We start from the raw sequence: 115,343 nt of genomic DNA, 5'->3' as shown, positions 1-115,343 counted from the left end.
GACTTTGCGGGAATAGGGAATGTTCATCAAGCACGTCGGTGATGCTTTTGAGTTTATCCAGCGGCAGTTCGCTTTCTTCGCTGATGCCGGTGACGATGCCGATGGCGTGGCGTTGTCCAAAGGGAACGCGGACGCGCCCACCCACCGCGGGGCGCAGATGGCCGGGCAAAAGATAATCGAACGTGCGTGCCAATGGCACCGGTAGCGCAACGTGAACAACAGGCATCGACTCATCCAGGGTGGAAAAATTGCGCTGATAGTGTACACTGTGTCGCCTTCAATGCACGGATGTGTTTGCAAAGCCCGGCGGCATTCTGTATGATTCGCCGCCTTTGGTGCCATCCGGCATTAGAGAAACTCAACTCCCTTCGCGTGGTGTCCGGCGGAAGAAGACTGGATAGCGACGCGGCCTTACGACGAGGTTTTCCATGAAAAAAGATATCCATCCGAAATACGTAGAAATTACTGCAACCTGTTCTTGCGGTAACGTTATCAAGACCCACTCCACCCTGGGCCACGATTTGACCCTGGACGTTTGCGGCGCCTGCCATCCGTTCTACACCGGTAAACAACGTGTTGTTGATACCGGCGGACGTGTTGATCGCTTTAACAAACGTTTCAGCGTTCCGGTCAGTAAAAAATAATTGCCTGACCGACAGCACAAAAATCACCCAGTGTGACTTTTGCTGTTTAACGAAGCCCCGGCCGCAAGGCTGGGGCTTCGTTTTTTAACGGCAGGAAAAGAACGCGCCCGCCCCGCTGTGTTGATCGCCCTTGATGTTCAAGCCCCCCGCAGAAAAGTGCCGCGCTGGTCGTTACCTTTCTTTCAGCAGCCTGGTAATGCCGCCTTCGCGCCGGATTAACGCATAGAATAATGCGTTGCAGCCATAATTATCCGTGGCTTTAATATCGATATCCGGCTCGTCAAGCAAACGTCTTATCGCCTGGGTATGACCATTGAGGACGGCGCAATGCAACGGGGTCCATCCGTCATTCTGGCGCCTGTTGATCTGGATATTGGGTTTGCGCAACAGAAGGTCCACCAAAACGGTATTGCCTTGGGTCGCGGCATAATGCAGCGCTGTCCAGCCTTCAGCCTGGGCGGAATTGATATCGATGTCCGGCAATGCAATCAAGCGGATAGCGATATCGGTGCGCAACAGGGCCAGCGCGCTTAGCAACGCCGTGTAGCCGAGGCTGTCGGCGCAATCAGCATTAATCCCGGGCGCGGACAGCAGCCGGTGAACGATGGGATCAAGACCGTCCTTGGCCGCGAGTTGCAAGGGGGTACAGCCGTCGTTATCACAACGGTTCACATCAATGCCAGGGGTGGCCAGCAATTGTTGTATCGCCGTTATTTTCCCGGCAAGCATGTCCTTTGCAACATCCGCCGGACCGAGAGTCATGGCGGCATAGTGCAGAGGGGTGGCACCGATATGATCGCCGGCGTTAACGTTAATCTCCCGCCTTGCCAGCAGTAACTCCAGCACGGCGACATGACCGAACGCGGCGGCGCAATGCAGCGCCGTTGAACCGAGATGGTTAACGGCGTGGATATTAACGCCGGGCTGGGCCAGCAGTTGCGCGCTGATAGCGTCATCATTGTTCAGGGCGACAAAATGCAGGGCGCTGAGTCTATTCCGATCGGCGGCATTGACGTCTATTTTCGGCAGCGCAAGCAGTTGTCTGACGATAACGGGATGATGATGCCGGATCGCCTCCATTAACAGCGTCCTGTCATTTTCTGCTTTAGTGAGCGTGGCGATATCCAAGGCCATGGCTTGGCAAAACGGCACTATTCGCGTATTTCCCTGGCAAACTTGGGCAAATATTTGCTGCGCCAGCGCAGTTTTTTCAATGCGCCGAAACGCAAAAAGCGCCTCGTCCCGGTCGATACCGCCCAATCTCATCACATTAAGCAAATCACCCAAGTCCAGGTTGCGGAAAATAGCGGCCTTTATTTCGGATGGCATGGCGGCGAAATCCGGCCCGGAAGGCGGAACGACATTTTTTATCTGGAGGATAGGGCGCGCAGCAAATGCCCGGGCCATGTCCACGCCTTGGCTATGCACGATCGCGCGCCCGGCGAGGGCTTGCGCCTTTTTCTTCACCCGGCCGCCGGGGCGAGACAGTGTTTCCGGCCATGACGTTACCGATTGTATTTTTTTGAGGAAGCGTTGAGGCAACGATATCTCCTGAGAATATGGCAAACGGCGTTGCGTCGAAAATAAGCAGATTGGCGCAGGGGCCCCGGAAATAGGTAAACAAAAAGGATGCATAATGTTAAGCCTATAGGATACAAGGATTTTTATGATAATGGTTACAACAGGGAAATCAGCTTATTTTATCGCGGCTATGCGACGATGGCGGCGTCCCCCGACAGGCACGCAGGGATGGGGTGAATTTATTTTTCTGATTTTGAAGGGCTTTTTTTCATTATTGCGGCCGGCTAGAGTTGGGCGGAGGGTAAAGGGAGCCGCTTATAATGTTAATGCCCGTCAGTTAACGACCAGCAGCGTGCAACGGCACAGGCATTTATGCCAGGCAACGGGGGACGCAGGCAACGATTGCCCGCGCGCGGATGGCGCTAGCGCGAAGCCTTCGCCACGCGCTGTCTTTACCTGGCCGGGGTTAGTATTCCCACGTGTCGGGATTGATGCCCATTTCGCGCATCAGCTCCTTGGCGGCTTCGGGAATTTCGTCGCTACGTTCTTTACGCAGGTCGTTATCGTCTGGCAGCGGCTGGCCGGTAAACGCATGCAGGAACGCCTCGCAAAGCAGTTCGCTATTGGTGGCATGCCGCAGGTTGTTGACCTGGCGCCGGGTTCTTTCGTCGGTCAGGATTTTGAGAACCTTCAGCGGAATGGATACCGTAATTTTTTTTACCTGCTCGCTTTTTTTACCATGTTCAGCATAAGGGCTGACATACTCACCTTTCCATTCCGCCATGGGATACCTTAACTCTCATCAAATGAATATAATATGCTAAAAACGGGCAGATTATGCCGTAACTGTCTGTCTCTCACTACCGTATGCCCGCTTATTTTGCGATTTATCAACTTTTCCTATCACCCCGCCCTCGACCTGGCCTGGCGGCTGCGGTAAAAAGTCAGTTAGATTTTAACACTTAAAACCCGCATAATTTTAGCTGTTATTAATGCATTGCTCAATCTATACGCAAAGAAGTTTAGATGTCCAGATGTATTGACGTCTATCGCCGGGCGGTTTACTCTTTGACCTTCACTCTCACGCACACAGTCAGGATGCGAGTACATGACGCGTAAGCAGGCCACCATCGCAGTTCGCAGCGGGTTAAATAATGATGAACAGTTCGGCTGCGTCGTTCCCCCCATCACCCTTTCCAGCACCTATAACTTTACCGACTTCAATCAACCGCGCGTGCATGATTACTCGAGGCGCGGTAACCCGACCCGGGATGTGGTGCAGCGCGCGTTGGCGGAACTGGAGGGCGGCGCGGGCGCGGTGATGACCAGCAGCGGCATGTCGGCGATACATCTTGTCTGTACCGTATTCCTGCAACCCGGCGATCTGCTGGTGGCGCCGCATGATTGCTACGGCGGCAGCTATCGCCTGTTCGACAGTCTGAGCAAACGCGGCGCGTACCGGGTCAAATTTGTCGATCAGGGGGATGCGGGGGCGTTGCAGGCGGCACTTGACGAAAAACCCAAGCTGGTACTGATCGAAACGCCCAGCAACCCGCTGCTGCGGGTGGTGGACATCACCGCTATATGCCAGGCCGCCCATCGGGCGGGCGCCCTGTGCGTGGTGGATAATACCTTTATGAGCCCGGCCCTGCAGCAGCCGCTGGCCCTGGGGGCCGATCTGGTGGTGCACTCCTGTACCAAATACCTTAACGGGCACTCCGACGTGGTGGCCGGCACGGTGATAGCCAAGGACGACGCGCTCGCCACCGAGCTTGCCTGGTGGGCCAATAACATCGGCGTGACCGGCGCCGCCTTCGATAGCTATCTTTTGTTGCGCGGCATCCGCACCCTGGCGCCGCGCATACGCCAGCAGCAAAGCAATGCCCTGGATATCGTGGCCTATTTGCAACAGCAGCCGCTGGTGAAAAAATTATATTACCCCGGCCTGCCGGACAATGCCGGTCATGAAATCGCCTGTCGCCAGCAAAAAGGGTTCGGCGCCATGCTCAGCTTTGAAGTGAACGGCGATGAATCCGTGCTGCGCCGCTTTTTAGCCAGCCTGGAATTATTTACCCTGGCGGAATCCCTTGGCGGCGTAGAGAGCCTGATTTCCCATGCCGCCACCATGACCCACGCGGGTATGGCGCCTGCGGCACGCGCTGCGGCCGGTATATCGGAAACATTATTGCGGGTGTCCGTCGGCATTGAAGACAGCGAAGATTTAATTGCCGATCTGGAACAGGCTTTCCAGGCGGCGGCGAAGAGGTAGTTATGAGTGCTCTGGGAACGACGGTACGCTTGGCCGGCAGGCAACTGCACAAGTTTGGCGGCAGTAGTCTGGCCGATGTGAAGTGTTACCAACGGGTCGCGGGCATTATGGCCGATTACAGCCAACCCGGTGATTTAATGGTGGTCTCCGCGGCGGGCTCCACCACCAACCAGCTGATCAGCTGGCTTAAGCTGAGCCAAACCGATCGCCTTTCCGCGCATCAGGTCCAGCAGACCCTGCGCCGCTACCAGCAGCAACTGTTCGCCGGCCTGCTGCCGCCCGACCTGGCGGATGCGATGATGACGGAATTTATCCGCGATCTGGAGCGTTTGGCGGTATTGCTGGACGGCGCGGTGACCGATAGCGTGTATGCGGAAGTGGTCGGCCACGGTGAAATCTGGTCGGCGCGTCTTATGGCGGCGGTACTCAACTGCCAGGATATCGAGGCGGTCTGGCTGGACGCGCGGGATTTCCTGCGCGCTGAATATGCCGCCCAGCCGCAGGTAGACGAAGGGCGTTCATGGCCCTTATTACAGCAGCTATTGACCCAATACCCCAGCCAACGTCTGGTGGTCACCGGCTTTATCTGCCGCAATCAGGCCGGGGAAACAGTATTGCTTGGGCGTAACGGCAGCGACTATTCCGCCACCCAAATCGGCGCGCTGGCCGGTGTGGCCAGGGTGACCATCTGGAGCGACGTGGCCGGGGTCTATAGCGCCGATCCGCGCAAGGTGAAAGACGCCTGCCTGCTGCCCCTGCTGCGATTGGACGAAGCCAGCGAGCTGGCGCGCCTGGCGGCGCCGGTATTGCATACCCGCACCCTGCAGCCGGTATCCGGCAGCGATATCGATCTGTTATTGCGCTGCAGCTATCAGCCGGAACAGGGGTCTACACGTATCGAGCGGGTACTGGCTTCCGGCACCGGGGCGAAAATCGTCACCAGCCACGACGATGTCTGCCTGATCGAGCTGACCATTGCGCCGCAGCACGACTTTTCCCTGGCGCAGAAAGAACTCGACCAGGCGTTAAAGCGCGCGCAAATCAAGCCGCTGGCGGTAGGCGTTCATCGCGATCGGCGGCTGTTGCAGCTGTGCTATACCTCCGAACTGGTCCATAGCGTGTTCCAGACCCTGCAGCAGGCGGAGCTGCCGGGAGAGCTTAAGCTGCGCGCAGGACTGGCGCTGGTGGCGATGGTCGGCGCGGGGGTTACTAAAAACCCGCTGCACTGCCATCGTTTTTACCAACAGTTAAAATATCAGCCGGTGGAATTTTTCTGGCAGGCGGAGGACGGCATCAGCCTGGTGGCGGTATTGCGCGTCGGTCCCACCGAACATGTGGTGCAGGGATTGCACACCTCGTTGTTCCGCGCCGAAAAGCGCATCGGCCTGATCCTGTTCGGCAAAGGCAATATCGGCTCGCGCTGGCTGGAGTTGTTCGCCCGCGAGCAGGAAAGCCTGTCGGCGCGCACTGGTTTTGAGTTTATCCTCAGCGGCGTGGTGGACAGCCGGCGCAGCCTGCTCAGCTATGACGGGCTGAACGCCAGTCGGGCGCTGGCTTTCTTTCATGATGAGGCCGTCGAGCAGGAGCCGGAAGACCTGTTTTTATGGATGCGCGCCCATCCCTATGATGATTTGGTGGTGCTCGATGTCACCGCCAGCGAAGCGCTGGCCGGACAATATCTGGATTTCGCCAGCTATGGTTTTCACGTTATCAGCGCCAATAAGCTGGCGGGCGCCTCCAGCGGTGACAACTACCGCCAGATCCGCGACGCCTTTGCCAAAACCGGTCGTCATTGGTTATACAACGCCACCGTGGGCGCCGGCCTGCCGGTTAACCATACGGTGCGCGATCTGCGCGACAGCGGCGACAGCATCTTGTCCATAAGCGGCATTTTTTCCGGTACCCTTTCCTGGCTTTTTCTGCAATTCGACGGCACGGTGCCTTTTACCGATTTGGTGGAACAGGCCTGGCAGCAGGGGCTGACCGAACCCGATCCGCGGGTGGATTTATCCGGCCAGGACGTGATGCGCAAGCTGGTGATCCTGGCGCGCGAAGCGGGTTATGAAATCGAGCCGAACCACGTGCGGGTGGAATCGCTAGTATCGCCCGACAGCGTGCTCGGGTCGGTGGATCAGTTTTTTGAGGACGGCCATGCCCTTAATGAACAAATGGTCCAACGTCTGGAGGCGGCGAATGAGATGGGCCTGGTGCTGCGCTATGTGGCGCGTTTTGACGCCAACGGCAAGGCGCGGGTCGGGGTGGAGGCGGTACGTCCCGAGCACCCGCTGGCGTCGTTGCTGCCTTGCGATAACGTGTTCGCCATCGAAAGCCGCTGGTACCGCGATAACCCGTTGGTCATCCGTGGGCCGGGCGCGGGCCGGGATGTTACCGCCGGCGCCATCCAGTCGGATTTGAACCGGCTGGCGCAATTATTATAATGCCATTCACGGGCGGAGAAATCCGCCCGCTGCTACCTGTGTTTATCTCCCCCTCTATTGAGCAGAATTCGGTATCTGCTTAATTAAACGAAGTATAACCTTAGCTTTGAAAATTCATTAATTTTTTGTCTGCTTCTGAAATTTATCATATTGTGTATTTTACTTATTGCCGTAAATATAGCGGGTAATACCCATCGTCAGTAGATAATAAAAGGAGTTGTCAAAGGATGAATGGATGCCATCAATTGCAGGCCGAATCCCTTAGTATCATCAAGACTAATCTCAAACCTCTACAGCAACAGAACGACTGTATCCCGGGGCTGAAATCATGTGTTAGCATAAAAAATAACTGCATCGCGCTCTATTTTGATAGATTGCCCAAGGAGATTATCGGCGATATTTTGGGTAGGCTGCCGGTGCCGGACTTGATCCGATTGTCACAGACGACGCCAGATTTCGAGGCGGAATCTCAACGTATTCTGAATTTATTACAGGAAAAGTCTAAAGCGGAAATTTATTTTCAACTGGTCGCCAGTGGCGATGATAGTGCCTTGCGTACTCTTATCAAGTTGGGCCAGAACCTCGGCCATAGCATTGATCATGAAACGGGTAATACGCTATTGCATGAAGCGGTGAATGCTAATCAACCTACAGTAATGGAAGCCCTTTTAGAGTCAGGAACGATAGATGTTAATACCAAAAATCTTACAGGATTCACGCCATTGCTGATGGCGGTAAAAAAGGAAGATATTGTTGCGGTTAATAAGCTGATCAATGCGCCTGGCATTAACATGAATATTAGTTATGATATCAGTGATAGAGGTATTTATGGTTTTGGAGAATATGATTTTGTATTCGCCCTCTCGCATAAATATAATTCAGGCGCCACCGCTCTCCATTTTGCCGTCGATGCCGGTAATGTTGAGGTGTTCGACGCTATATGTAAAAATGAAAACACGGATGTCAATATTGTTGACCAGGACGGTAACACTGCTTTAATGAAAGCAATTTTCAAGAAACAAAATGAAATGGTTCGCCGGTTGTTAAAAAGAAATGATATTATTCTGTGCCAGCAAGACCAACGGTGCCGCGAATTGCTGCATACCGCCGTGCTGGGCGGCAATGATGATATCTTGCCGGATCTGCTGGAAACCCTGGCCGATGTAAATATTGAGGACCGTCGGGGCGACACCGCTTTGCATATTGCGGTGATAAAAGGCGCCAAAGAAACAGTCGACAGATTACTTACTGCGTCAAAGATAAATATTGATGCCCGCAACCGCGGACTGTGGACACCGCAACAAATAGCGCATTCCGGGGGGCTTGCCGATATTGTACGTTTATTAGAACAAAGACGACTGCGCGACCGGCGGCCTCGGACATCAGAATCGGTTGAACATCACAGCGGCGGATAAAGTGAATTTTTTTCATAATGCGTGAAGATTACTCCCCATCCTGCCAAATGATTTTGTTGACTCCACTAACGATTTCAGTCAAATTCTATTTAGCCGTCTAAACGTATAGACGCATAAAACAACCGATCGCAACGGACCACCACCGGCGTAGAGTGTTAGTGAACCATCACACGCGTTAAGAGGAAAAGGTATGAGTTTTTTTCACGCCAATCAGCGGGAAGCCCTGAACCAAAACCTGGCTGAATTACAGGGCAGCATTAATGTCTCGTTTGAGTTTTTCCCTCCGCGCACCAGTGATATGGAGCAAACCCTGTGGCATTCCATCGACCGGCTAAGCGCCCTCAAGCCCACCTTTGTCTCGGTGACCTACGGCGCCAATTCCGGCGAGCGCGACCGCACCCATAGCATTATCAAGGATATCAAGGAGCGCACCGGCCTGGAGGCCGCGCCCCACCTGACCTGTATCGACGCCACCGCGGACGAGCTGAAAAAAATCGCCGAGGATTACTGGCATAGCGGTATCCGTCATATCGTGGCGCTGCGCGGGGATTTACCCCCCGGCAGCGGGGCGCCGGCCATGTATGCCGCCGATCTGGTGACATTGCTGAAAAAAGTCGGCGATTTTGATATCTCCGTGGCCGCGTATCCAGAAGTACACCCGGAAGCGAAAAGCGCGCAATCGGATTTGATTAACCTGAAAAAGAAAGTGGACGCGGGCGCCAACCGGGCGATTACCCAATTCTTTTTTGATGTGGAAAGTTACCTGCGCTTTCGCGATCGCTGCGTGGCGACCGGGATTGATACCGAAATTGTGCCCGGTATCCTGCCGGTCTCCAATTTTAAACAGTTGCAGCGTTTTGCCGCCATGACCAATGTCAAGGTCCCTAACTGGATGACCAGTATGTTCGAAGGACTGGACGACGATGCCGAGACGCGCAAAATGGTCGGCGCGTCCATTGCCATGGACATGGTGAAAATCCTCAGCCGGGAAGGGGTGAAGGATTTTCATTTTTATACCCTCAATCGCGCCGATTTAACCTATGCCATCTGCCATACCCTGGGTGTGCGGCCGCAGGTAGCCACCGCCCCGTCCGCGCGTTAAAAAGCATCTTCACCCGGCAATCATAAAAAAACCGGACCACAACAGGTCCGGCTTCAGGGTATTGAGATCAGGGTTTCACATTAACCGGTATTACGCATTCCCGCCGCCACGCCGGCAATGGTCACCATCAGCGCCTGCTCGACCCGTGGGTCGGGGTGTTCCTGCTGGCGCGAGCGATGCAACAATTCAGCCTGCAGTACATTCAGCGGGTCGGTATAAACATTGCGCAGCGCGATGGACTCCGCAATCCACGGCAGATCGGCCATTAAATGATCGTCGTTGGCAATGGTCAGCACCACGTTAATGTCGTCCGCCAATTGCTTGCGCAGCTGTTTACCCAGCGGCCAGAGCTTTTCTTCCACCAGGCGCTGATCGTAATATTCCGCCAGCCACAGGTCGGCCTTGGCGAACACCATTTCCAGCATGCCGATGCGGGTGGAGAAAAACGGCCAATCGCTGCACATGGCTTCCAGCTGATCTTGTTTGCCTTCTTCCACCGCTTTTTGCAGCGCCGCGCCGGCGCCCAGCCACGCGGGCAGCATCAGGCGATTTTGCGTCCAGGCAAAAATCCACGGAATGGCGCGCAGGCTCTCAACGCCGCCGGAGGGACGCCGTTTGGCAGGACGCGAGCCCAGGGGCAGTTTACCCAGTTCCTGCTCCGGCGTAGCCGAACGGAAGTAAGGTACAAAATCGGGGTTTTCACGCACGTAGCCGCGATACATATTGCATGAGGTGGTTGAAAGGTCGTCCATCAGGGCGCGCCATTCCTGCTTCGGTTCCGGCGGCGGCAGCAGGTTGGCTTCGAGGATCGCACCGGTGTACAGCGCCAGGCTGCTGATGGCCACTTCCGGCAGGCCGAATTTAAAGCGGATCATTTCGCCTTGTTCGGTCACCCGCAGGCCGCCCTTCAGGCTGCCCGGGGGTTGCGACAGCAGGGCCGCGTGGGCCGGCGCGCCGCCACGGCCGATAGAGCCGCCGCGGCCGTGGAACAGCGTCAGGGCGATGCCCACTTTTTCGCAGGTTTTGATTAACGCGTCCTGCGCGCGGTATTGCGCCCATGAGGCCGCCATGACCCCCGCATCCTTGGCCGAATCCGAATAGCCAATCATGACCATCTGTTTGCCCTGGATAATGCCGCGGTACCAGTCAATGCTGAGCAGCTGGCTCATCACCTCATCGGCATTATTCAAATCGTCCAGGGTTTCAAACAGCGGCGCCACCGGCAGGATAAACTGGCAGCCGGCTTCCTTTAGCAGCAAATGTACCGCCAGCACATCGGAGGGCGTCTTGGCCATGGAGATGACATAGGCGGCAATGGAGCCTTCCGGCGCGTCGGCGATCACCCGGCAGGTATCGAGCACCTCGCGGGTTTCGTCGCTGAGCTGGTAATGACGGGGCAACAGCGGGCGTTTGGAGTTCAATTCGCGGATCAGAAACGCCTGTTTATCGCTTTCAGACCAGCTTTCGTAATCCCCCAGCCCCAGGTAGCGGGTGACTTCGCTTAACGCTTCCGTGTGACGCGTGCTTTCCTGGCGCACGTCGATACGCACCAGCTGGATGCCGAAGCACTTGATACGCCGTAGGGTATCCAGCAACTGGCCGCTGGCAATAATGCCCATGCCGCAGGCTTTCAGCGATTCGTAACAGGCAAACAAGGGCGCCCAAAGCTGATCGTTGTGCTCCAGCAGATCTTCCGGCGGCAGCACCAGCTCGCCCCTGAGTTTCGCCGACAGCCAGTTCTGGGTGCCGATCAATTGGGCGCGCAACCGCTTCATGATGACCCGATAAGGTTCCTGGATTTCGTCGCCGCCGGCCAATGCCCGTAGCTCCGGCGTGCATTCCGTCATCGACAGCTCGGATACCAGTACCTGAATGTCGCGGATAAACAGATCGGCGGCTTTCCAGCGGCTTAACAACAACACGCGCCGGGTGATATCGGCGGTGACGTTGGGGTTGCCGTCCCGATCGCCGCCCATCCAGGAGGTAAATCGCACCGGCACGTTCTCCACCGGCAGTTTATAACCGAACACCGTTTCCAGCTGTTCGTTCAGTTCGCGCAAATACTGCGGCACGCCTTCCCACAGGCTGTTTTCCACATTGGCGAAACCCCATTTTGCCTCGTCCACCGGCGATGGACGGTTTTTGCGTATCTCGTCCGTATGCCAGTATTGCGACACCAGCTGGCGCAGACGCCGCATAATCTGTTTACGCTCATAATCCGCCAGATCGCTGTGATCCAGCTGTTTCAGGCAGCTGTTGACTTCAACCATCATATGGATCAGGGTGCGGCGGGCAATTTCGGTGGGGTGGGCGGTTAATACCAGTTCGATTGACAGTGACTCCACCGCGGCGCGAATATCTTTATCATCCAGCGCGTTATTCTCTTTCAGACGGGCAAAGACCTTACCCAGGCCTTCCGGGTTATTCGCCGCCTCGCCGTGGGGGGAAATGACGTGGAACTGTTCCGCGGTATTGGTCAGGTTCAAAAACTGACTGAAGGCGCGTGCCACGGGCAGCAACTCGTCATTGGATAAGTTCTGTAAAGTGGAAAGCAGTTCCTGGCGATGGGTTTCGCTACCCGCACGGGAGGACTTTGACAGCTTGCGGATGGTCTCTACCTTATCCAGGATATTCTCGCCCATCGCATCTTTTATGGTGTCGCCCAGAAGTTTCCCGAGCATACTAACGTTGCTTCGCATTGCCGAATATTGTTCGTTCATAAGGACCCTGATCCAACTCACCTGAAAATTTATTTCACCCGAATGACGTAAATCACCCACCGTTATCTAGCCATGTATCTATTCATTCGTCAAATGACATCAATTCACGCCATATAACATTAAAATCGCGTCAATTCTTGAAAGTTAACAACATGTAATGATTATAAGAAATACTTATCGCCATAAACCTGGCCGCGCCTTTCATACGGGGCCAGGCGCGCGAAGTCTGGGGCAAAGGACAAAAAGTCAGCGATGATCATTGCAGGCAGAAATGTCGTATCACTTGGGAAATTAATTCCCGCGTCGGTTTAATAAAGGCGGTATCAATATATTCGTCGGGCTGATGCGCCTGTTTTATCGATCCCGGGCCCAAGACGAGAGTGGGGCACAGCTGCTGGATAAACGGCGCTTCGGTACAGTAATTGACCACGTCGGTTTTGACGCCCAGCAACGTCTCCACCACTGCCACCAGGCGATGGTCCGCCGGGCATTCATAACCGGGAATGGGCGGATGCAGGGCGGTAATGGTTAACCGTCCCGGCCAGCGCGCGCTTACCGGCGCCAGGGCCTCGGTCAATAACCCGTCCAGGTCGCCGAGCGTCAGGCCGGGCAACGGGCGGATATCCATATGCAGCTCGCAGCAGCCGCAAATGCGATTGGCGGAATCACCGCCGTGGATGTGGCCGAAATTCATGGTGGGGTAGGGGATGTCGAAGGCCGGGTGATGGTAACGTTCCTGCAACGTATTGCGTAGTATCATCAGGTGGGAAATGGCCTCGTGCATCAGTTCGATAGCGTTAACGCCCAGGCTCGGGTCGCTGGAGTGGCCTGATTGGCCCTGGATACGCACCGCATTGGAAATATGGCCTTTATGGGCGCGCACCGGCTGCAGCGAGGTCGGTTCGCCGATAATGGCGCAATCCGGGCGCAGCTCGCTGGACTGGGCGAAATAGCTGGCTCCCGCCATACTGGTTTCCTCATCGGCGGTGGCGAGGATATATAATGGCTTTTGCAGCTTGCTGGTATCGATATCGCGCAGCGTGTCGAGGATAAAGGCAAAAAAGCCTTTCATATCGGCGGTGCCCAGGCCATACAGCTTATTATTGTCTTCGGTCAGGGTAAAGGGATCGCGTGTCCAGCGTCCGTCGTCAAACGGGACGGTATCGGTGTGCCCCGTCAGCAGCAGGCCGCCGGCGCCGCTGCCGATACGGGCCAGCATATTATATTTGTTGCGCGTGCCCGGCACCGGCTGGATTTCGACCTGGAAACCCAGCGTCGTGAACCACCCCGCCAGCAAATTGATTAAGGTCTGATTACTTTGATCCAGGGCGCTGTCGGTGGCACTGATGGACGGCGTGGCGATCAGGGCGCGGTACAACTCCATAAACGGGGGTAATTTTGTCTTCACTGTTGACAGCCTTTAGTTTGGATAGTATCAATATTCATGCAATAATAGTGAATAAAAATACACTAACGTTGAGCGTAAAGTAAACGGATACTTACCAGACTACTACGCTTGACCTCCCGGGTGAACAGCGAATAGTTGCTTAAGCGACGACTTAGGCGACAAAGAGTTGCTGGAGATCCCTTCTCGTCGTGATAGCAAATCAAGAAGGTGAACAAAAGTCATGCTGAATACGCTGATTGTTGGTGCCAGCGGATACGCCGGAGCTGAGCTTGCGGCCTATCTCAACCGTCACCCGCATATGAACATAACCGCTTTGGCGGTTTCAGCGCAAAGTGCGGATGCCGGGAAATTACTGTCCGAACTGCATCCCCAGCTTAAGGGCGTGGTCGATTTACCGCTGCTGCCCCTGATCGACGCCGCTGAACTGGCGAAAACGGTGGATGTGGTGTTTCTCGCCACCGCCCATGAGGTCAGCCACGATCTGGCGCCGGTATTCCTGGCCGCCGGCTGCGTGGTGTTCGACCTCTCCGGCGCGTTCCGCGTCAATCAGGCATCGTTCTACAGCCAGTATTATGGTTTTGAACACCAGCATGCCGACTGGCTGGCGAAGGCGGTCTACGGCCTGGCGGAATGGCAGGGCGAGGCGTTGCAGCAGGCGCAACTGATTGCCGTGCCGGGCTGCTATCCCACCGCGTCCCAGCTGGCGCTCAAGCCGCTGGTCGACGGCGGTCTGCTTAACGACGCCCAGTGGCCGGTGATCAACGCCGTCAGCGGCGTCAGCGGCGCTGGCCGGAAAGCGTCGCTTGCCACCAGCGTCTGCGAGGTCAGTCTGCAACCCTACGGCATATTTACCCATCGCCACCAGCCGGAAATCGCCGCCCATCTTGGCATCCCGGTGATATTTACCCCCCATTTAGGCAATTTTGCCCGCGGTATCCTGGCCACCATCACCTGCCGCTTAAACGCGGGCGTGACGGCGGGCGATGTGGCCGAATCCTATCATAACGCCTATCACGATAAACCCCTGGTACGGTTGTATGAGAAAGGCGTGCCGGCGCTGAAGGCGGTAGTGGGACTGCCGTTTTGCGATATTGGCTTCGCGGTGCAGGGCGAGCATTTAATCGTGGTGGCCACCGAAGATAATTTATTAAAAGGAGCGGCCGCGCAGGCAGTACAATGCGCTAATATCCGCTTTGGTTTTGCACAAACGCAGGCGCTGCTGTAACGGCTGGCGACGAGGTAATAAAAATAATGAATCCGTTAATTATAAAACTGGGTGGCGTGTTACTCGATAGCGAAGAGGCGCTGGAGCGTTTATTTTCGGCGCTGGACAGCTATCGCGCGCAGCATCAACGCCCGTTGCTGATTGTCCATGGCGGCGGTTGCCTGGTGGACGAGCTGATGAAAAAACTGGCGCTGCCGGTGACCAAGGTCAACGGCCTGCGGGTTACGCCGGCGGATCAGATTGATATCATCACCGGCGCGCTGGCCGGCACGGCCAATAAGACCCTGCTGGCCTGGTCAAAAAAACATGCCATCCCGGCGGTCGGGTTATGCCTGGGCGACGGCAATAGCGTCGATGTTACAACGCTTGATGAGAAACTCGGCCATGTCGGCAAGGCGCAGCCGGGTTCGCCGGCGTTGTTAAATACCTTGCTTGGCGCCGGTTACCTGCCGGTTATCAGCTCTATCGGCATTACCGCCGACGGCCGGCTGATGAACGTCAATGCGGACCAGGCCGCCACCGCGCTGGCCGCCACCCTGGGGGCCGATCTGATCTTATTGTCCGATGTCAGCGGCATTCTCGACGGCAAAGGCCAGCGCATTGCCGAAATGACCGCCCATAAAGCGGAGCAGCTGATAGCGCAGGGGATCATTACCGACGGCATGATTGTAAAAGTCAACGCGGCGCTGGATGCGGCCCGCACGCTGGGCCGTCCGGTGGACATCGCCGGCTGGCGGCATGCGGAGCAACTGCCGGCGTTGTTTAACGGCGAGTCCATCGGCACGCGCATCCTGGCCTGACGTTGCCGGCGGGATACCGGCTGGGTAAGATAACGTGCGCGGCCGCATGGCTATCCGGGGGGCCTGGCGCAGGTTCAGCAGCATTTCCATGGGAGCGCCGTTTCCGGCGTCCCCTCATCATTCGGCATGGGCGCGCGGCGGCGAGCGCGCCGGCAAAAAAAATAATGGAGCACGGTTATGGCACTTTGGGGCGGACGGTTCAGCCAGGCGGCGGATCAGCGGTTTAAATCATTTAACGACTCGCTGCGCTTTGATTACCGGCTGGCGGAGCAGGATATTATCGGCTCGGTGGCCTGGTCGAAAGCGCTAGTTACCGTCGGTGTGCTGACGGCGGAGGAACAGCTGCGCCTGGAGGAAGCCCTGTCTTTTCTTCTGGAGGAAGTGAGTGCCGCGCCCGAGTCCATCCTTGCCAGCGACGCCGAGGATATTCATAGCTGGGTGGAGCAGCGCCTGATTGAAAAAGTCGGCGACCTGGGCAAAAAACTGCATACCGGCCGCAGCCGCAACGATCAGGTGGCCACCGATCTGAAGCTGTGGTGCAAGATGCAACTGTCCGAGCTGCTGGCCGCCGTGCGCCAGTTGCAAACCGCGCTGGTCGCCACCGCCGAGGTCAACCAGGACGCGGTGATGCCTGGTTATACGCATTTGCAGCGCGCCCAGCCGGTCACCTTTGCCCATTGGTGCCTGGCCTATGGCGAAATGCTGGCGCGCGATGAAAGCCGCCTGCGGGACACCCTAAAACGTCTTGACGTCAGCCCGCTGGGTTCCGGGGCGCTGGCCGGCACCGCTTACGCCATCGATCGCGACCAGTTGGCCGGCTGGCTGGGTTTTGCCACGGCAACGCGCAATAGCCTCGATAGCGTGTCCGATCGTGACCATGTGCTGGAGTTGCTGTCCAATGCCGCCATCAGCATGGTCCATCTCTCGCGTTTTGCCGAAGACCTGATTCTGTTCAACAGCGGCGAGGCGGCGTTTATCGAATTGTCCGATCGGGTCACTTCCGGCTCGTCCCTGATGCCGCAAAAGAAAAATCCCGATGCGCTGGAGCTTATCCGCGGCAAGTGCGGCCGGGTCCAGGGGGCGCTTACCGGCATGATGGTGACCCTGAAAGGGCTGCCGCTGGCGTATAACAAGGATATGCAGGAAGACAAGGAGGGCCTGTTCGATGCGCTGGATACCTGGCTGGATTGCCTGCATATGGCCGCGCTGGTGCTGGAAGGGCTACAGGTGAAGCGTGCGCGTTGCCGCGAGGCGGCGCAGCAGGGCTATGCCAATGCCACCGAACTGGCCGATTACCTGGTCGCCAAGGGCATCCCGTTTCGCGAGGCGCATCATATCGTCGGCGAGGCGGTAGTCGAGGCCATCGGCCAGGGCAAAGCCCTGGAAGCGCTGGAGCTGGCTGAATTGCAGGCGTTCAGCCCGGTTATTGGCGAGGATGTTTATCCGGCCCTGTCGCTGCAATCGTGCCTGGACAAACGCTCGGCAAAAGGCGGCGTGTCGCCGCAGCAGGTGGCGGCCGCCATTGCCGAGGCGAAAAAACGTTTGGCGTAGCTGTCAGGCCGGTTGCAGTAAAAACGCTTCCAGCTCTTCGCTGCCGCCGATATGGCGCCCGCCGATAAACACCTGCGGCACGGTGGAACGGCCGGTTACCGCGCGCAGACTGACGGTGGTGGCGTCTTTACCCAATGAGATTTCTTCATACTGGATTCCGTTGTCGCGCAGCATCTGCTTGGCTTTGGCGCAGAACGGACAGCCTGGTTTGGTAAACAGCGAAACGGATTCCTGGACTTTGCATTCCGGCGCCAGGTAACACAGCATGGTATCGGCGTCGGAAACTTCGAACGGGTCGCCCGGTTTGTTCGGTTCAACAAACATTTTTTCCACCACGCCGTCGCGTACCAGCATCGAATAACGCCATGAGCGCGGGCCGAATCCCAGCTCGGCTTTTTCCACCAGCATGCCCATGCCCTGGGTAAATTCACCGTTGCCGTCGGGGATAAAGGTAATATGTTCGGCGTTTTGGTCGGCTTGCCAGGCGTTCATGACAAACGTATCGTTAACCGAAATACAGACGATGCTGTCCACGCCGTGCTTGTGGAATAACCCGGCCAGCTCATTGTAGCGCGGTAAATGGCTGGAGGAGCAGGTAGGCGTAAAGGCGCCCGGCAGTGAAAATACGATAACCGTTTTATGCTTGAACAGTTCGTCGGAAGAGATATCGACCCAGTTGTCATCCTTACGGGTGTGGAAAGTAACCGATGGGACTTTCTTGCCTTCATGACTACTAAACATTGAAGAACCTCTTAACAGAAAAGAAAAAAGTGACTTTAACAGCTTGTCATACTGCGCGGGAATTATTATTAAGATTAACTATTGATAGGGATAATCGTTGATTGCTATCCTATCTATCGACGCGAACTATCGCGGCACGGAGGATGTTAATGAATATTCGCGATCTTGAGTATTTGGTGGCCCTGGCCGAGCACCGTCATTTCCGACGGGCGGCCGATGCCAGTCATGTCAGCCAGCCCACCCTGAGCGGCCAGATTCGTAAGCTGGAAGACGAACTGGGCGTGATGCTGCTGGAGCGCACCAGCCGTAAGGTCCTGTTCACCCAGGCCGGGCTGCTGCTGGTGGATCAGGCCCGCACGGTCCTGCGCGAAGTGAAAATACTGCGCGAGATGGCCAGCCAGCAGGGGGAGTCCATGTCCGGCCCATTGCATATCGGCCTGATCCCTACCGTCGGCCCCTATTTACTGCCGCATATTATCCCCACCCTGCATGAGACCTACCCAAAGCTGGAAATGTACCTGCACGAGGCCCAGACCAGTCAACTGCTGCTGCAACTGGACAGCGGCAAACTCGATTGCGCCATCTTGGCCTTGGTAAAAGAGAGCGAAGCTTTTATCGAAATCCCGTTATTCGATGAACCGATGCAACTGGCTGTTTATGCCGATCATCCCTGGGCGGACCGTGAACGTGTGCCGATGTCGGATTTATCGGGGGAGAAGCTGTTGATGCTGGAAGACGGCCATTGCCTGCGCGATCAGGCGCTGGGCTTCTGCTTCCAGGCCGGCGCCGACGAGGATACGCATTTTCGCGCCACCAGCCTGGAAACCCTGCGCAACATGGTGGCGGCCGGCAGCGGCATTACCTTGCTGCCCGCATTGGCGGTGCCTAATGAGCGTAAGCGTGACGGCGTCTGTTATATGAAATGCTATAAACCCGAGCCGAAACGCACCGTGGCGTTGGTCTACCGGCCCGGCTCACCGCTGCGCGCCCGCTATGAGCAGTTGGCCGAGTCGATACGCACCCATATGCAGGCCTATATGGGTACCGACTTAAAAGAGGCGGTTTAAGCCGTTCAGCGCCGCCACACGGAAGGCTTCCGCCATGGTGGGATAGTTGAAGGTGGTATTAACGAAATAATCGATAGTATTGCCTTCGCCTTTTTGCTCCATGATGGCCTGGCCGATATGGATGATCTCCGCGGCGCGCTCGCCAAAGCAGTGGATGCCGAGTATCTGCCGGGTATCACGGTGAAAAAGGATTTTCAGGCTGCCGACATTCATGCCGACAATCTGCGCGCGCGCCAGATGCTTGAACTGCGCCCGTCCCACTTCGTACGGCACCTTCAGCAGCGTTAATTCCTGTTCGGTTTTACCCACCGAGCTGATTTCGGGAATGGTATAGATACCGGTGGGTATATTTTCAATCAGCTGCACATTGGCCTGGCCCTTGATGATCACCTGTGCGGCGATTCGCCCCTGGTCATAAGCGGCCGAGGCAAGGCTTGGGTAGCCGATAACATCGCCGACGGCGTAAATATGCGTCAGGGCGGTCTGGTACATGCTGTTGACTTTAATCAGCCCCCGGCTGTCCGCCTCCAGTCCCACGTTGCCAAGGGACAGCGAATCGGTATTGCCGGTGCGCCCATTGGCATACAGCAGGCAGTCCGCGCGCATCCTTTTGCCGGAACGGAAGTGGACTTCCACGCCATTCTCGGTGCCTTCGATTTTTTCATATTCTTCGTTATGGCGGATAACCACGCCGTTTTCCCAAAAATGGTATGACAGCGCGTCCGACATTTCCTGGTCGAGAAAGGCCAACAGCCTGTCGCGCGTATTGATCAGATCCACCTTGACGTTCATGCCGCGAAAGATTGATGCATATTCACAGCCGATCACGCCGGCGCCATAAATAATCACATGCTGCGGATCGTGCTTTAAATCCAGGATGGAATCGCTGTCATAAATGCGCGGATGGGTGAAATCGACATCGTTGGGGTGATACGGACGGGAACCACAGGCGATAACGATATGCGCCGCGCTGAAATGCTCGGCGGTATTATCCGGATACTGGACCTTGACGGTATGGGCATCGACAAAAGTCGCGTCGCCGGTAATAATCCGGCACTGATTACGTTCATAAAATCCCTGGCGCATCCGGATCTGCTGTTTTATCACGCTATCGGCGTGATGCAGGATATCGGCGAAGCTGGCGCGCGGCAGATGTTGACTACCGTTATACAGCGGATTCTGGTTAAATTCGATAATCCGGCTAACCGCCTGGCGCAGCGCCTTGGAGGGAATGGTCCCCCAATGGGTACAGCCGCCGCCGACGCTGTTATAGCGTTCGATAACCGCGACGCGGGCGCCCTGTTTCGTCAGGCCCATGGCGGCGCCTTCCCCACCCGGGCCTGAACCAATGATAATGGCATCGTAATCGTACTGTGGTTGCATACCGGCTTAGCCTATATTTATACAAAATCACAACGTCAATGTAACATTGTAGACGGGAGATCCCAATCTTCACGGCCTTTTTTCTTGGTCTATGGCACCGGCGCCTACGGCGAACAACATTACGTCAAAATTCGCAGTTTGTATCAACGCTGTTGCAACAAATTTTGATATAGTGGCATTTTTACCGGTAATGTGGGGCAGGTCAGGACTATGGGCGTCAGAGCGCAACAAAAAGAGCGGACCCGTCGTTCCCTTGTCGAAGCGGCCTTTAGCCAGTTAAGCGCCGAGCGTAGTTTTGCCAGCCTGAGCCTGCGCGAAGTAGCCCGTGAAGCCGGCATTGCGCCCACCTCGTTCTATCGCCACTTTCGCGATGTCGATGAACTGGGCCTGACCATGGTGGACGAAAGCGGCCTGATGCTGCGCCAACTGATGCGCCAGGCGCGCCAGCGTATCGCTAAAGGCGGCAGCGTTATCCGTACGTCGGTGGCCACGTTTATGGAGTTTATCGGCAATAACCCTAACGCCTTTCGCCTGTTGCTACGCGAGCGATCCGGCACTTCGGCGGCGTTTCGCGCCGCCGTCGCCCGGGAAATACAGCATTTTATCGCGGAGTTGGCCGATTACCTCGAGCTGGAAAACCATATGCCGCGCAGCTTCACCGAAGCCCAGGCCGAGGCCATGGTTATCATTGTCTTTAACGCCGGCGCGGAAGCGCTGGACGTGGACGTCAATCAGCGCAGGCTGCTGGAAGAGAGGCTGGTCCTTCAGTTGCGCATGATTTCGAAGGGCGCGTTTTACTGGTATCGCCGGGAACAGGAAAAGTCGACCGCCCTCTCTTTTGACGCAAGCAGGTAGATAATATGACGACACGACCCCTGGGTGAAAAAGGCACGCTCCTATTGGCGCTGATTGCCGGTTTATCCATTAACGGCTCCTTCGCGGCCCTGTTCAGCACTATTGTGCCTTTTTCCATCTTCCCGCTGATTTCGCTGGTGCTGTCGGTATACTGCCTGCACCATCATTATCGCGACTGCGCCATGCCGGAGGGTTATCCTTCCCTGGCGGCGGTAAGCTTCCTGCTGGGCCTGTTGATGTACAGTGCTATTATCCGGGTGGAATACCCGGTTATCGGCTCAAATTTTATTCCAGCCATCCTGATGGTGGTCCTGGTATTCTGGATTGGGCGCAAATTGAAACGGCTAGACAAAATCCAACGGGATTCATAAATTTCTTGAGCCTGGATTATTAAACAATAGCCAATACTGAACGCGAAGACCGCATCTGCTATTTTTAAATGACGTATAATCCGTCGTTTTACAAAATGAACTCCGCTATGCTCAAAGGTTGCTAATTTATCAAAGAGAAAAGTATAATTATTAATTTTTTTGAATGCTATACAAAAATTTTCATTAAGATATTCTCTCCTGTTGTTTTTTATGTATTTATAGTAAAGTTTTTTTCCTGCGGTTAGCCTTGTAAAATATAAGCAAATGAAGTTTTACTTCAAGTAAAATAGGGTGTTAATTATGTGTAATTCTAATTTCTCCAACATAAATATTAGTAATAAAATAATACATGACAATTTTTTTTATATTTCATCGGATGATGAGACTGACGATGAGTTTTCTGCGCGCCCCCTGTTTTCCCAGCCATTAGTCCAGGTCAACAATGCTGTAATGACGCTACCTAAAATTTGCTATAAAGCAGGGGTTGCCCTGTCCACGGCGCTGTCGGCAAATAGCTATTTCCGAGGAATTTCTATTGTGACCAACCGAAATGAAGCACCCCCTATGGGTTCTACCAGCTTGCAGATATATGATCCGCAGTATAATATTTTCAACTATAAGCTATGTATGGGTATCATGGCGGCTTGTTTTGTCGCTGGGTTTACGCTCGGTAATATAAACTCGTTAATTAATAAGTTATTTAATTTTAATCGTATTGCTAGAGTTCCATTAGCTATGTACTGTATAGTCGCCTTATTCTATTTCTCTCTAGGCTTGTTATGGTACCCTCACTTTTCAAGTGCGCTTAATTATCTGTGATTCTTAAAAAGGCCTATGGCGGGGGGTATTCTTATGATGATAGGTAGAAATATCAGCCTTCAGTTTATCTTCGGATCGATTTTATGTAATAGAAAATTAGTTAGTATTGATAGGAGTTAATGATGCCTGTCTCAGACCCAACAATGCCGACCACAACAACCCATTGCCCTTTAGAGGAGATTAGCCAGGGGGATAATGGTTTCGGTCAGGGCGTTACGCGTTTTGCCAGATCATTTAGCGGCGCGGCCAACAGCGCCTTACCCTTTATCAAGACCCTGTCTGTAGTCACTTTGTCTGCCGCGTCGGCAATAGGTATCGTCTTTGGCGCCCAACGGCTTATCGCTGTTTCAATCCAAAATATCAGCAAGCCGCCCCCCGTTACCCATCTGGACGTCAGGGAATGGAAAGGCAAAATCATGGGCCTGGGTTTGAGCATCGGCATGTTGGGCGGCGGCGCTGCGGGATTCGCCGCAGGCTGTGCGCTAGAATCATGCAAATCATTTTGTGGTGCGGATCCGCTGCGTCATCGTGATAGTGTTTTTTATACCGTAGGAATTGGTTTTATCGTAGGCGCTTTAGCCGGTGTGGCTTATACAAACTTTATCGACATTGAACTGGACAATATTACCCAATAGGATAGTTAATCTGGTCAGGCGGCTACTGTAAGCGAACCGGCTAACTTCGGGATCAATTTTGCCGCTTGCAGGCACCGACCCGGGCGGTTGTTAGGGATATTACCGGCTTCGGGGAGTTTAACCTTTATTTGTGAAAATAGTCTATCAGCGCTTTCGTCTTTTTACATCGTTATGCCATTTAATCCCTTGCCGAGGAATCATTATATGAACCCTGAAATTAATAATCGAGAAAAGAATAATGCCGGGATGGTCAGCCAAGTGTCTCATGCCGATAAATATCACAATAATACGACAAGCAAATTTTTTAAGTTGATGACGAAATTGGCACGTGCCTGCAATTCCGCCACGGCGTTTTGTTGCTCTAATCCTTTATCGGTGATTTCCATCCCGCTTACCGTATCATTAACAAATAAGTTAATTTATGATTTGTTAGGTAGCCTGAAAGCCGCAAGGGCCGACCGATGCTACTTCCAGCTTGAGTTGGAAGGATGCTGGAAACCGCTGCAAGATTGCAGGATTAACATTGATAAAACGTTAGCGATGGAAAAGTCTTGCGCAGAGTTGAAGGAGATATGCAGTGAAATCCGCACGAGATGCGATACAGAACAGTGGCGCCACGAGCTATTTGAAAATACGCTGGTAAATTGTTTCATGACCGGACTTATGGCCGGCGCTGCAGCCTTTGTAATAGATTATGTTTATCAAGCCGCCCATAACCAGTTTAATCATAAGCCTGGCATGTTAAAGATGTCCATGGTCAGTTTTTTTATGGGTGCGTTATTTTATCTCGGTCTCATGAAGATAAACGATACCGCTTTAGGCTTCGATTGCTAGTTCAGCGCCTTTGCTGTCCGCACCCCGGGGGCGGTCGGTCAAGCTGAAATGTCACCAGCATTGACTATGAGAGCGACAAATAAACATCCTTTAAGGGGAATCAGCGGCTCTAGGCGGGCACGAAGCATGCGTAAGAGCCTCATTTTAGGTGCCATTGATCTATGGCTGCGTTTTGGCGGTTAACAGCACTCCGCATTCCATATGGCGGGTATAAGGAAATTGATCAAACAGCGCCAATCGTTCGATACGGTGGGTTTCCGCCAACGTTGTCAAATTACCGCACAACGATTCCGGGTTACATGAGATATACAGGATGCGCGGATACCCCTGCACCAGCCTGACGGTGGCATCATCCAACCCGCTGCGCGGCGGGTCGACAAATATGGTTTCGCAGCGGTAGCTTGCCAGGTCGATGTCCTTCAGGCGGGTAAACTCCCGCACCCCTTGCATGGCTTGGGTAAACTCCTCAGCCGACATGCGGATAATCTGCACGTTGGTCATTCGATTGGCGGCGATATTAAACTGTGCCGCTTCCACCGAAGGCTTGGCTATTTCCGTGGCCAGCACCCGGTTAAAATTGCCCGCCAGCGCCAGGGAAAAATTGCCGTTGCCGCAATACAGCTCCAGCAGATCCCCTTGTGCCGGTTCAGTGGCCGAGAGCGCCCACTCAAGCATCTGGATATTCACGGCGGCGTTGGGTTGGGTAAAGCTATTTTCGATTTGACGGTAAATGATTTCCCGTCCCGCCACCGGCAAGCGCTCATCGACATAATCACGGTCCAGGCAAATTTTGGTTTTGGTGGCGCGGCCAATCAGGTTGACCGCAAAACCCTGCGTCCTCAGATGATCGCGCAGCGCGCCCGCATGCTCGCGCCATTCGTCGTCTAACGGACGATGATAGATAAGGGTAATCACCGCTTCACCGCTCAGGGTCGTCAGGTAATCAAGCTGGAACAGCTTGCGCCGCAGGATCGGCGATGGCCGCAATGCGTCCATCATGGCGACCATCAATCGGTTCATCAGTTCGCCGCCGGCGGCGAAGTGATCGATGCGGATCCGGTCCTTGGTCTGCTGATCAAACATTATATGATACAAATCCTGCTCATCATGCCAGACCCGGAATTCAGCACGCATCCGGTAATGTTCGGGCTGCGAGCGGAATATTTCCGCCTCGGGCGCCTGAAACGCCGCCATCATCGCGTTCAGTCGAGCGGCTTTTTCCGCCAGTTGGGTTTCATACGCGCTAATGGGTAACGTCTCGTCGGTCATGATGATCTCTCGCTAATATCCGTTATTTGTACCACTTTATGGGGGATTGTAGGGGATAAACCGGTGATGTCCAGTGTTGTTGCGCTTATAAATAGTTTGATTATTAGTGCTATAGACATGCTTATCTCTTTGATTGTAGGATTATTGTCCGGTCTTTCGTAAGTTAAAAGGGAATCCAGTGGAAAGCTGGAGCTGACGCGCAGCGGTAAGGGGACTTCAGGGCGATCGCGCAAGCAGACACTGTCTTTATGATGGGAAGTCGTCGCCTGGCGTATTATACGCATCCCAAGCCCGAAAACCTGCCGGTATTCTGTCGCAATATCCCTGTTTATCGCGAGCCATCAAACATGGAACCTGCGGCATCCTATTTTATCATTTGGATGCTATGGCAATGCCTAAGATTAACAATACCGTGCTGCTGGCGCTCTGCGTCACGGCATTCTCCGGGTGGGCGCAAGACGGCGCCCAGGATCAGGCCGCGCAAATGATGGTCGTATCCGCCAACCGTTTTCCCCAGCCAATATCCACCGTACTGGCACCGACCAGCGTGGTTACCCGCAGCGATATCGACCGCGGCCAGATCAAATCGGTGGCCGAAGCGCTAAGCCGTCTGCCGGGCGTGGATATCGCCCAATCCGGCGGATTGGGGCAGCAAAGCTCACTGTTTATCCGCGGCACCGATTCAAGCCATGCCCTGGTGCTGATAGACGGCGTGAGGCTGAACCAGGCCGGCATCTCAGGTTCTTCCGACCTTAGCCAGATTCCGCTGTCCCTGGTGCAGCGCATCGAATATATCCGTGGCCCGCGTTCCGCGGTCTATGGGTCGGACGCCATCGGCGGCGTGGTGAATATCATTACCACACGCGAGCAGCCGGGCACCACCCTCAGCACCGGCATAGGGTCCCATGGCTATCAAACCTATGATGGCTCCACTCAGCAACAGCTTGGAGAGGACACCACCGCCACCGTTGCGGGCAACTATACCTATACCCATGGTTTTGATGTGCGCGCCAACCTGCCGGATACCTATGGCGATCCCGCGCAGCCCGACCGCGATGGTTTTATGAGCAAAACGCTGTTTGCCTCGCTTGATCATATCTTTAACCAGCAGTTCAGCGGTTTTGCCCGCGCCTATGGCTACGACAACCGCAGCGGCTATGACGGCAGCTACGCCTATACCGACCCTGATCATTTTGACGCGCTGCCCGATACCCGTAAACTCTACAGCCGTACTTACGATACCGGCATGCGTTACCAGGACGGGATCTACGCGTCGCAGCTGTCCTTTAGCTATAACCATACTCAGGATTATAACTACGATCCTCAATATGGACCCTATTCCGCCTCCGCCACCCTTGACGATTCCAAACAGTATAATGCGCAGTGGAGCAATACCCTGCAGACAGGCCATGGCACGGCAGGCGCTGGGGTGGACTGGCAAAAGCAGACCACCGAACCAGGCACCGGTTACCTTACCGACGGCTATGAGCAACGCAATACCGGTATCTACGCCACCGCTTCGCAGCTTGTCGGGCCGGTTACCCTCGAGGGCGCGGTGCGCGGTGATGATAATTCGCAGTTCGGCTGGCACGGCACGTGGCAAACCAGCGCCGCCTGGGAGTTCATTGAGGGCTACCGGCTTATCGGGTCTTACGGCACCGCCTACAAGGCACCCAACCTGAGTCAGCTTTACAGTGGTTTTGGCGGCAACGAAGATTTAAAACCCGAGGAGAGCAAGCAGTGGGAGGGCGGGATGGAAGGGCTGACCGGCCCGCTGACCTGGCGCGTCTCGGCATACCGCAACGATATCGACAACCTGATTGATTATGACACCAACGACGACACTTATAAGAATATCGGCAAGGCGCGGATCAAAGGTGTGGAATGGACCGGCTCGGTCTATACCGGCCCGCTGCAGCATCAACTGACGCTGGAGTACCTCGATCCCCGCGACGCCACCACCAATCAGGTGCTGGCGCGACGCGCCAAGCAGCAGGTGAAATATCAGCTGGATTGGCAGGTGGCCGATATCGACTGGTCGCTTAACTACCGTTATCTCGGCGAGCGTTACGATACCAACTACAACACGAATGACCGGGTGCGAATGGGCGGCGTCAGTTTGTGGGACATCGCCGCCTCTTATCCGCTAACCCCCCATCTGACGGTTCGTGGTAGAATAGCCAATCTGTTCGACAAAGACTATGAGACGGCTTATGGCTACCAGACCGCAGAGCGAGAATTTTATCTCACCGGAACTTATTCCTTCTGACGGTAGCAACATCAAACGGCCCACGATCCTGATTTTCGACTCTGGCGTGGGCGGTTTATCTATCTATGATGAAGTGCGGCAACTGTTGCCGGACCCGCATTATATCTACGTATTCGACAATGAGGCTTTTCCGTATGGCGAAAAGCCGGAAGACTTTATTGTCCAGCGGGTCGTGAATATCGTTGCGGCGGTGCAGCGCCTGCACGTGCTTGATATGGTGATTGTCGCCTGCAATACCGCCAGCACCATTTCCCTGCCGGCCCTGCGCGAGCGGTTTGAGTGCCCTATTGTCGGCGTAGTGCCGGCGATAAAACCCGCCGCCAAGCTAACCCGTAATGGTATCGTCGGGCTGTTGGCTACCCGCGCCACCGTGCACCGTAGCTATACCCATGAGCTGATCGCTAAATTCGCCGCGGATTGCCATATCATTACGCTTGGATCCGCCGAGCTGGTGGAGCTTGCTGAAGCCAAGCTTCATGGCGAAACCATCGCCCTGCCGGTGCTGCAGAAAATCCTGCGCCCCTGGTTGCGGCTTCCCGAGCCGCCCGACACTGTGGTCCTTGGTTGTACCCATTTTCCATTATTAGGCGACGAGCTTAAAGCGGTGTTGCCGGACGGTACCCGGCTGGTGGATTCCGGTTCAGCGATCGCCAAACGCGCGGCCTGGCTTATCGCCCATGAAATAGACGGTGCTTATTCGACGGAAGCGAACCAGGCCTATTGCCTGGTGGCTTCACCGCAGGCCATGGAGCTGGTACCGGTATTACAGCGCTATGGCTTCGTTTCGCTGGAAAAATTGCCGATGCAGCCTGCGGTTGTGTGATAATTCAGCGGTCGGCGCAATATGTGAAATAAGTACTTGTCAGGCTGGGGAAAGTCCCTATAATGCGCCTCCACTGACCGGGAACAAACGCTAACGCGATGCCGGGTCGGGAAGGGAAAAGCGCCCGGTTCGGGCAAATAAAAGCTTGACTCTTCAGCGGGAAAACGTAATATACGCAACCCGCGCCAGGTGAGATTGATGCACGCTGGCCATGCTCTTTAACAATTTATCAGACAATCTGTGTGGGCACTCACAAGACCGTATCGAAACACAAAATACCAAGTCTTGAAGAGTGAACAAACAGTTAATTCATAAGATTAACAGTATGACAATCTTTGAGCATCAAGCTTTTAATTGAAGAGTTTGATCATGGCTCAGATTGAACGCTGGCGGCAGGCCTAACACATGCAAGTCGAGCGGCAGCGGGAAGTAGCTTGCTACTTTGCCGGCGAGCGGCGGACGGGTGAGTAATGTCTGGGGATCTGCCTGATGGTGGGGGATAACTACTGGAAACGGTAGCTAATACCGCATAACGTCGCAAGACCAAAGTGGGGGACCTTCGGGCCTCACGCCATCGGATGAACCCAGATGGGATTAGCTAGTAGGTGAGGTAATGGCTCACCTAGGCGACGATCCCTAGCTGGTCTGAGAGGATGACCAGCCACACTGGAACTGAGACACGGTCCAGACTCCTACGGGAGGCAGCAGTGGGGAATATTGCACAATGGGCGCAAGCCTGATGCAGCCATGCCGCGTGTGTGAAGAAGGCCTTCGGGTTGTAAAGCACTTTCAGCGGGGAGGAAGGCGATAAGGTTAATAACCTTGTTGATTGACGTTACCCGCAGAAGAAGCACCGGCTAACTCCGTGCCAGCAGCCGCGGTAATACGGAGGGTGCGAGCGTTAATCGGAATTACTGGGCGTAAAGCGTACGCAGGCGGTCTGTTAAGTCAGATGTGAAATCCCCGGGCTTAACCCGGGAACTGCATTTGAAACTGGCAGGCTAGAGTCTCGTAGAGGGGGGTAGAATTCCAGGTGTAGCGGTGAAATGCGTAGAGATCTGGAGGAATACCGGTGGCGAAGGCGGCCCCCTGGACGAAGACTGACGCTCAGGTACGAAAGCGTGGGGAGCAAACAGGATTAGATACCCTGGTAGTCCACGCTGTAAACGATGTCGATTTGAAGGTTGTGGCCTTGAGCCGTGGCTTTCGGAGCTAACGCGTTAAATCGACCGCCTGGGGAGTACGGCCGCAAGGTTAAAACTCAAATGAATTGACGGGGGCCCGCACAAGCGGTGGAGCATGTGGTTTAATTCGATGCAACGCGAAGAACCTTACCTACTCTTGACATCCAGAGAAGTTTGCAGAGATGCGAACGTGCCTTCGGGAGCTCTGAGACAGGTGCTGCATGGCTGTCGTCAGCTCGTGTTGTGAAATGTTGGGTTAAGTCCCGCAACGAGCGCAACCCTTATCCTTTGTTGCCAGCACGTAATGGTGGGAACTCAAAGGAGACTGCCGGTGACAAACCGGAGGAAGGTGGGGATGACGTCAAGTCATCATGGCCCTTACGAGTAGGGCTACACACGTGCTACAATGGCGCATACAAAGAGAAGCGAACTCGCGAGAGTAAGCGGACCTCACAAAGTGCGTCGTAGTCCGGATTGGAGTCTGCAACTCGACTCCATGAAGTCGGAATCGCTAGTAATCGTGGATCAGAATGCCACGGTGAATACGTTCCCGGGCCTTGTACACACCGCCCGTCACACCATGGGAGTGGGTTGCAAAAGAAGTAGGTAGCTTAACCTTCGGGAGGGCGCTTACCACTTTGTGATTCATGACTGGGGTGAAGTCGTAACAAGGTAACCGTAGGGGAACCTGCGGTTGGATCACCTCCTTACCGAAATAGATACTAGATTGTGTAGTGTCCACACAGATTGTCTGATAACTGTAACGAGCAAGAAAAACCTTCTATAGGCTTGTAGCTCAGGTGGTTAGAGCGCACCCCTGATAAGGGTGAGGTCGGTGGTTCGAGTCCACTCAGGCCTACCATTCCTTCCCATGCTGCGTTGCGGCGCCACTCGTTTATTTCAATAAACTTCGTGACCCCACGCCTTGCCTGGAAACGAATGGGCTATCAAGTTGTTCTCCTTTCTAAATGCCATTGCTTTGTAGCTTAATTGATGCACAGCAATTTCAGTGCGGGAAAGAGTCTGGTTGATGTTAAAAGGTTAAACGACTTGGGGCTATAGCTCAGCTGGGAGAGCACCTGCTTTGCACGCAGGGGGTCAGCGGTTCGATCCCGCTTAGCTCCACCATTTCCTGATGGGATGGGTGGTAAGATTGTCTGGTTTTTCTTATTTATTTCAGAGCACACTCTTATGAGTATGCTGCGAAATACATGCTCTTTAACAATCCGGAACAAGCTGAAAATTTGAAAAAAACATGCTGAGCAAAATCAGTATGCGATTCTCTCAAAGCAAGCAAACCTAATGATTGCCGTGTCGATGGCAATCTCTGTAGCCCAGGCGAGGGTTTACTCTCACCAGGGTGAGACTGTGCGAACAGTGTCAGGGCAAGGCGCACGGCGCGCAGCCAGCGGAGTGGACTCAATGTCCATGAGCATGGCGAGCACCGCGCAACGATGCCATGGCAGTGTGCAGCCAGTCGCAACACAGACACTTTAGGGTTGTGAGGTTAAGTGAATAAGCGTACACGGTGGATGCCTAGGCAGTCAGAGGCGATGAAGGACGTGCTAATCCGCGAAATGCGCCGGTGAGCTGATATGAAGCGCTATCAGCCGGCGATGTCCGAATGGGGAAACCCAGTGCAATTCGTTGCACTATCATTACGTGAATCCATAGCGTATTGAGGCGAACCGGGGGAACTGAAACATCTCAGTACCCCGAGGAAAAGAAATCAACCGAGATTCCCCTAGTAGCGGCGAGCGAACGGGGAACAGCCCAGAGTCACCATCAGCATTTGTATCAGGAGAACGGTCTGGAAAGTCCGGCAACACAGGGTGATAGCCCCGTATCCGAAGGTACAAGTGCTGTGAGCTCGATGAGTAGGGCGGGACACGTGATATCCTGTCTGAAGATGGGGGGACCATCCTCCAAGGCTAAATACTCCTGACTGACCGATAGTGAACCAGTACCGTGAGGGAAAGGCGAAAAGAACCCCGGCGAGGGGAGTGAAATAGAACCTGAAACCGTGTACGTACAAGCAGTGGGAGCCTTGATTTATCAGGGTGACTGCGTACCTTTTGTATAATGGGTCAGCGACTTATATTCTGTAGCAAGGTTAACCGTTTAGGGGAGCCGTAGGGAAACCGAGTCTTAACTGGGCGTTAAGTTGCAGGGTATAGACCCGAAACCCGGTGATCTAGCCATGGGCAGGTTGAAGGTTGGGTAACACTAACTGGAGGACCGAACCGACTAATGTTGAAAAATTAGCGGATGACTTGTGGCTGGGGGTGAAAGGCCAATCAAACCGGGAGATAGCTGGTTCTCCCCGAAAGCTATTTAGGTAGCGCCTCGTGAATTCATCTTCGGGGGTAGAGCACTGTTTCGGCTAGGGGTCCACCCCGGATTACCAACCCGATGCAAACTGCGAATACCGAAGAATGTTACCACGGGAGACACACGGCGGGTGCTAACGTCCGTCGTGAAGAGGGAAACAACCCAGACCGCCAGCTAAGGTCCCAAAGTCATGGTTAAGTGGGAAACGATGTGGGAAGGCACAGACAGCCAGGATGTTGGCTTAGAAGCAGCCATCATTTAAAGAAAGCGTAATAGCTCACTGGTCGAGTCGGCCTGCGCGGAAGATGTAACGGGGCTAAACCATGCACCGAAGCTGCGGCAGCGATACCTTCGGGTATTGTTGGGTAGGGGAGCGTTCTGTAAGCCTGCGAAGGTGGCCTGTGAGGGCTGCTGGAGGTATCAGAAGTGCGAATGCTGACATAAGTAACGATAAAGCGGGTGAAAAGCCCGCTCGCCGGAAGACCAAGGGTTCCTGTCCAACGTTAATCGGGGCAGGGTGAGTCGACCCCTAAGGCGAGGCCGAAAGGCGTAGTCGATGGGAAACAGGTTAATATTCCTGTACTGGGTGTGACTGCGAAGGGGGGACGGAGAAAGCTAGGTTCGCCGGGCGACGGTTGTCCCGGTTTAAGCGTGAAGGTGGAAAGAGCAGGTAAATCCGCTTTTTCATTCAACACTGAGGCGTGATAACGAGCCACTACGGTGGTGAAGGAATTGATGCTACGCTTCCAGGAAAAGCCTCTAAGCTCCAGGTCACATCGAATCGTACCCCAAACCGACACAGGTGGTCAGGTAGAGAATACCAAGGCGCTTGAGAGAACTCGGGTGAAGGAACTAGGCAAAATGGTGCCGTAACTTCGGGAGAAGGCACGCTGGCATTAGGTGGAGGGACTTGCTCCCCGAGCTGAAGCCAGTCGCAGATACCAGCTGGCTGCAACTGTTTATTAAAAACACAGCACTGTGCAAACACGAAAGTGGACGTATACGGTGTGACGCCTGCCCGGTGCCGGAAGGTTAATTGATGGGGTTATCCGTAAGGAGAAGCTCTTGATCGAAGCCCCGGTAAACGGCGGCCGTAACTATAACGGTCCTAAGGTAGCGAAATTCCTTGTCGGGTAAGTTCCGACCTGCACGAATGGCGTAATGATGGCCAGGCTGTCTCCACCCGAGACTCAGTGAAATTGAACTCGCTGTGAAGATGCAGTGTACCCGCGGCAAGACGGAAAGACCCCGTGAACCTTTACTATAGCTTGACACTGAACATTGAGCCTTGATGTGTAGGATAGGTGGGAGGCTTTGAAGTGTGGACGCCAGTCTGCATGGAGCCAACCTTGAAATACCACCCTTTAATGTTTGATGTTCTAACTCCGGCCCATAATCTGGGTCGAGGACAGTGTCTGGTGGGTAGTTTGACTGGGGCGGTCTCCTCCTAAAGAGTAACGGAGGAGCACGAAGGTTAGCTAATCACGGTCGGACATCGTGAGGTTAGTGCAAAGGCATAAGCTAGCTTGACTGCGAGAGTGACGGCTCGAGCAGGTGCGAAAGCAGGTCTTAGTGATCCGGTGGTTCTGAATGGAAGGGCCATCGCTCAACGGATAAAAGGTACTCCGGGGATAACAGGCTGATACCGCCCAAGAGTTCATATCGACGGCGGTGTTTGGCACCTCGATGTCGGCTCATCACATCCTGGGGCTGAAGTAGGTCCCAAGGGTATGGCTGTTCGCCATTTAAAGTGGTACGCGAGCTGGGTTTAGAACGTCGTGAGACAGTTCGGTCCCTATCTGCCGTGGGCGTTGGAAGATTGAGAGGGGCTGCTCCTAGTACGAGAGGACCGGAGTGGACGCACCACTGGTGTTCGGGTTGTCATGCCAATGGCATTGCCCGGTAGCTACGTGCGGAAGAGATAACCGCTGAAAGCATCTAAGCGGGAAACTTGCCTCGAGATGAGTCTTCCCTGTGGCTTTAAGCCACCTGAAGGGACGTTAAAGACGATGACGTTGATAGGTCGGGTGTGTAAGCGCAGCGATGCGTTGAGCTAACCGATACTAATGACCCGTGAGGCTTAACCTTACAACACCTAAAGTGTTTGACGCGAAGAGAGCGTTGCCCCGAGGGGTGGCGAGAGAATTTTCAGCGAAGTTCCGGATAAAGGCCGATGGTCATCAGTAACAGGATGACGGTTGGTAAACGAATTTGCCTGGCGGCACTAGCGCGGTGGTCCCACCTGACCCCATGCCGAACTCAGCAGTGAAACGCCGTAGCGCCGATGGTAGTGTGGGGTCTCCCCATGCGAGAGTAGGGAACTGCCAGGCATCCAATTGACGAAGCCCTCTGTGCAAACAGAGGGCTTTTTCATGTGCGTAACCCTGGCGGTTCGCTACTCGAGTAAGAGAGTAGGACCACCGGCAACGTCGGTGGAACGGAGCCGCAGGCGACGGCCCTAAGGCGGCTGTCGCAGCCAGGCATATAATAAAATAGGCCATAGTGTGATAATAGTAAATGGCCGCTTTATATAATATATTTATCCCAATATCATCTTTTAATAGTTTATGTAATAAAATTGCTGATATTTTACTAAATACTCAAGATTAATATTATCATCAAAGCGAGTATTTATAATAGACCGGATGGTTGTTTGATTACTGTTTATGGGCTGATCTATATTATGAGACACAATTAAATCAGTCAGGATTTTTATGAAATGATCAATAACCATAGAGAGATTAACAACCCATATGTATTGGGGATGAATAATCAGCCACTTTGTTCTCTAAAGGAACTTCCGAATGGTCGGATATTGTCAGAAGTAAGTAATGTAAGCTTACCACTGATTATAGGTGCTAGCGCAAGCACCGATGATGACCCCGATTTGTCAGCGGTATTGTTACGGAGTATGGCGAGTTTAAATGAAGACGTTGTATTAAGGCAAACCATTGACGCCAGTTTGTCCTCCGCTAACCTGCCCTCCGGTGAAAAGGATGATGATTTCCTAAGGGCACTGGCTGCCAGCCAGCAAAGCGCCCTTGAAGATGAGGAGATCAGGCGAGCAATGGAAGCAAGTTTGGCCAGCACCACTTCCGTAGGAAATGGCCGTGTGGGCATGGCAGGGCCTGCAGCCGAGGCAAATAAGAATACGGTACAGCTCGAAACGCAGGCAATGGCCCATCTCAGCGCGATGCCGGCGTTAGAAAAGTATCTCTTTGAAACGGGATATGTTATACGGGATAGTAGTGGTGAGAATAACAATTGCTTATTTCATTCCATTGTCCAGTGTATTTACCACGATAAAGGAATTACCGGCTCTATCGGGCATAAAGCATTTGAGCTGCGTATGTTTTATGATGCAGTAAAACCAGGAAGTGAAAACCAAGGCCTCTTTTTTGATAACAATAATTCCACGGGTAGTAATAGCGGCGACGCCACTTTTATTGTTAATTTAGTCAATCAGGCTCTTGGTGAAAACATCAAGGTTAAATTGATTTCTCCTAATATTGTAGATGACGGTAATCACTACATTACTGAAGGAGAGTACTCTGGCGATGAGGCGGATAATAATAGCCCTGTACGCGAGATTATAATCTTAAATACTCCTGGTCATTATCAATCGGTGGTTAAAATAGCGTAGCACGGCAAATCCAATGTTTCGTAACGGTGATAAAAGGAAATGTTGGGGAAAATGCAGATAGTCTGGTCATGTTTACACTTTTCTTATCATAACGGCCTCATACCCTAAGGGGTAACGGAATCCTGCCCGCCAGATCGGGAAGGCGCTAAAGTTAGTCGCTGAAATCCGTCCCGATCGGGTAAACTAGGCTCAAGAGTGATTAAGAAAGGTTTTTACCATGACAATGCATGGTGTGGCGTTAAAACACCTGAATACCTTTGCCATCGACGCGGTAGCCGCCCATATCGCCACTGCCCATACCGAAACTGAATTGTTGACGCTTTGGCGCGACGCCCAACGGCGGCCTGGAGCGGTACTGCTGCTGGGCGGCGGCAGTAATGTCCTTTTTTTGGAAAATTTTGCCGGCACCGTATTGCTAAATCGCATTAAAGGAATACAGGTCAGCGAAGACAACCATGCCTGGCATCTGCATGTCGGCGCCGGCGAGGACTGGCATGGACTGGTGTCCTTCGCGTTGGCGCAGGACATGGCGGGGCTGGAAAACCTGGCGTTAATCCCCGGCCGTGTCGGGTCTGCGCCCATCCAGAATATCGGCGCCTACGGCGTGGAGCTGGAATCGGTATGCGAATACGTCGATCTGCTTGATCTGAATAACGGCGAGAAGATACGCCTTAGCGCCGCGGAGTGCCGGTTCGGTTATCGCGACAGTGTGTTTAAACACCGTTATCGGGCCAGCTACGCTATCGTGGCGGTGGGGTTTACCCTGGACAAAACCTGGCGCCCGGTGCTTACCTACGGCGATCTTGTCCGCCTGGATAGCCGGACCGTCACCCCGCGCCAGGTTTTTGATACCGTTTGCGCCATGCGCCGCAGCAAATTACCCGACCCCGCCATTACCGGTAATGCCGGCAGCTTTTTTAAAAATCCACTGGTCGGCGCTGAGGACGCACGGCGCCTGTTGCAACGGTATCCCGATGCGCCGCACTATCCGCAGCCGGACGGTAGCGTAAAACTGGCGGCGGGATGGCTGATAGATCGGTGCGACCTGAAAGGCTATGTGCTGGGCGCCGCCGCGGTGCATGCCAAACAGGCGCTGGTATTGATCAATAACGGCCAGGCTGATGGGCGGGCTATCGTCGCGCTGGCGAAACTGGTGCGCAATAGCGTAGCGGAACGGTTTAACGTCTGGCTGGAGCCAGAAGTGCGGTTTATCGCCGCCGGCGGTGAAGTAGACGCGGTGGATACTCTGTCATGAAAGATATCACTGTTCCGCTAAAATTAATCGGGCTGCTGGCCGACGGGGAATTCCACTCCGGCGAGCAGTTCGGCGATTCGCTGGGCATGAGCCGCGCGGCCATCAATAAACATATCCAGACCCTGCGGGAGTGGGGTATTGATGTTTTCACCGTTCCCGGTAAAGGGTATCGCCTCTATGCCCCGCTGCAACTTTTGGATGAGGGGAAAATCCTGTCGCTGCTGCCGCGGGGCGGGGTCACGGTGCTGCCGGTGATTGATTCCACCAATCAGTACCTGATGGAGCGCACCGCCGTCCTGCGCTCCGGCGACGCCTGTGTCGCAGAGTACCAGATGGCGGGACGGGGGAGGCGCGGCCGGCAATGGGTCTCGCCGTTTGGCGCCAATCTCTATCTGTCCCTGTATTGGCGGCTGGAGCAAGGCCCGGCGGCGGCGATCGGCCTTAGCCTGGTGATCGGCATCATCATGGCGGAAGTGCTGCATGAACTGGGCGCGCGCGAGGTGCGGGTGAAATGGCCTAACGATCTCTATCTGCACGATCGCAAGCTGGCCGGCATCCTGGTGGAGATCAGCGGCAAGGCCGGCGATGCCGCGCATCTGGTGATAGGCGCCGGAATTAACCTGGCGATGAGGGAAACGGCCGAGCCGGTCATCAATCAGGGCTGGATTAATTTACAGGAAGCGGGTATCCAGATCGATCGTAACGCTCTGGCCGCGAAGCTCATCAACGGGCTCAGGCTGGCATTGCCGATTTTTGAACGGGACGGCTTCGCCGCGTTCGTAACGCGTTGGCAGGCACTGGATAACTTTTATCATCGCCCGGTTAAGCTGCTGATTGGCGAGCGTGAAATCAAAGGTATTTCACGCGGCATCGATGCGCAGGGGGCCTTGTTGCTGGAACAAGACGGTAAGGTAAAAGCCTACCTCGGTGGTGAAATCTCGCTGCGGGGACTTTGACATGTTCATCCCGCGCGGGGTCATATGGCTACGGCCAATAATGCCGTAACAGACAATCACTGACGATTTATAGGGCGCCGTTTCCTGTTATTTATGGATTACAGCGCGCCCGGACGTTATGGACTATTTCCGCAGCCTGATATTCCCCACTGCGTGATTGGCGCTTTTGGATAAAATCAGACTCGCGCGCTCACGCGTGGGCAGGATATTTTCTTTCAGGTTTAATCCGTTAATTTCTTCCCAAAGCTGGCTGGCAATTTGTACGGCTTCTTCTTCCGTCAGCTTGGCATAATTATGAAAGTAAGAATGCGGATTGGAAAATGCACCCTGCCGAAAACGCAGGAAACGGTTGATATACCAGCTTTTTAGTAAATCTTCCGGTGCATCCACATAAATGGAAAAATCGACGAAATCGGAAACAAAAACATGATGGGAGGCATGCTGATAATCCATGCCACTCTGCAACACGTTTAATCCTTCAAGAATTAATATATCGGGTTGCGAGATGACTTTATTATCTTCCGGCACGATATCGTAGATCAGATGGGAATATACCGGAGCAGTAACTTCACTGGCGCCTGATTTTACTTCGGAAACAAAATTAACCAGGCTGCGCATATCGTAGGATTGCGGGAATCCCTTTTTCTTCATTAATTCCCGTTCTTTCAGTACGCGGTTGGGATATAAAAAACCATCGGTGGTGACCAGCTCGACCGAGCGGTGTTCAGGCCAACGGCTCAGCAACGCCTGTAATACGCGCGCGGTGGTGCTTTTACCCACCGCCACGCTGCCGGCAATGCCGATAACATATGGGATGTGCTGGCCGTTGGTGCCAAGGAACTGTTCCAATACCGCCTGGCGGCGCAGATTGGAGCTGATGTAGAAATTGATTAAACGCGAGAGCGGCAGGTAAATTTCCGCCACTTCATCAAGGGAAAGATCTTCGTTAATCCCTTTCAGTTTTATTATTTCTTCCTGGGTTAACGTCAGGGGAACCGTATCACGCAAAGCGGCCCATTGCTGCCGGTTGAACTGAAGATAGGGTGTGGTAAGTGATTGATCACGATTTATCATAAGCTTAGCCAGCCTGTTGCGCAGGTCCAATCGGGGCAGCCGAGCCCACCCGGAACGAAAACAAGCTGCATAGTATAGACAGCTTCGTTAACATCGTAGAGTGTTTTTTCTGCTTAAACCATGGAATCTTGACAATGGGCGGAAGGGTACGGCTCGGGGACACTTGGGTCACAGGTCAAAGATCCGTACCCGCCGCTTATGAGCTTAGCTGGCGATGGCGTTTAGCTGCTGGTTGACGGCGAATAAGCGTTTGTAATAGATAACCGTGGGATGGTAATAACCGTCCGGCGTGCAGGCGTAATCGGGAATTTCACCCAGGCAGCGGTAGCCGAGCGCGCGGTAAAAGGCTTCCGCGGGGGAACCGGATTGGGTATCCAGGTAGAGCAGGCCGCGCTGCAGATCGCGGGCGGTGCGCTCAAGGGCGCCTATCAGCGATTTCCCAATCCCTTCGCGCCTGGCGCGGCTGTGCACCAGGAGTTTTTGTATTTCCGCCCGGTTTTGCCCGTTTGGCTTACGGCATAACTCCAGCTGGATACTGCCGACAATGCCCCGCTCGTCACGCGCAATCCATAACAATAAGTCATTCTTAGCCATGGCGGAGCGCAGGCCGTGGATATAGCCCTCCGCCTCATCCTGGGTCAGGGGATTGGTGTAGCCTACCGAGGCGCCGTACGCAACGGCGTCCATCAGCAGGCCTGCGAGCTCGCTGCGGTAAACGGGAAGCGTGGCGGCATTCAGCTGTACTATTTTCATGATGTCATCCTCCGGCCGGTGATATCACAGAAACTACAGTATAAATAAAGCAAGACGCGTGCCAGCCGGCGATCATGGCCAGCAGAGGCACCGCGCGGGAAGCGGCGATGTTCCGGGCGCCACGGCGGTGCAATAGGCCCATCGTGGTGCAGACTCGCCCTGGCCGGCCGGGGCGCTTCTCTCGGTGCATGAATAACAAACAAATTTGTGAGACATTTTCTAATTTTGGGTATTTTATGAGCGAAAGTGCGATTTACGCGATTTTTTTGTTGCATAGGTCGCCGGCTCTACCTAGAATGCGCTGCACTTGATGCCGGCATAGCTCAGTTGGTAGAGCAACTGACTTGTAATCAGTAGGTCGAGGGTTCGACTCCTTCTGCCGGCACCAACAAAAATCTGGTGGGGTTCCCGAGCGGCCAAAGGGAGCAGACTGTAAATCTGCCGTCACTGACTTCGAAGGTTCGAATCCTTCCCCCACCACCAAATTCGCCGCGGGCAACCAAGGCAATCCCTGATGCAAAGCAACATCATGCGCCAGGGGGAAGGTTGAGAACCTTCGATTAAGGTTCGAGTCGAGCAAAGCGAGACAACGTCGCTTGCGACGGCCCGAAGGGTGAGGAACGAAGTGACGAATAATCCTTCCCCCACCACCAAATTCGCCGCGGGCAACCAAGGCAATCCCTGATGCAAAGCAACATCATGCGCCAGGGGAAGGTTGAAAACCTTCGATTAAGGTTCGAGTCGAGCAAAGCGAGACAACGTCGCTTGCGACGGCCCGAAGGGTGAGGAACGAAGTGACGAATAATCCTTCCCCCACCACCAAATTCGCCGCGGGCAACCAAGGCAATCCCTGATGCAAAGCAACATCATGCGCCAGGGGAAGGTTGAAAACCTTCGACTAAGGTTTGTATGATATGAACCTTTCAACAATCTACAGAAATATCAGGTAGCCGAGTTCCAAGATGCGGGCATCGTATAATGGCTATTACCTCAGCCTTCCAAGCTGATGACGTGGGTTCGATTCCCACTGCCCGCTCCAAATGTGCTGATATAGCTCAGTTGGTAGAGCGCACCCTTGGTAAGGGTGAGGTCGGCAGTTCGAATCTGCCTATCAGCACCACTTCTAGTCTCCCTCCTGATTCACTTTCTGTTAGAAAATAAATTTATCAGGCCTATGTCTGGTTAATGTGGTGATACCACCGATTTATTCGTGTCTTAGAGGGACAATCGATGTCTAAAGAAAAGTTTCAACGTACAAAACCACACGTTAACGTCGGTACTATCGGCCACGTTGACCATGGTAAAACGACCCTGACCGCCGCCATCACAACCGTGCTGGCCAAAGCTTACGGCGGCAGCGCCCGTGCTTTCGATCAGATCGACAACGCGCCGGAAGAAAAAGCCCGCGGTATCACCATCAACACGTCCCACGTTGAATACGACACCCCGGCCCGCCACTACGCGCACGTAGACTGCCCGGGACACGCCGACTATGTGAAAAACATGATCACCGGCGCCGCCCAGATGGATGGCGCCATCCTGGTGGTTGCCGCAACCGACGGCCCGATGCCGCAGACCCGCGAACACATCCTGCTGGGCCGCCAGGTAGGCGTTCCTTACATCATCGTCTTCATGAACAAATGCGACATGGTCGATGACGAAGAACTGCTGGAACTGGTTGAAATGGAAGTGCGCGAACTGCTGTCCCAGTACGATTTCCCGGGCGACGACACCCCGGTAATCCGTGGTTCCGCGCTCAAAGCGCTGGAAGGCGACGAAGCCTGGACCTCTAAAATCCTGGAACTGGCCGAAGCCCTGGATTCCTACATCCCGGAACCGGAACGCGCAATCGACAAACCGTTCCTGCTGCCCATCGAAGACGTATTCTCCATTTCCGGCCGCGGCACCGTGGTAACCGGTCGTGTGGAACGCGGCATCGTTAAAGTGGGCGAAGAAGTTGAAATCGTCGGCATCAAGGATACCGTCAAGACCACCTGTACCGGCGTTGAAATGTTCCGCAAACTGCTGGACGAAGGCCGTGCCGGTGAAAACGTCGGCGTTCTGCTGCGCGGCACCAAGCGTGACGACGTGGAACGCGGCCAGGTACTGGCTAAACCGGGCTCCATTAAACCGCATACCCAGTTCGAATCCGAAGTCTACATCCTATCCAAGGATGAAGGCGGCCGTCATACGCCGTTCTTCAAAGGCTACCGTCCTCAGTTCTACTTCCGTACCACTGACGTGACCGGTACCATCGAACTGCCGGAAGGCGTGGAAATGGTTATGCCTGGCGACAACATCAAGATGATTGTTAACCTGATTGCCCCGATCGCCATGGACGACGGTCTGCGTTTCGCTATCCGCGAAGGCGGCCGTACCGTTGGCGCCGGCGTGGTTGCCAAGGTTATCGCGTAAGACTGGCGTATAAGTCTTCGAAAGATGTTGAATAACATTTGACGTAGCGCGCAGTAAAAGGGCATCATTTGATGCCTTTTTTCTACGCTGTGACAGAGAACCTATCTCATCAGCGATTTTACGTCATAATCATTGGTGAGATGGGCTCTTCATCAGCGGCGTGAAGCTTTGAAGTTTTGTTGCTTTTAAAGAGCACTCTTCGCTTGGTAGCCTCGCCCTCTGCGGGGCTAAGTTGTTTGTGTGAATCCTACGTGACAGGTTTTTTTTATGAGTGCGAATACCGAAGCTCAAGGAAGCGGGCGTAGCCTGGAAGTGGTAAAGTGGGCAGCGGTCGCTGTACTGCTGGTGGTTGCGATCGTCGGTAATTATTATTATCGTGATTTTAGCTTACCCCTGCGAGCGCTGGCTGTCGTACTGATTATCGCCATTGCAGGCGGTATTGCCCTGATGACAGTGAAAGGCAAATCGACCGTCGCGTTTGCCCGTGAAGCGCGTACCGAAGTACGCAAAGTGATATGGCCGACCCGCCAGGAAACGTTGCACACCACGTTAATCGTCGCCGCGGTGACCGCCGTGATGTCACTGATCCTGTGGGGACTGGATGGTATTCTGGTCCGTCTGGTATCGTTTATTACTGGCCTGAGGTTCTAAGATGTCCGAAGCTCCGAAGAAACGTTGGTACGTCGTCCAGGCGTTTTCCGGTTTTGAAGGTCGCGTATCGCAGTCTCTACGCGAACATATTAAATTGCACAATATGGAAGAGCTGTTTGGCGAAGTCATGGTGCCAACGGAAGAAGTCGTCGAAATCCGCGGCGGTCAGCGCCGCAAGAGCGAACGCAAATTCTTCCCGGGCTATGTGCTGGTACAAATGGTGATGAATGACGCCAGCTGGCATTTAGTGCGCAGCGTGCCCCGCGTGATGGGGTTTATCGGCGGCACATCCGATCGCCCGGCGCCTATCAGCGATAAAGAAGTGGATGCGATCATGAATCGCCTCCAGCAAGTGGGTGACAAGCCGCGGCCGAAGACGCTGTTCGAACCCGGCGAACTGGTGCGCGTCAACGACGGGCCGTTTGCCGATTTCAACGGCGTGGTGGAAGAAGTCGACTACGAAAAAAGCCGCCTGAAAGTGTCGGTGTCGATTTTCGGTCGCGCCACTCCGGTCGAGCTGGACTTCGGCCAGGTTGAGAAGGGCTGATAGCCGACCCCCTATCGATAATGATTAATGCTTGCTCAAGGCGCGAAATTGAACTAGAATTTCGCGCCTTTCGTTTTTATGTGCCCACGGGCATGTAATAGCTTATACACTGGGGAGCCTTAACCGGCGCTATCACCCGCTAGAGGAAATTCAAATGGCCAAGAAAGTACAAGCCTATGTAAAACTGCAGGTTGCAGCAGGCATGGCGAATCCAAGTCCGCCGGTCGGCCCAGCGCTGGGTCAGCAGGGCGTTAACATCATGGAATTCTGTAAAGCCTTCAATGCCAAGACTGAAAGCATTGAAAAAGGTCTGCCAATCCCGGTTGTTATCACCGTTTACTCCGACCGCTCTTTCACCTTCGTTACCAAAACCCCGCCGGCTGCCGTGCTGCTCAAGAAAGCCGCAGGCGTGAAGTCTGGTTCTGGTAAGCCGAACAAAGAAAAAGTCGGTAAAGTAACGCACGCCCAGGTTCGCGAAATCGCGGAAACCAAAGCGGCGGATATGACGGGTGCCGATGTGGAAGCGATGTCCCGCTCCATTGAAGGTACTGCTCGTTCCATGGGCCTGGTAGTGGAGGATTAAGAAATGGCTAAACTGACCAAGCGCATGCGTGTAATCCGCGACAAAGTTGATTCCACTAAGCAATATGACATCAACGAAGCCGTTGCGCTGCTCAAGGAACTGGCTACCGCCAAGTTCGTTGAAAGCATCGACGTTGCCGTAAACCTCGGGATTGATGCCCGTAAGTCCGATCAAAACGTTCGTGGCGCCACCGTCCTGCCTAACGGCACCGGCCGTACCGTGCGTGTAGCCGTATTCACCCAGGGCGCCAACGTCGAAGCTGCCAAGGCAGCCGGCGCGGACCTGGTCGGTATGGATGACCTGGCCGATCAGATCAAAAAAGGCGAATTCAACTTTGACGTTGTTATCGCTTCCCCGGATGCCATGCGCGTCGTGGGCCAGCTGGGCCAGATCCTCGGGCCGCGCGGCCTGATGCCTAACCCGAAAGTGGGTACCGTTACCCCGAACGTCGCCGAAGCGGTTAAAAACGCCAAAGCCGGTCAGGTTCGTTATCGCAACGACAAAAACGGTATTATCCACACCACCATCGGTAAAGTGGACTTCGATACTGACAAATTGAGAGAAAACCTGGAATCCCTGCTGGTTGCGCTGAAAAAAGCCAAACCGACACAGGCCAAAGGCGTGTACATCAAGAAAATCAGCCTCTCCACCACCATGGGCGCAGGTCTGGCTATCGATCAAAGCGGTCTGGCAACGGTTGTTGCATAATTACCCCTTTGACTTGGGCGAAAGATTTGTCTAGAATCTAACGCCCATTGTTTCGTCATTGGCCGTTGTTTAGCCTGGACGAAAAAAAACAAGATTTTCGGTTGGAGCTTGGCCTTATCCAAGCCTCCGTCCAAGACCGCAGGTGCATATTACCTAAACTATTTCGAGGTGCAGGAAGGCGGCAACCAAGCGATCGCCAGTGGCTTACTTACGTAAGGGGCTGGAGTGAATGCGGGCAGCCAAGGCATTCGCAGTATGAAATAGAGCGGGTAAAATGCTTAATCGTCCTGCGTAGACGGTGACAGAAGCTGAATAACATATTCGTTTGCTGGATTCTGCTCACCGTGTTTAGCCGCTTATCGCCATTGTGGCGTTAAGCTAGTGAGTGTCGGGTGCTTTTCCCCGGCTAAATCCAGGAGCACAAGCTAATGGCATTAAACCTTCAAGACAAACAAGCGATTGTTGCTGAAGTCAGCGAAGTAGCCAAAGGCGCGCTGTCTGCTGTCGTTGCGGATTCTCGCGGCGTTACAGTAGGTAAAATGACTGAACTGCGTAAAGCAGGTCGTGAAGCCGGCGTATACATGCGTGTTGTTCGCAACACCTTGCTGCGTCGCGTCGTAGAAGGCACTCCTTTCGAATGCCTGAAAGACACGTTTGTCGGTCCGACCCTGATTGCATTTTCTCACGAACATCCGGGCGCTGCCGCTCGCCTGTTCAAGGCTTTTGCCAAGGAAAATGCCAAATTTGAGGTTAAAGCAGCAGCCTTTGAAGGCGAAGTTATCACGGCGGCCAATATCGATCGCCTGGCAACTCTGCCGACTTACGATGAAGCAATCTCACGCCTGATGTCGGCCATGAAAGAAGCCTCTGCAGGCAAATTGGTCCGTACACTGGCTGCACTGCGCGATCAGAAAGAAGCGGCTTAATTGGCCAACCCTTTCGGTTGTTATTGCGAACGTATAAACACTTTCTGAATTTTAGGAACTATTGTTATGTCTATCACTAAAGAACAAATTCTGGACGCAGTTGCAGAAATGTCCGTCATGGACGTCGTTGAACTGATCTCCATGATGGAAACCAAATTCGGCGTTTCCGCTGCTACCGCTGTTGCAGCTGCTGCCGGCCCGGCTGAAGTCGTTGAAGAAAAAACCGAGTTCGACGTTGTCCTGACCGCTATCGGCGGCAACAAGGTATCGGTTATCAAAGCCGTCCGTGCTGCTACCGGCCTGGGCCTGAAAGAAGCCAAGGATCTGGTTGAATCTGCTCCGGCAACCATGAAAGAAGGCGTGAACAAAGACGACGCCGAAGCACTGAAGAAAGCCCTGGAAGAAGCTGGTGCTTCTGTTGAGGTTAAGTAAGACCTCCCAGGTTGCAGCCTGAACCTAGGCTGATGGCTGGTGACTTTTTGGTCACCAGCCTTTTTGCGCTGTAGGGCGTCAGTGGGGTTTGACACGATTTAACCACTGGCCAACCCCAATATCTTTCTCTATCGACGACTTAATATATTGCACCTCCTGTCGAGCCTCCCTGGTTTAGCAAAGTGCGACGAAATGGTTTAAGAGTGATAGAAACAGGTATTGCGGAAGGGGAATTTTCTTTCCGAACGAGAGAAATTGTGTTGCATGACCTGTCCTTCTTGGGCGGACAGAGTGGGTCACTGATCAGCGAGCTGAGGAACCCTATGGTTTACTCCTATACCGAAAAAAAACGCATTCGTAAGGATTTTGGGAAACGTCCCCAAGTGTTGGACATCCCATATCTCCTTTCCATACAGCTTGACTCGTTCCAGAAGTTTATCGAGCAAGATCCGGAAGGGCAGTACGGACTAGAAGCAGCATTCCGTTCTGTGTTCCCCATCCAAAGCTACAGCGGCAATTCGGAACTGCAATACGTCAGTTACCGTCTGGGCGAGCCTGTATTTGATGTCAAAGAGTGCCAGATTCGTGGAGTCACCTTCTCCGCACCGCTGCGTGTAAAACTGCGCCTCGTGATTTACGAGCGTGAAGCACCGGAAGGCACGGTTAAAGATATCAAGGAACAAGAAGTCTACATGGGCGAAATTCCGCTCATGACCGATAACGGGACGTTTGTTATCAACGGGACCGAGCGTGTTATCGTCTCCCAGTTGCATCGTAGCCCCGGCGTATTCTTTGACAGCGATAAGGGCAAGACGCATTCGTCCGGTAAAGTGCTGTATAACGCACGTATCATCCCTTACCGCGGTTCCTGGCTGGATTTTGAATTCGATCCCAAAGACAACCTGTTCGTACGTATCGACCGTCGGCGCAAGCTGCCCGCGACTATCGTACTGCGCGCGCTTAACTTCACCACCGCGCAGATTCTCGATACGTTCTTTGACAAAGTCATTTATGAAATTCACGACAATAAACTGCAGATGGAACTGGTTCCTGAGCGTTTACGTGGTGAAACCGCTTCGTTTGATATCGAAGCCAACGGTACCGTCTATGTCGAAAAAGGCCGCCGTATTACCGCGCGTCATATTCGCCTGCTGGAAAAAGACGGCATCGATAAAATCCAGGTACCGGTTGAGTACATTATCGGTAAAGTGGTGGTCAAGGATTACATCGACGAAAATACCGGTGAAATCATTTGTCCGGCCAATATGGAACTGACGCTGGACCTGCTGGCGAAACTGAGCCAGGCGGGACATAAGCGTATCGAAACGCTGTTTACCAACGATCTGGACCATGGCTCGTATATCTCCGAGACCCTGCGCGTCGACCCGACCAGCGATCGCCTGAGTGCGCTGGTTGAAATCTACCGCATGATGCGTCCCGGCGAGCCGCCGACCCGCGAAGCGGCTGAAAACCTGTTCGAAAACCTGTTCTTCTCGGAAGATCGTTACGATCTGTCCGCGGTTGGCCGCATGAAGTTCAACCGGTCGCTGCTGCGTGAGGAAATCGAAGGCTCGGGCATCCTGAGCAAGCTCGACATCATTGAAGTGATGAAGAAGCTTATCGACATCCGTAACGGTAAAGGCGAAGTCGATGATATCGACCACCTGGGCAACCGTCGTATCCGTTCCGTGGGCGAAATGGCGGAAAACCAATTCCGCGTCGGCCTGGTGCGTGTCGAGCGTGCGGTGAAAGAACGTCTGTCTCTGGGCGATCTGGATACGCTGATGCCGCAGGATATGATCAACGCCAAGCCGATTTCGGCCGCGGTGAAGGAGTTCTTTGGTTCCAGCCAACTGTCGCAATTTATGGACCAGAACAACCCGCTGTCGGAAATTACCCATAAACGCCGTATTTCCGCGTTGGGCCCAGGCGGCTTGACCCGTGAACGCGCCGGTTTCGAAGTACGTGACGTGCATCCGACCCATTACGGCCGGGTATGTCCCATCGAAACGCCGGAAGGCCCGAACATCGGTCTGATCAACTCCCTGTCCGTCTATGCGCAGACCAATGAATATGGCTTCCTTGAGACGCCGTACCGCCGGGTGCGTGAAGATGTGGTCACCGATGAGATCCACTACCTGTCCGCGATTGAAGAAGGCAACTTCGTTATTGCCCAGGCCAATACCAATCTCGACGAAGAAGGCCATTTCGTCGATGATTTGATCACGTGCCGCAGCAAAGGCGAATCGAGCCTGTTCACCCGCGACCAGGTCGACTATATGGACGTCTCGACCCAGCAGATCGTCTCGGTGGGCGCGTCGTTGATTCCCTTCCTGGAACACGATGACGCCAACCGCGCCCTGATGGGTGCGAACATGCAACGCCAGGCCGTGCCGACCCTGCGCGCCGACAAGCCACTAGTAGGCACCGGCATGGAACGCGCCGTGGCCGTTGACTCCGGCGTAACCGCCGTGGCCAAGCGTGGCGGGACCATCCAGTATGTTGATGCGTCGCGTATCGTGATTAACGTTAACCCGGACGAAATGGTGGCCGGCGAAGCGGGTATCGATATCTACAACCTGACTAAATATACCCGTTCCAACCAGAACACCTGCATCAGCCAGATGCCGTGCGTGTCCTTGGGCGAACCGGTAGAACGCGGCGATGTGCTGGCCGATGGCCCGTCCACCGATTTGGGTGAACTGGCATTGGGCCAGAATATGCGCGTGGCGTTCATGCCGTGGAACGGCTACAACTTCGAAGACTCCATTTTGGTCTCCGAACGCGTGGTGCAGGAAGATCGCTTTACCACCATCCATATTCAGGAATTGGCCTGCGTGTCGCGCGACACCAAGCTGGGGCCTGAGGAAATCACCGCCGACATCCCGAACGTGGGTGAAGCTGCGCTTTCCAAGCTGGATGAGTCCGGTATCGTGTATATCGGTGCCGAAGTGACCGGCGGCGATATCCTGGTGGGTAAGGTTACGCCGAAGGGCGAGACCCAGCTGACCCCGGAAGAAAAACTGCTGCGCGCCATCTTCGGCGAAAAAGCCTCCGACGTGAAAGATTCGTCGCTGCGCGTGCCTAACGGCGTTTCCGGTACGGTTATCGATGTGCAGGTGTTTACCCGCGACGGCGTGGAAAAAGACAAACGCGCGCTGGAAATCGAAGAAATGCAGCTTAAGCAGGTCAAGAAAGACCTGACCGAAGAGCTGCAGATTTTTGAAGCCGGCCTGTTTGCCCGTATCCATGACGTGCTGGTTTCCGGCGGCATCGAAGACGAAAAACTGTCCAAGCTGACCCGCGAACGCTGGCTGGAACTGGGTCTGACCGATGAAGACAAGCAGAATCAGCTTGAGCAACTGGCGGAACAGTACGACGAACTGAAAACCGTGTTCGAGAAGAAGCTGGAAGCGAAACGCCGCAAGATCACCCAGGGCGATGATCTGGCGCCGGGCGTGCTGAAAATCGTTAAGGTTTACCTGGCGGTGAAACGTCAGATCCAACCGGGCGATAAGATGGCCGGCCGTCACGGTAACAAGGGTGTTATTTCCAAGATCAACCCGATCGAGGATATGCCTTACGATGAAAACGGCGTCCCCGTGGATATCGTTCTGAACCCGCTGGGCGTACCGTCGCGTATGAACATCGGCCAGATCCTGGAAACCCATTTGGGCATGGCTGCCAAAGGCATCGGCGACAAGATTAACGCCATGCTTAAACGCCAGGAAGACGTGTCCAAGCTGCGCGAGTTTATCCAGAAAGCCTACGATCTGGGTGATGATGTGCGCCAGAAAGTGGATTTGACTACCTTCACGGATGACGAAGTGTTCCGTTTGGCTGAAAACCTGAAGAAGGGCATGCCCATCGCGACACCGGTGTTTGACGGCGCCAAGGAAAAAGAAATCAAGGAACTGCTGCAGTTGGGCGGCTTGCCGACCTCCGGCCAGATCACCTTGTTTGACGGCCGTACCGGTGAACAGTTCGAACGGCAGGTTACCGTGGGTTATATGTACATGCTGAAACTCAACCATTTGGTTGATGACAAGATGCATGCCCGTTCCACCGGTTCCTACAGCCTGGTTACCCAACAGCCGTTGGGTGGTAAGGCGCAGTTCGGCGGTCAACGCTTCGGTGAGATGGAAGTGTGGGCGCTGGAAGCCTATGGCGCCGCGTACACCCTGCAGGAAATGCTGACAGTTAAGTCGGATGATGTTAACGGTCGTACCAAGATGTACAAAAACATCGTGGATGGCAATCATACGATGGAGCCAGGCATGCCGGAGTCCTTCAACGTGTTGCTGAAGGAAATCCGCTCTCTGGGCATCAACATCGAGCTGGAAGAAGAGTAATTCACCCCCTATGGCTTTCAGCCAGCGCACCTGCGGCTTGAAAGACGATGGGGGATCAGCTTGGGTGCGTTCGCACCGGTAATAAGGGCGCCTGAGCGTTTCAGGCGCCTAACAGGTCTAACTCCGACAGGAGCCAATCCGTGAAAGATTTGCTTAAGTTTCTGAAAGCACAAACCAAGACCGAAGAGTTTGATGCGATCAAAATAGCTCTGGCCTCGCCAGATATGATCCGTTCCTGGTCGTTCGGCGAAGTCAAGAAGCCGGAAACCATTAACTACCGTACGTTTAAACCTGAACGTGACGGGCTTTTCTGCGCGCGAATCTTCGGGCCGGTAAAAGATTACGAGTGCTTGTGCGGTAAGTACAAGCGCCTGAAACACCGTGGCGTTATCTGTGAAAAATGCGGCGTTGAAGTCACTCAGACCAAAGTGCGTCGCGAACGCATGGGTCATATTGAGCTGGCCTCCCCGACCGCGCATATCTGGTTCCTGAAATCGCTGCCGTCCCGTATCGGCCTGCTGCTGGATATGCCGCTGCGTGATATCGAACGCGTGCTGTACTTCGAATCCTATGTGGTGGTCGAAGGCGGCATGACCAATCTGGAGCGTCGTCAGATCCTGACTGAAGAGCAGTATCTGGACGCGCTGGAAGAGTTCGGTGATGAATTCGACGCCAAGATGGGCGCCGAAGCGATCCAGGCCTTGCTGAAAAACATGGATCTGGAAGCGGAATGCGAAACGCTGCGTGAAGAGTTGAATGAAACCAACTCCGAAACCAAACGTAAAAAGCTGACCAAGCGTATCAAGCTGCTGGAAGCCTTTGTCCAGTCCGGCAACAAGCCGGAGTGGATGATCCTGACGGTGCTGCCGGTACTGCCGCCAGACCTGCGTCCGCTGGTGCCGTTGGACGGCGGTCGTTTCGCGACCTCCGATCTGAACGATTTGTACCGCCGCGTGATCAACCGTAACAACCGTTTGAAACGTCTGCTGGATCTGGCCGCGCCGGATATCATCGTGCGTAATGAAAAACGCATGCTGCAGGAAGCGGTGGATGCGCTGTTGGATAACGGCCGTCGCGGCCGGGCCATTACCGGCTCCAACAAGCGTCCGCTGAAATCCCTGGCCGACATGATCAAGGGCAAGCAGGGTCGTTTCCGTCAGAACCTGCTCGGCAAGCGCGTGGACTACTCCGGTCGTTCCGTGATTACCGTAGGCCCGTACCTGCGTCTGCATCAGTGCGGCCTGCCGAAAAAAATGGCGCTCGAACTGTTCAAACCCTTCATTTACGGCAAGCTGGAACTGCGTGGCCTCGCGACCACCATTAAAGCAGCCAAGAAGATGGTTGAACGTGAGGAAGCCGTCGTTTGGGATATCCTGGATGAAGTCATCCGCGAACACCCGGTACTGCTGAACCGTGCGCCAACCCTGCACCGTTTGGGTATCCAGGCGTTTGAACCGGTACTGATTGAAGGTAAGGCCATCCAGCTGCATCCGTTGGTTTGCGCGGCATACAATGCCGACTTCGACGGTGACCAGATGGCCGTGCACGTGCCGCTGACGCTGGAAGCACAGCTCGAAGCGCGCGCGCTGATGATGTCTACCAATAACATCCTGTCGCCGGCCAACGGCGAGCCTATCATCGTTCCGTCCCAGGACGTGGTATTGGGTCTGTATTACATGACCCGCGACCGTGTGAACGGTAAAGGCGAAGGCATGGTATTGACCGGGCCGAAGGAAGCCGAACGCATCTATCGCGGCGGCATTGCCGAGCTGCATGCGCGCGTTAAGGTGCGTATCACCGAGCATGCCAAGAACGAAGAAGGCGAATGGGTAGAGAACACCCACATCGTGGATACGACCGTCGGTCGCGCCATTCTGTGGATGATCGTGCCCAAGGGCCTGCCGTTTGCGCTGGTTAACCAGGCGCTGGGTAAAAAAGCCATCTCCAAGATGCTTAATACCTGTTACCGCGTGCTGGGCCTGAAGCCGACCGTTATCTTTGCCGACCAGATCATGTATACCGGTTTTGCCTACGCCGCCCGTTCGGGCTCGTCGGTAGGTATCGACGATATGGTTATCCCGGATAAGAAAGCGGGCATCATTGAAGAAGCCGAAGCCGAAGTGGCCGAAATCCAGGAGCAGTTCCAGTCTGGTTTGGTGACCGCGGGCGAACGCTACAACAAGGTGATCGATATCTGGGCCGCGGCCAACGAACGCGTTGCCAAGGCGATGATGGACAACCTGTCCACCGAAGCGGTGATTAACCGTGACGGCGTGGAAGAGCGCCAGGTTTCCTTCAACAGCATCTTTATGATGGCCGACTCCGGCGCCCGTGGTTCGGCGGCGCAGATTCGCCAGCTGGCGGGTATGCGTGGCCTGATGGCCAAGCCTGACGGCTCCATCATCGAAACGCCGATCACCGCGAACTTCCGTGAAGGCCTGAACGTGCTTCAGTACTTCATCTCGACCCATGGTGCTCGTAAAGGCTTGGCGGATACCGCGTTGAAGACCGCGAACTCCGGTTACCTGACCCGTCGCCTGGTCGACGTGGCGCAGGATCTGGTGGTGACCGAAGACGATTGCGGTACGCATGCCGGCGTGACCATGACCCCGGTCATCGAGGGTGGCGATGTTAAGGAACCGCTGCGTGAACGTGTATTGGGCCGTGTTACGGCTGAAGATGTTCTCAAGCCGGGTACCGCCGACATTCTGATGCCGCGCAATACGCTGCTGAACGAACAATGGTGTGACATCCTGGAAGAAAATTCCGTGGATATCATCAAGGTGCGTTCGGTCGTCACCTGCGAAACCGACTTCGGCGTGTGCGCGAACTGCTACGGCCGCGATCTGGCCCGCGGGCATCTGGTCAACAAAGGTGAGGCTATCGGCGTTATCGCCGCGCAGTCCATCGGCGAACCGGGCACCCAGCTGACCATGCGTACGTTCCATATCGGTGGCGCCGCCTCGCGTAACGCCGCCGAATCCAGCATTCAGGTGAAAAACAAGGGCACCATCCGCTTGAACAACGCCAAGTTCGTTGTCAATGGCGTGGGTAAACTGGTTATCACGTCGCGTAACACCGAACTGAAGCTGATCGACGAATTCGGCCGTACCAAGGAAAGCTATAAAGTGCCTTACGGTGCTGTTATGGCCAAGGGCGACGGTTCCGAAGTCCTGGGCGGCGAAACGGTTGCCAACTGGGATCCGCATACCATGCCTGTGATCACCGAAGTGAGCGGCTTTATGCGCTTCACCGACATGATCGACGGCCAGACCATTACCCGCCAGACCGACGAACTTACCGGTTTGTCTTCTATTGTGGTATTGGATACGGCGGAACGTACCGGTGGCGGTAAAGACCTGCGCCCGGCGCTGAAAATCGTCGATGCCAATGGCAATGACGTGCTGATCCCCGGTACCGATATGCCGGCGCAGTACTTCCTGCCGGGTAAAACCATCGTCCAGCTGGAAGATGGCTTGGCTATCACCGGCGGCGACACCCTGGCGCGTTTGCCGCAGGAATCGAGCGGTACCAAGGATATCACCGGTGGTCTGCCGCGTGTAGCCGACCTGTTCGAAGCCCGTCGTCCGAAAGAGCCGGCCATCCTGGCTGAAATCAGCGGTATTGTTTCTTTCGGTAAAGAAACCAAGGGCAAACGCCGCCTGGTCATTTCGCCGATCGATGGCAGCGATGCCTACGAGGAGATGATACCGAAATGGCGCCAGCTCAACGTGTTCGAAGGCGAACGCGTGGAACGCGGCGACGTGATTTCCGACGGACCGGAATCACCGCATGACATCCTGCGTCTGCGTGGTGTCCATGCCGTGACCCGTTACATCGTCAACGAAGTCCAGGATGTTTACCGTCTGCAGGGCGTTAAGATTAACGATAAACATATCGAAGTTATCGTTCGTCAGATGCTGCGCAAAGCAACCATCGTTAACGCCGGCGGCACCGACTTCCTGGAAGGCGAACAGGCTGAATACTCACGCGTCAAGATTGCCAACCGCCAGCTGGATGCGGACGGCAAGATTGAAATGACGTTTAGCCGCGATCTGCTGGGTATCACTAAAGCCTCGTTGGCCACGGAGTCCTTTATCTCCGCGGCCTCGTTCCAGGAGACAACGCGCGTGCTTACCGAAGCCGCCGTTGCCGGGAAACGCGATGAACTGCGCGGCCTGAAGGAAAACGTCATCGTCGGCCGGCTGATCCCAGCCGGTACCGGCTATGCCTACCATCAGGATCGCGCGCGCCGTCGCGCCTTGGGCGAAGTGCCGGTAGTACCGTCGGTCACCGCTGATGAAGCGTCCGCCAACATGGCGGAACTGCTTAACGCCGGTCTGGGTGGCAATAACGATAAATAATCGTTAATCCTTCCCCCTGACGTCCTATAAAACCGCCCTGACCGGGCGGTTTTTTTTTGCCTGGGTTTGAGTCATAGATTGAAGTTATTGGTATGAATTATATTAATGGTGACTAACTTAAATAGTGTTCTCTTTCAGAATACGAGTTTCTGGTAATTTAAATATCCGCCTTAGTAATTCCCCTGAAATACATCATAATCTCATCAAGATGTTTTTATTTTTCCTGCAGATAATGTAATTCAAATAATTAATTTTCCAAAAAATATTAAGCTGTATTAACGATATAAGATAAGGGGAATTATGCATTGTTATTATAAATAAATTAAAAAGGAATTAGTGAAGCCATATCTGAATAATCACTATCCATGTAATAGCGCGCCCTGACGATTAATAGGAAAAATTCATGCCAGGAAAGCCCTCATACCCTACATCCGATCCTAAGAAATGTTCAGTCACCCGTACACCCGCCGACAACCGGCGTTTCCCATTATGGCGGCCCGTCGCCTGGGTGGCCATTGCCGCGCAGGCCGTGTTCCCACTCAGTATAGCATCTGCTCCAGCGACAGCCTTAGGACAACCGGAGTCCGCCGCGGTGGAGAATAAGATTGCCGTCCATGCGCTGTCGGCGGGGAATATGCTGTCAGAACAACCAAGCGATAAAGCGGCGCTCAATATGGCGCGTTCGGCGCTGGTAAGCGGGGCGGGCCATTATGCCAAAGACTGGTTTGATCAATTCGGCACCGTGCGGTTACAGCTCAATCTCAATGAGCGATTCAAACTGGACAATAGCGCGCTCGATCTCTTGGTGCCGTTATATGAAAACCAGGATGCTATGGTATTCATCCAAGGGGGCATACGCAATAACGATCACCGTAATACCGGTAATATCGGCGGCGGCGTGCGGACTTTTTACGGCGATTGGATGTACGGAGTGAATACTTTTTATGATAATGACTTTACCGGAAGAAATCGCCGGGCCGGGATCGGCGCGGAAGCCTGGACCCATTACCTGAAATTATCGGCCAACAGCTATTTTCGCTTGAGCAGTTGGCGCCAATCGCGGGATTTCGCGGATTATAACGAACGACCGGCCAATGGTTATGACCTGCGTGCCGAGGCTTTTCTGCCGTCGCATCCGCAATTGGGCGGCAAGCTGATGTATGAAAGCTATCGCGGCGACGAGGTGGCGTTATTTGGCAAAAACAATCGGCAAAGGGATCCCTATGCGTTTACCTTGGGGCTTAATTATACGCCGTTTCCGCTATTGACCCTAGGCGGTGAGCATCGCCAGGGTAAGAGCGGGCAGCATGATTCCCGTATCAACCTGCAAATCAATTACCGCCTGGGGGATTCGTGGCTTGACCAAGTGGACCCATCCGCCGTTGCGGCCGGGCGAACCCTGGCAGGTAGCCGTTATGATCTGGTGGAGCGCAATAATCATATCGTGCTGGACTATCAAAAGCAGGATGCTATCCGCCTGCTGATGCCGGAGCGATTGAACGGGAATTCCGGCCAACAGCTCACCATCACCGCCCAGGTTACCGCTACCCATGCCTTGGACCGCGTGGAGTGGAATGCTGCGGAATTGATCGCCGCCGGCGGTTCCATCACGCAATCGGCGCCCCATATCCTGGCGGTGACCCTGCCGTCCTATCTGCCCGCCGGCACGACAAATCGTTATACCATTGGTGCAACGGCCCATGATAAAAAAGGCAACGCTTCAAGCCCCGCCTATACCCAGCTTACGGTGACCGGTCTGGGCATCAGCCTGGCGTCGACGTCCACGACGGCAACGCCGGACAGGTTACCGGCGGATGGTGTTTCAACCAGCCTGCTATCAATCAGTCTTAGGGATGAAAGCCATCAGCCGTTGAGTGGAATGGCGGAGGCGCTGACGTTGGATATTACATTTGAACGCGGGGACGGCCAGGCTTTCGCCGCGGCAAGCGCCGGCGTAACCGGCGCGGCGCCGGTGGTGGGTGATATCAGTGAAACCGCCGCCGGCGTCTATTCGGCCACCCTGACCGCCGGCGGCGATACCGGACGGGCGGTCATTACGCCGGTGATTCATGGACAAGCGTTGCAGCCAATCAGCGTTGTCTTGCTGTCGTTGGATCTGGATCATAGCCGATCGGGGCTTGATATCAGTCGCGACAATATTCTTGCCGACGGCGCCGAACAGGCGACGGTCGTCTTCAGCGCCAGGGATGGCGCCGGCAATGCCCTCACCGGCCTCGGTCCGCGCTTAGTGTTTGCTATGACGGCGTTAGAGGGCGCCGTTTTGACCGAGATAGAGGAAGATAACGGTAGCTATAGCAGCGCTTTAAAGGGCACTCAACCGGGGACGGTGACCATTACGCCGGTTGTGGACGGCGTGAAGAGGGACGCCTTGGCGAAAACCGTCAGCCTGCGCGCGGCCCAGGCATACGAAGGCCACTCTGATTTCAGCGTGGGCGAAGATACGCTTACGGTGGGCGATGCCTTCACTGTCTTGCGCTTTATCGCCAAGGACAAGGACGGCAAGCTTGTCACGGCGCTGGGCGAGCGTTTGAAATTTATCGCTTTGCCGTCAGCGGGGATCTCGATTTCGGACATGGTGGAAACCGACGGGCATTATACCGCCCGGCTGAGCGGTATCGTGGCGGGCAGTATCGATATCGCGCCGTCAATCGACGGCCAGCAATTAAGCAACTTGGTGAAAGTGATAACCTTGACGCCAGGCCCGTTCAGCGAGCTTCATTCCGTATTCAGCATCAGCGGGGACCCGCTTAAAGCCAATGATGAAGATAGCGTAGAGCTTAAGCTGATACCGCGGGATGAATATGGCAACCTGACCAAAACAGTAGGCAATATTGATTTTCATCCTTCATCGTTAATGGGTTTCAGACAAGAAAATGCGCGGTTTGATGGTGAGGGGGCCTATGTCGCCCGATTGTTCGGCTCCGTACCGGGACACTATACGATAACGCCGTCGGTTGGAGGCGATCGCATGGCGAGCCTGAGTAAGCCCATCACCCTGATCGCCTTGGCGGTGGATGCAGCCGAATCCGCCTTTGCAATCGATAAGGATACGCTGACGGCGGATAACACCGAGACCGCTACGCTGACCTTTAGCGCCAGGGATACGAGCGGCCGGGCAGTAGCCGGATTGGGCGCCCGGCTTGCTTTCAGCGTTTCGCCGGGAGATAACGTGACCCTCTCGCCTCTTAGCGAGAGTGATGGCACGTATACCGCCACCGTGCGGGGTACTAAACCCGGCATAGTCAGGGTCGCGCCCAAAGTGGACGGCGTCGAAATCAGCGAAATGGTAAAAGAGCTGAATTTCACTCCTGATAGCATTGAGTTAAAAGTCACAGTGGACAAGGCGCAGGCGCAAGCCGGCGAGCAGATTATGTTGACGGTGGACGCGACCTTGGGAGACGGTTCGCCGGCAGGCGATGTGCTCATCAATATCCATTCCCTTGGCGCCGTCAATCGGCAAAACAGGTCGGAAAGTGCCACGCTGTTGATTAACGATGCGCCAAAATATGAAGGCAGAGTGGCGATGGCGACGGGTAAAATCAGCATTCCGTTAACCGACCCCGTGGGGAAGGGGGTTAAAACCACTATTGAGGTTGTCGCACCCGGGGGGAAAAGTGTGACGCAAGACGTTATCTTTACCGTAGCCACCAGCCCGAACGTTCCGGCCGCCAATTATTATGGTCATATGGTAGAGTCCATCGGCGGTATCCAGCGCCCCAGGCTTACCTCAGAACTCACCGGCGGCTACAGCGAGAGTTTTAATCATGAAAATTGGGCAGTGGCGAGTTATTTACTGGCAAGCTCACACTGTAGATTGCCGTCCTTTGCTTCTCTGCAGGCAGCCTATAGCACAATGCGCACGAGTGGATGGCCCTTATCCCCCGGCGGCTTTATTTGGTCTGGTACGGCATCCCCAATTGTTTTAGCCGGCCCGGCCGTCGAAGCTCTCAACAAACAGAACGGACTGAAATTGCTCATGGGGATATCAGGCGAGAACGCGGGATTTGTGGTGTGCGCCGATTAAAAATGTTCCGCTGCCCGGAGTAATCTAGGCTGGCGCTGATTAAGGCATACTTATCGGCGGGACTGATGATTGTCCCGCCGATAAATCAGATTAAAATCCTCGAAGTGCTCATCATCGTTTATTTAACCAGCGTCGGCGACCTGCCCAGATAATTGTCCCAATCCTTCCATACCGGTTGCAACCCGGCCTTTGTTACCATCCGCGCCACGGCCTGCGGCGAGCGGTTATCATGCGGCTCGAACTGCTCCAGCTCCGGCCGGCCGCCGGCATAACCGCCCGGTTGGGTCTTGGACCCGGCGCTGAGGCTGTTCACCATGATGGGCACCGCGTGATCGCGAAACCAGGGCGATTCCCGGGTGGACAACGACAGCTCTACGTCAGGGGCCAATAACCGGAAGGCGCACATCACTTGCAACAGCTGTGATTCATTCATCAGGGACGCAGGCGTAATGCCTCCGGCGCAGGGGCGCAGGCGCGGGAACGAAAGCGAATAGCGGCTTTGCCAGTAGGTCTTTTGCAGATACAGCAAATGCTCGGCCACCATATAGCAGTCTGTGCGCCAGTTATCCGACAATCCTATCAGCGCCCCCAGGCCAATCTTGTCGATTCCGGCCCGCGCCAGCCGATCCGGCGTTTCCAGCCGCCAGGCAAAATCCATTTTTTGCCCGCGCAGATGATGTTTTTGATAGGTTGGCTCATGGTAGGTTTCCTGATAAACCATCACCCCGTCCAGGCCGAGGGTTTTCAACTCGGCGTAATCTTCCTGGGATAATGGCTGTACTTCCATCATCAGCGCGCTGAAATACCGGCGGATCAACGGCACGTAACGGCGGAAATAGTCCATGCCCACCTTGGTCTTATGCTCGCCGGTGACCAGCAGCAGATTATCAAAACCCATCGCCCGGATGGCCTCGCATTCCTGGATGATTTCCTGCTCATCCAGCGTCTTGCGTTTCAGGTGATTGCTCATGGAAAAACCGCAATAGGTACAATCATTGGCGCACAGGTTGGAAAGATAGAGCGGCAGATAAAACCCCACCACATTGCCGAAACGCTGGCGGGTCAGTTGCTGGGCACGCTGCGCCATGGGTTCAAGATAAGGCAGCGCCGCCGGTGACAGCAGCGCCATGAAATCCTGCCGGTCCAGGCGCGGGGCATTCAGCGCCCGCTCCACGTCGCGCGCGGTCTTGGCGTGGATTTGCAGTCCGGCGTCGTCCCAGCCGAGCCGGCGCCAGTGGTCAAGAAAAGAAGTCATCAGGCGGCCCCCTCTTCCTGGGGATGGCGCAAAAATCCGGTTAGCGGGCTGGTGGCGCTGGCCTGGGTTAGCGTGGCGGCAAGCCCGGCCTCGCGCGCCAGGGCGCCGGCTTCCAGCGCCAGCCTGAACGCGCCGGCCATGGCCACCGGGTTGCGGGCCACGGCGATGGCGGTATTGACCAGTACCGCGTCGGCGCCCATTTCCAGCGCTTCCAGGGCCTGGCTGGGGGCGCCGATACCGGCGTCCACCACCACCGGCACGCCCGACTGTTCAATGATAATGCGCAGGAAATCGCGGGTGATCAAACCCTGATTGGAGCCGATCGGCGAACCTAGCGGCATCACCGCCGCACAGCCGGCCTCCTCCAGACGGCGGCATAATACCGGATCCGCGCCGCAGTAGGGCAAGACCACAAAACCTTCGCGCACCAGCTGTTCGGCCGCTTTCAACGTTTCGACCGCATCGGGCAGCAGGTATTTCATATCCGGATGGATTTCCAGTTTTATCCAACGGGTGCCCAGCGCCTCGCGCGCCAGGCGGGCGGCGAACACCGCCTCCTCGGCGGTTTTTGCGCCTGAGGTATTGGGCAGTAACTTTACCCCTGCCTGGCGCAGGGCGGGCAGGATGGCGTCATTACCGCCGCGCAGGTCCACCCGGCGCATCGCCAGGGTGACCAATTGGCTGCCGGACGCGGCGATGGCTTGCCGCATTAATTCCGCGGTGGCGAATTTACCGGTGCCGGTAAACAGCCGGGACGTAAAAGTGGTATCGGCAATGGTTAACATGGTCAGCCTCCGGCAATGGCCTGGAAAAGTAAGATATCGTCGCCCTCGTTTACCGGCTGTTGGGCCCACCGGCTACGGGGAATAATGGTTTGATTGACCGCCAGCGCGCTGCCCTCGGGCGGGTGGCCGAGCAGCTCCAGCATGTCCAGCAGCGAGGGCGTGCCTGAAAGCGCGACGGGGGTATCGTTAAGGGTAATGTTCATAGCGCCTCTTCCCGCTGAACCGCCGCGGCGCACACCGGACAGCCGGCCGCGCGGGACAGGCGCAGGGTGCGCCAGTTCATCGACTTGCCGTCGAACAGCCGCAGCTGGCCGTCCAGCGTAGACGGCATGCCGCACAGGATTTTGATCGTCTCCAGGGCCTGCATGGCGCCCATGATGCCGACCAACGGCCCGAGCACGCCCGCGGTGCGGCAATTACGCCGCGGCTCGACGGCGTCGGGAAACAGGCAGGCATAACAGCCGTGCCGGTAGGGCGGCCGCAGCACCAGCAACTGACCGCTGAACCCCACCGCGCTGGCGCTGACCAGGGTTTTCCCCCGGCGGATACAGGCGGCATTGATGTCGTGACGGGTCTGCATATTATCACTGCAGTCCAGTACCATATCGGCCAGCGCCACCGCCTGATCGAGGTCATCCCCGGCCAGGCGCCGGCTCAGCGCGACATAATGGCCCAGGGGATTAAGCGCCTGCAGCTGCCGTTGCGCCGCCGCCGCCTTGGGCCGGGCGATATCCCCGGTGCGATAAAGGATTTGGCGCTGGAGATTGCTCACGTCCAGTTTATCGTCGTCGGCCAGCAGCAGCGTGCCGACCCCGGCGGCGGCAAGATAGAGCGCCGCCGGCGAGCCCAGGCCGCCCAGTCCGGCGATCAGCACGGTTGCTGCGCTCAGATGCTCCTGGCCTCCGGGGCCTATCTCCTCCAGCAGCAATTGGCGGCTGTAGCGCAAAAAAGCCTGGTCGCTAAGCATTGCGCACCTCCCGGCCTTCGATTTTCCGCAATAACGTGGCGGTCGCCTGCCGCCAGTCGGAGGCCTTGGTGATGGCGCTGACCACCGCGATGCTGCCGACGCCGCAGCGCAGCACGTCGTCCACCCGATCGATACCAATACCGCCGATGGCCACGGTGGAGATGCCGGGCATGCCGGCCACCATGCGTTTCAGCTCCGCCAGGCCCTGCGGCTGTGACGGCATGGCTTTGGTCTGGGTAGGGAAGATATGGCCGAGCGCGATATAGGATGGCTGTAGCGCCAAAGCGCGGGCCAGTTCGCTCTCGTCGTGGGTGGAAAGACCAAGTCGCAATCCGGCGCGCTGGATGACGGCCAAATCCGCCGTAGCCAAATCCTCTTGTCCCAGGTGCACGCCATAGGCGCCGTGTTTAACCGCCAGCCGCCAATAATCGTTGATGAAAATCCGGGCGCGGTATTTCCGTCCCAGCAAAATCGCGGCCTCGATATCCGGTTCGACCCGGTCTTCCGGCTGGTCCTTGATGCGCAACTGCAGCGTGGCGACGCCGGCGTCCAGCAGCCGGACCAGCCATGCCAGCGAATCCACTACCGGATAGAGCCCGAGCCTGGGCTCGGTCGCCGCAAAGGGCGCGTCGGGCGCGATCATTTCGCCACCCCCGTATCCTCAGGCGCAAGATAGATTTCCCCGCCGCTGGCGCGAAACGCCGACGACATCTCCGCCATGCCGCTTTCCCGTACCTCAATCGCCTGGGCGGCGGCATAATCCCTGACCTCCTGGGAGATTTTCATCGAGCAGAATTTCGGACCGCACATGGAGCAAAAATGGGCTACTTTGCCGGATTCCTGCGGCAGCGTTTCATCGTGATAGGCGCGGGCGGTGGCCGGATCCAGGGCCAGATTAAACTGGTCCTCCCAACGGAATTCAAAGCGTGCCTTGGACATGGCGTTATCGCGTATTTGCGCCCCGGGATGGCCTTTGGCCAGATCGGCGGCGTGAGCGGCGATTTTATAGGTAATAAGCCCCTGCTTAACATCTTCTTTGTTCGGCAGGCCCAGATGCTCTTTCGGCGTGACGTAGCACAGCATCGCACAGCCGAACCAGCCGATAAGCGCGGCGCCGATGCCGGAGGTAAAATGGTCGTAACCCGGCGCGATATCGGTGGTCAGCGGCCCCAGGGTATAAAACGGCGCTTCGTGGCAATGCTCCAGCTGTTCGGTCATGTTGCGCCGGATCATCTGCATGGGAACATGGCCAGGGCCTTCGATCATCACCTGCACGTCGTACTCCCAGGCAACTTTGGTCAATTCGCCCAGGGTATAGAGTTCGGCAAACTGCGCTTCGTCGTTGGCATCCTGGATGGAGCCGGGACGCAGGCCGTCCCCGAGGGATAATGAGACGTCGTAGTCGGCGCAAATCTGGCAAATATCGCGAAAATGCTCGTAGAGGAAGCTTTCCTGGTGATGCGACAGGCACCATTTGGCCATAATGGATCCGCCGCGCGACACGATGCCGGTCAACCGTTTGGCGGTCATCGGCACGTAACGCAACAGCACGCCGGCATGGATGGTAAAATAGTCCACGCCCTGTTCCGCCTGCTCGAGCAAGGTGTCGCGAAAGCATTCCCAGGTCAGGTTTTCCGCCACGCCGTTGACTTTTTCCAGCGCCTGGTAGATGGGCACCGTGCCGATGGGCACCGGACTGTTGCGCAGGATCCACTCGCGGGTTTCATGGATATAGCGGCCGGTGGACAGGTCCATCACCGTATCCGCTCCCCAACGGGTCGCCCAGACCAGCTTCTCGACCTCTTCCTCAATGGATGAACTGACGGCCGAGTTGCCGATATTGGCGTTGACCTTGACCAGGAAATTGCGGCCGATAATCATCGGCTCCGACTCCGGATGGTTGATATTGGCGGGGATAATGGCACGACCGTCGGCCACTTCCCGGCGCACGAACTCCGGGGTAATATCCGGCGGCAAATGCGCGCCGAAGCTCTGGCCGGGATGCTGTTGCAGCAATACGTCGCCGCGGATGCGTTCGCGGCCCATATTTTCCCGCAGGGCGATAAACTCCATTTCCGGCGTAATGACGCCGGCGCGGGCATAATGCAATTGCGTGACGCGCCGGCCGGATTTGGCGCGCCGCGGCGTATGGCTGGGGGCGAAACGAACCTCATCCAGGCCCTCGTCGGCCCGGCGTTCGCCGGTATAACGCGAGCTTAGGCTGTTCAACGCCTCGCTGTCCCCGCGTTGTTCAATCCAGCCCGAACGCAGGCGGTGAAGGCCGGCGCGCACGTCTATCTCTGTCGCCGGATCGCCATAGGGTCCGGCGGTGTCGTATACCGGCACCGGCTCGTTTTCTTCGTAGCGCGGCGTTTTGCCGTTGCCGCCGATAAGCGTGGGGCTAAGCGCGATCTCCCGCATCGGCACCCGGATGTCGGCGCTGTTGCCTTGGAGATAAATACGCCGGGAGTTGGGGAAGGCTTCGCCTTTCAGACGATGGATGAATTCCTGCGCCTGGGCGCGCTGCTCACGGCGGGAAGGGGTGGTTTTGGATAACGACATAGCAATTCCTCACAATAAACGGGAAAATTGCTTGTCAGGAGCGCTACGGGAGTAATGAGGCCGGGCTTTGAATTTAGCAAAATAGACTATAAATCAAAGCGTTGCTTTACTCTTGTTCCCTTCGCAGGTATTAACCCGATCAGGTTCCGCGGATCCCGAATTAACGGTCTCAGCCTGGCGTAATGTACGCGCTAGGCACTCCGACAAGATATAGCGGCCCGTGAAGGACCGGTTACGACTTACTGCTTACCGCAAAATTACGCCAGACGCGATACGTCCGGATTATTGGCGGCCGGCACCGAGGCCAGGTAGTCCGCTTTATATTCCAGCGCCTGCTGGATCAGTTTGTCCTCCAGGGCAAAACGCGTGGCCAGGGCCTCGCCCACGCCGGAAAGCGCCTGTTGGAACTCCATACAGTTATCATGATCGATGGCCGTTTCCAATTGGCTATCATAAAATGCCATGATTTGTTTGGTATTTTCCTGCAACGCCGGATACAACTGGGTACTGATGATTCTTTTGCTGCTGCTGGTATCGTCCGCGTCCTGAACGATACGATCGTAGATATGGAAATGGCCGGCGGAAAGGTAGTCCACCAGTTTATGGCAAAAGTCGTCCAGCGCGTTTTCGTCCAGGGGAGTATGCTTTTCTTTATTGGGCTTAAGACCGATGAGATGGTAATACGCAATGAGCAACTTCCTGCGGGCCAGTATCCACTGATCGATCAGTTCGTTACTGCCGCCAACGCGTTGAGCCAGAATGTCCAGCTGGTTTAGCATGATTGACTCCGATGTAATAAAGTAACGCTGCGTTACTCATCAATTAAAGCTAATTTCTAGCTTGCCAGTGAATAAGAGGTAGTGCAACTAAAATGGAACAAGAACTCAACGGTAGCGAAAATGGCTGGTGGATCGTCAGCCAGGACAGCAAATTGTGGTTACCCAAGGGGGAACTGCCATTTGGAACGGCATCGGCCTGGTCACTTCAAGGATTGACAGCGACGCTTATCGGCGAATGGGAGGGGTCGCCCGCCTGGCTGGTACGCCACGCCATGCCCCGGGATATGGGCTCGGTGCGCCAGATCATCGATAGCGACCCAGGCTTGTTCCAACTGGCGGGCCGGGGCGTGCAACTGGCGGAGTTTTATCGTTCCCATCGCTATTGCGGCTACTGCGGCCATGAGATGCGCGTCAGTAACCGGGAATGGGCCTGCCTGTGCGATCATTGCCATGAACGGTATTATCCGCAAATCGCGCCCTGTATTATCGTGGCGATCCGCCGCGGCGACGATATCCTGCTGGCCCAGCATACCCGCCATCGCGGCGGCATTTACACGGTGCTGGCCGGTTTTGCCGAGGTGGGGGAAACCCTGGAGCAGACCGTGGCCCGCGAGGTCATGGAGGAGACGCGGATTAAGGTGAAAAACGTCCGTTATGTCACCTCGCAGCCCTGGCCTTTCCCGCATTCACTGATGATGGCGTTTATGGCGGAGTACGCCGGCGGCGAAATCACCCCCGATCATAATGAAATCCTTGATGCCGGCTGGTACCGTTATGACGCGCTGCCCCTGCTGCCGCCGCCCGGCACCGTGGCCAGGCGCTTAATTGAGGACACGGTCGCGCTCTGCCGCGCCGATCGGGAAAATGACGGCCCGCATGCTACACTCCATTCATAACTGCAAGGGAATCCTGTATGCATGAACTGAAGAACGACCGCTATCTGCGCGCCCTGCTGCGCCAGCCTGTTGACGTCACGCCCGTATGGATGATGCGCCAGGCCGGGCGTTATCTGCCGGAATATAAAGCCACCCGCGCCGAGGCCGGTGATTTTATGTCACTGTGCAGGAATGCCGAACTGGCCTGTGAAGTGACCTTGCAGCCGTTGCGTCGTTTTCCGCTTGATGCCGCGATCCTGTTTTCGGATATCCTGACGGTTCCCGACGCCATGGGACTGGAATTGTATTTTGAACAGGGGGAGGGGCCGTGCTTTGCCCGTCCGATTACCTGTAAAGCCGACGTGGAGCAGTTGCCGATACCGGATCCGGAGGTGGAGCTGGGGTATGTGATGGACGCCGTACGCACCATCCGGCGCAACCTGCGCGGAGAAGTGCCGCTGATTGGCTTCTCCGGCAGTCCCTGGACCCTGGCCACCTATATGGTTGAAGGCGGCACCAGCAAAGTCTTCACTAAAATCAAACAAATGATGTACGCCGAGCCGCAGACGCTGCATTTATTGCTCGATAAGCTGGCGGCGAGCGTAACGCTGTACCTGAACGCCCAGATTCGCGCCGGGGCGCAGTCGGTGATGATCTTTGATACCTGGGGCGGCGTGCTGACCGGCAGCGGCTATCTTGAGTTTTCCCTTGATTACATGCAAAAAATCATCGACGGCCTGCAGCGGGAGCATGAAGGCCGCCGGGTGCCGGTAACGCTGTTTACCAAAGGCGGAGGCCAATGGCTTGAAGCCATGGCGCAAACCGGTTGCGATGCGCTGGGCCTGGACTGGAGCACCGATATTCAGGCGGCGCGCCGTCGCGTGGGCGATAAGGTCGCGCTGCAGGGCAATATGGATCCTTCGGTGTTGTACGCGCCGCCGGCGCGTATTGAACAGGAAGTGGAGTCCATTCTGGCCGGTTTCGGCCGGGGTGAGGGGCATGTTTGCAATCTGGGGCACGGTATCCATCAGGACGTGCCGCCGGCACATGCGGGCATTTTTGTTGAGGCGGTGCATCGCCTGTCGCGCCCCTATCATCTGTAAAGACTGGTGAAAAAGGTGGAAAAAACATGGATATAACAGCATTGCGCGCCGAGCAGGTCGCCACCGCCAGTAGGGTCATACGCCATGACGATTTCGCTTTTTCCACGCCCGCGATAATCGCCGGCGCCGATGTGGGGTTCGAACAGGGGGGCGACGTTACCCGCGCGGCTATCGCGCTGCTGCGTTTTCCGTCGCTGGAGCTTCTCGAATACCGCATTGCCCGTGTAACGACCACCATGCCTTATATTCCGGGTTTTTTGTCGTTTCGCGAGTATCCCGCCCTGCTGGCCGCCTGGGAACAGCTGAATCAGCGGCCGGATTTGCTGTTCGTGGATGGCCATGGTATTTCCCACCCGCGCCGTCTGGGCGTCGCCAGCCATTTTGGCCTGTTGGTCGACCAGCCGACTATCGGCGTGGCTAAGCGCCGGCTGTGCGGCCGGTTTGAGCCTTTGAGCGATGAGGCGGGCGCCAGGGCGCCGCTGATGGATAAAGGCGAACAGCTTGCCTGGGTATGGCGCAGCAAGATCCGCTGTAATCCTTTATTCATCTCCACCGGCCATCGCGTCGGCATGGACACTGCCCTGTATTGGGTACAACAATGCATGCGCGGCTACCGCTTGCCGGAGCCTACCCGCTGGGCGGATGCGGTGGCCTCTAATCGCACCGCGTTTAAACAGTGGGAGCAGGGGCGCGGCGAACCGGACTTTTTCGACCTGGAATAGGGTAACCGGCTAATTTCAGGTACACTGCGACGCAGATTAAGAGTAATGGAATAGCGCGATGTTACGTAACCCGATACATTTACGTCTGGAAAAGCAGGAAGCCTGGCAGCACGTCATTTTTATGGCGTCGCTGTGTGAACGGATGTACCCCAATTATCAACTGTTCTGCGTACAGACCGGCTTTGGCGACCCTGCCGTCTACCGGCGTATTCTCGACCTGGTTTGGGAGACACAGGTTGTTAAAGATGCTAAGGTCAATTTTGATTTACAATTGGAAAAGCTGGAAGAATGCATTCCCGCAGCGGATGATTACGATTTTTACGGCGTTTATCCGGCGATTGATGCCTGTGTGGCCCTGAGTGAATTATTGCACTCGCGGCTGAGCGGTGAAACGCTGGAGCATGCCGTCACCGTCAGCGAAACCTCTATCCGCACCGTGGCCATGCTGGAAATGACCCATGCGGAGCGGGAAATGACCGAAGAGCAGCTGAATGCCCTGCCCTCGATTGAAGAGGAATGGGACATTCAGTGGGAAATTTTTCGCCTGTTAGCTGATTGTGAAAACCGCGACGTAGAATTGATCAAAGGGCTGCGCGCAGACCTGCGCGAAGCCGGAATTAGCAATATTGGAATAATTTTACAGCAATAAGGCAATAAAACGTGATTTAAGACCTGTTTTGCCATGTCTTAATACTTCACATCTGCACCCCGTCTGGTCTACATTTGGGGGGGCATAAAAAAAGTGGCTATCGGTGCGTGTTTGCAGGAGAGTGCCGTATTCCGGCTTATCCGTCGTACTCGATGCTTAGCAAGCGATAAACACACTGTAAGGATAACATATGAACAAGACTCAACTGATTGATGTAATTGCTGATAAGGCCGATCTTTCGAAGGCGCAGGCGAAGTCGGCTCTGGAATCCACTTTGGCAGCAATTACCGAGTCTCTTAAAGAGGGTGATGCAGTACAATTGGTTGGTTTCGGTACTTTCAAAATTAATCATCGCAACGAACGCACTGGCCGTAATCCTCAGACCGGTAAAGAAATCAAAATCGCCGCGGCCAATGTTCCGGCATTTGTTTCTGGCAAGGCTCTGAAAGACGCTGTTAAGTAACCACCGTGTGTTGGTGAAAAGATTAAGCATAGGGGCAACCGTGCCCCTTTTGTTTTTGCGCCGGTGCGGTTGGCTCGGGCTGCTGGCCTGTCTCCTCACGGCATGCGGTTCGCATTCCAAGGCGCCGCCTGCGTTCACCGCCAGCGGTTATGTCGCCGATCGGGGCGCCATGCGCTTATGGCGTAAAGACGACGCGGCACAGCAAACGGTCAATATCGTCAGCGTCTACAGCCCCTATCAGGGCGAAAATACCATCATTACCCGCTATCAATTCCTCCATGACGACGTGCGCCAGATTAACCGGACGCAAAACGGCGCACATCCGCAAACCGTGCAAATCCGCTTTGACGATCAGGGTAATCCCAGCTATATGCAGCGTCAGCGCGATGGGCTGCGTGAAAAACTCAGTGATGACGAACTGGCGTTGTATCAGTTTGAAGCCAGGCGACTGCTGGATGTCAGCAGCACGCTACGTGCCGGACAGGTAAAGCTGATGCAGGGGATATGGCGCGACGGCGTGATAGCCACCTGCGACGGCAAGACGGCTCGGCCTGATTTTGACCAGCGCTCGGCCTCGTGGATTGCGGCGCGCGCCCAACATTCCACCGGGCAACTGGGCATCGCCTGGCTGGAGGCACCGGAAGGGACGCAGCTGTTACTGGTCGCCAATGAAGACTTCTGCCACTGGCAACCTAAAAAAAGCGAGTTGTAGTCACCCGCCTGCAAGCCGACATCGACAGGGCGCCGCGCATTGCCCAACGTCATGAATGCGCGACACCAGATGATGACAGGATTATTGCTCGCGTTGGATCGCGCGATAGCCGATATCCGACCGGCAGAAACTGTCCTGCCAGCGAATAGACTTCGCCGCGCGATAGGCCCTGGCCTGAGCATCCGCCACCGTTTCGCCCAGCGCGGTAACGCACAAAACCCGCCCTCCCTGCGTCAGTACCTTACCGTCCGCCAGACAGGTGCCGGCATGAAAGACTTTTTCGCCTGCTGTCTCAGCCGTCGGCAGGCCGCTGATTTCGTCCCCGGTGCGGTAATCCCCCGGATAGCCGCCGGCGGCCAGGACCACACCCAGGGCCGGTCGTTCATCCCATAACGAGCTTTCCCGATCCAGATGCCCTTCGGTGGCCGCCAGGCACAGCGCCACCAGATCGGAACGCATGCGCAGCATGATGGGCTGGGTTTCCGGATCGCCGAAGCGGCAGTTAAATTCAATCACCTTTGGCTGGCCATCGGCGTTGATCATCAGTCCGGCATATAAAAAGCCGGTATAGATATTCCCTTCCGACGCCATGCCGCGCACCGTCGGCCAGATAACCTGATCCATAACGCGCTGGTGGATTTCATCCGTAACCACCGGGGCGGGGGAATATGCCCCCATGCCGCCCGTGTTGGGACCGGTATCGCCGTCGCCGACCCGTTTATGGTCCTGGCTGGTGGCCATCGGCACGACATGATCGCCGTCCACCATCACGATAAAGCTGGCTTCCTCGCCTTCCAGGAATTCCTCCACCACGATGCGGTGCCCGGCATCGCCGAAGGCGTTACCGGCCAGCATATCCTCAATGGCCGCTTCCGCTTGCGCAAGCGTCATAGCCACGATCACGCCTTTGCCGGCGGCCAGGCCGTCCGCTTTGATAACAATGGGCGCGCCTTTGCTGCGCACGTAGGCCAGCGCCTGGTCGATATCGGTAAAGTTACCGTATTCCGCGCTGGGGATATGGTGGCGGGCCAGGAAATCCTTGGTAAACGCCTTCGAGCCTTCCAACTGCGCCGCCGCTTTGGTCGGGCCGAATACCGGCAGGCCGGCTGAGCGGAACGCATCCACCACGCCCATCACCAGCGGCGCTTCGGGGCCGACGATGGTCAGGCCGATGGCGTGGCTTTGGGCGAAGGCGACCAGCGCCGGGATATCGGTCGGGCCGATGTCGACGTTTTCAAGCGCCGGTTCGAGGGCGGTGCCGGCATTGCCGGGCGCCACGTAGACTTTATCCGCCAGCGGCGATTGGGCGGCCTTCCAGGCCAGGGCATGCTCGCGGCCGCCGTTCCCGATAATTAAGATATTCATTGGTCGCTCCTGGGCTTAGTGGCGGAAATGACGCATATCGGTAAAGATCATGGCGATGCCATGTTCGTTGGCCGCGGCAATGACTTCGTCATCGCGAATGGAACCGCCGGGCTGGATCACGCAGCTGATGCCGACCGCCGCCGCCGCGTCAATTCCGTCGCGAAACGGGAAAAACGCATCGGAGGCCATGGCCGAGCCGCGCACGTCCAGCCCTTCGTCCGCCGCCTTGATGCCGGCGATTTTCGCCGAATAAACGCGGCTCATCTGGCCCGCCCCGATACCAATGGTCATGTTATCGCGGGCATAAACGATGGCGTTGGATTTAACGAATTTAGCCACCTTCCAGCAAAAAAGCGCGTCGCGCAGCTCGCTTGCGGTCGGCCGGCGTTCGGTGACGATGCGCAGATCCGCCTCGCCGACCATGCCTAAGTCGCGATCCTGTACCAACAGGCCGCCGTTAACCCGCTTGAAGTCCAGCGCCGGCACCCGGGACGACCAGACGCCGCTGGCCAGTACCCGGACATTTTGCTTGGCGGCAAGGATGGCCAGGGCGTCGTCGTTAACGGACGGCGCGATAATCACTTCCACGAACTGGCGGCTGATAATGGCTTGCGCGGCGGCGGCGTCAAGAGGGCGGTTAAAGGCGATAATGCCGCCAAACGCCGAGGTGGGATCGGTTTTATAGGCGCGCTCATATGCCTCGAGCAACGCGCCGCCGGTGGCCACGCCGCAAGGATTGGCATGCTTGACAATCACGCAGGCCGGCTCGGCGAATTCCTTTACGCACTCCAGGGCGGCGTCGGTATCGGCGATATTGTTATAGGATAGCGCCTTGCCCTGCAACTGCCGCGCGGTGGCGACCGAGGCTTCCCGCACCGGCTCTTCTATATAGAAGGCGGCCAGCTGATGGCTGTTTTCTCCGTAGCGCATATCCTGTTTTTTGATAAAGTTCAGGTTAAGGGTGCGTGGGAAACGGCCGGCGGGTACGGTGGTATCGCCGTGATAGGCCGGTACCTGGCTGCCGAAGTAGTTGGCGATCATGCTGTCGTAGGCGGCGGTATGCTCAAAGGCCTTGATGGCCAGATCAAAACGGGTCGCCAGCGTCAGCGAGCCGTTATGCGCATCCAGCTCGGCAATGATCCCGGCGTAATCGCCGCTGTTAACCACGATCGCCACGTCTTTATGATTCTTGGCGGCGGAGCGCACCATGGTAGGCCCGCCGATATCGATATTCTCCACCGCTTCCTCGCGGGTACAGCCTTCACGCGCCACTGTGCTGGCAAACGGATAAAGATTAACCACCACCATATCAATGGGGTCGATATGGTGCTGTTGCATAATTGCATCGTCCTGGCCGCGTCGCCCCAGAATGCCGCCATGGACCTTGGGATGCAGGGTTTTCACCCGTCCATCCATCATTTCTGGAAAACCGGTGTAATCGGAAACCTCGGTCACCGGCAGCCCTGCCTCCGCCAGCAGCCGCGCGGTCCCGCCGGTGGAGAGCAGCGTGATGCCGCGTTGCGATAATGACTGAGCGAATTCTACGATACCGGCTTTGTCAGACACACTGAGCAAGGCGCGGCGAACAGGACGTGGTTGTTGCATGGTCAATTTATCCCTTGATTGGATAGCTTTAATAAAAAACTGGTATCAAGCGGCGGTTTTTTACTGAAAAAAGCCGCCGCTTGATAAAATACGCGAGCCGATAAAATTTGCGTGAATTGTAGCGAAAACGATTGCGCGATGCTCGGCAATTTTTGCCTGCGGCAATCATCTGTGGATAAGTTTGTGCAAAAGAGGGTATAAACCCCGGTATTGCTGTGGAATGCAGCAAACAGTTCGGATTGGGCAAATTAGCTGTTGCGGCTTCGGTTGAAATCCCTATAATGCGCCTCCATCGACCGGCACCGTGCAGCACATCGCAGGGTAGCGGAAACGAGTCAGAAGACAGGCCGAACGGGCTTGACACTGAAAGAGGAAAGCGTAACATACGCCACCTCGCGCCAGACTGATTACAGCGGCGCACTGCTCTTTAACAATTTATCAGACAATCTGTGTGGGCACTCACAAGACCGTATCGAAACACAAAAATACCAAGTCTTGAAGAGTGAACAAACAGTTAATTCATAAGATTAACAGTATGACAATCTTTGAGCATCAAGCTTTTAATTGAAGAGTTTGATCATGGCTCAGATTGAACGCTGGCGGCAGGCCTAACACATGCAAGTCGAGCGGCAGCGGGAAGTAGCTTGCTACTTTGCCGGCGAGCGGCGGACGGGTGAGTAATGTCTGGGGATCTGCCTGATGGTGGGGGATAACTACTGGAAACGGTAGCTAATACCGCATAACGTCGCAAGACCAAAGTGGGGGACCTTCGGGCCTCACGCCATCGGATGAACCCAGATGGGATTAGCTAGTAGGTGAGGTAATGGCTCACCTAGGCGACGATCCCTAGCTGGTCTGAGAGGATGACCAGCCACACTGGAACTGAGACACGGTCCAGACTCCTACGGGAGGCAGCAGTGGGGAATATTGCACAATGGGCGCAAGCCTGATGCAGCCATGCCGCGTGTGTGAAGAAGGCCTTCGGGTTGTAAAGCACTTTCAGCGGGGAGGAAGGCGATAAGGTTAATAACCTTGTTGATTGACGTTACCCGCAGAAGAAGCACCGGCTAACTCCGTGCCAGCAGCCGCGGTAATACGGAGGGTGCGAGCGTTAATCGGAATTACTGGGCGTAAAGCGTACGCAGGCGGTCTGTTAAGTCAGATGTGAAATCCCCGGGCTTAACCCGGGAACTGCATTTGAAACTGGCAGGCTAGAGTCTCGTAGAGGGGGGTAGAATTCCAGGTGTAGCGGTGAAATGCGTAGAGATCTGGAGGAATACCGGTGGCGAAGGCGGCCCCCTGGACGAAGACTGACGCTCAGGTACGAAAGCGTGGGGAGCAAACAGGATTAGATACCCTGGTAGTCCACGCTGTAAACGATGTCGATTTGAAGGTTGTGGCCTTGAGCCGTGGCTTTCGGAGCTAACGCGTTAAATCGACCGCCTGGGGAGTACGGCCGCAAGGTTAAAACTCAAATGAATTGACGGGGGCCCGCACAAGCGGTGGAGCATGTGGTTTAATTCGATGCAACGCGAAGAACCTTACCTACTCTTGACATCCAGAGAAGTTTGCAGAGATGCGAACGTGCCTTCGGGAGCTCTGAGACAGGTGCTGCATGGCTGTCGTCAGCTCGTGTTGTGAAATGTTGGGTTAAGTCCCGCAACGAGCGCAACCCTTATCCTTTGTTGCCAGCACGTAATGGTGGGAACTCAAAGGAGACTGCCGGTGACAAACCGGAGGAAGGTGGGGATGACGTCAAGTCATCATGGCCCTTACGAGTAGGGCTACACACGTGCTACAATGGCGCATACAAAGAGAAGCGAACTCGCGAGAGTAAGCGGACCTCACAAAGTGCGTCGTAGTCCGGATTGGAGTCTGCAACTCGACTCCATGAAGTCGGAATCGCTAGTAATCGTGGATCAGAATGCCACGGTGAATACGTTCCCGGGCCTTGTACACACCGCCCGTCACACCATGGGAGTGGGTTGCAAAAGAAGTAGGTAGCTTAACCTTCGGGAGGGCGCTTACCACTTTGTGATTCATGACTGGGGTGAAGTCGTAACAAGGTAACCGTAGGGGAACCTGCGGTTGGATCACCTCCTTACCGAAATAGATACTAGATTGTGTAGTGTCCACACAGATTGTCTGATAACTGTAATGAGCAAACAGCTCGTATGGTTTTTTGTCATGCCCTCTTCCTGAATGTTAAGGCAGGGTTGATAAAAAACGGTGGCATAAGAATTCGTTGCCTATTGACGACAACTTATCTCACAAACGCACTCCTGTCCCCTTCGTCTAGTGGCCTAGGACACTGCCCTTTCACGGCGGTAACAGGGGTTCGAACCCCCTAGGGGACGCCAAACTCTTTTTCATACGACCTGTTAACCAAACCAGACCCGCCTTTATTGTCTGATGATTTCAGAGCACATTGTTACGCAACCGCGTATCAGTATGCTGCGAAATACATGCTCTTTAACAATCCGGAACAAGCTGAAAATTTGAAAAAAACATGCTGAGCAAAATCAGTATGCGATTCTCTCAAAGCAAGCAAACCTAATAAGGTCGCCGTGTCGATGGCGCCCTTGTTGAGGAATGAGCGAGAAAGTCCCGGCCAAGGCGCACGGCGCGCAGCCAGCGGAGTGGACTCAATGTCCATGAGCATGGCGAGCACCGCGCAACACCGGCAGGGACCTTTCGCAGCCATTCCGAAGACACTTTAGGGTTGTGAGGTTAAGTGAATAAGCGTACACGGTGGATGCCTAGGCAGTCAGAGGCGATGAAGGACGTGCTAATCCGCGAAATGCGCCGGTGAGCTGATATGAAGCGCTATCAGCCGGCGATGTCCGAATGGGGAAACCCAGTGCAATTCGTTGCACTATCATTACGTGAATCCATAGCGTATTGAGGCGAACCGGGGGAACTGAAACATCTCAGTACCCCGAGGAAAAGAAATCAACCGAGATTCCCCTAGTAGCGGCGAGCGAACGGGGAACAGCCCAGAGTCACCATCAGCATTTGTATCAGGAGAACGGTCTGGAAAGTCCGGCAACACAGGGTGATAGCCCCGTATCCGAAGGTGCAAGTGCTGTGAGCTCGATGAGTAGGGCGGGACACGTGATATCCTGTCTGAAGATGGGGGGACCATCCTCCAAGGCTAAATACTCCTGACTGACCGATAGTGAACCAGTACCGTGAGGGAAAGGCGAAAAGAACCCCGGCGAGGGGAGTGAAATAGAACCTGAAACCGTGTACGTACAAGCAGTGGGAGCCTTGATTTATCAGGGTGACTGCGTACCTTTTGTATAATGGGTCAGCGACTTATATTCTGTAGCAAGGTTAACCGTTTAGGGGAGCCGTAGGGAAACCGAGTCTTAACTGGGCGTTAAGTTGCAGGGTATAGACCCGAAACCCGGTGATCTAGCCATGGGCAGGTTGAAGGTTGGGTAACACTAACTGGAGGACCGAACCGACTAATGTTGAAAAATTAGCGGATGACTTGTGGCTGGGGGTGAAAGGCCAATCAAACCGGGAGATAGCTGGTTCTCCCCGAAAGCTATTTAGGTAGCGCCTCGTGAATTCATCTTCGGGGGTAGAGCACTGTTTCGGCTAGGGGTCCACCCCGGATTACCAACCCGATGCAAACTGCGAATACCGAAGAATGTTACCACGGGAGACACACGGCGGGTGCTAACGTCCGTCGTGAAGAGGGAAACAACCCAGACCGCCAGCTAAGGTCCCAAAGTCATGGTTAAGTGGGAAACGATGTGGGAAGGCACAGACAGCCAGGATGTTGGCTTAGAAGCAGCCATCATTTAAAGAAAGCGTAATAGCTCACTGGTCGAGTCGGCCTGCGCGGAAGATGTAACGGGGCTAAACCATGCACCGAAGCTGCGGCAGCGATACCTTCGGGTATTGTTGGGTAGGGGAGCGTTCTGTAAGCCTGCGAAGGTGGCCTGTGAGGGTTGCTGGAGGTATCAGAAGTGCGAATGCTGACATAAGTAACGATAAAGCGGGTGAAAAGCCCGCTCGCCGGAAGACCAAGGGTTCCTGTCCAACGTTAATCGGGGCAGGGTGAGTCGACCCCTAAGGCGAGGCCGAAAGGCGTAGTCGATGGGAAACAGGTTAATATTCCTGTACTGGGTGTGACTGCGAAGGGGGGACGGAGAAAGCTAGGTTCGCCGGGCGACGGTTGTCCCGGTTTAAGCGTGAAGGTGGAAAGAGCAGGTAAATCCGCTTTTTCATTCAACACTGAGGCGTGATAACGAGCCACTACGGTGGTGAAGGAATTGATGCTACGCTTCCAGGAAAAGCCTCTAAGCTCCAGGTCACATCGAATCGTACCCCAAACCGACACAGGTGGTCAGGTAGAGAATACCAAGGCGCTTGAGAGAACTCGGGTGAAGGAACTAGGCAAAATGGTGCCGTAACTTCGGGAGAAGGCACGCTGGCATTAGGTGGAGGGACTTGCTCCCCGAGCTGAAGCCAGTCGCAGATACCAGCTGGCTGCAACTGTTTATTAAAAACACAGCACTGTGCAAACACGAAAGTGGACGTATACGGTGTGACGCCTGCCCGGTGCCGGAAGGTTAATTGATGGGGTTATCCGTAAGGAGAAGCTCTTGATCGAAGCCCCGGTAAACGGCGGCCGTAACTATAACGGTCCTAAGGTAGCGAAATTCCTTGTCGGGTAAGTTCCGACCTGCACGAATGGCGTAATGATGGCCAGGCTGTCTCCACCCGAGACTCAGTGAAATTGAACTCGCTGTGAAGATGCAGTGTACCCGCGGCAAGACGGAAAGACCCCGTGAACCTTTACTATAGCTTGACACTGAACATTGAGCCTTGATGTGTAGGATAGGTGGGAGGCTTTGAAGTGTGGACGCCAGTCTGCATGGAGCCAACCTTGAAATACCACCCTTTAATGTTTGATGTTCTAACTCCGGCCCATAATCTGGGTCGAGGACAGTGTCTGGTGGGTAGTTTGACTGGGGCGGTCTCCTCCTAAAGAGTAACGGAGGAGCACGAAGGTTAGCTAATCACGGTCGGACATCGTGAGGTTAGTGCAAAGGCATAAGCTAGCTTGACTGCGAGAGTGACGGCTCGAGCAGGTGCGAAAGCAGGTCTTAGTGATCCGGTGGTTCTGAATGGAAGGGCCATCGCTCAACGGATAAAAGGTACTCCGGGGATAACAGGCTGATACCGCCCAAGAGTTCATATCGACGGCGGTGTTTGGCACCTCGATGTCGGCTCATCACATCCTGGGGCTGAAGTAGGTCCCAAGGGTATGGCTGTTCGCCATTTAAAGTGGTACGCGAGCTGGGTTTAGAACGTCGTGAGACAGTTCGGTCCCTATCTGCCGTGGGCGTTGGAAGATTGAGAGGGGCTGCTCCTAGTACGAGAGGACCGGAGTGGACGCACCACTGGTGTTCGGGTTGTCATGCCAATGGCATTGCCCGGTAGCTACGTGCGGAAGAGATAACCGCTGAAAGCATCTAAGCGGGAAACTTGCCTCGAGATGAGTCTTCCCTGTGGCTTTAAGCCACCTGAAGGGACGTTAAAGACGATGACGTTGATAGGTCGGGTGTGTAAGCGCAGCGATGCGTTGAGCTAACCGATACTAATGACCCGTGAGGCTTAACCTTACAACACCTAAAGTGTTTGACGCAAAGAGAGCGTTGCCCCAAGGGGTGGCGAGAGAATTTTCAGCGAAGTTCCGGATAAAGGCCGATGGTCATCAGAAGCAGGATGACGGTTGGTAAACGAATTTGCCTGGCGGCACTAGCGCGGTGGTCCCACCTGACCCCATGCCGAACTCAGTAGTGAAACGCCGTAGCGCCGATGGTAGTGTGGGGTCTCCCCATGCGAGAGTAGGGAACTGCCAGGCATCCAATTGACGAAGCCCTCTGTGAGAACAGAGGGCTTTTTCATGTGCGTAACCCTGGCGGTTCGCTACTCGAGTAAGAGAGTAGGACCACCGGCAACGCCGGTGGAACGGAGCCGCAGGCGACGGCCCGCAGGGTGCCTGACGCAGTCAGGCATCAACTGCCAGGCATCCAATTGACGAAGCCCTCAAAGAAAACAGAGGGCTTTTTCATGTGCGTAACCCTGGCGGTTCGCTACTCGAGTAAGAGAGTAGGACCCCCGGCAACGCCGGTGGAACGGAGCCGCAGGCGACGGCCCGCAGGGTGCCTGACGCAGTCAGGCATCCACTGCCAGGCATCCCATTGACGAAGCCCTCAAAGAAAACAGAGGGCTTTTTCATGTGCGTGACCCTGGCGGTTCGCTACCCGGGCGCTATGGCCGATCCCGCGATAATGCCGTACGCAGGACTTGCGCGCTGCGCTCCAGCAGATCCAGCGCCCGATCCCGCTGGCGATGGAACTGGGTGGTCATCATCAAAAAGGTTTCAGGCGTGGCCTGGGCGGCCTGATCTTTAAGGATCCGCAGCCCGGGAAATGCGCCGCCGTGATAACTCAGGTCGTAATGAAAATCATCGACCGAGCTATAGCGCAGGCGGTGCCATAAGGCCAGCACCTTGATTATTGCCGGCTGCCATGCCTGAGTATCGTATTGCCAACATGCTACCACCCGCTGCAAATCGTCCCGCAGACCCACCATGGCGTCAAGCGCCGGACTCAGGTCAAACGCAGGATCCAGCTGATCTTGCAACGCCGCCATTTCTTTATACAGCCGATCCCGATAGCCCAGCGGATCCAGCGGCAACGCCGTAGCGGTTAGAAGCTCCGCCAGCCAGTAACCATGGATCCGGCTGTCGCGCCATAAAATATCCAGATCGACCTTATCATAGGTATCCGCTTCGGTATGCCACCACCAGCCGCCGCCGCTGCCCGGCGACAGCGTATTCTTATTTAACGGCTCTTCGCGCAGGGCGAAATGCAGCGGCAAACCGCTGCCCCAAAAAGACTGGTCGCCTCCTTTGCCCAACGGCGTAATGCGTTGTGCCGCGCTACCGGTTACCCGACGCACCGCGCGGTTAAGGAAATCAGGCTGTTCGGCCCCACTGGCGTTGATCACTACCTGCAATGCTTCCATACAGCCGGGGGAATCAACGTTAATATGCGCCACGCAATGTTGAGCCAACGGATGACGAAACCGGTCGGCATACCAGGTCGACCCCCCATAGCGGGCATTGGAATGGCCCGGCCACCAGGCAATCCGCAGACCCCGTGTTAACTCGTGGCGATGCTGATGAAAATGAACGGCCATCGCCAGACATAACGCATTGCCGGTGGCATTGTCGGTAACGCCTTCATGCCAGGAATCATAATGGGAAGATAACAGGACAAACTCGGGAGATTCTCCCGCTATCTCCACCACCGGCAGGCTGCATGTGGAAACCGCCACCTGCAGCTCGGTGCGCAGACGCGCGGTAAGCGGGGCGGGGTGCCGTTGATAAAACGCCAGCAGCTCGCGCCCCTGCTGCTGGTTGATCGAGATGACCGGCAGGCGCGGATAACGATGGCGATCGTCGGGCACCGGGGTGCCCCAGATCGGCCCGACGGTTTCCTCATGCAACGCCGTTTCGCCCGACCACCAGATATGGATGAGACCCAACGCGCCGGCGGCATCAAGCCGCTGTACATAATCTTCAAAACCCTGATCGGCAATGACAATCTTACCTTTCACCTGGGCGGACCATTGCGCCATCTGATTATCCGGTATCGGGTCCGTGGAGCGCGCGTCGTAAAACAGCGCAGCGTCCACGCCCAGCGGGCAACTGGCCGAGAAAGAGCGAGTCTTGGCCGCGCAGCGCCATGCCGGGTAGTCCGGCAGTTGCAGACTGCCGGAAAGGGGATTGCTTAACAACAATGAACATTGCTCAATGCGCGGCGACAGGCCATGACGGCTCAGCACCTCTGCCAGATAGCCGGCCGAGCGTTCGGCGTCGTCGCTGCCGGATAACCGGTGCAACTGCGAGAACTGCCGCAACAGGCTGTCCATCAGCGGCAATAGCGTCCCTGCGTGCGGCTCAGTGACTGGCATCGGCCTGCTCCGGTTGATGAACCGACAAATCGATATCACCAAAGTACTGCTGTTTGATCTTTTCCCACGTGCCGTCGGCCTTGATTTTAGCCAAACCTTCGTTTAGCAATGCCCTGATCTTTTCGTCATCTTTGCGAAAACCATAGGCCGAACCGATGCTGAAGAGTTTATCATCGCGTACTTCGGGTCCGGTCAGGGCGAAATCCTTGCCTTCGGGTTTATTCAGGAAACCATAGGTGACCGCTACCGCCGGGCTTAATGCGCCGTCCAGCCGTCCCGCCGCCAAATCCTGATAAATCATATCCTGATCGGCGTAAGGGACGATATCGATGCCCTTGGCGGCCCAGAACTGGTTGGCATACATCTCCTGGATGGTGCCCTGCTGGACGGCGATATGCTTGCCCTGCAGCGATGCCACGTCCGGCTGCAGGTTTCTGCCCTTGCGCGCCACCAGCCGGGTGGGGATATGGTAAACGAAATCACTGAAGTCGATGGCTTTCCTGCGTTTTTCGGTCGCTCCCAGCGGCGAAATAACATCGACTTTTTTAGCCAGCAGCGAGGGAATCTCCGCGTCAAAGCTACTGACCACGAATTGACATTGCACCGCCATTGCCCGGCAGACGGCATGGGTAATATCGATTTCAAAGCCCCGCGGCGTACCGTCCGCTTCCCGGTACTGAAACGGGGGATAGGTCAGATCGGCGCCGATACGCACCGTTTCACCGGCCGCCTGTGCCGCCGTTGCGCCCATAACCATGCCGAGTAACGCGAGTACCCCTCTGTTTTTCATTTTATTCCTCCTGCCCGGCCTGGTTGGCGAGCTTCCAGCGCGAAAATTCATCTCTTACCGCCTGCAATAGCGAGCGATCCTGATTCAGGTCAAAGGCGGTCATCGCCAGCGCCTTGGCGGCCTGCAGCATGCCGTCCAGGCCGGCGGGCGAAGCCGCCGCCTGGGCAAACTCAGGGGTATGCGGGAAAACGTCGCCAATGCGGATATAAGGATGGATGGCCGCGGTGACCTGGCTGACATTACCGATATCGGACGAGCCGATACCGCCGGTTACCGGCGGATCGAACACGTCGATGCCCAACAGCTCAAGGTTGCGTTGAAAACCCATGGCCAGGGCCAGGTTGTTGTTGCGTTCGGCATAGGTCAGGCCCGGCTCGATTTCCAGCCTGGCGCCGCTTATCGCTGCGGCGCCTTGCGCTGCGGCGAACACTTTATCCCGCACCAGCCGCAACCCGTTAACCGTCGCCGCGCGCATCAGGAATTTTGCCTCGGCATAGGCCGGCACGATATTAGTGGCGCTGCCGCCATCGGTAATAATCCCATGTACCCGCACATCGTCGGTGAAGAACTGGCGCAGGGCATTAATGCCGACAAACGTATGGATGACCGCGTCCAGGGCGCTAATGCCTTTCTGCGGTGCCGACGAGGCATGCGCCGCCTTGCCGTAAAATTTAAATACCGCATCCACGCACGCCAGTCCGCCGCGCACCACCATGGTTTTCTCGCGCGGGTGGACCATCATCACCGCATCCACTGCATCGAATATGCCCAGATCGGCGAGAATGATTTTACCGCCGCCTTCTTCTTCCGCCGGGGTACCGATCACCAGCAGGCGCCCGCCTAATTCAGGGCAGGCGGCCTTTAACGCCAGCGCGGCGCCCACCGCGGCGGTGCCGATAAGATTATGGCCGCAGGCATGCCCCAGTTCTGGCAGCGCGTCGTATTCCGCAAGCAGCGCCACCACCGGTCCGGGTTTGCCGCTGTCAAAAGTGGCGCGAAAGGCGGTAGGAAGGCCGCCCAGCGGTTGTTCAATGACAAAACCCGCGCTCCTCAGTGGCGCGATCAGCGCGGCGGCGGACTGCGTTTCGTTAAAGCTCAGCTCCGGATTGCCATGGATCTGCAACGCCAGCTGTTCTAACTGCGCAGCCATGTCATCAACAGCATAAATAATTTTATTCTTTTGCTCGCTTATGGTGCCAATCGCCATGGTGTCTCCCTGTTTTGGTGCGTTTTCAGCGCAGCATCAATATCTTATACCGCAGATATAGGCGATTTTCCCTGCTAAGCCCAATCGAGCGTTTTTATGACTTGCATCCTTAAGCCAAAAAATATTTTATAGTGGAAGATAATTTCCCATGGACACCGGCCGTGAATGAAAAAGACTGGCTCATTATCCGGGCCGTTTACCAGCATAAAAATATCACCCGCGCCGCGGAACAGTTATATACCTCCCAGCCCGCGCTGAGTTATCGCTTAAAACAAATCGAGCGCAAACTGGCGATCCAGTTATTTGACGAGAACAGCAAAGGCCTGGCGTTCAGCGCGCAGGGGGAATTTCTGGCCAGCCATGCCGATAAGGTGCTTAGGGACATGCAGCAGTTAAAAATCAACCTGCATAGCCTGGATGAGCAACAGCAAGGGGAGATCCGCATCGGGGTGTCGAGTAATTATGCCGCCTACCGCCTGCCCGCCTTGCTGGAACGTTTTCGCCGGCAATATCCCGGCGTCAGCATTAGCCTTACCAGTGGTTACAGCGAAGAAATTTTCCAGCGCCTGCAACGGGATGAGATTCATCTGGCGCTGGTGAAAGATGATTTTAACTGGAAAGAGGGCAAGCGGCTGATCGATGAGGATTGTTATTACCTGATAAGCCAGCATGAGCTTAATTTCAGCCTGCTGCCTCATTTGCCGCAGATTAAAATTAATCATGGGCCGCATATTACCCAACTGATTGAGCGCTGGTGGAATGCCAATTTTTCCCTGGCGCCGCGTATCGCCATGACGGTGGACAAACTGGAGGTTTGCCTGGCCATGGTGAACCATGGCTTAGGTTACGCCATTATCTCCAGCTATTTGCCGTTGCCGGATTCACTGTTCCGTCTGCCCATCACTGTGGACGGCCAGGCGGTTAAGAACAGAACCTGGCTGCTCCACCGTCACGCCTGCGATGCCTCCGCCCTGACGCTGCCCTTTATCCAGATGCTGGCCGATGCCGCGGGCCTGCCCCCCGTCCGGTAATAATCAGCGGTTCGACAAGCTGGAAATAATAAAGAAAATGTTTCGCTAAAGATGAAACATTTTCAACTAATGGTTGAACACTCGACATCATTTACGAAAAACGCTATCGTGGGCATCTGGATGTCTAAACGTTTATACGTATGCTTTGAGGTTCTATAGTTATGCCGATTCGGGTTCTTGATGAGTTGCCAGCAGTGAATTTCCTGCGTAACGAAAACGTGTTTGTTATGACCACTTCCCGCGCGCGCACCCAGGAAATACGTCCGCTAAAGGTGCTGATCCTTAATCTGATGCCGAAAAAAATCGAGACGGAAAATCAGTTCCTGAGACTGCTGTCCAACTCGCCGCTGCAAATTGATATTCAGCTGTTGCGTATTGACAATCATGAGTCGAAAAACACCCCGGCGGAACACCTCAACACCTTTTACTGTGATTTTGAGGATATCCAGGATGAAAACTACGATGGTCTGGTGGTGACCGGCGCGCCGCTGGGGCTGGTGGACTTTCAGGACGTGATTTTCTGGCCGCAGATAGACCGGGTGTTGCAATGGGCTAAAGGACATGTCACCTCGACCCTGTTCGTCTGTTGGGCGGTACAGGCGGCGCTGAATATTTTATACGACATTCCCAAAATGACCCGGCGGGAGAAGCTGGCCGGCGTATATCAGCATAACACCCTTAAGCCGCATGCCTTGCTGACCCGTGGGTTTGACGAGACGTTTCTGGCGCCGCATTCCCGCTATGCCGACTTCCCCTCCGACGTTATCCGTCAATATACCGACCTGGAGATCCTGGCGGAATCGGAGCAAACCGGCGCCTATCTGTTCGCCAGTCCCGATAAACGCCTGGCCTTCGTCACCGGTCATCCGGAATACGATGCCTTAACCCTGGCCGGCGAATATCATCGCGATCTGGCGGCCGGCCTGAATCCCGCCATCCCGGTTAACTATTTCCCGGATAATAATCCAGACCTGCCGCCCAGGGCCAGCTGGCGCAGCCATGGGCATTTATTGTTCGCCAACTGGCTGAACTACTACGTTTACCAGATTACGCCATACGATCTGAAAAAAATGAATCCCACCCTGGATTAAAAGGGAATGCAGCTCGCACCCTGTTCCGCGCCGGAGAGTTGTCCGCGCAGCGCGCCGAACAGTTCACGGCCGCAGCCGATATGCTCCGCGCTTAAATCAGGCTGCGCCACGATCCGGCGCGCCAGTTCGTCGGCGTCCACCAGTAACGACAGCTCGCCGGTTACGCCGTTCACCCGCACCCGATCGCCAGTCTGGATTTTCGCCAGCAATCCGCCGTTATAGGCCTCCGGCGTGACATGGATGGCCGCCGGCACCTTGCCTGACGCGCCGGATAAGCGTCCGTCGGTGACCAGGGCGACCTTGTAGCCGCGATCCAGCAGCACGCCCAGCGGCGGCATCAGTTTATGCAGCTCCGGCATGCCGTTGGCGCGCGGTCCCTGGTAGCGCACCACGATCACGCAGTCTTTGTTCAATTCGCCGGCATCAAAGGCCGGACCCACGTCATGCTGGCTTTCAAACACCATCGCCGGCCCCTCGATAACCTGGTTGGCCACGGGCACGGCTGAGGTTTTCATCACCGCGCGCCCCAGATTGCCGTCCAGCACCTTGGTGCCGCCGTGATGTTCAAACGGATTATCGATGCTGGCTATCACCTTGGGATCGAGCGAGATTTCGGTGCTTTCGCGCCAGGCCAGCACCCCCTGATCCAGCCAGGGTTCCATGGTGTAACGGCTTAAACCGAAACCGGCGACGGTATTGACCTCTTCATTCAGCAGGCCGCCTTTTAGCAATTCGCGTATCACGAGCTGGACGCCGCCGGCATCGTGGAATTGGTTGATATCCGCCGGCCCGTTGGGGTAAATGCGCGACAGCAACGGCACGACGTCCGACAATTCGGAGAAGTCGTCCCAGTTGATGACAATGCCGGCGGCGCGGGCCATGGCGACCAAATGCATGGTGTGGTTGGTGGAACCGCCGGTGGTCAGCAGGGCGATAATGCCGTTGACGATCACCTTCTCGTCCACCAGCCGGCCAATCGGCAGATAGTTGCCGCTGTTTTCCGTCAGGCGCGTAACCTGTACGGCGGCGGCATCGGTCAGGGCGTCGCGCAGCGGGGTATTGGGCTGGATAAACGATGAGCCGGGTAAATGCAGGCCCATCATTTCCATGACCATCTGGTTGGAGTTGGCGGTGCCGTAAAAGGTGCAGGTGCCGGCGCTGTGATATGACGCCGCTTCCGCATCCAGCATGGCCGCGCGGTCTATCTTGCCCTCGGCGTAGAGCTGGCGTACGCGTACTTTTTCTTTATTCGGCAAACCGCTGGCCATCGGTCCGGCGGGGACGAATACCGCCGGCAGATGTCCAAAGGACAGCGCCGCCATCACCAGCCCGGGGACGATCTTGTCGCAAATCCCGAGGTATAAGGCGCCGTCGAACATATTATGGGATAAACCAATGGCGGCGGACATGGCGATGATCTCCCGGCTCATCAGCGACAGCTCCATGCCGTCCTGTCCCTGGGTCACGCCGTCGCACATCGCCGGTACCCCGGCGGCTACCTGGCCTACCGCGCCGACGCTGTGCAGGGCGTCTTTCAGGCGTTGCGGGTAATGCTCGTAAGGCTGGTGGGCGGACAGCATATCGTTGTATGAATTGATAATGGCGATATCATTGCGGGTCATGCTTTTCAGCGCCAGCTTATCATCGGGCTGGCAGGCGGCGAAGCCGTGGGCCAGGTTGCCGCAGGCCAGCTGCGACCGGTGAACCGTTTTGACGCGTGCGGCGTCGATGCGCGCCAGATAAGCGGTGCGGGTGGGTAAAGAACGGTCGATAACGCGTTGCGTCACCCGGGCTACGGTAGGATTCATATCTGCCTCACACTTAAGATTGAATGGTCAAGCCTGGCTCTTGCCGTCGGCGGAGCCTGGCTCAACAACGGAATTGGTGTCCCAGCCGCCGGACAAACCGTCGAATCGCTTTTTTTATAATGACAACCTATTGGTAGCGAAGCGGCCTGCCGGCTATTACAGCGATATTGTGAAATTGAATCGTTTCAGCTAAAAAAGCTTAAATAGCCGGATGCGCCCTCTGGAGATTACCGGCCGGGTATGACAATGATTATCCCTGGCATAACAAGCATAGTTGCTGTGCCGATCGCTGCTTAAGCGCGCGGGAGGTCAGCCGCCGTTGCCCCGATCTGTTCCTTGATGCAGCGCAGGGCATCGTTGATGACCCCGTCCACCGGCTGGTTGATATCCACCACCAGGACGTCCTTTTCATCGGCGCCCGGTTCTTCCAGGGTATCGAATTGAGTGACCAGCATTTGGGTCTTGAAGAAATGACCTTTGCGCGCTTTCATCCGGGCTTCTATCACATCGAATTCGCCCTTGAGATACAGGAAGGACAGGTTGGCGTTGCCTTCCCGCAGTCGATCGCGATAATGTTTTTTCAGCGCCGAACAGACGATAATGGAAATGGCGTTGGTACGTTGCATCGCAAACGCGGCATCATTGATTGCCGCCAGCCAGGGCGCGCGATCGTCGTCGTTAAGCGCCTGTCCCGCCGCCATCTTGTTGATGTTGGCGCGCGGATGCAAAAAGTCGCCGTCAAGGAACGCGGCCGATAGCTCACGGGCCATGGCGTTGGCCACCACGGACTTGCCGCTGCCTGAAACGCCCATTAAAACGAAGATATGGTTAGCTGTTGTTGTCATCGTAAGGCTCCGTGGCCAGAAAAGAGTGTAGTGATGTTACCGGTAACATTATCCCGATTTTTGCTGCGGTTTCCAGATGCTTTGTCGTTTTTTCGCGCTAATTGTGATCTGCTTCAAATTAAAAATGTAATCTGAAACATTCTTTTTACATCGCACAGCATCGTTTCGGGCCGGACCGGTGGGATTTGAAAAAGTCTCATGCGCCTTCGGCGTCGATTGCCTGTAATTTATGCTAGGATGTTCTGCCTATTTTGGCTTCATAAAAGATGATTTTTTCAGCGGTGGATGGGGTAATGGTGAACAATCGAGTGGACGGACTGCGCAGGCAATTAGCACAGCGCATCATGGTGCTGGACGGTGGCATGGGCACCATGATCCAGAGTTACCGGCTTGAGGAAGAGGACTACCGGGGGGCGCGTTTCGCCGACTGGCCGAGCGATCTGAAAGGCAATAACGATCTGCTGGTGCTGAGCAAGCCCGAGGTGATTGCCGCTATCCATCACGACTATCTGGCCGCGGGCGCCGATATCCTTGAGACCAACACCTTTAACTCTACCGCCATCGCCATGGCCGACTACCATATGGAGTCGCTTGTCAGCGAGCTGAATACCGAGGCCGCCCGGCTGGCCCGGCGCAGCGCGGACGAATGGACGGCGCGCACGCCGGAGAAACCCCGCTATGTGGCCGGCGTCCTCGGCCCCACCAACCGCACCGCCTCCATTTCGCCGGACGTTAACGATCCGGCGTTCCGCAACGTCAGTTTTGATCAGTTAGTGAGCGCTTACCGTGAGGCGGTTCACGCTCTGGTGACGGGCGGCGTGGACTTGATTATGGTGGAAACCATTTTCGATACCCTTAACGCCAAGGCCGCGATATTCGCCATCGAAACCGAATTCGAGGCCATGGGCGTACAGTTGCCGGTGATGATTTCCGGCACTATTACCGATGCCTCGGGCCGCACCCTTTCCGGCCAGACCACCGAGGCCTTCTATAATTCCCTGCGCCACGTCAAGCCCCTGTCCTTTGGCCTGAACTGCGCCTTAGGCCCCGATGAGCTGCGCCAGTATGTGGCCGAGCTGTCGCGCATTGCCGATTGTTATGTCAGCGCCCATCCCAACGCCGGATTGCCGAACGCCTTTGGCGAATACGATCTCGGCCCGGATGAAATGGCCGGGCAGATCAAGGAATGGGCCGTTTCCGGTTTCCTGAATATCGTCGGCGGCTGCTGCGGCACCACGCCCGCGCACATCGCCGCCATGGCGCGCGCCGTCGAGGGCATAGCGCCGCGCGTCCTGCCGGAACGGCCCATAGCTTGCCGTCTGGCGGGCCTGGAACCGCTGAATATCGCCAAGGATACGCTGTTCGTCAACGTGGGCGAGCGCACCAACGTTACCGGTTCGGCGCGCTTCAAGCGCCTGATCAAAGAAGAAAAATATAATGAGGCGCTGGCGGTGGCGTTGCAGCAGGTGGAAAGCGGCGCGCAGATCATTGATATCAACATGGATGAAGGCATGCTGGATTCCGCCGCCGCCATGGTGCGTTTTCTGCATTTGATCGCCGGCGAACCGGATATATCTCGGGTGCCGATTATGATCGATTCGTCGAAATGGGACGTCATCGAGCAAGGGCTGAAGTGCATCCAGGGTAAGGGCATCGTTAATTCCATCTCGATGAAGGAAGGCGAGGCCGCCTTTATCCACCATGCCCGTTTGGTGCGCCGTTACGGCGCCGCGGTCGTAGTGATGGCGTTTGATGAAGAGGGCCAGGCGGACACCCGGCAGCGCAAGATAGACATTTGCCGCCGCGCTTACCGCATCCTGACCGAAACCGTGGGTTTCCCGCCGGAAGATATTATCTTCGACCCCAATATTTTTGCCATCGCCACAGGGATTGAAGAACACAATAACTATGCCCAGGACTTTATCGGCGCCTGTGCCGATATCAAGGCCGAGCTGCCCCATGCGCTGATTTCCGGCGGGGTATCCAACGTGTCGTTTTCGTTTCGCGGCAACGAGCCGGTACGCGAGGCCATACACGCGGTGTTCCTTTATTACGCCATCAAGAACGGCCTGGATATGGGGATCGTCAACGCCGGCCAGCTGGCCATCTATGACGACCTGTCCGATGAGCTGCGCGAGGCGGTAGAGGACGTGGTGCTCAACCGGCGCGCCGACGGCACCGAAAGACTCCTGGATCTGGCGGAGAAATACCGCGTTGGCAAAAACGACGACGATACGAAACAACAGCAGGCGGAATGGCGCGGCTGGCCGGTCAATAAACGGCTGGAGTACGCGCTGGTAAAAGGCATTACCGAATACATCGAAGCGGATACCGAAGAATCGCGGCAACAGGCGGCGCGGCCCATTGAGGTGATTGAAGGGCCGCTGATGGCCGGCATGAACGTGGTGGGCGACCTGTTCGGCGCCGGGAAGATGTTCCTGCCGCAGGTGGTCAAGTCGGCGCGGGTCATGAAGCAGGCGGTTGCCTATCTGGAACCCTTTATCAAGGCGGGAAAAGAAAAGCAAAAGGCGGCCGGCAAGATTCTGCTGGCGACGGTGAAAGGCGATGTGCATGATATCGGCAAAAATATCGTCGGCGTGGTGCTGCAATGCAATAACTACGAAATCATCGACCTGGGTGTGATGGTCTCGATGGATAAGATCCTGAAAGCGGCGCGGGAATTCAACGTGGATATTATCGGCCTGTCGGGCTTGATCACGCCCTCGCTCGATGAGATGGTCAACGTCGCCAAAGAGATGGAACGCCAGGGATTTACCCTGCCGTTGCTGATTGGCGGCGCCACCACCTCGAAGGCGCACACCGCGGTTAAAATCGAGAAAAACTACAGCGGGCCGACGGTGTATGTGCAGAATGCCTCGCGCAGCGTGGGGGTGGTGTCGGCCCTGCTGTCGGACGGGCAGCGGGATGAATTTATACTGCGTACCCGTAAGGAGTATGACACGGTGCGCATCCAGCATGGCCGCAAAAAGCCCCGTACGCCGCCGGTCTCGCTGCAGGCCGCGCGCGATAACGACCTGGCCATCGATTGGGATAGCTATATTCCCCCGGTGGCCCATCGCCTGGGCATTCAGTCCGTCAGCGCCTCTATCGAGACATTGCGCAACTATATTGACTGGACGCCGTTTTTTATGACCTGGTCGCTGGCGGGTAAATACCCCCGCATCCTGGAGGATGAAGTGGTCGGCGCTGAGGCGAAACGCGTGTTTGACGACGCCAATGCCCTGCTGGACCAGCTTTCCGCGCAAAAATCCCTTAACCCGCGCGGGGTGGTGGGTATTTTTCCCGCCAACCGGGTGGGCGACGACATCGAAATCTATCGCGATGAAAGCCGGCGCGAAATTTTGGTGGTCAGCCATCATCTGCGTCAGCAGACGGAGAAAAGCGAATTCGCCAATTATTGCCTGGCGGATTTTGTGGCGCCGAAAGACAGTGGCAAGGCGGACTACCTGGGCGCGTTCGCCGTCACCGGCGGTCTGGAGGAAGATGCGCTGGCGGCGGCCTTTGACGCCCAACAGGACGATTATAATAAAATCATGGTCAAAGCCCTTTGCGACCGTCTGGCCGAAGCCTTTGCCGAATATCTCCATGAGCGGGTGCGTAAAGTCTACTGGGGCTACGCGCCCAACGAGAACCTGAGCAATGACGAATTGATTCGGGAAAACTACCAGGGCATCCGCCCGGCGCCCGGCTATCCGGCCTGTCCTGACCACACCGAGAAAGCGGCTATCTGGCAATTGCTGAATGTGGACGACACCGCCGGGATGCGCCTGACGGAGTCCTATGCCATGTGGCCCGGCGCGTCGGTCTCCGGCTGGTATTTCAGCCATCCCGACAGTAAATATTATGCCGTGGCGCAGATCCAGCGGGATCAGGTGGAAGATTATGCCCGGCGTAAAAATATGCCTATCGCTGAAGTTGAACGCTGGCTGGCGCCGAACCTGGGCTACGATGCGGACTGATCGGTCACAGATGTCACAGCGGTAAAATAGCGGGGCGGCCCGGCGTTGACGCGCCGCGCTGCTTCATTGTGCTTTCCCCATTCCCCCCGCGCGGTTTCATAAGAAAAAAATATCGATATGCTTAATATTGAATCTATTAGCAATATTCAATTTTTGTTTTAAATGATTTAACGCTAATTAATTATAGCTAATAATATAATTATTTTACCTGTTGGGATGGACGGGTTAAATTTAATCGTACTCAAGGACAAGCTGAGAAAGAAAAGTTTTATATTATTTTAATTATATTAATTTTTTTTAAAATACTTAGCGCCACTTTCCGCTGGCAACGCAAGGATGAGTGTAATCAATCCCTATTATTGAGGCAACTCTGTGGACACTCTTCATGAAAAGGCACCCTGGCGTACAGGACCGCGCGCACAGACGGGATGGCGGACTTAGCATGACAAAATAATAAGCGGTAAGAGGGTAACTGATGAATCAACATGAACAAAAAATATTTCTGACGACGCTGGTGGCGGCCTTCAGATCGACACATCGTTATATGAAGCGCAATTATCCTTATGGCAAGAGCGGGGCGAAAAGCCCTCCTTCCCCCTGAAAGGCGGCGTGCTTCAAGGGATGAAAAATCGGAGAGAAAGATGATTGAACATAATGTTCTGTTCCGGTTCAGGCCGGCATTGGCGCCGGCGGAGATCCAGCAGGTCGCCGCGACGCTGCTGGCGATGGATCGGTATATTCCCGGCATCCTGAAGGCATCGTGGCATGACAATGCCAGCCGGGAACAACGGGATAAGGGCTTCAGGCATCTGCTCCGGCTTTTTTTTGCCGACAGCGCAGCCCTGGACCAGTATCTGGCCCATCGCCATCATCTTTACGTGTGTGAAAATATCCTGTTCCCGGTACTGGCGGACGGCGCGGGGTCCGTGCTGGTGTTTGATCTGTGGGGACATGAAAACGCATTGTGAATGACCCCCGGCGCTACTGCGCCTCTACGTCGATATGCAGGGTATCGTAGCGCCAGTACTCCAGGTCGCAGTCAATAATGCGGCCATACTGATCGCGATTGATACGGGTAATAAACAGCGCCGGGCTGTTATCCGCCAATTTCAGCGCCTGCGACGCCGCCTGCGGAAAGGTGGTGGGCAGCATGGCGAAACGTACTTTGCCGTAACGGATGCCATACTGGTTGGCATACAGTTCCGTAAGCGAGGATGTCAGATCCTCATGCAAAATCGCCGGGAAATACGCCGGATTCAGATAATGTTCCACGTAAAGCACCGCACGCCCGTCAATGCGCCTGACCCGGCGTATGCAATATACCCGTGAACCGGACGGCAAGGCCAAATGCGCGCATATCGCCGCCGGCGTCGTCATTTCGCTGGCATCCAATACCTCGGTGGCGGGTTTACGCCCCTGCTCGCGCACCATGGCATGGAAATGGCTGCGCGTCAGCGGGTTATAGATAATACGCGGCGGGCTGACAAACCAGCCGCGGCGTTCCTCGCGGTAAATCAGCCCCTGGGCTTCCAACTGCCCCAACGCTTCCCGCAGGGTAATGCGGGTCGTGGCAAATTGTTCGCTTAGCATCCTCTCGGCGGGCAAGCGATCGTTGTGCGTCAAGTCCCCTTGTGCAATCCAGCCGGCGATCGCCTGGCAAATCGCGGTAACGGTTTTTTGCCGGGACAGGCTGGCGCTGAAAGAAGCGCCATTATGCAGCATTTTTTTTACCGGCCTGCCTGTTCATAGTGCACATTTTTCTGCCTTTGCGGATGGGGTGGTAAAACCATAACAAAAAATCGGCTAAAAGAATTACTGACATCAAATATTCATCTTACTTCGGTAGATTGGCTTGGTTCTTGCTGGACTAGACCAGTAGAGTTCGTCACCTTCATTCCTTCACTCGGAGCATCATTTATGAAACTTCTGTTCGCTTCTGTGTTAACCACCGCCATCCTGATGGCAAGCCCGGCCGGTTTCGCCGCGCCCGCGGATGTCGCGGCCCTGGAGAAAGCGGCGCGCCAGGAAGGCGAGGTCAATAGTGTCGGCATGCCTGACAGCTGGGCAAACTGGAAGGATACCTGGGCGGATCTGGCCGGCAAATACGGCCTGAAGCATAGCGATACCGATATGAGTTCAGCGCAGGAGATCGCCAAATTCCTGGCTGAGAAAGGCAACGCCAGCGCGGATATCGGCGATGTGGGATCGTCCTTTGGGCCGGTGGCGGTACAAAAAGGCGTAACGCTGCCTTACAAACCCAGTACCTGGGATCAGGTTCCCGACTGGGCAAAGGACAAAGACGGCCATTGGGCGCTGGCGTATACCGGCACCATCGCTTTTATCGTGAACAAGCAAACGGTAAAAGAAACGCCGCATAGCTGGGCCGATTTGCTGAAAGGCGATTATAAGGTGACCGTCGGCGATGTCAGTACCGCGGCGCAAGCGACCAACGGCGTGCTGGCGGCGAGCTATGCCATGGGCGGCGATGAAAAGAATCTGAAGCCGGGCCTGGAATTTTTTGCCAAGCTGGCCAAGGCGGGACGCCTGGGACTGAACAACCCGACTATAGCGTCGCTGGAAAAAGGCGAAGTGGATGTGGGCATCGTCTGGGATTTCAACGGCCTTAATTACCGCGACACCATCGACAAGACCCGTTTTGATGTATTGATCCCCTCCGATGGCTCCATTACCTCCGGCTATACCACGATTATAAATAAATATGCCAAACATCCCAATGCGGCCAAGTTTGCGCGCGAATATATTTTCTCCGATGCCGGACAGATCAACCTGGCCCGGGGCTATGCCCGCCCGATCCGCGTGGAAAAGCTGACGCTGCCGGATGACGTGAAAGCCAAGCTGCTGCCTATCGAACAGTATAAAAACGCCCATCCCATCGCCGATCCGGCTGCCTGGGAAAAGAGCGCCAAGGAACTGCCGCGCCTGTGGCAGGAGAATGTCATGATGGTCATGCCGCAGTAAAGGAGGCGTGATGAAAACCCTGCTGGTGATACTGGACGGACTAAGCTATCCGGTGGCCTACGACGCCATGGGATATCTGCACGCTGAGTGCGCGGCGGGGCATGGATGCCTCTATCAACTGGACTGCGAGCTGCCGTCATTATCGCGACCGCTCTATGAGTGTATCCTTACCGGCGTGCCGCCGGTGGCGAGCGGCGTCGTGCATAATAACGTGGTGAGGCTTTCGCATCATCGCAGCATTTTTCATTTTGCCCGCGCCGCCGGCCTTACCACCGCGGCGGCGGCCTATTATTGGGTGAGCGAACTGTATAACCGCGCCCCCTTCGATGCCGTGCGCGATCGCCATACCGTCGCGCCGGAGGCGGCTATCCAGTACGGGCATTTTTATCATGCGGACCATTATCCCGACTCCCATCTGTTTGAAGATGCGGAAAGCCTGCGCCAGCGCCACCAACCGGATTTCCTGCTGCTTCATCCCATGAATATCGACGACGCGGGCCATCGCTTCGGCCTGTCGTCGCCGCAATACCGTAATATGGCCCGCACCGCGGACGGCCTGTTGTCGCAATATATGCCCGCGTGGCTGGCAGCCGGTTATCAGGTGATCGTCACGGCGGATCACGGCATGAACGACGATCGCAGCCATGGCGGCATCCTGCCCGAAGAGCGCCAGGTGCCGTTATTTGTGTTCGGCGCGGCTTTTAGCCAGGCGCCCGCCGCGCCGCGCCAGACGGAACTGTGCGGCACCCTTTGCAGCCTGCTGGGGGTTGAACACGATCGGCCGGCCTGCGCGGAGCTGTTGAAATGAAGGCCAAATGGCTGGCGGTATTGGTCATGCTGCCTTTTGCGCTGGTGTTCTGTGCTTTCCAAATCGCGCCGCTGGCGTGGATGGCGGTGCATAGCTTCAACAGCGACATCGAAGGCTGGGGGATGGATAACTATCGGCAAATCCTCGGCTCGCCGTTTTACCGGCAGGCGATCTACTTCTCCCTGCAAATCACCTTCTGGTCCAGCGTATTCGGGTTGCTGATCGCCCTGGTGGGCAGTTACTCGCTGCGCCAGCTCGGGGTGACGCGCCTGCGCACCGCCGTGATGTCCTTTACCAATATGACCAGCAATTTTACCGGCGTCCCGCTGGCGTTCGCTTTTGTCATCCTGCTGGGCACCAACGGCTGCGTCACGCTTATTCTGCGCCGTTATGGCTGGCTCGGGGACTTCAGCATCTATTCCAAAACCGGCCTGATGGTGCTGTACACCTACTTCCAGATCCCGCTCGGGGTGCTGTTGCTGTATCCGGCCTTTGACGGCCTGCGCGAGGACTGGCGCGAATCCGCCGCGTTGCTGGGCGCGGGCAAGGTGCGTTACTGGCGGCATATCGGCCTGCCGGTGCTGGCGCCGGCCCTGCTGGGCACCTTTGTTATCCTGTTGGCTAACGCCCTGGGCGCCTACGCCACGATTTTTGCCCTGACCAGCGGCAATTTCAACGTTATCCCGATCCGTATCGCCGCCCTGGTGGCGGGCGATCTGGAACTTGACCCGAATATGGCCAGCGCGCTGGGCATGTTCCTGGTATTGCTGATGGTGTTTATCACCCTGGTTCATCGCTGGGTGATGCGCAGGAGCTATACCCATGTACGATCCTGATAAGTTAGTTGGCGGCAAAACGGGAGGGGGTTGATGACGCGTGCTGAAAACATTTATCACCGCGCCGTGGTCGCGGTGCTGCTGTTTATCCTGCTGCTGCCTTTGGTGGCGACGCTGGTTTACGCTTTTTCCAGCCAGTGGGGGTCGACGGTGTTGCCGGAAGGGTTCACCTTAAAATGGATGGCCCAGCTCTGGCAGGATCCGCGTTTCCTGACGGCGCTGTGGCATTCGCTGCTGATTTGTTTCGGCGCGCTGGCCCTTGCCGTTGTACTGGTATTGCCATTAATGTTTGTGATTGCTTACTATTTTCCGCAGCTCGATGCCCTGATGAATATTCTGATCCTGCTGCCGTTCGCCGTGCCGCCGGTGGTGTCGTCGGTGGGCCTGCTGCAGCTGTATTCCGACGGTCCGCTGGCCATGACCGGCACGCCGTGGATTTTAATCGGCTGTTATTTCACCATCGCGCTGCCGTTTATCTATCGGGCGATCACCAACAATATGCAGGCCATCCACCTGCGTGATTTGATGGATGCCGCCCAATTGCTCGGCGCCAGTACCTGGCGGGCGGCGCTGCTGGTGGTGCTGCCCAACCTGCGCAAGGGCTGCATGATTGCCGTATTGCTGTCGTTCTCGTTCCTTATCGGCGAGTTTGTCTTTGCCAACCTGCTGGTGGGCAACCGTTTCGAGACGCTGCAGGTCTATCTTTATAATAGCCGCAACGGCAGCGGCCATTTCACCAGCGCCCTGGTGATCTCCTATTTCCTGGTGGTCTTGCTGCTGACGCTGGTGGCGAATTCCGTGAATAAGGGCAAGGAATAATCATGTCTTATCTGGCGGTAAAACAGCTTAATAAACATTATGGTCCGACCCAGGTGTTCGAAAATATCGATTTCGATGCTGCGGAAGGCGAATTTGTTACCCTGCTCGGGCCGAGCGGCTGCGGCAAGTCTACCCTGTTGCGTTGCCTGGCGGGCCTGACGCCGGTGGACAGTGGGCAAATCTTGTTGCAAGGCGCGGATTTAGTGCCGTTGTCGCCCCAGGACCGCGGTATCGGCATGGTATTCCAGAGCTATGCGTTGTTCCCGAATATGACGGTCACCGGCAACGTGGCCTTTGGCCTGAAAATGCAAAAGCTGGCGGCGACCGAGATCACGCGCCGCGTCAACGAGGTGCTGGAACTGGTGGAACTGCATGAGTTCGCCCACCGGTATCCGCATCAGCTCTCCGGCGGCCAATGCCAGCGGGTGGCTCTGGCGCGTTCGCTCGTCACCCGTCCCCGGCTGCTGCTGCTGGATGAGCCGCTATCGGCCCTGGATGCCCGCATCCGCAAGCATTTGCGCGACCAAATCCGGCGTATTCAGCAAGAATTGCGGCTGACCGCCATTTTTGTTACGCACGATCAGGAAGAAGCGCTGACCTTATCCGACCGCGTGGTGCTGATGAATAAAGGTAAAATCGTGCAAAACGGCAGCGCCGAAACGCTTTATACCCAGCCGGTGGACGCCTTTGCCGCCGGGTTTATCGGCAGTTATAACCTGTTAAGCCCGGATCAGGCCGCGCTGTTGACCGGGCGCGGCTGGCGGGGCCGGGTCGCCGTGCGGCCTGAGTCTATTATGCTGTTGCCGGCCGGGCAGGGCATTAGCGCGCGCGTCGACGGCCACAGCCTGTTGGGTAATGTGATCCGTTATCGCGTGTCGGCGCAGGGGGTCGAACTGCTGGTGGATGTGTTGAACCGATCGGTGGCCGATCTGCACCCAAACGGCACGCCGGTTGGTCTACAGTTAGATATAACGACATTATGTGAGGTGGCATGAGCCTGGCGTTATTTGATTTGGATGACACACTGATTGATGGAGACTGCGCCAGCCTGTGGAGCCAGTACATGCTGACGCTGGGCTGGGCGCAACGCGACGGATTTGTGCAACGGGAACAGGCATTAATGCTACAGTACCGGCAGGGGACATTATCCATGGAAGAATATATGTCGTTTACCCTGGAGCCGCTGATCGGCCGTTCTACGGATGAAGTGGCGCAGTGCGTGGAGGCCTTTATCGACGAGGCGATCGTTCCCTGCATACGTGAGCCCGCCCGGCGCTGTATCGCCGAACATCAACGCCGCGGGGATCGGAACGTTATTATTTCGGCGTCCGGCGAACATTTGGTGACGCCGATTGCGCGCCGCTTCGGCGTCGCTGAAACCTTGTCGATACAACTTGAAGTTTATGACGATTCTTATACCGGTAAAACCTGTGGCGTATTAACTTATCGGGAGGGGAAAGTGTCCAGGCTGCTGGACCTGATCGAGGGCAAGGAGTCAATGTTGGCGCAGGCCAGCTTTTATTCCGACTCGTGTAATGACCTGCCGTTATTAAGTCAGGTGGGTTATCCTTATGCCGTTAATCCCGACGGTATCCTGCTTCGGCATGCACAACAGGCTGGATGGCCGGTTTTGCAATGGTAAATAGTGGGTCATCAAGGAGTGGTAAGAAGCGTGTTAACATTGTTGCATCTGCTTTCCGCGGTAGCGCTGCTGGTTTGGGGGACGCATATTGTCCGTACCGGGATCATGCGTGTCTACGGTGCCCGCCTGCGGCAGGTGCTGAGCAGAAGCGTAGAAAAAAAACCGATGGCGTTCATGGCGGGCATCGGCGTTACGGCGCTGGTCCAAAGCAGTAACGCCACGGCAATGCTGGTCACCTCGTTTGTCGCCCAGGGCCTGGTGGCGCTGACGCCGGCCCTGGTGATTATCCTGGGCGCCGATGTCGGTACCGCGCTGATGGCCCGGGTGCTGACGTTTGACTTATCCTGGCTCTCCCCCCTGCTGATCTTTATCGGCGTCTGCCTGTTCCTGAGCCGTAAGCAATCGCGCGTCGGCCAGATAGGCCGGGTGTGTATCGGCCTGGGCCTGATCCTGCTGGCGCTGGAGCTGATTGTCGCCGCCTCGACCCCCATTACCCAGGCCAACGGCGTCAAGGTGCTGTTCTCATCACTGACCGGCGATGTGGTGCTCGACGCCCTGCTCGGCGCGCTGTTCGCCATTATCAGCTACTCAAGCCTGGCGGCGGTGCTGCTGACCGCGACGCTGACCGCCACCGATGTGATTTCCTTTAAGGTGGCCCTGTGCCTGGTTATCGGCGCCAACCTGGGCAGCGGCATCCTGGCGATGATCAACGCCAGCGGGCAAAACGCGGAAGGCAAACGCGTGGCGCTGGGCAGCCTGCTGTTCAAGCTGGTCGGCGGCCTGGTGGTATTGCCGGCCATCTCATTCCTGGCCGGCCTGCTTGGGCGCCTGCCGGTCAGCGCCTCGGAGCTGGTGATCTATTTCCATGTTTTTTATAACCTGATTCGCTGCCTGCTCCTGGTGCCGTTCGCCGGGCCGATGGCGCGCTTATGTACACAATGGATCGGCGATACGGCGGTCGGCGACGTGGGCGTGCGCCCGCGTCATCTGGATACCAGCGCCCTGGATACGCCCGCGCTGGCGCTGGCCAATGCCTCACGGGAAACACTGCGCATGGGCGATGTGGTGGAAAGCATGCTGCTGCTGCTTCGTGAAGTGCTGCACGGCCAGCCGAATAAAGACCGGGAAATACGCCGGCTGGATGATGATGTCGATGTGCTCTACACCGCCATCAAACTCTACCTGGCCCAGATGCCGAAAGAGGATCTGGAGGAAGCGGATTCCCGCCGCTGGGCCGAGATTATCGAAATGGCGCTCAACCTGGAACAGGCCGGGGATATTATCGAGCGCATGGCCGGGGATGTGGCCGCCAAATCGCTGGCCACGCGCCGGGCCTTCTCCACCGAGGGGCTGCAGGAGCTTGATACGCTGCACGAACAGCTGATGTCCAACCTGCGCCTGAGCCTGTCGGTGTTCCTGACCGGCGATATCACCAGCGCGCGGCGTTTGCGCCGCGCCAAACATCGGTTTCGCATTACCGACCGGCGCTATGCCCATGCCCATGTGGATCGCCTCCATCAGCAAAATGTGCAGAGCCTGGAAACCAGTTCGCTGCACCTTGGGCTGCTCGGGGATATGAAGCGGATGAACTCCCTATTCTGTTCGGTGGCCTATAACGCGTTGGAACTCAATGAAGAGGACGAGGCGGAAGAGAATGAGGAGCGGCGCGACAAAGCATCCACCCCGCTCTAAAGGCCCGTCATCCCTGGTTCGTCCGGGCGCCCACGCGCCCGTGCGGGGATAACGTCAACCAAACAGGTTGTGGTGCAGGGTCTTGACCACTTGTTCCGCGTCCTGTCCCGGCACCAGCAGGCACAGGTTATGGCTGCTGGCGCCATAGCAAATCAGCCGGATATTAAACGGGTCCAGTACGCCAAATACATCTTTACCCACCCCGCAGGCCTGGGAGAGCTTATTGCCGATCAGGGCGATCAGCGCCAGGTTCTCTTCAACCTCCACCCGGCACAGGGATGAGAGTTCCGTCAGCAGGGACGTGGTCAACAGGCTGGCGCTGGACGAAGTCGATCCCGTGGTGTCCATGGTCAGCGCCACGCTCACCTCGGACGTGGTAATCAAATCCACGGAAATATAATGGCGCGCCAGGATATTGAACACTTCGGCCAGGAATCCGCGCGCCTGCAGCATATTCAGACTGTGCAGGGTCAGCAGCGTTTGCCGGCGGCGCAGGGCAATGGCGCGGAACAGCGGTGGATTGAGCGTTTTATTGCACACCAGGGTGCCGCCGGCATGCGGGTCCTTACTGGACCCGACGAAAACCGGAATATCGCTGCGCACCGCCGGCAACAAGGTGGCGGGATGCAGGATTTTGGCGCCGAAGGTGGCCATTTCCGCCGCCTCCTCGAAACTGATTTCATCAATGCGCTTGGCCTCGGGCACGACGCGCGGGTCGGTGGTATAGATACCGGGCACATCGGTCCAGATGTCGATGCGCTGGGCCTGCAGCGCTTCGCCCAGCAGGGCGGCGGTATAATCGCTGCCGCCCCGTCCCAACGTGGTGGTGCGCCCTTTGGCCTCACTGCCGATAAAGCCCTGCGTAATGATCAGCGCCGCGTCGATGCGCGGCAGCAGCAGGCTTTGGGTTAATTCCTTCAGGACGGCGATATCCGGCTCGGCATGGCCGAAACGGTCATTGGTACGCATCACCTTGCGAATATCGAACCATTGGGCCTGCGCCTGGCGCTGGCGCAGCACCTCAACGAACAGCAGCGTCGACATCAGTTCGCCGTGGCTGACCAGCTCATCGGTCAGGGCATGGGATGTGGCGAGGCCCGCCGCCTCGGACAGCATGGCGATATTATCGAGCATGCGGTCAATCTCCTCGCGAATCACCCGCGAGTCGGCCAGCCGGTCGATAATGGCATACTGTATGCGGCGGATTTCATCCAGATGAAAGGCGCGGCGCTCGGGTTCTTTGCCTTCAGCCAGCGCCACCAGCAAATTGGTGACGCCCGCCGAGGCGGACAACACCACCAGACGGACGGCGGCATTGGACAGCACGATATCCGCGCTGCGGTTCATCGCGTCGTAATCGGCGACGCTGGTGCCGCCGAACTTCGCCACGATAGGGGACTGTATTGATTCTGCCATGCTATTAATGCCTCTAATGCCTCGTGTCAGGATGCCATCCTTGATGACAACATATTAAGCTTTTGGCACGAGTCAGGGGCGGGAAACAGGGAGCAGGCGTAGAAGACTACGGTACACCCAGAAGCGCCCCACCGTGCCTATCGCCAATGGCGAAAATGCCGGTGACAACCCATGGGATTCAGCCCATGCGGCCGGTAACGCCGGCCCGTTTGCCGTACGCTGCCTCGGCGTCGCTCCCCCTTGGGTTTCATCAGCGGAAAACGGATCCTCCGAAACCTTGCCTGGGCGACGCGCCTCTTCTGGTTCACGCAACGGGTGCGCTACTAGGACCTTACAAATAGCGGGTAATTACCCCGGTGTCAACGGGCAGCGCATGATGCAAACGCATTTATCCTGAAAAGAGGGCAATCGCAAGAAAAGGGGTCGCAACTCGTGAGCTACGCGATACAATCATTGTCATCACGTCTTTTTATTCTCAATAAGAGCGTTGCCTATGAAAAACATAAACCCTAGCCACACCGCGGCCTGGAAAGCGCTGCAGCAGCATTTTGAACACATGAAGGATGTTACCATCAGCGAACTGTTCGCCAGGGACAACTCCCGTTTCGACACCTTCTCCGCCACCTTTGACGACCAGATGTTGGTCGATTATTCCAAAAATCGCATTACCCATGAAACGCTGGAAAAATTGCAGGCCCTGGCCCGGGAGTGCGATCTCGACGGGGCCATCAAGTCGATGTTCTCCGGTGAAAAGATCAACCGCACCGAAGATCGCGCGGTGTTGCACGTGGCCCTGCGTAACCGCAGCAACACGCCGATCCTGGTGGACGGCAAAGACGTGATGCCGGATGTGAACGCGGTATTGGCCAAGATCAAGCAATTCTGCCACCGGGTCATCGGCGGTGAATGGAAAGGCTATACCGGCAAAGCGATCACCGACGTGGTGAATATCGGTATCGGCGGCTCGGATCTCGGGCCTTATATGGCGACCGAAGCGCTGCGCCCGTTTAAAAACCACCTGACCATGCACTTCGTATCCAATGTCGACGGCACCCATATCGCCGAAACGGTCAAGCACCTCGACCCGGCCACCACCCTGTTCCTGGTGGCGTCGAAAACCTTTACCACCCAGGAAACCATGACCAACGCCCACAGTGCGCGCGATTGGTTCCTGCAGACCGCCGGCGATGAAAAACACGTCGCCAGGCACTTTGCCGCCCTGTCCACCAATGCCAAGGCCGTGGGTGAATTCGGCATCGATACCGACAATATGTTTGAGTTCTGGGACTGGGTCGGCGGCCGTTATTCCCTGTGGTCGGCCATCGGCCTGTCCATTGCCCTGTCCGTGGGTTTTGACAATTTTGAACAGCTGCTCAGCGGCGCCCATGCCATGGATCGTCATTTCCGGGACACCCCGGCGGAACAAAACCTGCCGGTGCTGCTGGCCTTGATCGGCATTTGGTATAACAATTTCTACGGCATGGAAACAGAAGCCATCCTGCCCTACGATCAGTATATGCACCGTTTCCCCGCGTATTTCCAGCAGGGTAATATGGAGTCCAACGGCAAGTACGTGGATCGCAACGGCCATCCGGTGGATTACCAAACCGGCCCGATTATTTGGGGTGAACCGGGCACCAACGGCCAGCATGCCTTTTACCAGCTGATTCACCAGGGCACCAAAGTGGTTCCCTGCGATTTTATCGCCCCGGCGATAAGCCATAATCCGCTCAGCGATCATCACGCCAAGCTGCTGTCGAACTTCTTTGCGCAAACCGAGGCCCTGGCGTTTGGTAAATCTTTGCAGGTGGTCGAGGACGAATTCGCGGCGGCGGGTAAAACCCCGGATCAGGTCGGGCACGTGGCGCCTTTCAAAGTCTTCGCCGGCAATCGGCCGACCAATTCCATACTGCTCAGGGAAATCACCCCTTACAGCCTGGGCGCGCTGATTGCGCTGTATGAACATAAAATCTTCACCCAGGGCGTTATCCTGAACATCTACACCTTTGACCAATGGGGCGTGGAACTGGGTAAACAGCTGGCGAATCGGATCCTGCCGGAACTGGCGGCCGATGACCGGGTCACCAGCCATGACAGCTCCACCAATGGCCTGATTAACCGCTTTAAAAACTGGCGCGGCTGATACGCGCCGAAGGCCTTGCAGGACGGCCAGGGAACGGCCGCCGGGAGGCCGTCATACCCGGCGGTTGCACTGCTTGCGCCGGGTGTTGCAGAAAACAGCCGTGGTGTTAACTGTTTGTTACTTGGCGGCTTTTTGGCACTCTTTAAGGATTTTCCTAAAAACTAGCCGCGCCTGTTTTCAGAATAAGGCGCATCGTTGCGGGCAGGGAATATAAAAACCGGCTCTAAGGCCTTATTTTAAAACACGCAGACGGCTTATATACTTTTGGGCGTATAAGCCTCCTTATTGAGGTACTGACAGCGGAATTATCTGATTTTGCTCCTTGGCGTGAACTTCTCATTCACCGAAAAATTGTGCCCTAAATCGCATTACTGGTGATTAATTTTGCTTTTATGCAACAAAAGAGGGCATTTCACTACTTTGCCGCGTACCAATGCGGTGTCGCGCATTTTTTCGGCTAAATCAGGGATGATGAATGCAAGATATATTTTATTGCATTATATTCCTTTATGATGCTTATATAAGGCAAATCATCATTTCATTGCTTTATAGTCATCATCCTCATGAATCAAAGGTAATAAATATGAATAAACTGTTTAGTGTAGTAATGGCTGCAATGTTGATGGCTAGTGGTTCTTATGCGTTAGCTGCCACGCCGGGTAACAGTAGCGGTAACACCGAGACTGCTTCTGGTCTGAGCGCCGGGGCTGCCACGGCAGTCGGCGTTGGTGCGGTCGCACTGTTAGCTGGAGTGGCCTTAATCGGCGCTCATAATGACGATAACGGTGACGGTAATGGCAATACCGGTACCGGCACCACCACCTCAACGGTGCAGTAATAATAACTATTCGATAACCACACGCAAGTGTGGTTATTTTTTGGTCTCCTTTCGTTTGGGATAAACGACGTGCGCTATTTATTTATGGTGGTGGTGTGCTTTCTGGTGGCCGCTTGCAGTCAGTCGCAACAAGGTATTGGTGAAACATTCAAACTGGCGCTGTTCGGCACGCCGGACGTTGAGTTAACGCCGGAGCAGGTCCATGACATTCCTTACGCCAGTATTTACGCGCGCATCAATGACGGCGCGCAGATCTTCATGGTCTTGGCTTATGCCGAAAACGGCGATTTAAAATGGGTTTCGCGCGATAAAGCCATGCTGGTGACCCGCAATGGCCGCCTGATCAAAACCCTGGGCCTGCCCGATAATCTCCTCGAAGTCACCAACCTGGCCTCCGATCCGCTGGCCCACGCTCAAAGGATTACCGACGGCACTGAATGGACCCGCATCCAGTCCTGGACGGAAGATAAACAACTACGTTCGGCAACCCTGACCTCCCGTTTCACCCTGGCGGGCACCGAGACTATTACCGTATTGAATGCGCCGCACGCCTACCGCGTCATCAATGAGGATGTTACGGTGGCCGAGCTCAACACGCATTATCAAAACCGCTTTTGGATCGAACCAGGCACCGGCGCCGTGCGCAAAGCCCAACAATATGTCGGGCCGGGTAATTTCCCGATTGAAACCATCACTTTAAATCCTTATAAGCCATGAAAAAACAACTCTTACTCGTAGTGAGTTTATGTGCTGGTTTTATTGCCTCCGCCGCAGCCGACAGTCGTGTGGCGGTTTATTCTCCAGGTCAATCGCAGCCCGTGGTCCTGACGGGGATTAATACCCTCCAGCAGCTGACCCTGGATCCGAAACTGGCCGGGCGTACCTGGTGGCCCGGCACCGTTATCGCGGAAAACCTGGCCACCGCCGTCCAGCAGGAGCAACAGCGGCAATTGCTGGCGCGCCTGAGCGCCCTGAGCGCCGATTTCCGCCAGGACAACGACTTGGATCTGGCCGATGCCGTTGATCGGGTGCGCGGCCAGATCGCCGCTCTGAAGGTGACCGGGCGTCAGTTCGTCTCGCTGGACGCGGACGTGATTCGCCTGCAGACCGGCGCCAACCGCAGGCTCGTGGGCGACTACAGCCTGTATACGCTGGCTAAGCCGACCAGCGTTTATGTGTTCGGCGCGGTGACGCCCACCGGTTCACAGCCGTTTCAGGTGGGTCGCGACGCGGATGATTATCTGCAGACCCACCAGCGCCTGAGCGGAGCCGAAAGAAGTTATGCCTGGATAATCCTGCCGGATGGGCAGGCCAAATCGGTGCCGGTGGCCTACTGGAACCGGCGCCACAATGAAGTGGCGCCGGGCAGTGCGATTTACGTGGGTTTTTCCTCGTGGTCATTGCCGCGGGCCTATCAGGACGTAAACGAAAAAATTGTTTCCTTGCTGACACACCGGATCCCTGACTGATGAAAACACAATATCTATTAAGTCTCATCGCGCTGTCAGTGGCCTCCGCTTGCCAGGCGGCCTCCTATACCGAGCCGCTGGGGCCATCGCAGATGGATATGGGCGGCGCCGGGTTATTGCAAACCCCCTCCGGGCGCATGGCGAAGGACGGTGAATTCAGCCTGAACTACCGGGATAACGATCAGTACCGCTTTTATTCCATCAACGTGCAGCTGTTCCCCTGGCTTGAAAGTACTATCCGCTATACCGACGTCCGTACCCGGCAATACAGCGCCAATGAAAACTTCAGCGGCGATCAAACCTATAAAGATAAGGGTATCGATCTTAAATTGCGGTTATGGGAAGAGGGGTACTGGCTGCCCGAGACCTCGGTGGGTATCCGCGATTTTGGCGGTTCCGGCCTGTTTGACAGCGAGTTTATCGCCGCCAGCAAAGCCTGGGGTCCCCTGGACTTCACCCTGGGGCTTGGCTGGGGCTACCTGGGCAACAGCGGCAATGTGAAAAACCCGTTCTGCGAAGTTTCCGATCGCTACTGCACTCGTAATAATGCCCACCGCAGCGCCGGTTCATTTAACACCGGCGACTTCTTTCATGGCCCGGCCTCGCTGTTTGGCGGCGTGGAATACCAAACGCCGTGGCAGCCGCTGCGCTTTAAGCTGGAATATGAAGGCAACGATTACGAAGGGGATTTTGCCGGCCGGCTGAAGCAGGACTCGCCGGTCAACGTCGGCGCCATATACCGGCTTGGCAAATGGACGGATCTTAACCTGAGCTATGAACGCGGCAATACCGTGATGTTCGGCGTAACATTTCGCACCAACTTTAACGACCTGACCCAGCAGCATCGCGACAGCGAAAAACCGGCTTATGCGCCGCAGCCGCAGACCGACATGCTCCAGCATCAGGTGGTGGCGCAGCAGCTGACCGATATGGACAGCAACGCCGGTTTTGCCGGCCCGCATATCCAGGTCAAAGATCGCACCCTGTATATGACCGGCGAGCAGTATAAGTACCGGGATAATGCAGAGGGTGTCGATCGCGCCAATCGGATCCTGGTCAATAACCTGCCGGCGAATATTGATACGCTGAAGGTGACCCAGACCCGGCAAAACCTGCCGCAGGTGACCACGGAAACCGACGTGAAGAGTTTGCAGGACACGCTGGCGGGCTACCCCCTGGGGCATGAGCAGCCGCTCAAGCAGCGCCGCACCGAGCCGGATGTGCCGAAAAACGCTGAACAGGGTTACTATATCGAACGGGACCGCCTGCAGCTTGGCTGGGCGCCGGTGCTTAACCAATCGTTCGGCGGGCCTGAATCGTTTTATATGTATCAAATCGGCGTCGAAGGCACGGCCAGTTATTGGCTGACCGACCATTGGGTGACCTCCGGTACCCTATTCGGCAATATCATCAATAACTATGACCGGTTTAACTTTACCGCGCCGCCGAGCGACTCGCATTTGCCGCGCGTCCGTACCCGGATTCGGGAATATGTGCAGAACGATGTTTATATCAGCAACCTGCAAACCACCTATATGGATCGCCTGGGCGACGGCTGGTACGGCCAGCTTTACGGCGGTTACCTGGAAATGATGTACGGCGGCGTCGGCGGTGAAGTACTGTACCGCCCGCTGGACAAGAACTGGGCGGTGGGTCTTGACGGTAACTACGTCAAGCAGCGCGACTGGGACAATATGATGCAGTTCGCCGACTATACCGTGGCGACCGGCAACCTGACCGGCTACTGGCAGCCCGGCTTTTTGGACGGCGTACTGGTTAAAGCCAGCGTCGGACGATACCTGGCCAAGGATAAGGGCGTCACCTTCGATGTCTCGCGCCGCTTTGACAGCGGGGTCACCGCCGGCGCCTTTGCCACCTTTACCAATGTCTCCAAAGAGGATTATGGCGAAGGGTCGTTTACCAAAGGATTCTATCTCTCGATTCCGCTGGATCTGCTGACGCCGACGCCGAACCGCAGCCGGGCGCAGCTGAACTGGATCCCGCTGACGCGTGACGGCGGCCAGATGGTCGGCCGGAAATACTATCTGTACGGTCTAACCGAAGAACGTTCGCCGGCGCTGGAATAGCGGCGGGCAGATCTGATTTTAACGGCCTCCCTGCGGAGGCCTTTTTTTTGCCGCCGGCGCCTTAGCGCCCGGCGACCGGTATATTGCCGCCTGAAGAAACGCATTCTTCCCGCATCGGCAGGTTAATAAAATGGCGTTCTGAGCTACAATATCGGAGCTGACCACCTGAAACCATGGGGAACAGGATGACGGACGATCCCTCTATCGCCTTATTGGCATCCATTACCTGGCTGACTGACCAGGATCCGCCGCCATCGCCCGCCCTGGCGGACTGGTTGATGGAACAAGGGTCGATGACCCGGCGCTTCGAGCGCCATTGCCGGCGGGTTACCATCCGCCGCGGCCGCGAAGGTTATTTCCCGGCCCAGGCGCTGGGAGACGATATCGCTCTGTTGCCGCCAAGCGATCGCTACTGGCTGCGCGAAATCGTCTTATGCGGCGATGAACGGCCCTGGCTGGCCGGCCGCACCCTGGTGCCCGAAAACGCCATGAACGGAGCGGAGTGGGCGCTCACCACGCTGGGAGATATCCCCCTGGGCCGCTGGCTGTTCCGCGGCCGGGCGCCGGAGCGGGACTTTATCCAGCTGGGCCGCGCTGACGGCCTGTGGGCGCGGCGCTCCTGCCTGCGGCCGGACGGTAAGCCGTTATTGCTGACCGAACTGTTTTTACCCCAAGCCCCGCTGTATTGTTAAGCGCCGTGCGAGAATGATGAAGTAAAGGAGAAATAAGTGGAACAAAGCGCCACGATGGGCAAATGGCAGGCCTGGTGCCGCCTGATGCGCATTGATAAACCCATTGGTTCTCTGTTATTGCTTTGGCCGACCCTGTGGGCTTTATGGCTGGCGGGAAGCGGCACGCCCGCTTTCGGCACGCTGGTGGTATTTGTCCTCGGGGTGTTTTTCATGCGCGCCGCGGGGTGTGTCGTCAATGATTATGCCGATCGCAAGATAGACGGCCACGTCAAGCGTACGGCATCCCGCCCTTTGCCCAGCGGTCTTATCAGCGAAAAAGAAGCCAAGATCATCTTTGTGGTCCTGGTAGGGGTGTCGTTTGGGCTGGTGCTGACGCTTAATACCATGACCATTGCGCTATCGGTGGCGGGACTGGCGCTGGCCTGGGCGTACCCCTTTATGAAGCGGGTAACCCATCTGCCGCAACTGGTGCTGGGCGCGGCGTTCGGCTGGTCGATACCGATGGGCTACGCGGCGGTCAGTGAGTCCTTACCTCTTTCCTGCTGGCTGCTGTTTGCCGCCAATATCCTCTGGACGGTGGCGTACGATACGCAGTACGCCATGGTGGATCGCGATGACGATATCCGTATCGGCGTCAAATCCACCGCCATCCTTTTTGGGCGCCATGACAAACTGATTATCGGCCTGCTGCAAGCGGCGACGCTGCTGTTGCTGGTCTGGCTGGGAATACGGTCTGCGCTGGGGGTGATGTTCTATACGTCCCTGGCGCTGGCGGGGGCGTTATTTGTCTATCAGCAAAAACTGATCGCGCGGCGGGAACGGGATGCCTGTTTTAAAGCTTTTTTAAACAATAACCTGGTGGGTATGCTGATTTTTATCGGTATTGCCCTGAGTTTTTTCGGCCAGGGCCGTTTATAGCAGCGCGGTAAAGACGGGCGATGCGTCGGCATACGCCCGTTGCGTTTCTTACACCGTGGACGGGGAAGCGTCTTCCGGCGTTGCGGCCAGCAGGCTGGCGCTGTTAATGGTCAGCTGTACCTCCGGCGTCATCAGTTCGCTCAGGATTTCGCTCATCTCATTGACCTTCTCGCCGATGGCATCGCCGGTGTCGCTAATATAATGTTCATCCCGCAGCGTCGCCACCAGGGTGGAGAATACCGCTTTATCAAAAAACTCCGGCGCGTTGATGCCATGCAACACCGAAAGTCGCTGGGCCATAATCCGGCTTTCCTTCTCCAATGTGCCGCGATTGATCCGGGGATTAAAACGCAGCAATGAAAAGGTAATGGCATACCGTTGCAATGTCTCGCGCACGCCCGCCGCCAGCAGTTGCAAGGTAAATGATTGCGGAGGGTTCAAGAACAACCGCCCCTCGCGCTCGGCAATCAGCTTCTGGCGCGACAGTTCCCCGATGAGCGCGTCGATGACCGGGCCGAGCTGCGACGTCTCGTAGCGCATGAACAGCTCGGCTTTCATCAGTGGGTAAAGCAAATCGATACGGCGTGCCAGCTGCGCGCGATCGATGCCGGGATGGCCGATAATGATACTGGCGACCAACGCGGGCAGGATAAACAGATGCTGGATATTATTGCGGTAATAGGTCATCAGTACCGCCTGCTCGCGGGACAGGTAGATGATATCGCCAATGGTATCCTGCTCGACGCTGAATTTGTTCATCGCCAGGGCATGCTCCAACAGGTCCTGCGCCGTGGTGTCCGGCACCGTGACGTCATCGGCGTAGGGCACATTGCGCATCAGTTCCAGATAGCAGGCCAACTGCTGCAAAAGCTGCTCGCGGGTTAACGAACGCTGGCGGGAGGCCAGCAACACCGTGGAACACAGGTTGATGGCGTTTGCCGCCGCGGCGTTATTAATGCGCACCATGATTTTCGCGGCGATGTCATCCACCGCCGGCGCCAGCCAGCCGGGACGCTGGGCTTCGATGGGGTCGATGGAATCACGCCAGTGCGGTACCTGCTGGTTAAGATAGGCGCTTAACGACAGCGGCTCGCCAAAATTGACATAACCCTGTCCCAGGTTGCGTAACTTACGTAAACCGCGCACCATCTGCACAAAGCCTTCTTTTTCCTTGGTGGCGCCCCGTAATTCCTTGGCGTAGGTCGCCACTTCCATAACATGTTCATAGCCGACATAGATGGGCACCAGCGTAATAGGCCGGTTGCCGCCGCGCAGCATCGCCTGGATGGTCATGGTCAATGTGCCGGTCTTGGGATCGAGCAGGCGCCCGGTACGCGACCGCCCGCCTTCCATAAAATATTCCACCGAATAACCCCGGGTAAATAACTCACCCAGATATTCGCGGAATATGGTGGAGTAAAGTTTATTGCCCTTGAAGGTACGCCGGATAAAAAACGCGCCCAGCCGACGAAAAATCGGACCCGCCGGCCAGAAGTTCAGGTTAATGCCGGCGGCGATATGCGGCGGCACCAGCCCCTGATGATACAGGACATAGGACAGCAGCAGATAATCCATATGGCTGCGGTGACAGGGCACATAGACAATCTCATGGCCGTCCTCGGCCAGTTGCCGGACGCGTTCGGCATTGCGCACGTGCAGGCCCTGGTATAGCCGGTTCCAGGTCCAGCTTAATACCCGATCCGACAAGCGCACGGCTTCATAGGAAAAATCCGCCGCAATTTCTTCCATCAGCTCGATGGCGTTTTGCTGCGCTTTATCAGTCGAGATTTTTTTAGCGCGGGCTTCGTCCTCCACGGCTTTTTCAATCGCCTTGGACGCCAGCAGCTTATTGAATAAATCCTGGCGGACAGGCAGCCGCGGCCCCACAGCCACCAGGCGTTGGCGGGCAAAATGAATCATGGCGACGCGTGCCAGCTTCTGCGCGATGGTTTTATCGGTGCCATGCTCGGTCGCCATATAGCGCATGGACAGCGGACGGGAAAAACGCACAAAGCTGTCGCGCCCCAACCACAAGACGGCGATAAACTTCTGGAAACCATTGAGGAGGCGCAACTGGGGCGCCGGCTGGTTCTGCTGCGCTTCACGGCCGGGCGATCGTCCGAACATAACGGATACCGGCACCATCTGGACATCAAGCTGCGGATTATTGCGATGTAAATCCAGATAATCGTGAAACAGCTTCACGGATTCCAGTTTTTCGGAAAAATAGCGAAAAATACGGGGGCCATCGTGGATAAAGACGTAGCGCGGCAAGACGACGCCGTCGATCTCCAGCGGTATCAGCGGATCGGACAACCCCAGTTGCAGACATTGCGCGCGCAGGGTGAGCAGGTCCGTCTTGGAGTTATAGGGCAAAACATACATCATTGGCCGCAGCGGGTCCAAGCCGGCTTCTTGCCGGGGATTGGCGGGAATGGCTTTACTCCGCACCAGTAGCCTGAGCGGTAAATTCAACAACGTATAATAAATAGTACGCCAGCCTGACATATCTTCGTGAAGCCTCTTGTTAGCATTGCGCCACAAGAATACCAGAAACCGCGCGACAGATCTGTGGTGATGCGAACGAGAAGAAACGGTAATATAGGCACAATTTTTCTTTAGCGCGCAAAATTATGGCAAACCAAACCAACGGACTTCGGCGCATCTTTAACGCCATGGGCTATTCCATAAAAGGATATCGCGCCGCCTGGCGGCATGAAGCCGCTTTTCGCCAGGAAGTGGTGGTTGCCGTGGTGGCGATTGCCCTTGCCTGTTACCTGGAGCCAGAACCCGTGGCGCGGATTTTATTGATCGGTTCGGTATGGCTGGTGCTGATCGTTGAGATCGTGAATAGTGCTATTGAAGCGGTGGTGGATCGCATCGGGCCGGAGCTGCATCCGCTTTCTGGCCGGGCGAAGGACCTGGGCTCGGCGGCGGTGACCCTGGCCATTGTTTTGGCGCTGTTCGTGTGGATAACGCTGTTATGGCGGTATATTCCTTAAAATGGCCGGCGCGGCCGGTCGTCGGCAGGGTTTTATCACATTTTGCAACGCTTGTGGTTTTCAATTGGTGCGGACCTGTATATACTCACAGAAAGACTGTATAAACAAACAGGGGACGGAATGAAAGCATTAACCGCCAGACAACAAGAGGTATTTGACCTCATCCGCGATCATCTTGCGCAAACCGGCATGCCGCCGACCCGGGCGGAGATCGCGCATCGTCTGGGATTTAAATCCCCTAACGCCGCCGAAGAGCACCTTAAGGCGCTGGCGCGCAAGGGCGCCATCGAAATCGTTTCCGGCGCCTCGCGCGGCATCCGGTTATTGATAGAAGAAGAAACCGGCCTGCCGCTGATCGGCCGCGTGGCCGCCGGAGAACCCCTGCTGGCCGAACAGCATATCGAAAGCCATTACCAGATCGATCCCGATCTGTTTAAGCCCCACGCGGATTTCCTGCTGCGTGTCAGCGGCATGTCCATGAAGGATATCGGCATCATGGACGGCGATCTGCTGGCGGTGCATAAAACCCAGGATGCCCATAACGGTCAGGTCGTGGTGGCGCGAATCAATGACGAGGTCACGGTAAAACGCCTGAAAAGACACGGTAACATCGTTGAGTTGCTACCGGAAAACAGCGAGTTTTCGCCCATTATTGTCGATTTGCGCGAGCAGGAAATGTCCATCGAAGGTTTAGCGGTCGGCGTTATCCGCAACGGCAACTGGATTTAACTCACGGTGCTCCATGGCATCCTGAATATCCCTTATCCCGCGTCAGCGAGAATTTTATGGCGGATAACCGGCGACGCGGAATGCGGGTTCGCCGCCATAAAAGTGCTGCGGCGCGTCCGCTGCCGCTAGCGGTATTTATATTTAGTTACAATTAGCGATGTACGGGCTGATACCTTCTACCTACTGTTTTATTTCACCTTATAGCCCATACGGCGTTTATAACCCTGCCAATATGGTCTAATCATCTGCTGAATAAACCTTATGCCAAATCCCCTGCTATACTTTAGACATAGGGTTAACTTATGACATGCAGGTTTTGGGACGCAATACGTGTCCTCGCTATGCGCTAACAAAACCTGGAGTGGCAGATGTTGACTGAGAAACCGATAACCAAGGAGAACTCCGATGAACAAAGATGAAGCCAGCGGTAATTGGAAACAGTTCAAAGGTAAAATGAAAGAACAATGGGGTAAGCTTACTGACGATGATCTGACGGTAGTTGAAGGTAAACGCGATCAGTTAATCGGTAAGATCCAGGAACGTTACGGTTACGGCAAAGAAGCCGCGGAAACGGAAGTAAAGGACTGGGAAACACGTAACAAATATCGTTGGTAATGATTTTTGGAAATCATGACTAATGCATATTCACTGTGCGGTTATGGCTTCCTTAAGTGTTCCTACCCAAAGGTACAAGGACGTACCACCTATTTTATATGATCCTATCAGCATTCCCCTGTTTTGCCGCCTCTCCAATGTATTAACCAAACGCGTTATCTCACTTCAGCCATAATAAACGTCATTTGCTCCCGGGTTCTTGTAAAAGCCAAAATGGGACGCTAGCGTTTCTTTATCGCTACGCTATGATCGTGTCCGCAGTCCTGGGGATTGTCACAAGCTTGCACTTCGGCGCATAAGGTACAAAATCCGTGTGCCTCGACGACATTATGGCGCATGGCGAAACCCGTGGCTTGCGCCATTTTTTGCAAAATATCTTCAATGCCTTCGGTTGATTGTTCAGTCACCTGGCCGCAGCGATCGCAGATAAAGAAGGCGGAGGTGTGACTGGGCTGCTCAAAATGGTGGCAAAGAACAAAGCTGTTAGTGGATTCCACTCTATGGATAAAACCTTGTTCCAGAAGGAAATCCAGCGCGCGGTAAATTGTCGGCGGCTTTGCCTGCGGTTCCGTCGCCCGCAGCAGATCAAGCAGGTCGTAAGCACTGATCGCGCCATCCTGCTGTGTCATCAGGCGCAACACTTCCAGTCGCTGTGGCGTCAGGCGCACGTTGCGTTGCTCACATAATTGTTCAGCCTGGCTGAGCAATTGAGACTGATCGGTGGTATTCATAGCGTTTCCCCACTGCTGATTTCCGCCCTCTATCTTATCATGAAGGCGGAAAAACGCCGAATATTGGCGTGTTTTAACCCATATTGTCACCGGCAAAAGGGTGAGGGGACGGGGATCGGGGGCAGGTTTCTTTAGCTGTGGCGTTCGAACGGAGCCGCTGGTTTTCAGCAAACGGGATAACGGATATTGATACTATCTGTGACGCTGTTGGCAATAGCAATTAAATGGTATATCACCTGTTTATTACTGGCCTTGGTTTTCCGCTTAATATTTATTTTGTGAGAAGAAAGCGTTTTTTCTTTAATGTGCAATTGGGTACAGATATACATGGTGTCATAACCTGACATCCACATGGTTAAAATTTCTACTTCGGTCTTGCTAAAACGCAGCGGAGAGAACCCGATGGCGGAATCGTCATTGCGCCAGGCTTTGGTGTCCATAAAGTAACGGATTATCATTAATAATGTGCTGATCTTTATAAATTTTGATAAAATAATCACATTATCCCTGATTGGCACGAAATCATGGAACTTAATATTCTCATTACCAATGAAAATAAAAAAAAGCGTCAAAGGCCGTTCGTCAATAATGGATTTTAATCCTTCTCCATCCCCTTGATACTGATAAGAGTTTTGATTAATAAAAACTATCGAAGGATTGGCGTTTTTGCATCTCATTCGCAACGTGCTGATATTGTCCACATCGCGAATGGCGCCTTTGATACCGCTTGCCGACAATGAGCTTTTAAGCGCGCATTTAGTATAAGTGCAAGGATCGAGTATAAATACTGTCATAATAATATCTGCAATTAGATTCATCCTGAAATAAAAAGGATTCGGATAAAAAATGACATAGGGGAATATTAAAATATAAAAATTACTGTCTATATCGATTTATCATTTTTCAACCTTTTATCAGCATGGCTGGATAAATTTGAATTAAGATCATGTG

87 protein-coding genes, 7 tRNA genes, 6 rRNA genes, 2 other RNA genes and 3 riboswitches (1 of these 105 only partly in view) are annotated in these 115,343 nt (G+C 55.6%); of the genes, 71 read left to right on the top strand and 31 right to left on the bottom strand.

Going from position 1 to position 115,343, the window contains the following annotated elements:
- Nucleotides 1-226, bottom strand: the beginning of a protein-coding gene (gene priA, locus ABUK12_RS15525; protein WP_410012700.1) for a primosomal protein N'. Its footprint begins 1,970 nt before the window's first position; the window shows 226 of its 2,196 coding nt (coding positions 1-226); the start codon lies at nucleotides 224-226; its stop codon lies beyond the left edge, outside the window.
- A 202-nt stretch (nucleotides 227-428) separates the two neighbouring features.
- Here priA and rpmE point away from each other — a divergent pair, with 202 nt between their 5' ends.
- Nucleotides 429-644 (top strand): 50S ribosomal protein L31, encoded by a 216-nt coding sequence (rpmE, locus tag ABUK12_RS15520; protein ID WP_162367573.1) that lies wholly within the window; start codon nucleotides 429-431, stop codon nucleotides 642-644.
- A 171-nt stretch (nucleotides 645-815) separates the two neighbouring features.
- On the opposite strand, the gene ABUK12_RS15515 is transcribed toward rpmE, so the two are convergent.
- Complete coding sequence (locus ABUK12_RS15515) at nucleotides 816-1,973, bottom strand: ankyrin repeat domain-containing protein (RefSeq protein WP_410012699.1); 1,158 nt, start codon at nucleotides 1,971-1,973, stop codon at nucleotides 816-818.
- 658 nt (nucleotides 1,974-2,631) lie between these two features.
- A complete protein-coding gene (gene metJ / locus ABUK12_RS15510) occupies nucleotides 2,632-2,949 on the bottom strand; it encodes a met regulon transcriptional regulator MetJ (protein ID WP_410012698.1) in 318 nt (105 codons plus the stop codon).
- 324 nt (nucleotides 2,950-3,273) lie between these two features.
- Here metJ and metB point away from each other — a divergent pair, with 324 nt between their 5' ends.
- From metB to metF, 4 genes are all read left to right on the top strand, one after another.
- The gene (gene metB, locus ABUK12_RS15505; RefSeq protein WP_410012697.1) at nucleotides 3,274-4,434 is read left to right on the top strand and encodes a cystathionine gamma-synthase; all 1,161 of its coding nucleotides are present in this window, start codon (nucleotides 3,274-3,276) and stop codon (nucleotides 4,432-4,434) included.
- A gap of 2 nt (nucleotides 4,435-4,436) precedes the next feature.
- Nucleotides 4,437-6,872 carry a bifunctional aspartate kinase/homoserine dehydrogenase II gene (locus tag ABUK12_RS15500; protein ID WP_410012696.1) on the top strand — a complete coding sequence of 812 codons (2,436 nt, stop codon included), beginning with the start codon at nucleotides 4,437-4,439 and terminating at the stop codon, nucleotides 6,870-6,872.
- Nucleotides 6,873-7,099: 227 nt separating this feature from the next.
- Nucleotides 7,100-8,287 (top strand): ankyrin repeat domain-containing protein, encoded by a 1,188-nt coding sequence (locus ABUK12_RS15495; RefSeq protein WP_410012695.1) that lies wholly within the window; start codon nucleotides 7,100-7,102, stop codon nucleotides 8,285-8,287.
- 190 nt (nucleotides 8,288-8,477) lie between these two features.
- Entirely contained in the window at nucleotides 8,478-9,389 is a 912-nt protein-coding gene (metF, locus tag ABUK12_RS15490; RefSeq protein ID WP_410012694.1) for a methylenetetrahydrofolate reductase, read from the top strand.
- A gap of 80 nt (nucleotides 9,390-9,469) precedes the next feature.
- On the opposite strand, the gene ppc is transcribed toward metF, so the two are convergent.
- Together ppc and argE are read right to left on the bottom strand one after the other, a co-directional pair.
- Nucleotides 9,470-12,109, bottom strand: coding sequence for a phosphoenolpyruvate carboxylase (gene ppc / locus ABUK12_RS15485; RefSeq protein ID WP_410012693.1), 2,640 nt, complete (start codon nucleotides 12,107-12,109; stop codon nucleotides 9,470-9,472).
- A 256-nt stretch (nucleotides 12,110-12,365) separates the two neighbouring features.
- Nucleotides 12,366-13,517, bottom strand: a complete 1,152-nt coding sequence (gene argE, locus ABUK12_RS15480) for an acetylornithine deacetylase (RefSeq protein WP_410012692.1) — start codon at nucleotides 13,515-13,517, stop codon at nucleotides 12,366-12,368.
- Nucleotides 13,518-13,737: 220 nt separating this feature from the next.
- On the opposite strand from argE, the gene argC reads away from it, so the two are divergent.
- The 3 genes from argC (at nucleotide 13,738) to argH (ending at nucleotide 17,093) form a co-directional block, all read left to right on the top strand.
- Nucleotides 13,738-14,742, top strand: a complete 1,005-nt coding sequence (gene argC, locus ABUK12_RS15475) for an N-acetyl-gamma-glutamyl-phosphate reductase (protein WP_410012691.1) — start codon at nucleotides 13,738-13,740, stop codon at nucleotides 14,740-14,742.
- Between the two features lie 26 nt (nucleotides 14,743-14,768).
- On the top strand, nucleotides 14,769-15,542 hold the full coding sequence (gene argB, locus ABUK12_RS15470; protein WP_410012690.1) for an acetylglutamate kinase: 774 nt from the start codon (nucleotides 14,769-14,771) through the stop codon (nucleotides 15,540-15,542).
- Between the two features lie 177 nt (nucleotides 15,543-15,719).
- Complete coding sequence (gene argH / locus ABUK12_RS15465; RefSeq protein WP_410012689.1) at nucleotides 15,720-17,093, top strand: argininosuccinate lyase; 1,374 nt, start codon at nucleotides 15,720-15,722, stop codon at nucleotides 17,091-17,093.
- Nucleotides 17,094-17,096: 3 nt separating this feature from the next.
- On the opposite strand, the gene ABUK12_RS15460 is transcribed toward argH, so the two are convergent.
- Nucleotides 17,097-17,834 carry a glutathione peroxidase gene (locus ABUK12_RS15460; RefSeq protein WP_410012688.1) on the bottom strand — a complete coding sequence of 246 codons (738 nt, stop codon included), beginning with the start codon at nucleotides 17,832-17,834 and terminating at the stop codon, nucleotides 17,097-17,099.
- A 149-nt stretch (nucleotides 17,835-17,983) separates the two neighbouring features.
- On the opposite strand from ABUK12_RS15460, the gene oxyR reads away from it, so the two are divergent.
- On the top strand, nucleotides 17,984-18,901 hold the full coding sequence (oxyR, locus tag ABUK12_RS15455; RefSeq protein ID WP_162367587.1) for a DNA-binding transcriptional regulator OxyR: 918 nt from the start codon (nucleotides 17,984-17,986) through the stop codon (nucleotides 18,899-18,901).
- On the opposite strand, the gene sthA is transcribed toward oxyR, so the two are convergent.
- Entirely contained in the window at nucleotides 18,884-20,284 is a 1,401-nt protein-coding gene (gene sthA / locus ABUK12_RS15450; protein WP_410012687.1) for a Si-specific NAD(P)(+) transhydrogenase, read from the bottom strand. The two genes, oxyR and sthA, sit on opposite strands and share 18 nt — an antisense overlap.
- A 210-nt stretch (nucleotides 20,285-20,494) precedes the next feature.
- Between sthA and fabR the strand changes: the two genes are divergently transcribed.
- From fabR to ABUK12_RS15425, 5 genes are all read left to right on the top strand, one after another.
- On the top strand, nucleotides 20,495-21,139 hold the full coding sequence (gene fabR / locus ABUK12_RS15445; protein ID WP_410012686.1) for an HTH-type transcriptional repressor FabR: 645 nt from the start codon (nucleotides 20,495-20,497) through the stop codon (nucleotides 21,137-21,139).
- Between the two features lie 5 nt (nucleotides 21,140-21,144).
- On the top strand, nucleotides 21,145-21,510 hold the full coding sequence (locus ABUK12_RS15440; protein ID WP_410012685.1) for a YijD family membrane protein: 366 nt from the start codon (nucleotides 21,145-21,147) through the stop codon (nucleotides 21,508-21,510).
- A gap of 300 nt (nucleotides 21,511-21,810) precedes the next feature.
- Nucleotides 21,811-22,329, top strand: a complete 519-nt coding sequence (locus tag ABUK12_RS15435) for a hypothetical protein (RefSeq protein WP_410012684.1) — start codon at nucleotides 21,811-21,813, stop codon at nucleotides 22,327-22,329.
- Between the two features lie 119 nt (nucleotides 22,330-22,448).
- Entirely contained in the window at nucleotides 22,449-22,964 is a 516-nt protein-coding gene (locus tag ABUK12_RS15430) for a hypothetical protein (protein ID WP_410012683.1), read from the top strand.
- 204 nt (nucleotides 22,965-23,168) lie between these two features.
- Nucleotides 23,169-23,798 carry a hypothetical protein gene (locus ABUK12_RS15425; RefSeq protein ID WP_410012682.1) on the top strand — a complete coding sequence of 210 codons (630 nt, stop codon included), beginning with the start codon at nucleotides 23,169-23,171 and terminating at the stop codon, nucleotides 23,796-23,798.
- 159 nt (nucleotides 23,799-23,957) lie between these two features.
- Here ABUK12_RS15425 and trmA read toward each other — a convergent pair whose 3' ends face one another.
- Complete coding sequence (gene trmA, locus ABUK12_RS15420; RefSeq protein WP_410012681.1) at nucleotides 23,958-25,067, bottom strand: tRNA (uridine(54)-C5)-methyltransferase TrmA; 1,110 nt, start codon at nucleotides 25,065-25,067, stop codon at nucleotides 23,958-23,960.
- Nucleotides 25,068-25,199: 132 nt separating this feature from the next.
- Nucleotides 25,200-25,389: riboswitch (cobalamin riboswitch) on the top strand.
- Nucleotides 25,390-25,458: 69 nt separating this feature from the next.
- Between trmA and btuB the strand changes: the two genes are divergently transcribed.
- From btuB to birA, 10 genes are all read left to right on the top strand, one after another.
- Complete coding sequence (gene btuB, locus ABUK12_RS15415) at nucleotides 25,459-27,336, top strand: TonB-dependent vitamin B12 receptor BtuB (protein ID WP_410012680.1); 1,878 nt, start codon at nucleotides 25,459-25,461, stop codon at nucleotides 27,334-27,336.
- The gene (gene murI, locus ABUK12_RS15410; protein ID WP_410012679.1) at nucleotides 27,281-28,159 is read left to right on the top strand and encodes a glutamate racemase; all 879 of its coding nucleotides are present in this window, start codon (nucleotides 27,281-27,283) and stop codon (nucleotides 28,157-28,159) included. The genes btuB and murI overlap by 56 nt, the downstream gene beginning before the upstream one ends.
- A gap of 351 nt (nucleotides 28,160-28,510) precedes the next feature.
- A 16S ribosomal RNA gene (locus ABUK12_RS15405) occupies nucleotides 28,511-30,053 on the top strand.
- 75 nt (nucleotides 30,054-30,128) lie between these two features.
- Nucleotides 30,129-30,205, top strand: a tRNA-Ile gene (locus ABUK12_RS15400).
- Between the two features lie 190 nt (nucleotides 30,206-30,395).
- Nucleotides 30,396-30,471: transfer RNA gene (locus ABUK12_RS15395), tRNA-Ala, on the top strand.
- Between the two features lie 377 nt (nucleotides 30,472-30,848).
- Nucleotides 30,849-33,762, top strand: a 23S ribosomal RNA gene (locus ABUK12_RS15390).
- Between the two features lie 126 nt (nucleotides 33,763-33,888).
- Nucleotides 33,889-34,004 (top strand): 5S ribosomal RNA (gene rrf / locus ABUK12_RS15385).
- Together the 16S, 23S and 5S rRNA genes with 2 tRNA genes alongside form the textbook arrangement of a ribosomal RNA operon.
- A 389-nt stretch (nucleotides 34,005-34,393) precedes the next feature.
- The gene (locus ABUK12_RS15380; RefSeq protein ID WP_410012678.1) at nucleotides 34,394-35,317 is read left to right on the top strand and encodes a hypothetical protein; all 924 of its coding nucleotides are present in this window, start codon (nucleotides 34,394-34,396) and stop codon (nucleotides 35,315-35,317) included.
- Between the two features lie 217 nt (nucleotides 35,318-35,534).
- Nucleotides 35,535-36,572 carry a UDP-N-acetylmuramate dehydrogenase gene (murB, locus tag ABUK12_RS15375; protein WP_410012677.1) on the top strand — a complete coding sequence of 346 codons (1,038 nt, stop codon included), beginning with the start codon at nucleotides 35,535-35,537 and terminating at the stop codon, nucleotides 36,570-36,572.
- Nucleotides 36,569-37,528, top strand: a complete 960-nt coding sequence (gene birA, locus ABUK12_RS15370) for a bifunctional biotin--[acetyl-CoA-carboxylase] ligase/biotin operon repressor BirA (protein WP_410012676.1) — start codon at nucleotides 36,569-36,571, stop codon at nucleotides 37,526-37,528. Before murB ends, birA begins: the two co-directional genes overlap by 4 nt.
- A 123-nt stretch (nucleotides 37,529-37,651) precedes the next feature.
- Here birA and coaA read toward each other — a convergent pair whose 3' ends face one another.
- Together coaA and ABUK12_RS15360 are read right to left on the bottom strand one after the other, a co-directional pair.
- Nucleotides 37,652-38,602 carry a type I pantothenate kinase gene (gene coaA / locus ABUK12_RS15365; RefSeq protein ID WP_410012675.1) on the bottom strand — a complete coding sequence of 317 codons (951 nt, stop codon included), beginning with the start codon at nucleotides 38,600-38,602 and terminating at the stop codon, nucleotides 37,652-37,654.
- A 204-nt stretch (nucleotides 38,603-38,806) separates the two neighbouring features.
- A complete protein-coding gene (locus ABUK12_RS15360) occupies nucleotides 38,807-39,355 on the bottom strand; it encodes a GNAT family N-acetyltransferase (RefSeq protein ID WP_410012674.1) in 549 nt (182 codons plus the stop codon).
- Nucleotides 39,356-39,667: 312 nt separating this feature from the next.
- Between ABUK12_RS15360 and ABUK12_RS15355 the strand changes: the two genes are divergently transcribed.
- The 16 genes from ABUK12_RS15355 (at nucleotide 39,668) to ABUK12_RS15280 (ending at nucleotide 58,378) form a co-directional block, all read left to right on the top strand.
- Nucleotides 39,668-39,743 (top strand) — tRNA-Thr (locus ABUK12_RS15355).
- 10 nt (nucleotides 39,744-39,753) lie between these two features.
- Nucleotides 39,754-39,838 (top strand) — tRNA-Tyr (locus ABUK12_RS15350).
- A 42-nt stretch (nucleotides 39,839-39,880) separates the two neighbouring features.
- Nucleotides 39,881-40,008, top strand: a non-coding RNA gene (locus ABUK12_RS15345) — RtT sRNA.
- 41 nt (nucleotides 40,009-40,049) lie between these two features.
- Nucleotides 40,050-40,177: non-coding RNA, RtT sRNA (locus ABUK12_RS15340), on the top strand.
- Between the two features lie 142 nt (nucleotides 40,178-40,319).
- Nucleotides 40,320-40,394, top strand: a tRNA-Gly gene (locus ABUK12_RS15335).
- Between the two features lie 5 nt (nucleotides 40,395-40,399).
- A tRNA-Thr gene (locus ABUK12_RS15330) sits at nucleotides 40,400-40,475 on the top strand.
- Between the two features lie 110 nt (nucleotides 40,476-40,585).
- A complete protein-coding gene (tuf, locus tag ABUK12_RS15325) occupies nucleotides 40,586-41,770 on the top strand; it encodes an elongation factor Tu (RefSeq protein ID WP_410012673.1) in 1,185 nt (394 codons plus the stop codon).
- Nucleotides 41,771-42,037: 267 nt separating this feature from the next.
- Nucleotides 42,038-42,421 carry a preprotein translocase subunit SecE gene (secE, locus tag ABUK12_RS15320; protein ID WP_410012672.1) on the top strand — a complete coding sequence of 128 codons (384 nt, stop codon included), beginning with the start codon at nucleotides 42,038-42,040 and terminating at the stop codon, nucleotides 42,419-42,421.
- A 1-nt stretch (nucleotide 42,422) separates the two neighbouring features.
- Complete coding sequence (gene nusG, locus ABUK12_RS15315; RefSeq protein ID WP_410012671.1) at nucleotides 42,423-42,968, top strand: transcription termination/antitermination protein NusG; 546 nt, start codon at nucleotides 42,423-42,425, stop codon at nucleotides 42,966-42,968.
- Between the two features lie 154 nt (nucleotides 42,969-43,122).
- A complete protein-coding gene (gene rplK, locus ABUK12_RS15310) occupies nucleotides 43,123-43,551 on the top strand; it encodes a 50S ribosomal protein L11 (protein ID WP_162368658.1) in 429 nt (142 codons plus the stop codon).
- A 3-nt stretch (nucleotides 43,552-43,554) separates the two neighbouring features.
- Complete coding sequence (rplA, locus tag ABUK12_RS15305; RefSeq protein WP_162368657.1) at nucleotides 43,555-44,259, top strand: 50S ribosomal protein L1; 705 nt, start codon at nucleotides 43,555-43,557, stop codon at nucleotides 44,257-44,259.
- 428 nt (nucleotides 44,260-44,687) lie between these two features.
- On the top strand, nucleotides 44,688-45,185 hold the full coding sequence (rplJ, locus tag ABUK12_RS15300; protein WP_162368656.1) for a 50S ribosomal protein L10: 498 nt from the start codon (nucleotides 44,688-44,690) through the stop codon (nucleotides 45,183-45,185).
- A 66-nt stretch (nucleotides 45,186-45,251) separates the two neighbouring features.
- A complete protein-coding gene (gene rplL / locus ABUK12_RS15295; protein WP_410012670.1) occupies nucleotides 45,252-45,617 on the top strand; it encodes a 50S ribosomal protein L7/L12 in 366 nt (121 codons plus the stop codon).
- A gap of 323 nt (nucleotides 45,618-45,940) precedes the next feature.
- Nucleotides 45,941-49,969 (top strand): DNA-directed RNA polymerase subunit beta, encoded by a 4,029-nt coding sequence (gene rpoB, locus ABUK12_RS15290; RefSeq protein ID WP_410012669.1) that lies wholly within the window; start codon nucleotides 45,941-45,943, stop codon nucleotides 49,967-49,969.
- 140 nt (nucleotides 49,970-50,109) lie between these two features.
- Nucleotides 50,110-54,333, top strand: a complete 4,224-nt coding sequence (gene rpoC, locus ABUK12_RS15285; RefSeq protein WP_410012668.1) for a DNA-directed RNA polymerase subunit beta' — start codon at nucleotides 50,110-50,112, stop codon at nucleotides 54,331-54,333.
- 592 nt (nucleotides 54,334-54,925) lie between these two features.
- The gene (locus ABUK12_RS15280; protein WP_410012667.1) at nucleotides 54,926-58,378 is read left to right on the top strand and encodes an inverse autotransporter beta domain-containing protein; all 3,453 of its coding nucleotides are present in this window, start codon (nucleotides 54,926-54,928) and stop codon (nucleotides 58,376-58,378) included.
- Between the two features lie 118 nt (nucleotides 58,379-58,496).
- Here the strand turns inward: ABUK12_RS15280 and thiH are convergent, their stop codons facing one another.
- The 7 genes from thiH to rsd all read right to left on the bottom strand — a co-directional run bounded on the left by thiH (nucleotide 58,497) and on the right by rsd (nucleotide 64,726).
- Complete coding sequence (gene thiH / locus ABUK12_RS15275; protein WP_410012666.1) at nucleotides 58,497-59,633, bottom strand: 2-iminoacetate synthase ThiH; 1,137 nt, start codon at nucleotides 59,631-59,633, stop codon at nucleotides 58,497-58,499.
- Nucleotides 59,633-60,418, bottom strand: a complete 786-nt coding sequence (locus ABUK12_RS15270) for a thiazole synthase (protein ID WP_410012665.1) — start codon at nucleotides 60,416-60,418, stop codon at nucleotides 59,633-59,635. Before ABUK12_RS15270 ends, thiH begins: the two co-directional genes overlap by 1 nt.
- A 2-nt stretch (nucleotides 60,419-60,420) precedes the next feature.
- Entirely contained in the window at nucleotides 60,421-60,621 is a 201-nt protein-coding gene (gene thiS, locus ABUK12_RS15265) for a sulfur carrier protein ThiS (protein WP_410012664.1), read from the bottom strand.
- The gene (locus ABUK12_RS15260) at nucleotides 60,618-61,385 is read right to left on the bottom strand and encodes a HesA/MoeB/ThiF family protein (RefSeq protein WP_410012663.1); all 768 of its coding nucleotides are present in this window, start codon (nucleotides 61,383-61,385) and stop codon (nucleotides 60,618-60,620) included. Before ABUK12_RS15260 ends, thiS begins: the two co-directional genes overlap by 4 nt.
- Nucleotides 61,378-62,028: a thiamine phosphate synthase gene (gene thiE, locus ABUK12_RS15255; RefSeq protein WP_410012662.1), complete on the bottom strand. Its 651-nt coding sequence runs from the start codon at nucleotides 62,026-62,028 to the stop codon at nucleotides 61,378-61,380. The genes ABUK12_RS15260 and thiE overlap by 8 nt, the downstream gene beginning before the upstream one ends.
- A complete protein-coding gene (gene thiC / locus ABUK12_RS15250) occupies nucleotides 62,025-63,947 on the bottom strand; it encodes a phosphomethylpyrimidine synthase ThiC (protein ID WP_410012661.1) in 1,923 nt (640 codons plus the stop codon). Before thiC ends, thiE begins: the two co-directional genes overlap by 4 nt.
- Before the next feature lie 99 nt (nucleotides 63,948-64,046).
- Nucleotides 64,047-64,160, bottom strand: a riboswitch (TPP riboswitch).
- Between the two features lie 44 nt (nucleotides 64,161-64,204).
- A complete protein-coding gene (gene rsd / locus ABUK12_RS15245; protein ID WP_410012660.1) occupies nucleotides 64,205-64,726 on the bottom strand; it encodes a sigma D regulator in 522 nt (173 codons plus the stop codon).
- Between the two features lie 92 nt (nucleotides 64,727-64,818).
- On the opposite strand from rsd, the gene nudC reads away from it, so the two are divergent.
- The 6 genes from nudC to ABUK12_RS15215 all read left to right on the top strand — a co-directional run bounded on the left by nudC (nucleotide 64,819) and on the right by ABUK12_RS15215 (nucleotide 69,250).
- Nucleotides 64,819-65,622 (top strand): NAD(+) diphosphatase, encoded by an 804-nt coding sequence (gene nudC, locus ABUK12_RS15240; protein WP_410012659.1) that lies wholly within the window; start codon nucleotides 64,819-64,821, stop codon nucleotides 65,620-65,622.
- 17 nt (nucleotides 65,623-65,639) lie between these two features.
- On the top strand, nucleotides 65,640-66,704 hold the full coding sequence (gene hemE / locus ABUK12_RS15235) for a uroporphyrinogen decarboxylase (protein WP_410012658.1): 1,065 nt from the start codon (nucleotides 65,640-65,642) through the stop codon (nucleotides 66,702-66,704).
- A gap of 26 nt (nucleotides 66,705-66,730) precedes the next feature.
- Nucleotides 66,731-67,426 carry a deoxyribonuclease V gene (nfi, locus tag ABUK12_RS15230; protein WP_410012657.1) on the top strand — a complete coding sequence of 232 codons (696 nt, stop codon included), beginning with the start codon at nucleotides 66,731-66,733 and terminating at the stop codon, nucleotides 67,424-67,426.
- Between the two features lie 58 nt (nucleotides 67,427-67,484).
- Entirely contained in the window at nucleotides 67,485-68,075 is a 591-nt protein-coding gene (locus tag ABUK12_RS15225; RefSeq protein ID WP_410012656.1) for a YjaG family protein, read from the top strand.
- Nucleotides 68,076-68,265: 190 nt separating this feature from the next.
- Entirely contained in the window at nucleotides 68,266-68,538 is a 273-nt protein-coding gene (gene hupA, locus ABUK12_RS15220; protein WP_162368642.1) for a nucleoid-associated protein HU-alpha, read from the top strand.
- A gap of 40 nt (nucleotides 68,539-68,578) precedes the next feature.
- Nucleotides 68,579-69,250 carry a DUF1481 domain-containing protein gene (locus ABUK12_RS15215; RefSeq protein WP_410012655.1) on the top strand — a complete coding sequence of 224 codons (672 nt, stop codon included), beginning with the start codon at nucleotides 68,579-68,581 and terminating at the stop codon, nucleotides 69,248-69,250.
- A gap of 81 nt (nucleotides 69,251-69,331) precedes the next feature.
- Here the strand turns inward: ABUK12_RS15215 and purD are convergent, their stop codons facing one another.
- From purD to ABUK12_RS15200, 3 genes are read right to left on the bottom strand one after another with little or no spacing between them, the layout of a single operon-like run.
- Complete coding sequence (gene purD / locus ABUK12_RS15210) at nucleotides 69,332-70,615, bottom strand: phosphoribosylamine--glycine ligase (protein WP_410012654.1); 1,284 nt, start codon at nucleotides 70,613-70,615, stop codon at nucleotides 69,332-69,334.
- 15 nt (nucleotides 70,616-70,630) lie between these two features.
- Complete coding sequence (gene purH / locus ABUK12_RS15205) at nucleotides 70,631-72,220, bottom strand: bifunctional phosphoribosylaminoimidazolecarboxamide formyltransferase/IMP cyclohydrolase (RefSeq protein WP_410012653.1); 1,590 nt, start codon at nucleotides 72,218-72,220, stop codon at nucleotides 70,631-70,633.
- A 28-nt stretch (nucleotides 72,221-72,248) separates the two neighbouring features.
- Nucleotides 72,249-72,605, bottom strand: coding sequence for a hypothetical protein (locus ABUK12_RS15200; RefSeq protein WP_410012652.1), 357 nt, complete (start codon nucleotides 72,603-72,605; stop codon nucleotides 72,249-72,251).
- Nucleotides 72,606-72,781: 176 nt separating this feature from the next.
- On the opposite strand from ABUK12_RS15200, the gene ABUK12_RS15195 reads away from it, so the two are divergent.
- Both ABUK12_RS15195 and ABUK12_RS15190 read left to right on the top strand, forming a co-directional pair.
- Nucleotides 72,782-74,324 (top strand): 16S ribosomal RNA (locus tag ABUK12_RS15195).
- A 180-nt stretch (nucleotides 74,325-74,504) separates the two neighbouring features.
- Nucleotides 74,505-74,580: transfer RNA gene (locus ABUK12_RS15190), tRNA-Glu, on the top strand.
- 86 nt (nucleotides 74,581-74,666) lie between these two features.
- Here the strand turns inward: ABUK12_RS15190 and ABUK12_RS15185 are convergent.
- Complete coding sequence (locus tag ABUK12_RS15185) at nucleotides 74,667-74,882, bottom strand: hypothetical protein (RefSeq protein ID WP_410012651.1); 216 nt, start codon at nucleotides 74,880-74,882, stop codon at nucleotides 74,667-74,669.
- Between the two features lie 66 nt (nucleotides 74,883-74,948).
- On the opposite strand from ABUK12_RS15185, the gene ABUK12_RS15180 reads away from it, so the two are divergent.
- Together ABUK12_RS15180 and rrf (ABUK12_RS15175) are read left to right on the top strand one after the other, a co-directional pair.
- Nucleotides 74,949-77,862, top strand: a 23S ribosomal RNA gene (locus ABUK12_RS15180).
- A gap of 126 nt (nucleotides 77,863-77,988) precedes the next feature.
- A 5S ribosomal RNA gene (rrf, locus tag ABUK12_RS15175) occupies nucleotides 77,989-78,104 on the top strand.
- 410 nt (nucleotides 78,105-78,514) lie between these two features.
- Here the strand turns inward: rrf (ABUK12_RS15175) and ABUK12_RS15170 are convergent.
- Genes ABUK12_RS15170 through ABUK12_RS15160 form a run of 3 tightly spaced genes read right to left on the bottom strand, consistent with a single transcriptional unit; the run spans nucleotide 78,515 to nucleotide 82,221 of the window.
- Complete coding sequence (locus tag ABUK12_RS15170) at nucleotides 78,515-80,224, bottom strand: M28 family metallopeptidase (RefSeq protein ID WP_410012650.1); 1,710 nt, start codon at nucleotides 80,222-80,224, stop codon at nucleotides 78,515-78,517.
- Nucleotides 80,211-81,014, bottom strand: a complete 804-nt coding sequence (locus tag ABUK12_RS15165; RefSeq protein ID WP_410012649.1) for a transporter substrate-binding domain-containing protein — start codon at nucleotides 81,012-81,014, stop codon at nucleotides 80,211-80,213. The genes ABUK12_RS15170 and ABUK12_RS15165 overlap by 14 nt, the downstream gene beginning before the upstream one ends.
- Nucleotide 81,015: 1 nt before the next feature.
- Nucleotides 81,016-82,221: a M20 family metallopeptidase gene (locus ABUK12_RS15160; protein WP_410012648.1), complete on the bottom strand. Its 1,206-nt coding sequence runs from the start codon at nucleotides 82,219-82,221 to the stop codon at nucleotides 81,016-81,018.
- Between the two features lie 161 nt (nucleotides 82,222-82,382).
- Between ABUK12_RS15160 and ABUK12_RS15155 the strand changes: the two genes are divergently transcribed.
- Both ABUK12_RS15155 and metA read left to right on the top strand, forming a co-directional pair.
- Entirely contained in the window at nucleotides 82,383-83,252 is an 870-nt protein-coding gene (locus ABUK12_RS15155) for a LysR family transcriptional regulator (RefSeq protein WP_410012647.1), read from the top strand.
- A 161-nt stretch (nucleotides 83,253-83,413) separates the two neighbouring features.
- The gene (gene metA, locus ABUK12_RS15150; RefSeq protein ID WP_410012646.1) at nucleotides 83,414-84,343 is read left to right on the top strand and encodes a homoserine O-acetyltransferase MetA; all 930 of its coding nucleotides are present in this window, start codon (nucleotides 83,414-83,416) and stop codon (nucleotides 84,341-84,343) included.
- Here metA and edd read toward each other — a convergent pair.
- Both edd and gntK read right to left on the bottom strand, forming a co-directional pair.
- Nucleotides 84,340-86,151 (bottom strand): phosphogluconate dehydratase, encoded by a 1,812-nt coding sequence (edd, locus tag ABUK12_RS15145; RefSeq protein ID WP_410012645.1) that lies wholly within the window; start codon nucleotides 86,149-86,151, stop codon nucleotides 84,340-84,342. The two genes, metA and edd, sit on opposite strands and share 4 nt — an antisense overlap.
- 293 nt (nucleotides 86,152-86,444) lie before the next feature.
- On the bottom strand, nucleotides 86,445-86,996 hold the full coding sequence (gene gntK, locus ABUK12_RS15140; protein WP_410012644.1) for a gluconokinase: 552 nt from the start codon (nucleotides 86,994-86,996) through the stop codon (nucleotides 86,445-86,447).
- A gap of 293 nt (nucleotides 86,997-87,289) precedes the next feature.
- Here gntK and metH point away from each other — a divergent pair, with 293 nt between their 5' ends.
- Nucleotides 87,290-90,976 carry a methionine synthase gene (metH, locus tag ABUK12_RS15135; RefSeq protein WP_410012643.1) on the top strand — a complete coding sequence of 1,229 codons (3,687 nt, stop codon included), beginning with the start codon at nucleotides 87,290-87,292 and terminating at the stop codon, nucleotides 90,974-90,976.
- 641 nt (nucleotides 90,977-91,617) lie between these two features.
- Complete coding sequence (locus ABUK12_RS15130; RefSeq protein ID WP_410012642.1) at nucleotides 91,618-91,944, top strand: Dabb family protein; 327 nt, start codon at nucleotides 91,618-91,620, stop codon at nucleotides 91,942-91,944.
- A gap of 13 nt (nucleotides 91,945-91,957) precedes the next feature.
- Here the strand turns inward: ABUK12_RS15130 and ABUK12_RS15125 are convergent, their stop codons facing one another.
- Nucleotides 91,958-92,698, bottom strand: coding sequence for a UTRA domain-containing protein (locus tag ABUK12_RS15125; protein ID WP_410012641.1), 741 nt, complete (start codon nucleotides 92,696-92,698; stop codon nucleotides 91,958-91,960).
- A gap of 195 nt (nucleotides 92,699-92,893) precedes the next feature.
- Between ABUK12_RS15125 and ABUK12_RS15120 the strand changes: the two genes are divergently transcribed.
- From ABUK12_RS15120 to ABUK12_RS15090, 7 genes are read left to right on the top strand one after another with little or no spacing between them, the layout of a single operon-like run.
- Nucleotides 92,894-93,955 (top strand): ABC transporter substrate-binding protein, encoded by a 1,062-nt coding sequence (locus tag ABUK12_RS15120; RefSeq protein ID WP_410012640.1) that lies wholly within the window; start codon nucleotides 92,894-92,896, stop codon nucleotides 93,953-93,955.
- Between the two features lie 10 nt (nucleotides 93,956-93,965).
- The gene (locus ABUK12_RS15115; RefSeq protein WP_410012639.1) at nucleotides 93,966-94,763 is read left to right on the top strand and encodes an alkaline phosphatase family protein; all 798 of its coding nucleotides are present in this window, start codon (nucleotides 93,966-93,968) and stop codon (nucleotides 94,761-94,763) included.
- On the top strand, nucleotides 94,760-95,599 hold the full coding sequence (locus ABUK12_RS15110) for an ABC transporter permease (RefSeq protein WP_410012638.1): 840 nt from the start codon (nucleotides 94,760-94,762) through the stop codon (nucleotides 95,597-95,599). The genes ABUK12_RS15115 and ABUK12_RS15110 overlap by 4 nt, the downstream gene beginning before the upstream one ends.
- A gap of 33 nt (nucleotides 95,600-95,632) precedes the next feature.
- Entirely contained in the window at nucleotides 95,633-96,418 is a 786-nt protein-coding gene (locus tag ABUK12_RS15105; protein WP_410012637.1) for an ABC transporter permease, read from the top strand.
- 2 nt (nucleotides 96,419-96,420) lie between these two features.
- Entirely contained in the window at nucleotides 96,421-97,413 is a 993-nt protein-coding gene (locus ABUK12_RS15100; protein ID WP_410012636.1) for an ABC transporter ATP-binding protein, read from the top strand.
- The gene (locus tag ABUK12_RS15095; RefSeq protein ID WP_410012635.1) at nucleotides 97,410-98,060 is read left to right on the top strand and encodes an HAD family hydrolase; all 651 of its coding nucleotides are present in this window, start codon (nucleotides 97,410-97,412) and stop codon (nucleotides 98,058-98,060) included. The genes ABUK12_RS15100 and ABUK12_RS15095 overlap by 4 nt, the downstream gene beginning before the upstream one ends.
- A 30-nt stretch (nucleotides 98,061-98,090) precedes the next feature.
- Complete coding sequence (locus ABUK12_RS15090) at nucleotides 98,091-99,752, top strand: Na/Pi cotransporter family protein (protein WP_410012634.1); 1,662 nt, start codon at nucleotides 98,091-98,093, stop codon at nucleotides 99,750-99,752.
- Between the two features lie 54 nt (nucleotides 99,753-99,806).
- Here ABUK12_RS15090 and lysC read toward each other — a convergent pair whose 3' ends face one another.
- Nucleotides 99,807-101,168 carry a lysine-sensitive aspartokinase 3 gene (gene lysC, locus ABUK12_RS15085; protein ID WP_410012633.1) on the bottom strand — a complete coding sequence of 454 codons (1,362 nt, stop codon included), beginning with the start codon at nucleotides 101,166-101,168 and terminating at the stop codon, nucleotides 99,807-99,809.
- A 113-nt stretch (nucleotides 101,169-101,281) separates the two neighbouring features.
- Nucleotides 101,282-101,475, bottom strand: a riboswitch (Lysine riboswitch).
- Nucleotides 101,476-101,661: 186 nt separating this feature from the next.
- On the opposite strand from lysC, the gene pgi reads away from it, so the two are divergent.
- The 7 genes from pgi to ubiA all read left to right on the top strand — a co-directional run bounded on the left by pgi (nucleotide 101,662) and on the right by ubiA (nucleotide 109,315).
- On the top strand, nucleotides 101,662-103,311 hold the full coding sequence (gene pgi / locus ABUK12_RS15080) for a glucose-6-phosphate isomerase (RefSeq protein WP_410012632.1): 1,650 nt from the start codon (nucleotides 101,662-101,664) through the stop codon (nucleotides 103,309-103,311).
- A 475-nt stretch (nucleotides 103,312-103,786) separates the two neighbouring features.
- Nucleotides 103,787-104,149 carry an exopolysaccharide production protein YjbE gene (gene yjbE, locus ABUK12_RS15075; RefSeq protein ID WP_410012631.1) on the top strand — a complete coding sequence of 121 codons (363 nt, stop codon included), beginning with the start codon at nucleotides 103,787-103,789 and terminating at the stop codon, nucleotides 104,147-104,149.
- Nucleotides 104,150-104,218: 69 nt separating this feature from the next.
- The gene (locus ABUK12_RS15070; RefSeq protein WP_410012630.1) at nucleotides 104,219-104,866 is read left to right on the top strand and encodes a YjbF family lipoprotein; all 648 of its coding nucleotides are present in this window, start codon (nucleotides 104,219-104,221) and stop codon (nucleotides 104,864-104,866) included.
- On the top strand, nucleotides 104,863-105,618 hold the full coding sequence (locus tag ABUK12_RS15065) for a capsule biosynthesis GfcC D2 domain-containing protein (protein ID WP_410012629.1): 756 nt from the start codon (nucleotides 104,863-104,865) through the stop codon (nucleotides 105,616-105,618). Before ABUK12_RS15070 ends, ABUK12_RS15065 begins: the two co-directional genes overlap by 4 nt.
- Nucleotides 105,618-107,705 carry a YjbH domain-containing protein gene (locus ABUK12_RS15060; RefSeq protein ID WP_410012628.1) on the top strand — a complete coding sequence of 696 codons (2,088 nt, stop codon included), beginning with the start codon at nucleotides 105,618-105,620 and terminating at the stop codon, nucleotides 107,703-107,705. The genes ABUK12_RS15065 and ABUK12_RS15060 overlap by 1 nt, the downstream gene beginning before the upstream one ends.
- Nucleotides 107,706-107,890: 185 nt before the next feature.
- Entirely contained in the window at nucleotides 107,891-108,397 is a 507-nt protein-coding gene (gene ubiC, locus ABUK12_RS15055) for a chorismate lyase (protein WP_410012627.1), read from the top strand.
- Between the two features lie 54 nt (nucleotides 108,398-108,451).
- On the top strand, nucleotides 108,452-109,315 hold the full coding sequence (gene ubiA, locus ABUK12_RS15050; RefSeq protein WP_410016660.1) for a 4-hydroxybenzoate octaprenyltransferase: 864 nt from the start codon (nucleotides 108,452-108,454) through the stop codon (nucleotides 109,313-109,315).
- A gap of 48 nt (nucleotides 109,316-109,363) precedes the next feature.
- Here the strand turns inward: ubiA and plsB are convergent, their stop codons facing one another.
- Nucleotides 109,364-111,823, bottom strand: coding sequence for a glycerol-3-phosphate 1-O-acyltransferase PlsB (plsB, locus tag ABUK12_RS15045; RefSeq protein WP_410012626.1), 2,460 nt, complete (start codon nucleotides 111,821-111,823; stop codon nucleotides 109,364-109,366).
- A gap of 125 nt (nucleotides 111,824-111,948) precedes the next feature.
- On the opposite strand from plsB, the gene ABUK12_RS15040 reads away from it, so the two are divergent.
- The 3 genes from ABUK12_RS15040 to ABUK12_RS15030 all read left to right on the top strand — a co-directional run bounded on the left by ABUK12_RS15040 (nucleotide 111,949) and on the right by ABUK12_RS15030 (nucleotide 113,661).
- Entirely contained in the window at nucleotides 111,949-112,317 is a 369-nt protein-coding gene (locus ABUK12_RS15040; protein WP_410012625.1) for a diacylglycerol kinase, read from the top strand.
- A gap of 120 nt (nucleotides 112,318-112,437) precedes the next feature.
- Nucleotides 112,438-113,046 (top strand): transcriptional repressor LexA, encoded by a 609-nt coding sequence (gene lexA, locus ABUK12_RS15035; RefSeq protein WP_410012624.1) that lies wholly within the window; start codon nucleotides 112,438-112,440, stop codon nucleotides 113,044-113,046.
- 405 nt (nucleotides 113,047-113,451) lie between these two features.
- Nucleotides 113,452-113,661 carry a CsbD family protein gene (locus ABUK12_RS15030; RefSeq protein ID WP_410012623.1) on the top strand — a complete coding sequence of 70 codons (210 nt, stop codon included), beginning with the start codon at nucleotides 113,452-113,454 and terminating at the stop codon, nucleotides 113,659-113,661.
- A 221-nt stretch (nucleotides 113,662-113,882) separates the two neighbouring features.
- Here the strand turns inward: ABUK12_RS15030 and zur are convergent, their stop codons facing one another.
- A complete protein-coding gene (zur, locus tag ABUK12_RS15025; RefSeq protein ID WP_410012622.1) occupies nucleotides 113,883-114,392 on the bottom strand; it encodes a zinc uptake transcriptional repressor Zur in 510 nt (169 codons plus the stop codon).
- A gap of 164 nt (nucleotides 114,393-114,556) precedes the next feature.
- Nucleotides 114,557-115,186, bottom strand: coding sequence for a transcriptional regulator RcsA (gene rcsA / locus ABUK12_RS15020; protein WP_410012621.1), 630 nt, complete (start codon nucleotides 115,184-115,186; stop codon nucleotides 114,557-114,559).
- Nucleotides 115,187-115,343: the final 157 nt, after the last annotated feature.

Origin of the sequence: Sodalis sp. C49 (assembly GCF_046352915.1) — a bacterium.
In the GTDB taxonomy this organism is placed as follows: domain Bacteria; phylum Pseudomonadota; class Gammaproteobacteria; order Enterobacterales; family Enterobacteriaceae; genus Acerihabitans.
The sequence above is the reverse complement of the archived record's forward strand: the minus strand, read 5'-3'. Positions and strand labels throughout refer to the sequence as shown.

Excerpts from the sequence above, each read along its gene's own strand:
- metH (WP_410012643.1), top strand. The coding sequence starts at position 87,290 with ATGGTGAACAATCGAGTGGACGGACTGCGCAGGCAATTAGCACAGCGC.
- ABUK12_RS15360 (WP_410012674.1), bottom strand. The coding sequence starts at position 39,355 with ATGAAAATAGTACAGCTGAATGCCGCCACGCTTCCCGTTTACCGCAGC.
- nfi (WP_410012657.1), top strand. The coding sequence starts at position 66,731 with ATGGATATAACAGCATTGCGCGCCGAGCAGGTCGCCACCGCCAGTAGG.
- argB (WP_410012690.1), top strand. The coding sequence starts at position 14,769 with ATGAATCCGTTAATTATAAAACTGGGTGGCGTGTTACTCGATAGCGAA.
- ABUK12_RS15060 (WP_410012628.1), top strand. The coding sequence starts at position 105,618 with ATGAAAACACAATATCTATTAAGTCTCATCGCGCTGTCAGTGGCCTCC.
- rplK (WP_162368658.1), top strand. The coding sequence starts at position 43,123 with ATGGCCAAGAAAGTACAAGCCTATGTAAAACTGCAGGTTGCAGCAGGC.
- coaA (WP_410012675.1), bottom strand. The coding sequence starts at position 38,602 with ATGATAAATCGTGATCAATCACTTACCACACCCTATCTTCAGTTCAAC.
- ABUK12_RS15125 (WP_410012641.1), bottom strand. The coding sequence starts at position 92,698 with ATGCTGCATAATGGCGCTTCTTTCAGCGCCAGCCTGTCCCGGCAAAAA.
- purH (WP_410012653.1), bottom strand. The coding sequence starts at position 72,220 with ATGCAACAACCACGTCCTGTTCGCCGCGCCTTGCTCAGTGTGTCTGAC.
- ABUK12_RS15260 (WP_410012663.1), bottom strand. The coding sequence starts at position 61,385 with ATGCTTAGCGACCAGGCTTTTTTGCGCTACAGCCGCCAATTGCTGCTG.
- rplA (WP_162368657.1), top strand. The coding sequence starts at position 43,555 with ATGGCTAAACTGACCAAGCGCATGCGTGTAATCCGCGACAAAGTTGAT.
- murB (WP_410012677.1), top strand. The coding sequence starts at position 35,535 with ATGACAATGCATGGTGTGGCGTTAAAACACCTGAATACCTTTGCCATC.
- ABUK12_RS15500 (WP_410012696.1), top strand. The coding sequence starts at position 4,437 with ATGAGTGCTCTGGGAACGACGGTACGCTTGGCCGGCAGGCAACTGCAC.
- ABUK12_RS15030 (WP_410012623.1), top strand. The coding sequence starts at position 113,452 with ATGAACAAAGATGAAGCCAGCGGTAATTGGAAACAGTTCAAAGGTAAA.
- lexA (WP_410012624.1), top strand. The coding sequence starts at position 112,438 with ATGAAAGCATTAACCGCCAGACAACAAGAGGTATTTGACCTCATCCGC.
- nudC (WP_410012659.1), top strand. The coding sequence starts at position 64,819 with ATGGAACAAGAACTCAACGGTAGCGAAAATGGCTGGTGGATCGTCAGC.
- thiS (WP_410012664.1), bottom strand. The coding sequence starts at position 60,621 with ATGAACATTACCCTTAACGATACCCCCGTCGCGCTTTCAGGCACGCCC.
- argH (WP_410012689.1), top strand. The coding sequence starts at position 15,720 with ATGGCACTTTGGGGCGGACGGTTCAGCCAGGCGGCGGATCAGCGGTTT.
- rpoB (WP_410012669.1), top strand. The coding sequence starts at position 45,941 with ATGGTTTACTCCTATACCGAAAAAAAACGCATTCGTAAGGATTTTGGG.
- ABUK12_RS15425 (WP_410012682.1), top strand. The coding sequence starts at position 23,169 with ATGAACCCTGAAATTAATAATCGAGAAAAGAATAATGCCGGGATGGTC.
- ABUK12_RS15095 (WP_410012635.1), top strand. The coding sequence starts at position 97,410 with ATGAGCCTGGCGTTATTTGATTTGGATGACACACTGATTGATGGAGAC.
- ABUK12_RS15225 (WP_410012656.1), top strand. The coding sequence starts at position 67,485 with ATGTTACGTAACCCGATACATTTACGTCTGGAAAAGCAGGAAGCCTGG.
- ABUK12_RS15170 (WP_410012650.1), bottom strand. The coding sequence starts at position 80,224 with ATGCCAGTCACTGAGCCGCACGCAGGGACGCTATTGCCGCTGATGGAC.
- metA (WP_410012646.1), top strand. The coding sequence starts at position 83,414 with ATGCCGATTCGGGTTCTTGATGAGTTGCCAGCAGTGAATTTCCTGCGT.
- rcsA (WP_410012621.1), bottom strand. The coding sequence starts at position 115,186 with ATGACAGTATTTATACTCGATCCTTGCACTTATACTAAATGCGCGCTT.
- yjbE (WP_410012631.1), top strand. The coding sequence starts at position 103,787 with ATGCAAGATATATTTTATTGCATTATATTCCTTTATGATGCTTATATA.
- hupA (WP_162368642.1), top strand. The coding sequence starts at position 68,266 with ATGAACAAGACTCAACTGATTGATGTAATTGCTGATAAGGCCGATCTT.
- ABUK12_RS15185 (WP_410012651.1), bottom strand. The coding sequence starts at position 74,882 with ATGCTCATGGACATTGAGTCCACTCCGCTGGCTGCGCGCCGTGCGCCT.
- rplL (WP_410012670.1), top strand. The coding sequence starts at position 45,252 with ATGTCTATCACTAAAGAACAAATTCTGGACGCAGTTGCAGAAATGTCC.
- metF (WP_410012694.1), top strand. The coding sequence starts at position 8,478 with ATGAGTTTTTTTCACGCCAATCAGCGGGAAGCCCTGAACCAAAACCTG.
- ABUK12_RS15040 (WP_410012625.1), top strand. The coding sequence starts at position 111,949 with ATGGCAAACCAAACCAACGGACTTCGGCGCATCTTTAACGCCATGGGC.
- ABUK12_RS15460 (WP_410012688.1), bottom strand. The coding sequence starts at position 17,834 with ATGTTTAGTAGTCATGAAGGCAAGAAAGTCCCATCGGTTACTTTCCAC.
- ABUK12_RS15110 (WP_410012638.1), top strand. The coding sequence starts at position 94,760 with ATGAAGGCCAAATGGCTGGCGGTATTGGTCATGCTGCCTTTTGCGCTG.
- fabR (WP_410012686.1), top strand. The coding sequence starts at position 20,495 with ATGGGCGTCAGAGCGCAACAAAAAGAGCGGACCCGTCGTTCCCTTGTC.
- ABUK12_RS15440 (WP_410012685.1), top strand. The coding sequence starts at position 21,145 with ATGACGACACGACCCCTGGGTGAAAAAGGCACGCTCCTATTGGCGCTG.
- ABUK12_RS15130 (WP_410012642.1), top strand. The coding sequence starts at position 91,618 with ATGATTGAACATAATGTTCTGTTCCGGTTCAGGCCGGCATTGGCGCCG.
- oxyR (WP_162367587.1), top strand. The coding sequence starts at position 17,984 with ATGAATATTCGCGATCTTGAGTATTTGGTGGCCCTGGCCGAGCACCGT.
- murI (WP_410012679.1), top strand. The coding sequence starts at position 27,281 with ATGGCTACCAGACCGCAGAGCGAGAATTTTATCTCACCGGAACTTATT.
- edd (WP_410012645.1), bottom strand. The coding sequence starts at position 86,151 with ATGAATCCTACCGTAGCCCGGGTGACGCAACGCGTTATCGACCGTTCT.
- ubiA (WP_410016660.1), top strand. The coding sequence starts at position 108,452 with ATGGGCAAATGGCAGGCCTGGTGCCGCCTGATGCGCATTGATAAACCC.
- ABUK12_RS15100 (WP_410012636.1), top strand. The coding sequence starts at position 96,421 with ATGTCTTATCTGGCGGTAAAACAGCTTAATAAACATTATGGTCCGACC.
- gntK (WP_410012644.1), bottom strand. The coding sequence starts at position 86,996 with ATGACAACAACAGCTAACCATATCTTCGTTTTAATGGGCGTTTCAGGC.
- thiH (WP_410012666.1), bottom strand. The coding sequence starts at position 59,633 with ATGACTTCTTTTCTTGACCACTGGCGCCGGCTCGGCTGGGACGACGCC.
- argC (WP_410012691.1), top strand. The coding sequence starts at position 13,738 with ATGCTGAATACGCTGATTGTTGGTGCCAGCGGATACGCCGGAGCTGAG.
- ABUK12_RS15200 (WP_410012652.1), bottom strand. The coding sequence starts at position 72,605 with ATGTTACGCTTTCCTCTTTCAGTGTCAAGCCCGTTCGGCCTGTCTTCT.
- metJ (WP_410012698.1), bottom strand. The coding sequence starts at position 2,949 with ATGGCGGAATGGAAAGGTGAGTATGTCAGCCCTTATGCTGAACATGGT.
- ABUK12_RS15380 (WP_410012678.1), top strand. The coding sequence starts at position 34,394 with ATGATCAATAACCATAGAGAGATTAACAACCCATATGTATTGGGGATG.
- tuf (WP_410012673.1), top strand. The coding sequence starts at position 40,586 with ATGTCTAAAGAAAAGTTTCAACGTACAAAACCACACGTTAACGTCGGT.
- rplJ (WP_162368656.1), top strand. The coding sequence starts at position 44,688 with ATGGCATTAAACCTTCAAGACAAACAAGCGATTGTTGCTGAAGTCAGC.
- pgi (WP_410012632.1), top strand. The coding sequence starts at position 101,662 with ATGAAAAACATAAACCCTAGCCACACCGCGGCCTGGAAAGCGCTGCAG.
- rsd (WP_410012660.1), bottom strand. The coding sequence starts at position 64,726 with ATGCTAAACCAGCTGGACATTCTGGCTCAACGCGTTGGCGGCAGTAAC.
- ABUK12_RS15105 (WP_410012637.1), top strand. The coding sequence starts at position 95,633 with ATGACGCGTGCTGAAAACATTTATCACCGCGCCGTGGTCGCGGTGCTG.
- thiC (WP_410012661.1), bottom strand. The coding sequence starts at position 63,947 with ATGTCGTTATCCAAAACCACCCCTTCCCGCCGTGAGCAGCGCGCCCAG.
- zur (WP_410012622.1), bottom strand. The coding sequence starts at position 114,392 with ATGAATACCACCGATCAGTCTCAATTGCTCAGCCAGGCTGAACAATTA.
- secE (WP_410012672.1), top strand. The coding sequence starts at position 42,038 with ATGAGTGCGAATACCGAAGCTCAAGGAAGCGGGCGTAGCCTGGAAGTG.
- hemE (WP_410012658.1), top strand. The coding sequence starts at position 65,640 with ATGCATGAACTGAAGAACGACCGCTATCTGCGCGCCCTGCTGCGCCAG.
- ABUK12_RS15165 (WP_410012649.1), bottom strand. The coding sequence starts at position 81,014 with ATGAAAAACAGAGGGGTACTCGCGTTACTCGGCATGGTTATGGGCGCA.
- trmA (WP_410012681.1), bottom strand. The coding sequence starts at position 25,067 with ATGACCGACGAGACGTTACCCATTAGCGCGTATGAAACCCAACTGGCG.
- birA (WP_410012676.1), top strand. The coding sequence starts at position 36,569 with ATGAAAGATATCACTGTTCCGCTAAAATTAATCGGGCTGCTGGCCGAC.
- nusG (WP_410012671.1), top strand. The coding sequence starts at position 42,423 with ATGTCCGAAGCTCCGAAGAAACGTTGGTACGTCGTCCAGGCGTTTTCC.
- ABUK12_RS15435 (WP_410012684.1), top strand. The coding sequence starts at position 21,811 with ATGTGTAATTCTAATTTCTCCAACATAAATATTAGTAATAAAATAATA.
- ABUK12_RS15430 (WP_410012683.1), top strand. The coding sequence starts at position 22,449 with ATGATGCCTGTCTCAGACCCAACAATGCCGACCACAACAACCCATTGC.
- thiE (WP_410012662.1), bottom strand. The coding sequence starts at position 62,028 with ATGATCGCGCCCGACGCGCCCTTTGCGGCGACCGAGCCCAGGCTCGGG.
- ABUK12_RS15495 (WP_410012695.1), top strand. The coding sequence starts at position 7,100 with ATGAATGGATGCCATCAATTGCAGGCCGAATCCCTTAGTATCATCAAG.
- metB (WP_410012697.1), top strand. The coding sequence starts at position 3,274 with ATGACGCGTAAGCAGGCCACCATCGCAGTTCGCAGCGGGTTAAATAAT.
- ABUK12_RS15270 (WP_410012665.1), bottom strand. The coding sequence starts at position 60,418 with ATGTTAACCATTGCCGATACCACTTTTACGTCCCGGCTGTTTACCGGC.
- purD (WP_410012654.1), bottom strand. The coding sequence starts at position 70,615 with ATGAATATCTTAATTATCGGGAACGGCGGCCGCGAGCATGCCCTGGCC.
- ubiC (WP_410012627.1), top strand. The coding sequence starts at position 107,891 with ATGACGGACGATCCCTCTATCGCCTTATTGGCATCCATTACCTGGCTG.
- ABUK12_RS15065 (WP_410012629.1), top strand. The coding sequence starts at position 104,863 with ATGAAAAAACAACTCTTACTCGTAGTGAGTTTATGTGCTGGTTTTATT.
- lysC (WP_410012633.1), bottom strand. The coding sequence starts at position 101,168 with ATGGCAGAATCAATACAGTCCCCTATCGTGGCGAAGTTCGGCGGCACC.
- ABUK12_RS15115 (WP_410012639.1), top strand. The coding sequence starts at position 93,966 with ATGAAAACCCTGCTGGTGATACTGGACGGACTAAGCTATCCGGTGGCC.
- ABUK12_RS15515 (WP_410012699.1), bottom strand. The coding sequence starts at position 1,973 with ATGCCATCCGAAATAAAGGCCGCTATTTTCCGCAACCTGGACTTGGGT.
- sthA (WP_410012687.1), bottom strand. The coding sequence starts at position 20,284 with ATGCAACCACAGTACGATTACGATGCCATTATCATTGGTTCAGGCCCG.
- rpmE (WP_162367573.1), top strand. The coding sequence starts at position 429 with ATGAAAAAAGATATCCATCCGAAATACGTAGAAATTACTGCAACCTGT.
- ABUK12_RS15160 (WP_410012648.1), bottom strand. The coding sequence starts at position 82,221 with ATGGCGATTGGCACCATAAGCGAGCAAAAGAATAAAATTATTTATGCT.
- plsB (WP_410012626.1), bottom strand. The coding sequence starts at position 111,823 with ATGTCAGGCTGGCGTACTATTTATTATACGTTGTTGAATTTACCGCTC.
- ABUK12_RS15120 (WP_410012640.1), top strand. The coding sequence starts at position 92,894 with ATGAAACTTCTGTTCGCTTCTGTGTTAACCACCGCCATCCTGATGGCA.
- ppc (WP_410012693.1), bottom strand. The coding sequence starts at position 12,109 with ATGAACGAACAATATTCGGCAATGCGAAGCAACGTTAGTATGCTCGGG.
- btuB (WP_410012680.1), top strand. The coding sequence starts at position 25,459 with ATGCCTAAGATTAACAATACCGTGCTGCTGGCGCTCTGCGTCACGGCA.